Genomic DNA, 92,185 nt, shown 5'->3' with positions numbered 1-92,185 from the left:
AATCTTCGCGAGGTGCCGAGTGCACTACACATTAGCACGGTCGTAATGGCAAAGAGGACGGTCGTAATTGTTGAAAACGCTCAAAAAAGAGGAAAAAGTCCCTTTTTGAGGCCCAAAAAGTGGATTAACATTTGTTTTGTTTTGGATGTCTTTTAGACTTGAAAAATGCGTTTTATACAATAAGCCCCCCTGCGGCAGGCTCTCTTTTGTCAAATAATAAATTTATTTATCCCCAATGATTAGCGGGTGAGCCCTTCTTTCCGTAACGCATCTTCCAGCATCTGTTTGTCCAATGTTTTTTTTCCGGTTGCCATCAGGTACAAGGCACAGCGGCGTACCACGTTTGTGATGGAACCTCCTGAAAGTTCCGTTTCCGCAGCGACCGACAACAGCTCTTCCCGTTGTCTGCCAAGCCATTCTTTTGGCAACATCTTTTGCCACAGCTCCGCACGCAGATCCTCATCGGGCATCGGGAAGTAGATGACGGACTGGAAACGACGGGAGAAGGCCTCATCGATGTTCGAACGGAGGTTGGTGGCGAGGATGACTGTACCGGGGAAATCCTCAATACGCTGGAGCAGGTAGGCCACTTCCTGGTTGGCATGGCGGTCATTGGACGTGTTGGTCGAGGTTCGTTTGCCGAAAAGGGCATCCGCCTCGTCGAAGAACAGGACCCAGTTACGGTTCTCCGCCAGGTCGAACACGCGGGCAAGATTCTTTTCCGTCTCGCCGATATACTTCGATACAATCATGGATAAATCGACCCGGTAGACATCCATATTATTCTTCTTACCAAGCAAAGTGGCCGCAAGGGTTTTTCCTGTTCCCGGAGGACCATAGAACAAGGCACGGTAGCCTGGCTTCAATATACGTTTCAACCCCCAACCTTCCATGATGAAGTCCTGGTGTTCGATCCATGTATTGATTTCTTCGAGCGCCTCCGATGTGTTATAATCCAGAACCATATCTTCCCATTCCAGCGGAGTGGTGATGAGTTTGGCGGGAAAACCGATGTTATAGTCCGGCTTGTAATCCCTGTCAAGCAGTACATGGCTCAAGAACTCCTCTGAGGGGCGGAGTTGCCCGCTCAGAAACGGCTCGCCTTCACCTGCCCCTTCCAGCCGTAGGATGTTCCGGGTATGGAACCAGTGGTCCCTTTGGAACATCCGGATAACGGCTTTTTTCTTCTCCATATCCTCACCGGCAAGGATAAAGGATGCCGTTTCTCCGGTGGGCAGGAAACCGCCGTGAGACAGTCCTTTCCAGCCTCCGAACTCGGTGTACTGCCGGTCGAAGTCCTTATTCTGCACGAAGAGGATGTCGAGCGACTGCGGACAGGTATGCGGCATCAGAGCCAGCATGATAACCACCCGTTCGCCAAATGTGATGTCCTGCCGCTCTGTGGCGTTCTCCAGCCAGCCGCCGGCAGGAGGTGTCACTTCCTCTATCGAGGAATATTCGCACCCTTGCCGGAAATAAAGCTGGATGGCCACGGTCAGGACCTTTCCGAACCAGTCGATATGCGTTGTCATCATAGGCTATGTCATTTCTGCGTTAGTAACTGTTGGCTTTCGCACCCATCACGTCGGCCTCGTGCTCCAGTGCCGGATTGTCGTTCACGGGAAGTCCGCCCACTTCAGTGGTCGGTTCCACACGTCCTGCCATCTGTTGCGCCACGTGCCACGCCTCGTGCGGAAGGTGCTGCTCCTGACCGGGAGCGACGTGGATATCCGTTCCCTGCGTATAGGCAAGCGCCTGCACGGTGGCGGGGTTGTCAGAGTTGTAATGCACCCGCACATCGTCCATCGCAAAGCCGGACAGGTCCTCGATGCCGGTTTTCAGGTTGTCAGGCATACCTGTCTCGTTCTTTTTCTGTATGGGTTGTTCAAATTTACCTTGCAAGGCTTCCTCGTCGTCCTCTCCCAGTCGTTGCAAAGCTTCGTTTTGCGGGCGGTTATCCACGAATTGCAGCGTACCGTTCCCTTCCAGTTTCTGCAGGAAGGTACGTGCCGTCTTTTCCTGATATACTTTTTCAGTTTCCATACGATATTAATTTATAGGGTTTTAAATAAATTCCTGTTTCTCATTCCATATGACCTGGATATACTTCTTCAGCCACGGTAATCGAATCTGCCTGAAGCTCCATGGCACGGATTCAAGCAGGATGTCGTGTGTCTTTTTCTCCACTGTGAGCAGCCACCGTTCCTCCTGTTGTTCCAGTGTGCCGCTGCGGGCGATGAAGCTCTGCCGGAATCCCTTGACCGATGTGCCTTTCAACTGCAGCCAGTTGGCTTTCACCCCCTTCATCATCGAATCAGCGGTCTGTTTCTCCTCTTCGGTAAGCGGCAGTTGTTTAGGTAGCGGAACGTGCCGGGAGAGTCCGGTCAGTACCCGGTTGAAGGACAGTTCCGTCTCCCTGTATACCCGTTCCTCCCCATAGGTGATATACTGCAGTAGGAATACGGCGCGTACCTTGGATGCCGTATCCTTCAGTTTTCTCCTTTCTTCGTCCAAGTAACCGAGCATGCCGGACAGACGGACAAACCAGGGGGTGATCAGGCAGAGTCCGGCATTGCCTACCGGAAAGAATTCCGGTACGTCATCCATGTCCGGCATCGTTTCTTCCCGGAGATGCAGTTCTTCCTTGATATGCTGGATTTCCTCTACCACTTCCGCTTCGCCTTGTACGGATGCTACGGCCTGCACGAAGGAACGGATATTTTCTTCCGGGTTGTTGTATGCCCATTCCTTTTCCTTGTTTCCGGTGGTCAGCCAGATGCCCCATACCTGCCGCTGCACCCGCTCGTCCAAATGCAGCACATCTACCACCTGCCGGAGCAGTTCACAGACGGACAGGGAAAGGCTTGCGGCAAGGTTTGTCCAGTCTCCGACATCCAGCCATTCCGTCCACCGGGCAAGCGGCAACGAGTGTTCTGCTACCGACCGGCGGATATAAGCCAGCAGTTCCTTGGACCGGAAGCGAAGGAAGTGTTGCAACAACCGTTTCCGTAATGTTTCCGGCAAATCCGTCTGCGCCAGGCTTTCCATAGGCAGTGGAATATCCCTTTCGGAGCCACCATCGTTTTCCAACCAGTCCAACAGTTTTTCAGCGATTCCTTGTTTTGCAGGTTCAACGGTTTCCTGCTGTTCCGCTTCCGGCATTATCATTCCGGCCAGCTGTTTCCAGCCGGCATCTTCACGGTAATTCGGGCCTGTTTTTCCTTTGTATACTATGAGGTACAAGAGAGACAGGAACTTTTCGATAATTTCCTTTTCCGTCAATGTCCGTTCCAAAGTGTCCGCATCCTGCATATAGCGCAGCAGGGCTTTCGACAAGGCCGAAGAAAGGGATGCGCCGTTTGTTGCAAGGAACGAAAACGCATCAGCATTGCGTTCCATTCGCTCTACCACCCGTGACAGGACCGATGCCTGGTAGAAATTGGCCTTTGCCATGCCTTGCTTCAATACCAAAACGGACAAGTATCCGGTCAACGTATCGAGCGTTTTTTCTGTCCGTGCCGTATTGCGAAGCAAGGCTATCCATTCCTGTGTATGCCCTGTGACTGCAATTTGCAACAGTTCACGTTTATATCCGGTAGGTATTGCCGTATCTTCCAACCAGTTCGCAACTCCCTCTGCTGTATTCCAAATCTGTTCAAATGCCGTTTGAACAACATTTGAAAGGTTTTCCTGCCGATGATTCCATTCATGAAAGGCAAACGACTGACCGGCTCTTACGTTGTTTTCAGCTTCTCCAAGTATCGCAAGCACCGCTTCCAGTCCGCATGCTTCCTCTTGGGTGGCTACGATCCCGCTTGTTTTCCCTACTGTTCCGGCAGGAGATTCCAGCAGGGATAGTTGCATGAATATCCGGTACAGCTCCCGGTTGAGATACCCGTCATACGCGGGCGATCCGTCCGCATTGCAGGACTGTAGTTCGTAGATGGCGTTCAGTACCTCCTTGTAATAGGCAGGTTCGAACACTTCCAACAGGAAGTCAAAGGTCAGTTCCGCCTTGGAAAGGTGGGGCGAATCACTTCGTTTGCGGATGAAAGTCAACAGGCGGTAGTGCAGGTGCCGGATGAATTCCGCCTTGCCGCCGAAAACGGCCAGACCGTTGAAAGGATAATATTGGATCAGCCATTCATACAGGTAGTGCCAGTAGGGAGGAAGGTCCACTTCTGCATGTTCCCTTGTCTCGGTACGCATCAGTTGCCGGACGGTCGGGCTGTCAAGCAGTGCCGCCATGCCTTGCAGCTCCCCGTCGCTTCCGGTCCGGTGGACGAAACGCACGGGAATGCCGGGCCGCTCCTCCAGCATCAGTGAGAGGAAGCGCTGCTTTTCCCGCAATCCGGCGGAGGGTTCGGTTAGTGCGGCGGCATATACCTGGAGGTGAATTTCCACGTTGTCCGTCTGCCACAGCAGGCGGCGCAGGGCATATTCCTGTTCCAGGCAAAGCTGCGCCGCACGGATAACGAAAGACGTATGGAGGGCGGCGGATTGTGAAAGCAGCCATTCCACCTCTTCCGCCGGATTGAAATCTCCGTCCGCCCATTCCAGATTCGGATAGCCTTGCTCCAGAAAAAACAGCAAGTTGTCCCGGCGGGAGGCATCGTTCCTTTCCCGGTTCTCCTTCGTCCCGGTCTCCCATGCGGGCAGGGCTTTCAGCAGTTCCTCCTTCAGCCTTTGGGGGAATTCCCTGTAGAAGTCCTCTTCGGGGATGCTGCCCAAGTCGAGGTCGAGCCGCTCTATCTCATGCAGCATCTTCTTTCTGTCGTATGGGGCGCAGCATTCCTCCACCACCTGCTCGAAGCAGTGGCGGCAGAAGCTGTCCCAGTCCGTATACAGCCTACGCGCGAAATCTTCACCGGGAGCGGTGAGTTCAAACGATATGTGGTCAATCCGTATCATCCGGTTGTTGTTTTTCTGTCGGGTTTAATATTCCGTCCATGGCTGTCAGCAGTCGCTTCTTATAATCGCCCATGCGTGGGTCGGTCAATGAATGCATCCACTGGTGGTAGCAGGACTCAAACAGTTTCATCCTGCGCTCGTCAAGCCAGTATATTCCGAAGGATAGGTGTGCCGGCAGAAGGGAGCGAAGCAGTTCTTTGCAGTGTTCCCGGAAATGGATCGTATGGAAACGCGCGGTCCAGTCCGGAAGCACGATTGTTAGCCGGAACGGTCTGTCCGTGTCCGCCAGCACCGGTTCCACGATGTAGATTGTCTCGCATGCCCGGTTCAGCTCGCGCAGGAAACGCCGCAGGATATTGGCCAGCGTGTTCAGCCGTTCCCGGCTGTCCGCACGGCCCAGGTTGCTCCAGCCTCCCCGTTCCCGATTGCGGTACAGCAGGAGGTATTCCTCCTTGCCGAGTTGCACCGTCCGGTAACTCTCCAGGTCGGTCCCGCCACGGAACAGGTCTCCGCTGATCCGGTTCACGTTGAAGTAGTCCAGTTCCGAGCGTATTCTTTTATACTCATTCTGCTTTTTCGCTTCGTCCGCTGCAAGCTCCTCATATTCTACTTTCTTCACCTTGTCCTCCTTCAGCATATGCTCGTCGATAAGCAGAGAATCTATCCGTTCCGTCAATGACTTCCCGCCCTTCCTGTCCACGATGCGCAGGTTGTACTTGGGCAATACGTTACTGACGGTATAATCGTCACTACTCTCAAGGCCCAGCAACCGGCAGAACCATTCCTTTATCACCGGCGGGGTACTTTCCCCTCCGGGCCGCAGGATGTTCCCGGCACGTGAACGGTTCCCGGTCAGGCAGGCGGTATGTCGCAGAAAACCCATTCTCCGCCGCAGCGTGCCTTCTTCCGTCTCGCCGTAACAGTTCTGTTCCGACAGCCAGACGGGATGGCTTTCCACGCCGTACAGCTTGTCAAGGAAGTCCAGATATTGTTTCTTCACTTTCCGGATGTGCCGGTTATTCAGATTGCCGGCATCCTCCGCATCGAGAGAGAGGATGCGGGGTAACCCTTCCACTTCCGCCAAGCCTTCCTGTATCACTCGGTCATACAGTTTCAGATAGCTTTCAAAGGCGTTTTCTCCTTGGTCTCTTTTTTCTGACAGACGGTAGCAGGCGGGGAAGTCACCGATGATGGTGTCATGGCTGAAGATATCGCGGAAGACGGATTCCGGTATTCTCCAGTTATATTCTTTCCGTTCCTCCTGTATGGCTTCCCTATGCCGCCCTGTCAGGTACAGGGTTTCCAGCCGCGTGCGGAAAGTCCGTATGTCCGGTTGCACGCCGGAAAGCTTCCCCTGGTGGATACGGACATGAAAATCTTTCGCCTTCTCCGGTATTTGCAGGCCGAAGCCTTCCGAGAAATCCGTCAGTGGCTTTCCCTCTCTCATCAGGTAGCACGTCATGAACGAGCGTACCCCTTTCACTTCACGAAGCAGCTTGTAAAGCTCATGCTCGGTCTGCTGCAATTCGGGACTCGTCTCACGCACGCAATCCGTCATTCCTTCCAGCCACTCTTCGGGAGGAAAGCTGGAACTTGCAGCCTCACTGGGAGCGGAAATCTGTGCCGCCCCTGAGAGGTAATGTAGCAGGGTTCGGTATATCCTTGCCAGCACGACGGACACGTCCTCTGCCGGATCCACTTCGAACTCGGCCTGGAATTCCAAATCTTCGGGTTTGAGTATCTCCACTTCGCCCGACAGGTATTCGCACAGGTTGCGGTGACTGTGGTACAGGGCCTTCACCCGGTCGCATACCGCTTTCGCGTCCTCCACGCCGAACGGGGAGAGCATCACCTTGACGGTGTAACCGCCGGTCGCCGGGTTGCAATCCACCCACACATTATCTATCTCGGGAATATGCGTCAGGAAGAGCCTGCGGTAGTCCTCCGTCGTAACGGGCTGGGTGGTATAGACCTCCTCCGGCGGAAAGAGGCCGGAGTGTCTCGGGGAGAACGGCACACCTTTCTTCGCCAGGTAGTCAGACAGGCCGAATCCCAGCTTGTAGTCCAATTCGGCCAGGGCATGGTTGGCGATGTCGCCCACGGTCACTCCGGGGTCATGGACGTTATAGTCCGTCCACACCTTACCCGATAACCGTTGCACCTCGTCCAGCATCCGCGCCTGAAGCTTCGGATAAAGGGCTTCCCCCTCCCGGAGCTGCTTTATATAAGGTTCTTTCTTCTCGTCCATATCGCCTGTTTACGCTTTGTGGTTCATACCTGTTTATTTCTTGAAAGTCTCCGTCACCCGGCAGTATATCTTCCCCGAGTAGGAGTTCCGCGTACTGCGTATTTGCAGGCGGACCTTGCCGCTTTCCGACAGCCAACGCAGGCGGATGTGTCCCGACCAGCCCCACCAGTGCTTCCGTGGAGACTCTACCCGCTGCTCAAGGGAGTTCAGGCAGATAGCGGCGGCGCGTGTCAGCTTGCATACGCCGAGGTTTGCGTCGCGGTACAGCGCGATGACCGAGTACACCCGGCTGCCTTCTTTCCCGTCCGTCACTTCCGCCAGGTCCGCCCACTGCTTGTCCGCCTTGATTTCCCTATAATCCGGCATAGCGGGTTCGGGAGCCTCTCCGCCCTTCTGTACGGCGGCATGCAGAACGATGGTTTTGTCCTGCGTCATTTCCAACAGGACATCTCCATTCCTGTTCTTCATTGCCAGTCCCTTGTCGGAGGTGACAGCCAGTGTCCACACGGCAGGTTGGCCTTCTGCCTCATGGAGGGTGACTCGCAGCTCTTCCCCGTTTTGGGAATAGAATGCCCAACCCTCTTTGGTGCGTATGACTTGTCCGTCCTCCACGATGTTGGGTACGGAGTCTATCAGTGCGGCAAAATCTTCCTCACGAGGTATACAGCCTTTTTTGAAAAAGCCTCTCAGTGTGCTTCTGTTTACTTTGTTTATTCCGTCAGTATTGTCCATAATCCTATCTGATGATGAAATTTTTTTCTATTCCTGCCTTTCCTATGCCGTCGCCGGAAGAAAGCAGCTCTATCTTTACTTTGGGCAGCAGCACGTTCCACGGATGGCTGACGCCAAAGGTCTTGTCCTCTTTTTTAAGTTCTATATCGTTGAAAGTCATCACGATGTCGTCCACCTTTAACTCTGCTTCAGGCATCAGGTTTTCATGGTTCGCCATGCGTGCGTACAGTGCCTTGCAGGAGTAGATCCGGCCGGTCTCCGGGATTTCTCCCTTCCGGTACCATGGGGCGATGTAGTCCTGCGCCAGCACCACCAGCTGCCTTAATGTCCTTCCATCGTCCTGTACTTTGTCCCGCAGCACCGCCTTGAAGTAAATCTCCTTTTGCTCGTATACGGGGTTGAACACTTTCAGCGGGACATAGGAAGGCTTGTAGCGGGACACTTTCCGCCGTATCTCTTCGAGCTTCCATGCCGGGGAAAGAAAATAACGGCTGTCTTCCGCGCGGCTGAATACTACGAGGCACACCTCCAAAGAGGCATCCTTACAGGGGATGGAGAGGCACTGCACCTTATCCACTTCCGGGAAATGCTCTAAAACCAGTTCCTCGTAATCCCTCATCGTCACGGCCCGGTGACGGTTGTGTAGGCGCGTCTGCTGGCGCACGGCGTATTGCGTTTCCGTCTCGGCGGTCCGCCCCCCGAAGCCGGGCAAGGTTGTGTCACGCTTTCCAGCCGCCCGTTGACTTCGGTCGTGCCTGCTATCGTTCCGGCAGGCAGCGGTGTGCCGTCACCGTTATCCGCTGTCACGCGGATGCAGTTTGTCCATACGTTCCGAATGGCGAGGCAGGCGGATATGTCACCTGTCAATGCGGCGCGGAGCCACATCCGGCCTTGCCTGTCCGTATGCCTGCCGTCGATTATCCCGGGCAGGGTGATTTCCACAAAGCCGCTTTGGGTGAATCCGTTGGTCTCTTCCGCCTCGACGGATTCGGACGGGATGGACTGCCAGCTAATACCGTTCCATAGTTCCCATCTTACCTGTATCCGCTTATCTGGTTGCGGACAGCCGAAGGGGATGTGTTCTCCCGGCAATGCCATGTCTATATACATTCGTATCGTTTTTTCACCTTCCGCACGGGCAAAAGCAAAGTAAAGGAGGTATTCTGCCGGGGCGGAAAGCAAGAAGGGGAATGCCCCGTTCCTGTCTGTGGCACATGGTATCTGTTCCGGCAATGCGGTGATACGTTCCAGTCGGATAATCGGACTGTTCCTGTCTGCCGGAGATATTTTCGCCGTGGCGGTATATGACAATTCCGCATCGGCAAGGAGTGGGACGGAAGGTTCCCACGGCATCTCCCTGCGATGTTTTTCCTTGCAGCGGCTGTTGTGTATCATCACTTCCATAAACCGCTTGCGGTAGGCCTCCGTTCCAAAGCCGATGGAAGGAGATTCCAGCGTGACACGGAAGAAGCCGTCCTTGTCGTAATCGGATGTATTGAAACTATTGATCCCATCCCCGAAAGGAATGAAGATATTTGCCCGGAGCACGTTGGTTTCCGTATCAAAGTTGAACAGTTTTTGTCCCTTTCCACACTGTTTCCATTCACCGTCTTGCCGATAGTCGGTGGCGACCGTGAACGCATCCGCATCGGCATCGTATCCCCGGTACAGCCTGTCGAACTCGGCCTTGGTCTCGGGCAGGCCTTTCCATTTTCCTTTCAGAGTGGCTTTTTGCAGGGGCTTCAATCCCATCTCCCCGTTACCGAAGAGGAACCATGCGTCACGTTCCCCCTGTATGCCGAAAGGCTGGAAAGGTTGTGTGGTGTCCGCCTCGCCCAGTTCATTGCAGAGGGTGAAGTTACGGATGCCGCTTACCTCCGTCTGTATCTCCACCACATCTACGGTTATTTCCTTTGCCCAACGGTATGGGCTATTTGTATTGTCTGTCAGGATGCGGAGAGCGGGGTATTCCGTAACCCTGTCATGCACCTCCTCCAGACAGGGGGCGGGAATGATATCTTTCCTCTCTATCATGAAATCGAGCGGATGCTGTGGCGGTCAATGGTACATGTAGTGGACTGTTGCGTCCAGCCTTCCGCAGTTGATAGTTGAAGGATGAAGCTGTTTTCTGTCGATATGTCCGGCGCGAGACTGTCAGCAGTCAGATAGAAACAGACGTTCACCTTTCGTATTCCTTCATTCAGCACCAGTATGGGAGAGGTTATCTGCCAGCCGATATGCAGTTCTTTTCCGTGGGTGAACAGTGGTTGGGCGTTCGGGGCATTCTGACAAGGTAAAGGCTGCCTGTACAGTCCGGACAGTTTTTTGGGGGAGATATAGACTGCATTCACCATTGCGCATTGCATGGGGCTGATGTATTCTTCTCTCGTTGTGCTGTACACCAGTTCCTCTCCGGCGGGGAATGCCGTACCTTTCGCCAGGATGAAGCCTCCCACCGTTTCCGTTGGGGTAATGACCACGTAGGTATTGTCCGGCTCGGCTGCTTTCGGTCTGGCGTGCAGGATGTCGTGCAAGTAAAGTTCGGGCAACAAGGCAAGGCGGCGGTTGAAGGTGTCGGCAATGCTGCCGTAGTTCTTCAGGTACGCCAACAGTAGGGCAAGTGACGGTTCAGTACCTCCGCCCTCCTCGGCTTGCTGCCGGTAGCAGTCGATATTTTCCTGTATGGCGGTGACGGTGCGGAGCATCCGGTAGTAATCTTGCTTGTCGGTGTCTTTACCTTGAGGCAAGGATTCAGACAGACGCTCGTACAGCTCGTGGGCGACTTCGGCGGCAGGGGTGTCATGACCTGTCCGTTGCCAACAGACTTGCAGGTAGGCTTCCAGCCGTGTCTTCCAATCCTCCACGTTCTCCCTCAGTTTTTGGGTATAACGTGCCAGTGCCGCCGTTCCCTGCGCATCGGCGAAGGTATCGCCGTAACCCTTCAACCGTTTGTGCTGGATGTCTGCAAGCACGGTCAGCACATGGTTCTCCAGAAGGGAACGCAATGCGCCCTTGCTGCTTCGTACCAGACGGTGCAGCAGCCTGTCCCGGTCACTTTCCATTACGGGAAAGTCGCCCGGCCTTGCAAGGTTGGCTTCCTGGTCGGTGCGGAGCGTGCCGCTATGTCTGGTCTCTGTTGCCATATATGTTGTTTTTATCTGTTACTATTCTCTTATCATTTTGTCTTGACAAATCGGAAAAAGGTAACCGCCGGTCTTTGCAGTCGTTTGCAAAGGACAGGCGGATATACCCTTCTGTATGAAAGATATATTTACCTGCCAAGATTGGCATTACTTCTCCATTATTCCTTTTTCCAGTCTATCAAAAAAACACTGCATGATTACGGATGGTAAATCATGATACTCATTGACCATCAGATTACATATCCGCTTATTCCCCATTTTTTCGAGGATAGGATAGCGTTCGCGATACAGGTTCTTTACGCTGTCTGGCTTCGTACATAGTTATCTTAATTTGAAATTGTTATTACTTAATTTGAAACGCTGAAAAGCAACTACCATGGATTCAACCAAAACCTTTGCACAATCTCTGTTCAGTCGTAATGAGGGTCGGCGTAGCCAATTGTTATTCGATTACAGGCTGCATTTCAGATAGTAAATTCTCCGTTGCTGACAATACGCCAGCGAGTCCAAGACGATATACTTATACTTCGGATGGGTGTAGATGTCCACCTAGTCCACCACCGTGGTAGTTATGAAGTAAATCTGCTTCGACGTGAAGACGATTTTCGGGGTCTTCAGCACATCCTTCACGGTGACTTCCTCCGCTGTGTCCATCATCTCCGAGGGGACGGTAAGGCGGAGCGAGCCGATTTCGGCGAGGTCTACGCTCATGCCCAGTTGCAGGGCTTCGCACACCACGTTGGAGAGGCTGACGAGGGCGTTCTTCACGTCGCCTTCCGAGCTGAACTCTTGATTTTACGTCAAATTCCAACATAATCTTTTACTTTTTAGGTTGTTAATATGTTCTTTCAATACCCATGCAAGGAGCGTTGATACCGTTTATCTCTGTTTAACTTGTTTTTCCGAAGTGCCGCTTTGAGGCAGTCAATGTGCCACTAACGGCACATCGAAAAAATCAACCCACACAGGCAGACATTATTGTTGTCCTTGATATATTCTGCCATGGGTAGCCGTTACATTTGTTCCTTCGTTCAGATAAAACGGATATACCATGTTGTTGCGGTTGTTGGTACGAATCACGGTGTAGGTGAGCTGTATCAGCAGCAATCCTTTCTCCGGCTGTTCCTCGAACGAGATGTCTTCCAGCGTGATGCGCGGCTCGAAGAGGATAATGGCACGGGTGATGTCGTTTCGCATACGGACGGTGGTCTGCGTGGTAATCGGCTCGAAGGCGTACCGCCGCAGGGGGCAGCCGTAGTCGTAGCGGTTCACACGCTCGCCTGGCGAGGTGCTGAAGAGGATGTACAGGCTCTCCTCGATATCCTGCTCGTAGGCGGACATCCGTATGCCGCTGTCCGTCAGCACGGGCGGGAAGCTCCAGCCGCGGCCCAGGAAAGCGTCGGCATTCAACAAGGTGTTCAGTTCGTCCATATCTCTCTATCCTCCTATGATTACCGTGGGGCATCCCACCGCTATCGTACCGCCGTGAGCCGTGCTGTCGCCCATGCGTGCGGCGGGCTTGCCGCCAATCAGCACGGTGGACGAGCCTTTTACTATCGTGTCCGGCGGCCCGGCGCAGACACATAAATCGCCCACTACGGCTGCCGGTATGTTCCCTATCAGTACGCTGGGCACACCCGGTCCCGTTACGGGGCCGCCCACGTGAGGTATCGGCGAGGGAAACGCCGGGGTCTGCATGGGGCAGGTGTGCATGTCGGTTATTCTTGCTGCCGGTGGCATATTGTTCTCCTTTCTTTGTTTAGGATTGCTTTCATCGTATATCGTTTTTTTTTCTTTCTTAATTCAGCATGATGACGGCTCCTTTCACCTTTACCGGTCCGGAAGCCGTGACCTCCGTCATGGCGTTGCCCTTGACGGAGGCGGTGGCCTTTGCCTGCATCTTGACGTTTGTCCCGTCGAAGCTGATGTCTGACTTGGCCGTTCCGCTGATTTTCGTGGTGGCGTCCATCGTGATGCCGCCTTTCGCCTTCATCGTGATGTCTTTGGCGGACGTGAGGGTGATGCCCCCGCTGTCCATCCTGATTTCGTTCTTGTGCTGGTCGGCGAGGCGGATGTGCTTGCCATCGTCGCTTATCTCCAGCGTGTTCTTGCCCGGCGTGGCTACGGTTATCACCTTCTTTTCCTCGTCGAACTCAATGCGCAGTTTCTCGCGCGTTACGATTGCCTTCGTGTTGTTCTTTGCCTCGTATTCGAAAGGTGGCTTGTGCTTCGCGCCATAGAGCGAACCGAGGATGACGGGATGGCCGGGGTCCTGGTTCATGAAGCCCACCAGCACCTCGTCACCCGGTTCGGGCAGGAAGAAGGTGCCCATGCCCGCGGTGGCGTACATCGTGGCGAGGCGTGCCCAGAGCAGCCTGCTCTGACCGTCCAGCCAGGGCAATTCCACCTGGATGCGCTGTTCCTTCAGCGAGTCACCGTCCAGTTTCTTCACTACTGCCGAGTGCAATCCCTGCAAACCGGGCAGGAAACCTGCGGCGGTGGGGGAGACTACGTCCGGCTCGTCGGTGATGTTCATCGGTGAGATTCCCGCACCTGCTTCAGTCAGCCACTCGTTGTCCTCGATGGTATGCGTCACCGAACCGACGAACAGGTTGCCACCAAAGCGTTTGCCCAGTCCTTTCAGCTCCATGAGGCATCCGGGCTTTACCTTTGCCGAGCCGTAGAAGCTGACGGAGCCTTGATAGCGTGCCAGCCCCGCCTTCAGCGCCATACTGTCCGCCCACTGCTTGAGGGCCTTCTCGTCTGTGGGCGCGTCGGTCTGGAGTAGCATGCTGTCGCCCGAGGCGATGTTCTTCGGCTGAAGGTCGCCCTGCTTGTTGAGCGAGGGGGAAGATGCCGACACCCTGACCGCTTTTTGCGTGTTGGGGCACCACGATACCGCCTCGTATTGCGTGAACTGGTCGTCCGAGGAGAGTTCAAGGTCGAAGGCGGTAATGTCCTCGCCATATGTCACGGTCAATACGGGTGAAGCATTCACGTCCGGCTTCTTCACCTTTATCTTGTCGCCCTCGGTGAAGACGAACAGGCCGCAGGCATCGGCACGCGAGAGGGCGAAATCCCAGTCGGAGCAGTAGTATTGCACCAGTGTAGGGTGCTGGTATCCAGTGGCATCCACATCCACGCCGCCGTAGTCCTTCAGCACTTCGCGGATGATGTCGCTGTCCTTTTTCTTCTCAAAGATGCGGTTTTTGCGCCCTTGCGTGGCGGGATAGGAGTTGTCGCGGCATTCCGCCACCATGTAGGAGCGGAAGTCCTTGCCCGTGAGGATGCGTAGACCGATGATGCTGCCCTCGAAGAGCGTCTCCTGTTGGTCCATGCCGCCTGCATCCAGCCGGATGGAGTTGCCGGGCTTGAACAAACTGTCATCGCTCTCGTCGAAGGTTTGCGCGTCCATATTGCCCGCATTGAACTTCAGCGTCGCCTTACCGATGCGGTTCAGTTCAAGGCGCACCGATGCGGACACCAGTGAGAAGGAATCTTTCAGCTTGCTGCCGTTTACATAAACGGTGCAGGCAAGCACGTGGTCTTTGTTTTTTGAAGGCGAATCAGCCATATTGTTGTTCTCTTATTGTTTCTTCAGCATCGGAAACAGGACTTGCGTGCCTGCGGGCACGTTCCTGTAACCGTTCAGATTGTTAAACCGGGCCACCTGCCCCACCAGGAACGGGTCGCCGTAAATCTCGTAACAGAGGGCGGCAAGTGTCTGCCCCTCTTTCAGTGTAATGAGCCGTGACACGTCGGGCGAATGCTTGGAGAAGTGTTTCTTCTCCTCCTTCTGGCTGCAATAGCCTGTCAGCGTCACTTTCAGCTCGGCGCGGAGCGGGATGCCGTCCGGGTCGAACAGGGTGTATTCCGTCTCCAGCGTCTTGAGCTGCCCGAAGAACGTGATGTCGCCGTACTCCACCTTGACGAACGAGGGGCGGTGTCCCTCGATGTTGTAATCATACAACCGCTGTTCAAGCGCGTCCACCATATCGTGTACGGGTATCTTTTCGTCATCGTCCTCCATCGCGTTGGTCATGTCGAAGAGGCATTCGAAGTGGAGCGTTTCCGGGCGGTAGCGCACGTAGGAGTTCGAACCGTTCAGGCTGCCCAGCTGCTTGTCCTCCGCATAGCGGATGCCTTTCGTGAGCTTCACCTTTGCCGGGTTGATAGGCAATTCCAGCGCGGACTTGCATTCGCTGTTGAAATTCTCGTCCTTATAGGCTGTGATGGTCATATTTCCCATACTTTTCCTGTTTTATCGTTCGTTCCTCCTTCGGGTTTGTCGTCCGGTAGGGGATTGCCTGTCCTTTGGAGCGGATAATCTTTCCACCACATAGCTTTCTATCTTCCGGAGTATTTCCTCCGATACCTCCGTTTCCGTGACGATGCGTCGCTCCACCACGGTGCGGACGTGCATTTCCTTGATGACTATCGGCATAAGCGTACTATTTAACTCTTTCCATATAGGCGTATGCCAACTCAACGGTTTCTGTCGCCAACTCACTCTTGACTGCATCGAAACTACCAAGGTTCCATTTCATCGGGTAAGCCCTGATGCATTGCCACGAAGCCTTGGGTTCCGATTTCTCGTCCAGCAGGTGAATGACCACATCGTATGTCGGGATGGCTTTCATGTCCTTATCCTTTCGGGCCTTATATATGAAATCCTGGCATTCTTTAAGCCATTGAGCCAATGAACCGGACAAAGGGCCGAGCGGACGTTTCAACACGAGGTTCGTATAGGTTAATCCCGTAGGAACTGCCTGAAACTCTCCGTTGTTTCCACGATAAACCCTTTTCCCCATGTCCCATGATAAACCATTGACTTCCAAGAATGAGACCTGGAATGGTTGGTTGTTCATTCTTTGGAATACAACTTTAAAGTAAAAAGATACCGGAGGTGTCCATTTACCAGGGGATTGTGATGTGGGGGAAGTTGCCATAAGCCATTATTTCTTCTTCAAGGTCACTCCTTCATTAGCCAGTACTAAAGTCTCAATCGCGGGCGAATTGGCATCGGACTTGAAACCTTCCACTGTAATTTTCTTCGGCCAAGCGTTGGCCACTTCCCAGGTCTGTACGGGGCTACCGGACTCGTCCAGCAGGCTTATCGTGACCGTTTCTCGTTTGATGATATTCATGTTCACGCTGTTCAGCCAGTCCCACATCTTCGAATCACCCTTGAATATACCTTTCTTGAGTGTCACATCACTTGATTTACGTAGTCCCGGCATTTTCAGTTTGGTGAACATCTTGCTGTCTCCGGCCCGGTAGGTTATTTCATCGAACTCCGCATCGAGACCGGAAACTTCGCTACAAGAAATGATTTTCTGGTCACCTGCAGAAACTGAAAAATAAAAACTTGGCAAAGGCCATGCCTGTGTGCTTGCACTCTGTGCTGATCCGTTTTCGTCTGCCATAATTTCTATATATTTAATTGGTTATTATTATTTGAATGATTAATCATTAATTATCAGTTATTTTAACTCTTCTGCATCTGCTGCTGGAAGGTGATTTCTATAAATTCTGCAGGACGGCTGATGGCCACCAGCACGGTGATGCGCATGATACCTTCCAGTATGTCTTCGCCGGTCATCGTGTCGCCCAGTCCCACATGTACCTCGAATGCGTCTTCCGGGGTTGCTCCGGCCAGTCCGCCACGTTTCCACACGCTGCGCAGGAAGTTCTCAATCATGCACTTCATGTTGATCCACGTGCTCGCATCGTTCGGTTCAAATACATAGGCGCGGGCGGCGTTCTTTACGGATTGTTCCAGGAAAGTCATCGTGCGGCGTACGTTGATGTAACGCCAGTCGTTGGAATTGCCGTCCAGCGTACGTGCTCCCCACACCTTGATACCTTCGCCGGGGAACGCGCGGATGACGTTGATGGCTTTGCCGTTCATCGGCATGTTCAGGTCTTCTTGCTCAGAGTCGGTGATTGCTTTCGACAGCTTGTTTACATAATTGACGGATACATTTGCCGGGGCTTTCCATACGCCGCGGGTATTGTCCACCATCGTGTACAGCCCAGCCATTGCAGCCGAAGGGGGAAGATGGTTGAGAAATACCTTGATTTTGTCAGCGAGCAGCTTGTATTCCGGCCAGTTTTGTATCAAGGTGTTATGCAGATTGTTTTTGTCACTGCTTTTAATATATTCGTCTAAAGCCGCATTACCGGTAGTTATCCCATCTGCCAACTGCATATTGGCATCGGTGATATCATTGTCTGACAATACAGATGTTTCCAGCCACGGATAATAAGCGGCCGCACATTGCAGGTTTGTAGTGCCTATATGTTTACGAAACAGTTCAATCCCATTTTCTTCGGCGGGGACATCCAGTATTACAAAGTATTTCTTATCATTGCATAATCCCAACAAGTCGGTATAGACATTCATACAGCCCGCCCCTGTATTATTTACAGCTTCCGGCACAACAAGCATGGTTATGTCTTGTACTTTCTTGATGTTCGCGAGAACCTTTTCTTTTTCCTTGTCATATGCCTCAGCAAAAGTTTGGCTATAATTACCGACAGACACAATGTAACAAGTGGCTCCGCCATTGGCAAAGAACAAGGTCAGGTGATAATACAACGTAGCAACTGATTCCGGTATTTCCGCATAAAGCCCGTTGCACTCCAAATACTTCTTATTATTGGCATCTTTTTTAGTATTCGACACCTTGAACAGAGGAGTCGGTGCGCCGCCGAAGTATTGGACATACTCCGTCATGGACGTAATCCTTACGGGCTTGTTCTGCAATGATTCATTGCCGTTCAGAGCCTTTTCTGTCAATCCGATAAAGACTGGAATGGCGGTTTCGGCTTCCACTACCGAGTTGCCGAAAGCATTCTTTTCTTTGATGTAAACACCGGGGGTTTTGTATTCTCCCATGATTTTATGAATTTAAAGTTAAACATACGGTTGTCAACTCTTCTGCATCTGCTGCTGGAAGGTTATCTCGATAAATTCGGCAGGATGGGTGACGGCCACCAATACGGTAATGCGCATGATGCCTTCCAGTATGTCCTCGCCGGTCATCGTGTCGCCCAATCCTACATGCACTTCGAATGCGTCTTCCGGGGTTGCTCCGGCCAGCCCGCCACGTTTCCATACACTGCGCAAGAAGTTCTCAATCATGCACTTCATGTTGATCCATGTGCCTGCATCGTTCGGCTCAAAGACGTAGGCGCGGGCGGCGTTCCTTACCGACTCTTCCAAAAAAATCAAGGTGCGGCGCACGTTGATATAACGCCAGTCCAATGAGTTTCCGTCCAGTGTACGCGCCCCCCATACCTTCACGCCTTCACCACGGAAGCTACGTATCACGTTGATGGCCTTTCCGTTCATCGGAGCGTTCAAGTTGGCTTGTTCGTCATCGTCGATGTCTTCCGCCGGAGAAACCACATAGTTCAAAGACACATTAGCCGGTGCTTTCCATACGCCGCGCGTACTATCCACCATCGTGTATAATCCAGCCATTGCAGCTGAAGGGGGGAGCAGGTTCAATTCATTGATTAGATCTTGAATCTTCTGCTTGTATAGGAAACAACAATTAAGCAAGGCTTGATGTAAAGTACGTCTGCTCGTTTCATCATCAATGTTGATAAATAGGAAAATTGAATCAGAAGAAGTTTCACACAATAAAGTAGGAACTTTTTCATCTTCGATATGTTTCTTAAGTGTATTCAGGTCTGTGATTAGATCTGTTTTCTCTTTATCCTTGGAAATGATAGTTTGTACAATTTCTTTTTTATTTCCTTCGCTATCCCCTTCTATTGTCGTTTTTGTAAGAATAATATAAAGTACCGGAGCTTCTTTCTCTTCCAGATTGAAAGTAAAAACCTTTTCCTGAGCTTTTGATTTATCTTCGCTTTCATCTTTAACGTCGAAAACAGACAAGGCACCGATGTTGAATGTATCGGCAGTTGTTGTATCAAACGCCAGGGGAGTGCCATTAATAACTAAATTGTAACCATCTTCTTTGCTTTCTTGTAAGTTCAATTTTACAAAACGGAAAGCAGAATAGAAAAGTTGCTTCATGGCTATATCCATATCATTCCCTTCGTCAATACATTTGACTATTTCCTTCCTTTCCCAATGAATCAGGCTCCCGTCCACATCCCGCTCACTAAGTACCGAGGTCTTCAACCAAGGATAATAAACCGCGCCGTACGACAAGAAATTTGCACCGATATTGGTCTGAAAGTCTTCTATTAGTTTCTCCTTCCGTTTTTCTTTGCAGAAAACATCCAGTATGGCAAAGCGGTTCTTCATAATGCCACCACAATGCATGAGCATCTGCTGCTGCACCTTGGTACAATCAGCTTCACTCAAGCATACAGCTTCGGGTATGACAACCATTGTTACTTCCTGAACAAGGGCCAGCTTATCGATACCGGATATTAATGAGTCTGCACTAATCTTGGTTGTGCAATATTTATCTCCTCCTTCTGTTCCATTATTTTCTATTTTCTTTTTATAAGGATCTACCGATACGATATAGCACGTACTTCCTCCATTGGCGAAAAACAGCACCATCTGATAGTATAACCTAAATGGAGTGAGTCCGGTAAGTTGCAGGTCTTTGTCTTTGATTGCCGCAGTCAATTTCGGTGTCGGTGCTCCGCCAAAATATTTCACGAACTCCGTCATTGAAGAAATCTTCCACGGGATATTTCTTAGGTCATCACTCCCGTTCAATGCTTTCTCGGTATAACCGATGAAAGCGGAATGGCAGTCTCGGCCTCCACTACGGAATTGCCGAAAGCGTTCTTCTCTTTAATGTAAACGCCGGGTGTCTTGTATTCGCCCATAGTCTTTCAGTTTAAAATTAACAATATGTTTCTCTGTTCTAAAAATAGCACACCTGCCGGATGGTTCCCGGCTCTTCGCTCTGGAAACGTCCGGCCTCGGGCGGTTCCACCCGTGAGAGCAAAATACGTTTCTGCTTGCCGTCCCCGTTTTGCTGCACAAGGCGCAGTTTGCAGCCATAAATTGCTCGCATCGGGACCTTCTCCTTCGAAAGGGTACTCCAAGCTGAGCCTTTCTTCGTGAATGCGGTAAATTTCACCAAGCCCGCCGTATCCTCTAAAAACAGCCCTTCCGGAGAATCCCCGTTCCGTGAAAAGAAAAGGTATTCCCACTTTAACGACGGAGCACGAAAATGCAACACGGCCTGTATCGCTTCTTTCGCTTTCTGTTCCACCTTCTTCGCTGCTGTCACCATATCTTCCGTCAATGACAGGCTGATGGTACAGAAGCCTGTTCCAATCCTCCGTTTTTTATCCGACAAACAAATAAGCATGTCTGCGTCCTGTCCTTCTTGCCCGATGACAGGCAATTCCAGCTCGTAGACTGCCGACGGGCGGAAACCCTTCCATTCCGTATAAAGCACGAAGGATGGGTCGGCTATGCACAACTCCAGTTCCAGCACATCATGTTTCGTATCAGGGCCTGCCCCCGTGCTGTCGTAGAGTATCGTCCATTCTCCCACCTCCGTCTGCCGGAAGAGCAGTCCGCGTTGCCTTGCCAACATCTCACCCTTCGGGGTGAGGCGGCACAGTAATGCCGGACACGACTTTCCTTCAAAGTAGTCGTGCGTCACACGGATGCGATATAGGGTATGATAATTTTCCATATTCTTCACTTCTTTACATTTCTATAACCGGTTTGTCTGCCGTTTTTCCACTCGTGCTGATTTCTTCCGATTCGAGGGTGAGACGACGTATCTTACATACCACCGACGGATAGTATTGTCCGCCCAGCAGTGTCCACACATTGTTCATGTCCTGTATGGATAAAGTTACGATTTCTATCGTATAGTCCGTCCTTTCCACCGTGAATTTCGGCGTGGACTGAATGAAGCGCAGCGTGTCCGTCATCACGGAGAGCGACTCGGCATACTGCCGTTCGTCGAATACGGCCGCCAGCATCACGTTCAGGTTCAGCAACAGAGGCGGCTGCGTGCGGGTGTAACCGTCGGGGGTGCGCTGTATGGGTGCGGAAATGCCTCCGGTGGTTTCCCGTTCCACATTCAGCAGGCTGAGCACCATCTTGTTCGGACGTTCCTCTGTAGCATTGCCTATCTGTCCTACCGTGGCCAGCCCTTCCGGTCGGTGATGGAAGCCGGACAAGTATTCGTCCAACCGCGAGGCGTAGTATGTCAGAACTGTCTTGATCATATCGCTTTCAGATAGTTTATAATACCTTCAACCATGATGTCCGTCACGCATTGTTTGCCGGCTTCGGAGAGCAGGAAGTCCACATCTTCCCGGTTGTCCTGGAAGAAGTTCTCCACCAGTATACTTTCCATGTCCATTGTCAATTAATACTTTCATATCAGTCTGCTTTTTTGCTTTGGACGAAGTTAGCCAAATCGTTTATTTTAATCAAGCATTTTAGGGCACTTGTTCGGTCAATCAGTCAAGTAGTTCGGTCAATCAGTCCGTCATAACTGATTATCAATATTTTGCAAGCTTCCCTTAAAGTCGCTTGGAGTCATCATATATTTGTTTTTGAAGGTACGGTTGAGGGTTGAAACGCTTGTTCCGCACATTTTGGCCACTGTTGCGATATTGTATGTAGGATGTTTTTTCAGCACTTCCATCGCGTATTCCATGCGTTTGTTGTTCAGGTAGTTGGTCATGTTTTCCTGCCCGTTCTGCTGAAGGATTCGAGCGAAGCGGTTTTTGTCCACACCGATATACTTTATGAGTTCGTCACGGAGCAGGTTCTGCTGCGTGAACAGCATTTGGCTTGTCACGATACGGTTAAGCTGTTGGAAAAGGAGGCAATTCTCTTCCGTTTCCTTGTTGGAAGAACTTCTTGTCTCCGTTGCCCCGTTGCCGTCGTCTTCCACTCCCTGCCGGCATGTTTCTTCCCTCTCGTTTCCTGCCGGGGCAACACCTTCTTCCGCCTTGTGCAGATTGTTTCTCACTTCCTGTTCCTCCTGCAATTTATACAGCTGATCCCGGTATGCCATCAATTCCTGAATGGTATTCACCATCGCCCCGTTCTTTTGCCGGATGACGCGGGCATATTGCGCCATGCGGACAAACAATGCCAGCAGGACCAGCAGAATCAGCCCGCAACCTGTCAGCCAAGCGTTGCGGAGTTTTACGCGTGCGGCCTGTTCCGAAGCCTCCTCCTTCAGCTTATAGCTTTCATAAGCCATGGCAAGCTCCAATGCTGCACTCTGTTGTTCGCGCACCTTCAGGCTGTCCGTCAAGATGGCCAGTTCCTTGAAACAGCGTGAGGAGGACGTATAGTCGTGCATGGCTTCGTAGGCTTGCCCCTGTGAACGCTTGACGGTCTTCATGTGGTAGTTCACCGTATCATTGTTCGTCCGCAGGAAAGACTCGCGGTCCGAATAGATGCGGATAACCTCGCCGTACATATGCCTGTCCGACAGGTAGGGGGCTATCAGATAGTCATCCTTGGTATAGGACGTAGCGACCTCCTTCCATTGCCGGTACGCCTTGTCTGCCTCACCGGTCCTGCCCAGTCTGGAGAAGAGTACGGCACGGTTGGCATACAGCGTCTTCAGTTCCTTACCGTTCAGTCCCGATATTTCAGGCTCCTCCTCCGTGCTTGCCATGACCACCTTTTCCAGCTGCTCCAATGTATGCAGCGCATCCTCATAGCGTCCGTCGCGTTGCTGCATGATGAACAGCGTGTTGTAGTCGTAACGCAGGTTGTCATATTTGTATTTATAACGGGCATCCTTCATCAGCGCGACAGCTTCATCAATCAGTCTGTATCCCTTCTCTTTGTCCTCCTGGTAGTAGGCCATCTTCCCCATGTTGAACAGGGCCACCGACTGCATGGCCTTGTCATCGCATGCCCTTGCCTTTTCCAGCAGCCTCTCCACACAGTCCGTCTTGCTCACCTCGTCATGCAGGCAGTCGTAGCACGAAATCAGACGGTGAAGCTGCTCCATGTATTCCGTATCGTTATTTCGCACCGAATCGGAGACAAGGGCAGATTTATAAAAAGGGAGCGCGGCGTTGTATCTGCCGTTGTTGAACAGCAGGTCGCCTTCCGCTATGTCCAGCACATGTTCCGGCGCCAGACGGCGTTTACGCATCAGGCTGATAATCCGTGCGGCCTTAACCGTATCGGAGAAGGTGTATTCATAGATGTGGTCTCTGGTAAGCAGGCTGTTCGGTATGAAATCATATTCGGCAGCCCTGCCTGATATTGTGGATATGACGACCGACAGGATAAGGACGGTTATTTTGGAAAGGGTGTTTTTTCTTTTCATTATGCGGTTAAAGAATAATATTCAATACAAAAATAAAGCAAAAAATGTTCCCTGTTAACTTTTTATGATTTTTTGTACCGACCATATTACCTGGCGACTTCGGAGCCATATCTTGGGTACGGTTTGGCTGCGTTTACGCCGTTAAACCGTCCGGTTTTCGTTTAACGAAAGCAGGGGCGGACCACGTTTTGAATATCACGCTATATCCATATAGTGCTATAAAGCCTTTTGTTTGGGAAAAACGCATACGGTTTCTGTCGGCTTTTCCGCATTTCCGGTCTTCTGAAAGTAAACTGCACGAAGATCGTACAAATATTATTCACTATTGGCTTTTAAGAAAAGTAAAAAGAACTTTTAAGAAAACCTGTCTCAACACGAAACGCCATATTTTTGTATAAAATAAATATCAATCTATAAGAGATTAATTCACATCTAAACAAAGTTACATATCTTTGTTTATCAAATAAGACTCAAGTCATGGATACAAAATCGGGTATAGTCGTTTACAATTACATGGACACATTTTATTGTTGCCTTGTAGAGAAAGACAAATGGTGTGAGGAGATGGTTACAGAGCATATGTTGGTGTATATCTGTTCAGGAGAATTAGAACTTATTTCTCCCGAAAAACGGTATCATTTAAAGAAAGGAGATGCCTTTTTTTTGAAACGTAACCACATGCTCCGCAAAATTAAGAAGCCATCAAGAAACGGAGAACCTTTCAAAGGATTGTTCTTACAATTAAAAACGCCTTTCCTGAAAACTTTACTGAACGAAAGCCAAATAACTGTTCCTTTACTTAATAACTCTCATCTTGCTAAATCTGTTTATGTTTTATTGGAAAAGCACCCTTTTTTGAAAGGACTATTTATGTCACTTGAACAATATTTTGATGCCCGGCAATATCCGTCAAAGGAGCTAATGGAAGCTAAGCTGAAAGAAGCAGTATTCGTTTTACTTCAATTAAAGCCAGAACTTGGTTCGGTACTTTTTGACTTTGCAGAACCGTGGAAAATTGACTTGGCTGATTTTATGACCAAAAACTATAAATGCGACTTGTCTATAGAAGAATTTGCACATTATACAGGAAGAAGTTTATCTTCTTTCAAAAAAGATTTCTTCTGCGTTTTTAATAACACACCAAGTAGATGGTTGATAAAAAGGCGTTTAGAAGAAGCCAAATGTCTGATAACCGAGAAAGGAGAAAAGCCTGCAGAAGTGTATTTAAAGGTGGGCTTTAAGAACCTGTCACATTTTTCTACTGCCTACAAAAAAGAGTTCGGTTTTCCTCCGTCCGTCATAAACTCTACTGCCATATAGAGAAAATAAAAAGACTTTTCAGCAAAGAAGAAATAACGAATAAGAAAAACAGCACAAAGCTTCGGGCAGCTACTTTCATCATCAAAATCAAACGGTTTTGATGATGTTTTTTTATGTCTTTAAACAAACGAATTGTTATGAAGAAAAGTCTTATTGCACTTGCATTCGGTACACTTGGATTAGGTATTGCTGAATTTGCAATGATGGGAATATTAGGAAGTGTTGCCGAAAATTTGCAGATTAGCATCTCTGCCGCCGGACATCTGATTTCAGCTTATGCTTTGGGAGTATGCGTGGGTGCTCCTGTGCTCTTGTTGGTACGCAAATATCCTTTAAAAAAGATTTTGTTGTTGTTGGTAACCATCATTGTAGTTGGTAATCTCTGTGCTGCGGCAGCATCTGATTATTGGATGCTTTTACTTGCCCGTTTTTTGTCTGGTTTTCCACACGGTGCATATTTTGGAGTGGCATCTATCGTGGCGCAACGGTTGGCAGACAAAGGAAAAGGTTCGCAAGCTGTATCGGTTATGATTGCAGGCATGACCATCGCCACAGTATTTGGTGTACCTCTTGGAACTGCACTAAGCAATACTATTTCATGGCGGCTTACTTTCCTGCTGGTAGCTTGCTGGAGTTTACTAACGTTCTATAGCATTTGGCGTTGGATTCCTCAAATGGATAGTTTGCCTGATAGTGGCTTCAAAGGACAGTTTAAGTTCCTAAAGTCACCTGCACCGTGGCTTATTATCGGTGGTACTTTATTAGGAAACGGCGGCGTGTATTGTTGGTATAGTTATATAAATCCACTTTTAACGAACATTTCGGGCTTCTCAACAGATAGCCTTACTTGGTTAATGGTTATTGCAGGTTTCGGTATGGTGATAGGCAATCTGCTTGGCGGACGTTTGGCTGACCGTTTTCGAGCCGGACTTGTTGCTGCCATTGTACAATCGTGTATGGTTTTCACATTGTTATTGATATTTTTCTTTTCACCTGTTCCGTGGCTTTCTGTCGTATTAATGGTTATAGGCACAGCAGGATTATTTGGTGTAGGTAGCCCTTTACAATACCTGATTATCCGTTTCTCCAAAGGTGGTGAAATGTTAGGTGCAGCAAGCATTCAAATAGCCTTTAATATAGGAAATGCTGTTGCAGCTTATTGTGGTGGTCTGATATTACAAGCAGGATTTGATTTCCGTTATCCGGCTTTAGTAGGTATTCCTTTTGCTGTGCTTGGTTCTATACTATTATTTATTCTGCATAAGAAATATGAATGATAAATAAATTTCTAACAATTCAAATTATAGGAGATTATTACAATGATTACCAATTTTACTTATTTCATTCCTACGCGCGTATTGTTCGGAGCAGGACAGTTAAATCATTTGCACGAACAGCAATTACCCGGAAAAAAAGCTTTGATAGTTACGACTTCCGGTAAATCGGTAAAAAGAAATGGAACATTAGAACGAGTAGAAAAACAGTTGGAGATGGCAAACGTGGAATACACGCTTTTCGACCGAGTTCATCCCAATCCTACCCTTGCTAACGTAATGGATGCTTCCATATTGGGAAAAGAAAGCGGTTGCGATTTTGTTATCGGTTTAGGCGGTGGCAGTGCGATGGATGCAGCCAAAGCCATTGCTTTTGCAATGACTAACCCCGGTGATTTATGGGATTACAGTTTCAGTACAACAGGCGGCAAAAAAGAACGTATAGCCCAACCGCTTCCTATCGTATGTATCACCACAACAGCGGGTACCGCCAGTGAAGTCGACCCGTGGGGTGTCATCACAAAAGAAGAAACAGGAGAAAAATCAGGATTTTTCAGCGGAGAAAGCATGTACCCGGTTCTTTCCATCGTTGACCCCGACTTAATGATGACTATTCCATCCCAATTTACGGCTTATCAAGGAATGGATGCTTTCTTTCACGCAACAGAAAGTGTTATCAATACTAAAAATCATATAATGGGTGAAATGTTCGCATTAAAAGCAATCGAACTTGTTGCAAAATATCTACCCCTCGCCGTTAAAGACGGTTCTGATAAAGAGGCACGCTATTATATGGCAGTGGCTAATTCACTTGCCGGATATTATATGCTTTGTACATCTGCACATTCTATGGAACATTCACTTGGCGGGTTCTATCCCGAACTGCCACATGGAGCAGGTTTGATTATGATTGCACATGCTTACTATCAGAAGTTTGCCGATTTAAAAGTTTGTGAAGGACAAATGATAAAAATAGCAAAGGCGATGGGGGTTCACAATGCTATTTCAGGACAAGATTTTGTAAATGCTCTCGACAAATTGATTGCGAACATCGGGATGTCCGATTTAAAAATGAGTGATTTCGGGATTACAAAAGAATATCTGAAAAGCTGTCCTGAACGTACCCGTAAAGTTATGGGCGGTGACATTTCCGCAGACCCTGCTGAATTATCTGATATGGATATGCTGGAAATTTATCTACAATCTTATAAATAAACAATTTATAAATCATAGAAACAACTAAAAATGAAAAAGTTAATTTATCTCTTGTCAGTAATTTTACTGACTATCAGTTACAATGTTCAAGCACAGAGCAATCAAGTACATGACGGTCATGTACATTCAAAAGGTTTTGTAGCAATGGATAAAAACGGGGTATTTACACCGTATGAATTTGAAAGAAAAGCTATTGGTGACAATGATGTGTTGATTGAAATCATGTATTCAGGTATCTGTCACAGCGATATTCATCAGTCACGTGATGAATGGGGCGGTTCAATTTTCCCTATGGTTCCCGGACATGAAATAGCAGGGAAGATTACCCAAGTAGGAAAGAACGTAACTAAATTTAAAGTAGGAGATTACGCTGGTGTCGGTTGTATGGTAAACTCCTGTGGAATTTGCGAACATTGCAAAAAAGGCGAAGAACAGTACTGCGATAATAACAAAACCGTTTATACCTATAATTCAAGGGATTTTGATGGAGACCCCACAATGGGTGGTTATTCCAACAATATTGTTGTCAGCGAGCACTTTGCACTCAAAATACCGCAAGGTGCAGATATGAAACGCATTGCGCCATTGCTTTGTGCAGGAGCGACCACTTATTCACCACTGAAATTCACACATGTAGGCAAGGGTGATAAAATTGCTATTGCCGGATTTGGCGGATTAGGACATATAGCTGTACAATACGCTGTTTCTTTTGGTGCAGAAGTAACCGTATTTGATGTATCAGAAGATAAACGTAATGATGCCTTACGTATGGGGGCAGTCAAATTTGTGAATGTAACTAATCCGGACGAACTTAAAGGCTTGGATAATTCATTTCGTGTAATCATCAGTACAATTCCAACTAATTTTAATGTAGAACAATATGTGCGGATGCTTAAAGTTGATGGAGAAATGGTTCTGATTGGAATGCCCGCCGCTGATAAAATTCCATCTGTTAATACCGGGGCACTCGCAGGTCGCCGCAAAATATATGGAACTTTGATTGCTGGTATTCCTGAAACACAAGAAATGTTGAATTATTCTGTTACACATAATATTTACCCTGAAATAGAAATGATTGAAGCAAATGCAGATGCAATAAATCAAGCATATCAATCCGTATTAGATGGGAAGGTAAAATTTAGATATGTAATAAATATGGAAACTTTAAAATAAATCGCCTCCCGATAAAATAAACGATTCCGGATAAAGGTCTTTTAAGGGCAAATGATACCCAGTAGGGCAGGCATAAGGAAATAAAAATCCCACAAATTCAATAATTTGTGGGATTTAGCTGTTTTATCCTATTAGTTCAGCGGAGAAAGAGGGATTCGAACCCCCGGAACCTCTCAGTTCAACGGTTTTCAAGACCGCCGCAATCGACCACTCTGCCATCTCTCCATGTCTGTAAGACGGGTGCAAAAGTAGTTGGTTTGTTTGAAATATGCAAACATTTTGTTTTATTTCTTCTCGGATTCTTTGTGCTTTGTTTTTCTATGCTTGATTGTCAGAAATATAACAAGTCATATACTAAGGGCGTTTGGCTCAAAATTGTCAAGTTTTGAACCTCCTGCAAATCTGATGAATATTACAATAACCCCCTTTTTTGCCATTTTTCTATTTCGTCTGAAATCTTGATCGATTTTGGATTGACTCTTTTCACGGTTTTCGTCTTCTTTATTGACAACAGATGGAGCGACGTGCGCAGGCAGTTTGAAAAAACGTGCAATTTGATTACCGAAAATCAGAAACGCCGACAAAGTGATAAACCTTAACTCCCGGAGAATCGAATATTTGAAAATAAAACGGACGGCGTCCCAAATATCCCAAGGCAATTCAGGTGCTTTTTTGCCATGAAAACGGTCCTCTTTCCAATTACGACCGTTCAAATCGCCATTACGACCGTCCTAATCTTCGCGAGCTGCCGAGTGCACTACACATTAGCACGGTCGTAATAGCAAAGAGGACGGTCATAATTGCTGGGAACACTCAAAAAAGGCGAAAAAGTCCCTTTTTGAGGCCAAAAAAGCAGATTAACATTTGTTTTGTTTTAGACATCTTTTAGACTTGAAAAATTCGTTTTATACAATAAGCCCCCCTGCCGCAGGCTCTCTTTTGCCGTTGATTTCAATCAACGGGTTGATAAACACCCGGCTTTGCCGGATTCCTCTGTGGGTTTGAACCCTCTTCCAAATATCTACAAGTAATCCTATTAAAGAGACTCTGCCTCTAAGCTCCAAAACCGTTCGTTGAAACGAAACGGCAAAAGAGAGCCTACGGCAGAGGGCTTATTGTAAAAAACGGATTTTTCAGGTTCAAAAAACATCCGAAACCGAACAAATGTCAATCCACTTTTCAGCCGTCAAAAAGGGGCTTTTTCTTATGATCCGGAACCTTAACGCAGCGAAGAGGGACTTTATCGCTCTGATTCGGAACTTTATTGCCCTGAAGTCGGACTTCATATAGTACGAAGTCAACCTTCAGAGCGATGAAGTGCCGGGTCAAGGCAATTTTCTGCGCACCTCACGGTAACAAGCCCCTAAAATTTCCTTGGGATATTTGGAACGCAGTCCGCCTTCGTCTGCAAATATTCGATTCTCCGGGAGTTAAGGTTTATCACTTTGCTGTTGTTTCCGGTTTTCAGCAATCAAATTGTATGCTTTTCGATATGGGCTCGGCACCTCGTTTTTCTTATTGTCAGAAAGGGGAGTTTAAAAGGTGAAAAGAGTCAATCCAAAACCGATCAGGATTTCGGACGAAATAGAAAAATAGCCGAAACAGGGGGTTATTGTCTATTTTGTTATTTTCAGGAGGCTTAAAACTAAGAAAAAGTGAGCTATCCCGTTCCCGCGCTCCGACGCGGGATCGCAAAACAGCCTGCCGCATCCTAAATCATCATTTACAAGTTTTGATAAAGCCTGTTCCTCTGTGATCCCGCGTCGGAGCGCGGGAACGGGATAGCTCAAAACTGGCAAACAATGAGTCTGCCGAAGGGTTGCCGGGAATTGATAAAGCGTGCCCCTTTTCTGTAATCTCTATCTCTTTTGTGTATCGTTAATTGAATTAGTTCAATTTTATATTTAAACCGAACCAGTATTTTTGCACCGTATTTCTTATATTTGCTGAATATATAATAGTAAGGGGTTGGAATAGTTCAGAATAGGAACCGAATAAAAAGAGATAGAGATGAAAAGATTTGTCGTATTAGTCGCATTGCTGGTCTCGTCGGGCTATGCGAATGCGCAGCAGGCGCTGACGTTGGAGCAATGCCGTCACTTGGCGATCCAAAACAATAAAGAGTTGAAGATTTCGGGCGAAAAGATCAAAATGGCAGGTGACGAGAAGAACGCCGCTTTTACCAAATATTTCCCGCAACTTTCCGCTACAGGTGCGTATCTGTGGAACCAGAAGGATATTAACCTGCTGGATATGGGAGCGTTGAGTACGTCCATAGGTGGCGCGCTCGGGCCGATTGCCCAATTGCCGGTGTTCGGCCAACTGATGGAAGGAGTGGGGGATATGCAACACCTCGACATCCAGAATATCTGGGTGGGAAGCGTTTCGCTTGTGCAGCCTGTCTTTATGGGCGGTAAGATCATCAATTACAATCAGATCACCAAGTATGCCAAACAACTGGCCGAATCGATGAACGACCAGCAGTTGCAGGATGTCATTTATAAGACCGATGAAACCTACTGGCAGGTGATCTCTCTGGTCAATAAAAAGAAGTTAGCCGATGCTTATGTGGACTTGCTCCGTAAGACCGACCACGATATTACCGCTATGATAACCGAAGGTGTTGCCACCGAGGCTGACGGCCTGTCGGTCAAAGTCAAACTGAACGAGGCGGAGATGGCGCAGACAAAAGTCAACAACGGCTTGGCTCTTTCCCGTATGTTGCTGGCGCAGATATGTGGATTGCCGCTCGAAGATCCGCTTGCCTTAGCTGATGAGGATATCGAGGATTTCCCGACTGAACCGGTCCTGACGGCTGCCGATGTAAACGAAGCGTTCCTGAACCGTAACGAGTTGAAAAGCCTCGACCTGGCTACAAAGATATATAAACGTAAGGAGCGGATCGTGTTGGCGGATATGTTGCCCAACGTCGCTTTCATGGCGAACTACCTGGTTACCAATCCCAATGCGATGAACGGCTTTAAGAATGAATTTGCCGGGATGTTCAATGTCGGCGTGATGGTGAAAGTGCCGCTTTCCGGCTGGTGGGAGGGAAGTTATAAACGCAATTCCGCCCGTGCCGAGACGCGTATCAAGTCGTTGGAATTGCAGGATGCCCGCGAAAAGATCGAATTGCAGGTCAATCAATCCGTTTATAAGGTGAACGAAGCAAGCAAGAAGCTGATTGCCTCTTCCCGCAATATGGAGAATGCCGAAGAGAACCTCCGCCATGCCAACCTGGGTTTCGAAGAGGGGGTAATTCCCGCCTTGAACCTGATGGAGGCGCAGACGGCGTGGGTTTCGGCCCGTTCCAGCCTGATCGACGCACAGATAGAAGTCAAACTGACCGAAGTTTACCTGACGAAGGCAATGGGTAAGCTTTCCGTAAACGAACAAGAATAATAACGATAAAAACAAAATAGAGATGGACGAGAATAAGAAGTTTTCGATCAATAACATGCTGCTGGCATTTATCGCGTTTTTAGGTGTGGTAGGATTAGTAGCTTTAACGGGTTTCTTTCTGTTGACGCCGCCGGACGATATCATTATGGGACAGGCGGAAGCAACCGAGGTGCGTATTTCCGGCAAAGTGCCCGGCCGTATCGAAGCCTACCGTTTCGGTGAGGGCGACAGGGTGAAGGCGGGCGACACGCTCGTATTCCTCGATACGCCCGAGGTGTTGGCCAAACTACAGCAGGCGGAAGCCGTGCGCAAAGCGGCCGAAGCCCAAAACGCAAAGGCTATCAAAGGAGCGCGTGCGCAGGAAATAGCCGGCGCTTATGAAATGTGGCAGAAGGCTAAGGCGGGTTTGGAGATTGCCCATAAATCATATACGCGTGTGCAGAACCTCTTCGAGAAAGGCGTGATGTCCGCGCAGAAGCGCGATGAGGCGGAAGCCAACTATAAGGCGATGGCAGCTACGGAAAAAGCCGCCAAGTCGCAATATGATATGGCGATGGATGGTGCCCGGGTGGAAGATAAGGCGGCTGCATCCGCACTTGTCCAGCAGGCCGGCGGGGCTGTTGCCGAAGTGGAATCTTATCTGAAAGAGGCGGTTTTGCTTTCTCCGATTGACGGCGAGGTGTCCGAACGTTTTCCCGAAGTGGGCGAACTGGTGGGGACGGGTGCGCCAATCATGAATATTACCGACCTGAACGATATGTGGGTGACATTCAGTATCCGTGAAGACCTCCTGAAAGACATTAAAATCGGTTCCGAACTGAATGCTTTCATCCCGGCGTTGGATAGTCGCCCTGTCAAGCTGAAAGTCTATTATATGAAAGATATGGGGACGTATGCCGCCTGGAAAGCGACCAAGACAAACGGGCAGTTCGATTACAAGACGTTCGAGGTGCGCGCCCGTCCGCAGGAAAAGGTTGTTGACTTGCGTCCCGGAATGTCTGTTATCATGAAGAAAAAAGGAAATGAATAATGGGTAAACAGTGTTTACATAGCATCTGGATGATAGCCCGGCGGGAGATACAGCGGATCGGGAAGAAACCGGTCTACTTCTTCTGTATGTTGGTGGCTCCGACTATCTGTGTCGTGTTTTTCCTGTCGCTGATGAAAGACGGGTTGCCGACCGATATGCCGATTGCTGTTGTGGACATGGACGGTTCATCCAATTCGCGTAACCTGTCGCGCCAACTGGATGCCTTCGAGCAGACGGAGGTGGTGCTGACGACAGTCTCTTTCGAGGAAGCTCGCCAGGCGATGCAGGAAGGGAAGGTCTACGGTATTTTCTATATTCCGAAAGATTTCGGGGTGGATGCGGTGGCCGGACGCCAGCCGAAGTTGTCGTTTTATACGAATGGCACGTACCTGATCGGCGCTTCCCTTTTGTTCCGGGATATGAAGACGATGTCCGTGCTGGCGGGTGCTTCGGTCGGTTTGCAGACCGGATTGGCGCATGGCTATACCGAAGACCAGATTATGGCGCAGCTCCAGCCGATTGTGATCGATACGCATGCGCTTGGGAATCCCTGGCTGAACTATTCGGTTTACCTGAATAACACGTTGCTGCCGGGTGTCTTGCAGTTGATGATTTTTCTGGTGACGGTGCTCAGTATCGGTTCCGAGATCAAATATTCTACGGCACGCCAGTGGTTGCAGATGGGAAATAATTCGCTTACGGTCAGTTTGATCGGAAAGGTATTGCCTTATACGGTGGTCTTTACGGTTGTGGCGTTCCTGTATGGTGCGGCTTTGTATGGCTTCAACTCATTCCCGCTGAGTAGCGGCTGGCTGCCAATGTTGTCGGCGCTATTCCTGTTGGTGATTGCTTCGCAGGCTGTCGGGATCTTTATGATCGGGGTGTTACCGACTTTCCGTATGGGGTTGAGCTTTGCCAGCCTGTTCGGGATGCTCGCTTTTTCGATTGTGGGTTTCTCGTTTCCGGTGTTAGGGATGGACCCGACCTTGCAGGCTTTAAGCAATATGTTCCCACTTCGCCATTATTTCCTGATCTATGTGGACCAGGCTTTGAACGGAAGGGCTTTCTTTTACAGTTGGACCGAATATGCCTGGCTGTTAGGATTCCTTATCCTGCCTTTCCTGATCGGAAAACAGTTGAAGAAAGCGCTGTTGTACTTTAAATATATTCCGTAAAACAGAAAGTGATGAAAAAAGAACATCGTTTACGATATATAATCAAGCAGGGAATTCTGGATACCTTTTATATCTGGAAAGATGAACTGAAGAATGTGTTCCGGGACGAAGGTGTGCTGATCTTCTTCTTCCTGGTGCCGTTTGCCTATCCATTGCTGTATTCCTTTATCTACAACAACGAGGTGGTACACGAGGCCAAGATGGTGGTTGTGGACCAGTCCGACTCGTATCTGAGCCGCGAGTTTACCCGCCGGGTGAATGCAACGCCGGATGTGGAGGTGATTGCCGTCTGTACGGATATGGAAGAGGCAAAGCGGATGCTGGATGAAAAGAAGGCATACGGGATTCTCTATTTCCCGACGGAGTTCAGTAAAGATTTGCATAGGGGCAAGCAGACGACCGTCCCTTTGTATTGTGATATGAGCAGCCTGCTGTTCTATAAGGCTTTCTTGTTGTCGGCAACAGAAGTGTCGCTGGATCTGGGAAAAGAGCTCCGGCGACATAATTCGCCGGGCGCATCGGATAAGCAGGAGCAGATCACGGTCGATCCCGTGCCTTATGAGTCTGTGACGATCTTCAATTCGCAGAATGGCTTTGCCAGTTTCCTGGTTCCGGCTATCCTGATCTTAGTGATTCAGCAGACGCTGGTCTTAGGTATCGGTATGTTGGGAGGGACGGCACGCGAGAAGAACAGTCTCCATAACCTTGTACCGGTCAGCCCTCATTTTAACGGGACGTTGCGGGTCGTGTTCGGCAAGTCTTTGACGTATATATTGATTTATGTGGTGGTCTGTATCTGGGTAGTGGCGGTTGTACCGAAACTGTTCTCTTTGCCACAGGTGGGAGATCCTATGACGATTTTGCTGTTTCTTCTGCCGTATCTGTTTGCTTGCATCTTTTTTGCGATGACTTTATCCGGCTTTATGACTAACCGTGAAGCCCCCATGTTGCTGTTTGTCTTTACCTCGGTGATCCTGTTGTTCATCTCCGGCGTTTCCTGGCCGAAAGAGGCGATTCCTCCTTTCTGGCAGGTGGTCGGATATGCTTTCCCTTCTACACCTGGGATTCAGGGATTTATCCGAATCAATACCAGCGGGGCGACTTTGAACGAAGTGGTACATGAATACCACACGTTATGGATACAGGCAGGTGTCTATTTCGTCTTAGCATGTATTATTTACCGGTTCCAGATCCGGCGCAGAAAGAAATTTGAGGATTTTAACGTTATTATGTAAGGAAACATCAAATATAGTTTTATTTTTGTAGAAATTCTCAAGCAAACTTAATTTTTTAGTACTATGCAAAACAGACGTGACTTTTTAAAGCAAGCATCATTATTGCTCGCGGGGGGTGTGGTGATGCCTCAGTTGTTATCTTCTTGTGCCGGTAAAGCTGCCGCTGCCGACTCGTCCAAGTATATTGGGCTTCAGTTGTATTCTTTAAGAGACCTTGTAAAAGAAGAAGGAATTCAGAAAGTGTTGGAAACCGCTTCCAAGATGGGGTATAAGAACCTTGAAACGGCCGGCTACGATAATGGTAAGGTCTACGGTATGGCTCCTGCCGAATTTAAGAAAATGGTGAACGACCTGGGTATGAAATGTACGAGTGCCCACTTGGGACAGGAGTTCACGAAAGAAAAAGAAGCAGAGGTGATGAGTTGGTGGGACCAGGCTATTGCTGCTCACAACGAATTAGGCGTTAAATACATGGTTCAGCCCTGGATGCCGGTTAATGACAAGACCACGCTGGATGACCTGAAGATGTATTGCGACTATTTCAACACGGTCGGTTATAAGGCTGCTGCTGCAAGTATCGCCTTTGGTTATCATAACCATGATTTCGAATTCCGCAAGATAGAAGATCAGTTGATTTATGACTTCTTGTTGGATAACGTAAGCCCGAACCATGTATTCTTCGAAATGGATGTGTATTGGGTGCAAGAGGGAGGTGGAGATCCCGTTGCCTACCTGAAGAACCGTCCGAGCCAGTTCAAGGCAATCCATATCAAAGATGAGAAGGAAATCGGCGCCAGCGGTAAGATGGATTTCAAACCTATCTTTGACCAGATGTATGCAAATAACATCAAAGACTGGTATGTTGAAGTCGAACAGTACACGCAGAACGATCCCGTTGCCAGCTGTCAGCAGAGTTATGATTACCTGAACAACGCAGATTATGTGAAGTAGTAGAGACGCACGGCTGTGCTTCTCTCTTATGTTATGAAATTTTTAGGCACGGATGAAAAAAGTAATCCGTGCCTAATTTTATTATGTCAGTTGCTTCTGACCGCATTCATGATATTCTTCCAATCTTTCGCTAAGGCGGTCATACTCGGATAGAGCAGGTCGGCGCCGGCATCCAGCAATACCCGGTCGTCGAGTGGTCCGGTGTTGACTGCTATCGTGAAAATTCCGGCTGCAACGCCTGCCTGCACACCCATCGGGGCATTCTCTACGACGAAAGCTTCATTGGCTTGCACACCTGCTTTCTTCAATCCCATCAGGTAGGGTTCGGGATGGGGTTTGCCGTATTTTACGTCGAAGGCCGTTACCATCTTATCACGTTGGAAGCATCCTGGATAGGTATGTTCCAGTTTATTTATCAGGCTGTGTTGTCCGGAACCGGTGACGACGAGCGTTTGCAGGTTGGACGCTTTGACTGCCTGTAAGACCTCTGCGGCTCCCTGCATCGCCTTTCCGTCATTATATTTATTGAATAAGGTTGCCTTCTCTTCGTAAATGGATTTCTTTTCCTCGTCGGTCGCGTCCCGGTGGAAGGTCTTTTGATACAGTTCGTTGATGGTACTTTCGCCTGTCCGTCCTTCATACAGATAGAAAATTTCCGGTGTGGATATCAACTGATGGCTGGTAGCCGTTTCGTACCAGGAACGGGCGTGGAAACGCATGGAGTCGTATAGAACGCCGTCCATATCGAATAGCACGGCTTTAGGAGAAAGTGCAGTTTGTTTCTGCTTTTGCAGATATCGGGTGATCGCTTCTTGAATCATATCTTTTTTTTACGCTTAAAAAAACTTCCGCAAAGTTACTAAAATCCTGTAGATTTTTTTATCTTTGGTTCAACGTATCCCGGCGTCCGGGCCATAATAATTACCAATAAAATCAGAAGAGTATGAAAAAGGGTTTATTGTTGTTAGCAGCGCTGCTGTGTACTCTGAGCTATCAGGCGAAAGCCCAGCGTTGGACAGATTTGCAGCATGAGGTATCGTTGAGTTATGGTGGTCTGCCGGTAGTGGATTTGCTGGACCATTATGAAAACTACTTTAATCCGCCTGCATCGGCCGATGCGGACTTGTTTGACGATAAAGGTAAGTTTGGAGCCTTGAATATCAGTTATCTTTTTTATCCGGATGAGAATCTGGGTTTCGGGGTTGTTTATTCTTATACGAACAGTGATAAGCGGATTATCCGCAATGATAAGTTGGTCGGGGATTTCTATAACTCTTTCCATTCTGTTTGCCCCTCCATCAAGTATAACTGGTATAACTATAATTTTATAACGCTTTATTCCCGTATAAATGCAGGTATCGCTATTGCGACCACGAAGTCTTCCTTTATCAATAAGGAATCGTTACCGGAGGAAAAAACGGCGACAAAAGCCTTCTTTATGTACCAGGTGTCTCCGATAGGAATAGAAGTCGGCAAACAGATCGCCGGCTTTGTCGAGGTCGGTTTCGGCCATATGGGTACGGCAATGGCGGGATTGCGTTACCGGATGTGAATCGATATAGTAAGGTTAATACACCGGCCTATTATAGGCCTTGAAACAAAAAGGAGAAGTCTACAGTGATGTGACCTCTCCTTTTTAATTATAGATAGAAACATATGTCTGATTACAATCGGGCGCGGATCGCTTCGCTTTCCTTTTCGTATCCCGGTTTGTTCAGCAGGGCGAACATGTTTTTCTTGTATGCTTCAACACCCGGCTGGTCGAACGGATTTACACCTAACATATAACCGCTGATACCGCAAGCACGTTCGAAGAAATAGAACAACTGGCCAATGTAGTAAGCGCTTACTTCCGGCATTGTGATCTTGAGGTTGGGAACACCGCCGTCTACGTGAGCCAGCTGGGTACCTAATTCTGCCATCTTGTTTACTTCATCTACGCGTTTGCCGGCAAGGAAGTTCAAACCGTCCAAGTTTGCTTCGTCTGTCGGAACAAGTACTTTATGGGTCGGCTCTTCTACAGAAATGACCGTTTCGAAGATGGTGCGTTCGCCATCCTGAATCCACTGGCCCATAGAGTGCAGGTCGGTTGTCAGGTCTACGGAAGCCGGGAAAATACCTTTGCCGTTCTTACCTTCGCTTTCGCCGTACAACTGTTTCCACCATTCAGCGATGTAGTGGAGTTTCGGGTGGAAGTTAGCGAGGATTTCAACTTTCTTACCGCTCTTATATAATTCATTACGCGTTGCAGCATAGATTTCAGCCATGTTGTCGGCAAAAGGTACGCTTACGTCTGTCGCTTTTTCCATAGATACGGCACCAGCGACCAGATCGCGGATATTGATACCTGCAACTGCGATAGGCAACAAACCAACCGGAGTCAGTACGGAGAAACGGCCGCCAACGTTGTCAGGGATAATGAATGTCTTATAACCTTCCTGATCTGCCAATGTACGGAGCGCACCTCTCTTGGCGTCTGTGATGGCAACGATGCGGTGTTTGGCCTCTTCTTTGCCGACTGCATCTTCCAGCTGTTTCTTCAACATACGGAAAGCTAAGGCCGGTTCGGTAGTCGTTCCGGATTTGGAGATATTGATCAGGCCGAACTGTTTGCCTTTCAGGATTTCGCAAAGTTCATACAGGTAGTCTTCGCCGATATTGTGTCCGGCATATACCAGAACCGGGTTCTTACGGTCTGTATGCAACCAGTCGAAGCTATTGTTCAGGGCTTCTACCACTGCTTTTGTTCCCAGATAGCTACCGCCGATACCGATGGCAACAACAACTTCACATTTAGAGCGAAGTACGTTAGCCGTATTTTCGATGTCTGTAAGTTCAGCATCTGTAATAGAAGAGGGGAGATGCAACCAACCTAAAAAGTCGTTACCTGCTCCATTACCATTTTGTAAAGTGGCATTACATTCGTTAGCCTTTGCAGCCTGAGCATACACCTGTTCTTTTGTAACAGTACCCAGTGCCTTGTCAATGTTAAGACTGATGTTCTTCATATTCACATTATTATTTAAATGTTTCGGTCAACTGCCGTATCGCGGTAGTCGGCGATTTCTTTTCGTATAAAATACTGTATAGAGTATCTAAGATCGGCATGTTTACCTTATATTTCTCGTTTATCTCGCGGATACATTTGGTCCCGTAATAGCCTTCTGCGATCATTTCCATTTCAAGCTGGGCTATTTTGACGGAATAACCTTTCCCGATCATGGTACCGAACGTACGGTTCCGGCTGAACCGGGAATAAGCGGTCACCAACAAATCGCCGAGATATACGGAGTCGGTCACATCCCGTTCCAAACCATGTACGGCATTGAGGAAGTTTCGCATCTCTTCAATCGCGTTGCAGATGAAAACCGCCAGGAAGTTATCTCCGTATTTCATACCGTGGCAGATACCGGCAACGATAGCATATACGTTTTTCAAAACGGATGCATATTCAATACCTGTAACATCCTTACAACAGGAGTTGTTCAGATACTGGTTTTTGAATACGGGAGCGATTGCTTTTGCATTCTCGATATTCGGGCAAGCCAGTGTGATGTAGGACAACCGTTCGAGTGCGATCTCTTCGGCGTGGCACGGCCCGCCGATAACGGCGATATTATCAATCGGCACATCGTAATACTCGGCAAAGTAGTCGGCTACAAGCATATTTTCATCCGGCACGATTCCCTTGATGGCTGAGATGATGAATTTATCCTTCATCGAAGTGGTCACCTTCATCAGATGCTGTTTCAGGAATGGGGACGGAGTGGCGAAAATTAATGTATTCGACTCTTTTATGACCTCGTTTATATCTGTGTAGAATTTGATTTTGTCAGTATCGAATTTAATAGCGGAGAGATAGCTGGGGTTATGCCCCAACAGCATAAACTCTTCCACCTGGTCTGGTCGACGCATATACCAGTTAATACTATCTTGTGTAGAAAGTACAATCTTGGCCAAGGCGGTAGCCCAGCTACCACCACCCATTATTGCAATTTTTCCGGGCAACTTCATAGTATTATCTATTATTTGACAACTTTGGCAATCCATGCCTCAACTTCTTCGGCAGTTGGGTTTTGCAATTCCAACTTATATTTCTTATTCATTTCGCAGAGCTCCTGTCTCAGCTTGTTGGGATTTACATCAGCCAGCGTGTCGACTGTTATATATCCGGCTTTCTGCAGGGCGGGAACCCAAGCTTCGTCGATGCCTAAAGCTACATACTTATCGGCTGCATCTTTCTTGGCTGTCTTTTCCGGACGCATCTGAGGGAAGAGCAATACTTCCTGGATGGTCGTCTGGCCTGTCATCAACATCACCAAGCGGTCGATACCGATACCGATACCGGATGTGGGAGGCATACCGAACTGAAGGGCGCGCAGGAAATCCTGGTCGATAAACATCGCTTCGTCGTCTCCCTTTTCGCTCAGGCGCAATTGCTCTTTGAAGCGTTCTTCCTGGTCGATCGGGTCGTTCAGCTCGCTATAGGCGTTGGCTAATTCTTTACCGTTGACCATCAGCTCGAATCGTTCGGTCAGTCCCGGTTTGCTCCGGTGCATTTTTGTAAGCGGGCTCATTTCGACAGGGTAGTCGATGATGAAGGTCGGCTGGATGAATGTGCCTTCGCAGAATTCACCGAATATTTCATCGATCAGCTTGCCTTTGCCCATTGTATCGTCGATTTCCAGTTTCAATTCTTTGCAGATCGAACGGATTTCATCTTCGTTTTTGCCGTTCAGGTCGTAACCTGTTTTTTCTTTGATGGCATCCAATATCGGTAAGCGGCGGTAGGGTGCTTTAAAGCTGATAGTCTTACCATCAACTGTGCTTTCGCTCGTGCCGTTGACTGCGATACAGATCCGTTCCAGCAATTGTTCGGTGAAACTCATCATCCAGTTATAATCCTTATATTGGACATAAAGTTCCATACATGTAAATTCCGGATTGTGCGTCCGGTCCATGCCCTCGTTACGGAAATTCTTGCCGATTTCGTAGACGCCTTCGAACCCTCCGACGATCAATCTTTTCAGATAGAGCTCGGTAGCGATACGCAAATAGAGGCCGATATCCAGTGAATTATGGTGTGTGATGAACGGACGGGCGCTTGCTCCTCCGGGGATCGACTGCAAAATAGGAGTTTCTACTTCCGTATATCCGGCTTCATCCAGCGCAGTACGCATCGTTTTGATGACTTTTGCGCGTTTCATGAAAATATCCTTTACGCCATCGTTTACTACCAGGTCGACATAACGCTGGCGATAGCGCAATTCTGCATCGTTAAATCCGTCGTATGCTACGCCGTCTTTGTATTTAACGACCGGCAGCGGTTTGAGTGATTTGGATAATACGGTCAGTTCCTGTGCATGAACGGAAATTTCGCCCATCTGTGTACGGAATACGAAACCTTTGATCCCGACGAAGTCACCGATATCCAGCAATTTCTTGAAAACGACGTTGTACAAGTCTTTGTTTTCTTCCGGACAGATATCATCGCGAGAGATATAAACCTGTATTCTGCCTTCGGAATCCTGCAGCTCCATAAAGGAAGCCTTACCCATAATACGGCGGCTCATGATACGGCCTGCAATGCTGACAGGACGAGGCTCCGCGTCGTCTTTAAAATTCTCTTTTATTTCTTTGGAAAATGCGTTTGTTACGTACTCAGCGGCGGGATAAGGCTCTATCCCCATCTGGCGCAACTGCTCCATGCTGTTACGTCTTATGATTTCCTGTTCACTCAGTTCTAATAGATTCATTATGCTATTATTTTGTATAATACGGCGCAAAAGTACAAAACTTTTCTTACTTATCCCCTAAAAACGGGTGCGACTTTACGCTTTATGTTCTTAAAAGGTATTGTTTTGTAATCAGAAAGGCAGGTTTCGTATGGCTTCGGGCAGGAAGAAACGAACGTCTTTCCCTGCTTCATATGCCTGGCGGATGAAAGAGGAGGATATTTCGATTAAAGGGGCGTCTACTAATTTAATATGAGGATATTGTGCCGGTATTTCGACATCGAAACCTTTACGGGGATAGATGAAGATAGGATAATTGGAAACGATGGATTCATATTCCACCCACCTGGTAATGTATTTCCAGTTGTCGGCTCCCATGATAAAATAAAATTCCCTGTCCGGATAATTTTTTTCTAATGCCCGGAGGGTATGGATGGTGTAAGTGGGTTGCGGAAGTGAAAATTCGAAGTCGCTCGCCTGGAATTTGGGATAACCGGCAATGGATTTTTTCACCAGTTCGTAGCGAAGCCGGTCGTCCATCAACTCCCCTTTTGCCTTTAACGGATTATGTGGAGTGATCAGGAACCACAATTCATCCAATTCCGTAAATTCACACAGCCAGTTGGCTAATGCCAGATGGCCGATGTGAACCGGATTGAATGAACCGGAATAGATTCCGGTTTTGCGTTTCCCGGTTGCGTCCTGTATCAGTTCCGTTTCCACTTGAAAATATTAATAGCTTGTATACCAAATACCAGTCCGGTACCGGTTGCGATTATATATTCCTTATAATAAAGGGCGAACGCACAGGTGACAAGTGCCAGGATTGCTATTACTATAAAGGTGTACAGCCACTTTTTGGATAAACTTTTATTGCTCATGCCTTTTCCAGAAATTCTTTTATCACCTTCAATGCTTCGTCCTGTGCTTTTTCCAGTTTGTCATTAACCACGATTACATCGAATTTGTCAGCAAAGCTCAGTTCGTATTCGGCTTTTGCGATGCGGCTTTCGATCACTTCCGGGGTATCCGTCCCACGACCTCGAGGCGTTTCCGCAGGTCTGCGATGCAAGGAGGTTGGATGAAAACCGACAATGCGCGGTCGCCGTAGAATTTCTTGATGTTACACCCGCCAACCACGTCGACGTCGAATATCACGTTATCGCCGTTATTGAGTCTTCTTTCGACTTCGCTTTTCAGCGTGCCGTAATATTTATCTGTATAGACTTCTTCGTATTCCAGGAAATCCCCGGCTGCGATACGGCTGCGAAATTCGTCCGGAGTAAGGAAATAATATTCCACTCCGTCCTTTTCCGTTCCGCGCGGGGCCCGGCTTGTAGCGAGATGGAGAAATGCAGGTTCAGGTTCTGCTTCAGCAGGAAATTAATGATAGTTGATTTGCCCGAACCAGACGGTGCGGAGAATATGATCAATTTGCCGGCCATATGTTTGTTTTATAATACATTTAATACTTGTTCCTTGATCTGTTCCAGTTCGTCTTTCATCTGAACGACGATCTTTTGCATTTCAGCATGGTTACTTTTCGAACCGAGCGTATTGATTTCACGTCCTATTTCCTGGGCGATGAAACCAAGCTTTTTGCCTTGTCCGTGTCCGCTTTCCATTGTGCTGATATAGTATTTCAGGTGGTTGTCCAGGCGGTTCTTTTCTTCGTTTACATCTAATTTTTCGATATAATAGATCATTTCCTGTTCGAAACGGTTCTTGTCGTAGTCCTGTCCGGCAATCTTTTCGAGGTTGTCCATGATGCGGATCTTTACCTTTTCGATCCGTTCCTTTTCATAGAGTTCTACTTCCGAAAGCAGACGTGCGATGTTGGCAATTTTCTGTTCAAACAGTTTTTGCAACATGGCGCCTTCCTGGATGCGGAAATCGCAAAGATGCTTGATTGCCTCTTTGATCGCACCCTCTACGACTGTCCATTCTTCCTCGTTTACTTCCTGCGCCTCAGTCTTGATTACGTCCGGCATGCGAAGTAATGTCTGGAACCAGTCTGAAGGAAGCGCGATATTCAGTTTGTCGGAAATATCTTTGATCTGGTTGTAGTAGTTTTCCACCGCAGGCAGGTTGATTTGGGTGGGGATGTCTTTTCCGATATATTCGATGAATATATTGAATTCGACTTTCCCACGTTCCAATGACTGGAGTAACAAACTGCGTATCTGCATTTCCTTATCTTTGAAAATAGAAGGAATACGCGTTGACAAATCCAGCTGTTTACTGTTCAGAGCCTTTATTTCTACGGTTACTTTTTTTGAAGGAAGCTCGGCTGTAACCTTACCGAATCCTGTCATTGATTGTATCATTATTCTGAGAATTAGATTGCAAAGATAGTTAATCAATTGACAATTGGCAATTGACAACTGACAATTATTGGGGAAGAACAAAGAAAAGCTGGTTATCCGTCAACTGTGAGTCTATTTATTTTATACTTTTGCATCCGTAATCAATATTGACATTGGCATATTAATTGTCAATTGTCAATTATCAATTGTCAATTAATTATGTCCTGCATTTTAAATATAGAAACATCAACTTCCGTCTGTTCAGTCGCTTTGTCTGCGAATGGGGAAGTCCTTTTTGAGAAGGCCTCTTTCGAAGGCCCTTCACATGCCGCTTTGTTAGGCGTATTTGTAGAAGAAGCCCTTTCCGTGTTGAAAGAAGGAGGAGGGAAGCTGGATGCGGTTGCGGTTAGTAGTGGTCCGGGTTCTTATACCGGGTTGCGTATCGGTGTATCCGTTGCCAAAGGCTTGTGTTTCGGCTTCGGTATTCCTTTGATCGGTATCCATACATTAGATATCATGGCAGCTACTGCCATCAAACAAAATAGAACTGCGGCTGATTGTCTTTATTGTGCGATGTTGGATGCCCGCCGGATGGAAGTGTATGCAGCTATCTATGATGCATCATTAAAGCTTGTCCGCGAAACGACTGCCGACATAGTGGAGGCAGAAACATATGCTTCCTATCTGGAAAAAGGAAAAGTATGCTTCTTCGGTAACGGTGCTGCGAAATGTAAACCGGTCATTACTTCTCCGAATGCTCTGTTTATGGAAGATATCCATCCATTGGCTGTTAATATGATCCCCTTGGTGGAGGAGGCTTTTGCCGCTGGCAAGTTTGAGGATACCGCCTACTTCGAACCGTTCTACCTGAAGGAATTCCAGGCGACGGTTGCGAAGAATAAGGTGCTGGGGAATTAAGAAAAGAATAGTAGAAAGCTAAACTAAACAAGTAAACGTCTTGTTCTATTTCCAAATTAAATAGGAAAAGAATACATATGAGACGGAAGAATGTAAATGTACTGTTGATCTTTGGAGTTGTGATAGCAATTGTCTTGTTGATGATTTGGCTATTTTTAGGAACGACATTGGAACAGGAGGCCAATCCGGAAACGGACCCACTGACAATAGAACAAAATATCTGATAAGGCCCGGATATAAAAAAGCCTCCGCATCATCGATACGGAGGCTTTTTATGTAGAATAAAATCGATTATCCGAGGAATCCCAGCAAGATACCGGCTGCAACAGCAGAACCGATTACACCGGCCACATTCGGACCCATAGCGTGCATCAACAGATAGTTGGTCGGATCATATTCCAAACCTACATTCTGAGAAATACGGGCCGAGTCAGGTACGGCGGATACACCGGAGTTACCGATAAGCGGGTTGATCTTGTTGCCTTCTTTCAGGAACAGGTTGAAGAACTTCACGAACAGGATACCTGCACAAGTCGCAATCACGAATGACAGGGCACCCAGACCGAAGATCTTGATAGAGTTCCATGTCAGGAACTGAGTTGCCTGAGTGGAAGCACCAACTGTTACACCCAACAGGATTGTGATCGTATCGATCAGCGGACCGCGGGCTGTTTCAGCCAAACGACGTGTCACACCACTTTCTTTCAACAGGTTTCCGAAAAACAGCATACCCAACAGAGGCAGACCGGAAGGAACCAGGAAGCAAGTCAGCAACAAACCTACGATCGGGAAAACGATCTTTTCCGTAGAAGAAACTGCTCTCGGCGGTTTCATGCGGATCAAACGTTCTTTCTGGGTTGTCAGCAAACGCATGAACGGTGGCTGGATGATAGGTACCAACGCCATATATGAATAAGCGGATACCGCAATCGCACCCATCAGGTTCGGTGCCAGTTTGGAAGAAAGGAAGATAGCCGTAGGACCGTCAGCACCACCGATAATACCGATAGCACCAGCCTGGTTCGGTTCGAATCCCATCTGAAGAGCAATGATATAAGCACCGAAGATACCGAACTGGGCAGCTGCACCGATCAACATCAGCTTTGGATTGGAAATCAAAGCGGAAAAGTCGGTCATAGCCCCGATACCGAGGAAAATCAACGGCGGATACCATCCGGAGGTTACACCCTGGTAGAGGATGTTGAGCACAGACCCTTGTTCGTAAATACCTACTTGCAATCCGGCATCTTTGAAAGGAATGTTACCGATCAGAATACCGAATCCGATAGGGATAAGGAGCATAGGTTCAAATTCATATTTAATAGCCAGGAAGATGAACAACAGACCGATAAGGATCATTGCAAGATGACCCGGTGTCGCGTTGTAAACCCCTGTATAAGTGAGGAACAACTGCAGGTTTTCTCCCAGAAACTGGAGGAAACTTTCCTGTGCTGCGCCTGCTGCTTGTAATAATACTGATCCTAACATAATATTATCCTATTACGACGAGGTCAACACCTTCCAGTACGGAATCCCCTTTGTTTACTTTTACTTCAATGATCTTACCGTCACGATCGGCATTGATGTTGTTTTCCATCTTCATGGCTTCGAGGACGAGCAGATTCTGGCCTCTCTTCACAGCATCGCCGACTTTACAGTTAACCTGCAGGATTACACCTGGCAGCGGAGATTTAACCGCACCCTTGGTAGTAGAAGCTGCCGGACGGGATACGACCGGTTCGCCGCTTGCTGTCGTTGGAGCCTGGGCCGGACGTTTCAGTGTGACCATCTGTTTTTTTGCCGGTTTCTCCATCTTAACCTGATAGGGAGTACCGTTTACTTCCACTTCAGCAATGTCGTCTACCACTGAATTGATATGTACTTTATATACGTTACCGTTAATAGTATATTTGAAACTTTTCATTCTTGTTTGTTTTTAAAGATAATTACTTTTTGGGTACTTCACGCAGACCATAAATCTTAGAGCTCCAAGGAGAGTAAGTTCTTTGTACCTTGCGGATCGTAAGAACCGTATTTTCGATGTCGTGGTTGTCGTCGCTCATTTCATACAGAGCAGCACCGATAGCCGCGAAGATTTCTCCTGATTCCTGTCCTGCATTAGCTGCAACAGTTGTTGAACCTGCTGCTTTCTGTGCGTTGCGTTTGCTGGCCGCAATAGAGAATTTACCGATTTGTTTAAAGATAAAGAACAACAGGAAGAGTCCGGTAAACACAACAGCCATAGCTGTCAGTGTCATACCGATACCCCAAGCATCGTTTGCCTTGAAGTTGTCGATCTTTTCGTTTGAGTCCAGCGTCTTATTGTTCGTACTGGGGGTCACTTTCGTCAACTGTGCCCATTCTTCCTGTCCGTCAATAATACGACCGTAACTGATATCCGCTTTTTGTGAAGCAGGGATAACGATCTCGTCAATCAGTGTTTTCCCGTCGGCATCGTAAAGTGCCACATAATTTTCTTTAGACGGGTCAAGAGTGAAGTTAACATGGAATGTACCGCGATTAGGTTCTCCGTCCGCCCAGAATAATGTATGCTGGCGCGGAGGAATAATAGTCAGCACGTCACCCTTTGGAATCGGATACTTCTTCGGATTGTTTTTGTCATTTGTCAAAAAACATCCCGCAATGTTTACCGAACCGGCCGAATTATTGAATAATTCGATCCAGGCATGACGCTTGTCGTATTCATCAACGAAGTTGTCTTCGTTGACGACCAACACTTCATTTATTCGCATGGAGGTTGCACGCTGTGCTTTTGCCCCGAATGAAACGAGCAAAGCAAACAACAGCAAGACCCCTATTTTCTTATTCATCATATTCATTTCCTGTTTTAAGAATTATAGAGGCAGATTGTCATGTTTCTTAGCAGGATTGCTTAACTTTTTAGTCTGCAACTGTTGTAAAGCGCGAATAATACGGAAACGAGTGTTACGCGGTTCGATAACATCGTCGATATAACCATATTGAGCGGCATTGTACGGGTTGGCAAATGCTTTTTTGTATTCGGCTTCTTTTTCTGCAGCGCAAGCTTTCGGATCTTCTGCGGCAGCCACTTCTTTTGCAAAGATAACTTCTACTGCACCGCTCGGGCCCATAACAGCGATTTCAGCCGTCGGCCAAGCATAGTTCATATCACCGCGCAGGTGTTTGGAACTCATCACACAGTAAGCACCACCGTAAGATTTACGCAGTGTAACAGTTACCTTAGGCACTGTAGCTTCGCCGTAAGCGTAAAGCAATTTGGCACCATGCAGGATCACACCGTTGTATTCCTGGCCTGTACCCGGCAAGAATCCCGGTACGTCTACCAATGTTACCAACGGAATGTTGAATGCGTCGCAGAAGCGGACGAAACGGCCTGCCTTACGGGAAGCGTTGCTATCCAGACATCCTGCCATAACTTTCGGCTGGTTGGCTACGATACCGACTGTCTGACCGTTGAAACGTGCGAAACCTACGATAATGTTTTTAGCGTAGTCTGCATGTACTTCCAGGAATTCGCCGTTGTCGATGATTGTACCGATAACTTCGTACATATCGTAAGCCTGGTTTGGATTATCAGGGATGATGTCGTTCAGGTTGTCATCCAGACGGTCGATCGGATCTTTACATTCGATCAGAGGAGTTTCTTCCAGGTTGTTCTGCGGCAGGAAGCTGATCAATTTGCGGATCAACTGCAAACCGTCTTCTTCTGTGTCTACAGCGAAGTGAGCCACACCGGATTTTGTCGTGTGTACGCTTGCACCACCCAGTTGTTCCTGGGTTACGTCTTCACCTGTAACAGTCTTTACAACTTTCGGACCTGTCAGGAACATATAGCTTGTTCCGCGAGTCATGATGTTGAAGTCAGTCAGGGCAGGAGAGTAAACTGCACCGCCGGCACACGGACCGAAGATTCCGGAAATTTGAGGAATAACGCCTGAAGCCAGGATGTTACGCTGGAAAATTTCGGCATAGCCGGCCAAAGCGTTTACACCTTCCTGGATACGTGCGCCGCCAGAATCGTTCAAGCCGATAACGGGAGCACCCATTTTCATGGCCTGGTCCATTACTTTACAGATCTTCATGGCCAAAGCCTCAGACAAAGCACCGCCGAATACGGTGAAGTCCTGTGCATAAATATATACCAGGCGTCCGTCGATCGTACCGTAACCTGTTACGATACCGTCGCCCAGATACTTAGTTTTTTCAATACCGAAGTTTGTACAACGGTGCTGTACGAACATATCGAATTCTTCAAAACTTCCTTCATCCAGCAACATGGCAATACGTTCGCGTGCCGTGTATTTTCCTTTTTTGTGCTGAGATTCAATTCTTTTCTCTCCACCACCTAAACGAGCTGTTTCGCGAAGGGCGATAAGCTCCTTTACTTTTTCAAGTTGGTTACTCATTGTATTTTTGATTTGTTGTTAGAAATGAACTACTTTTTTTTACTTTCCCGGCATGCAAAGCTCTGTTAAAACACTGCATGTAGATTTCGGATGAAGGAAAGCAATGCTTAAGCCTTCTGCTCCTCCGCGGGGAGCTTTGTCGATCAGCTTAACGCCTTTTGATTCAGCTTCGTCCAGAGCAGCCTGTACATCGGGCACTGCAAATGCGATATGGTGGATGCCTTCACCTTTCTTTTCAATGAATTTAGCGATTGTGCTGTCTTCACTGGTCGGTTCCAGTAATTCGATTTTAGTCTGACCAACTTTGAAGAATGCGGTTTTAACTTTTTGGTCGGCTACTTCTTCGATGTTGTAGCATTTCAAACCCAATACTTCTTCGTAATACGGTAAGCAAGCTTCAATACTCTTCACTGCGATACCCAGATGTTCGATATGTGTAAGTTCCATGTCAATAATAATTTAGTAATTTAATATTGTTTTTTGTTCTATGCGGGCAAAGGTACACTCTTTTTGTGAATAGAGAAATAATTCATTAATATTTATCAGCATGATTTGAATATGTTTAAAAGCCTTTATCGGGGTTAGAAACGGAACTTGAAATATAAAAGAACCATAAATGTTGTGCGTTCTTGATAAATCATTACCTTTACCGCACCATCCGGTATTGGATGGCAACCTGACTAAATACCTATAATAACTATGGGAAAGTTTTTAAATCCGTTTACGGACGTCGGCTTTAAAAAGCTGTTCGGACAAGAAGTAAACAAGTTTTTGTTGATCGAGTTTTTAAATGATCTGTTGGTCGGAGAGCACCATGTGGTTGATATCTCCTTTATGAATAAGGAGATTGTGCCGGAAGCGTTTGCCGGCAGGGTAGTGATATTCGACATCCTTTGCAAGGATACTGATGGTAGTTACTTCATCATCGAAATGCAAAACCAGTATCAAGATTACTTTTTTGACCGCGGTTTGTATTATCTTTGCCGTATGATAGGCAACCAGGGTAAGCGGGGAACCGACTGGAATTATCAGATCTATCCGGTTTACGGTATCTACTTTTTGAACTTCCGCCTGCCTCAACTGGTGAAATTCAGGACAGATGTAGTACTGTCCGATCGTGAAAACGGGGTTGTAATGAACAATAAGCTGCGCCAGATTTATCTGTCGTTGCCTTATTTTACTTTGGAGGCAGAGAACTGCCATACAGATTTTGAGTGTTGGATTTATTTATTAAAGCATATGGAAACGTTGGACAGAATGCCTTTTGAAGCAAAGAAAGCTGTTTTCAAGAAACTGCTCGAAGTGGCGGATGTTGAAAACATGACTCCTGACGAACGCGAATGCTATGAAGAGTCGCTGAAAGCATACCGCGATTACGTCAACACGATTGCCACGGCTGAACGTATCAGTCGCGAAAAAGGTCTTGCCGAAGGAGAAGCCAGAGGACTCGCTAAAGGGGAAGCTAAAGGTCTCGTTGAAGGAGAAGTCAAAGGTAAGCGTCAGATGGCAGCCTATTTGAAGAAAGAGGGGCTTTCCACCGAAATGATAGCCCGTTCTTCCGGTCTGTCGGTAGAAGAAATAGAGAAGCTTTGAAGTGTCATCTGAATAAGATACCGTCATGAAAGCGGCCGTTTGCACAAGCAGACGGTCGCTTTTTTTATTCTGTATAACCTTCCACTCCGGGAATTGATGGAATCCAAATTTAGAGAGCCATTAGGGGGGCTTATTGTATAAAACGCATTTTTTAGCTCCAAAAGACATCTGAAACCAAACAAATGTTAATCCGCTTTTTTGACCTCAAAAAGGGACTTTTTCCGCTTTTTTGAGCGTTTTCAGCAATTATGACCGTCCTCTTTGCTACCGCGACCGTGCTAATGTATAGTGCACTCGGCACCTCGCAAAGATTAGGACGGTCGTAGTGGCGATTATGACCGTCCTAATTAGAAAGAGGACCGTTTTCATGGCAAAAAAGCCCCTAAATTTCCTTGGGATATTTGGAACGCCGTCCGTTTTATTTTCAAATATTCGATTCTCCGGGAGTTAAGCTTTATCACTTTGGCGGTCTTTCTGGTTTCCAGTAATCAAATTGTACGCTTTTTCAGACAGCCTGCGCACCTCGCTCCATCTGTTGTCAGTCGGGAAGTCTAAAAACCGTGAAAAGTGTCAATCCAAAATCGATCAAGATTTCAGACGAAATAGAAAAACGGTTGAAATGAGGGTTATTGTAATTTCCGGGTAGGTTTACGACAAGTTGAAATCAAGCCTTTGTTAGTATTTCGGATTAATTCTCTACCTTTACAGCCGTAGTTGGTTTTTATGGCTTAGAATGAGATAGAAAAGAAGAATAACATTAAATGTATAATGAATTATTATAAAATGAAAAGATTAAAACAATATGCCGGTTTGCTGACCGGGCTTTTGCTCATATCATGTTCGGGTGTAGATAGAACGGTTAATATGAACACTATAGATGTAGCCGGGGCCATGGAGAACCTCCAGGAACTAAAAGTATCTCAACTGGGAAGTAAAATCAGGTTTGTGCCTTTGGAAACCAGCGATAGTGTCTTAGTGGCTGACCATTGGGATTTTTGGGTGACCGACAAATATGTCATTGTAAGCAACGTGGGGCGTGGCAGTAGCCAAAGATGTATGACCTTTGATCTGAATACAGGCAAATACATAGCCACGATAGGGCATCCGGGACAAGATCCGGAAGCATACGGAAGCAGTGTTCCGGTCTTAGATGCATCAGGGAATGACGTACTCTATTTCTTTAAACCGACAGGAATCGTGAAATATAGTATGGACGGCCGTTTTCTGGGTTCGATAAATTCGACAATAATGAACCGCAGGCTCACTTCTTATCCGTTGATCAACGATACGGTGATGACAACGGTACTGTCGGGTAGCAGTCCTGAAGGCGACCGATACATATCTCTCCTGCGCATGAATCTGGAAGGGAACCTGATCGATTCTGCGGCAGTGGTAACACAGGGAAAGCCCATTGACCCAAACGCGCGTGTCAGGTATTTTGATGCATCCATACAAAATTATCCGAGCTTGATGCCTTATAGCGGCCTAAAATACAGTAGGATTAAAGGACGGCGTGAAGATGTGGGGCCGACTGTGGAAATAAAAGGTTCAGACCAAATGTGGCAGACCGATGGATATATTCGCTTCCATCAGGCATTCAACGATTCTATTTATGATATGACAGCCGAAAACACTCCCATTGCCTATGTGTTTGACACCGGCAAATGGCGCTATCCGGTTGAAGAAACAGGAAAAACGGAAATGACGTCCGATCACGTTTTTGTAACAGATATGACAGAAACTACGGACAAAATAGTGTTTGCCGTAAGCAATGGCTGGTTTGGAGAGGACAACAAAGGCTATGTGGGACTCTACGATAAAAAGACAGGAGCCACTGCCATGAGTAAAATAGAAAAAGGTTTTCAAGATGACCTTACCGAGTTTGCACCGTTCTATCCTGTACGTACTAACAACAAGGGACAGCTGGTAGGCGTGATGACAATTGAGGATATTGACGAATGGCTGGAAAAGCACCCGGGTGCGGAAAGGCCGACGTTTATCGAAACATTGGTCGAAGATGCTAACCCGGTGCTGGTGATTGTGGAATGACTAACTAAGCGCTTTTTTAGAAGTCTACAATAAGACGGACATTCAATTGGCGCCCGGTCAGGTAATTCGGGATTGCGTATTGATGGTTGTCGATGTTCGTGATCCAATAATAAGAGCTTGTATTCTTTATGTCGAACAGGTTGAACACATCGAGTCCCAGCCAGATGTTTTTCAGGTTGCGGAAGAAGCCCCGGTCCATGATCGCATCCGTTCCTCCGGCAAGCTGATAAGAGAAACCGAGGTCTACACGCTTGTAGGCCGGCGTGCGGAAATAACCGTCTTCATAGCCTGTACGTGGGGCTGTGACGGGAAGGCCGCCGGACAATACGCCTTTCAAATTCAGCTTGACACGTTTGTAGCCGGGGAAATAATCCTGGAAAAAGACCGATACGTTATATCCCTGGCTGTTCGGCATCGGAACATATTTGCTGCCCCGGATGCTCTGTTCCGCCTTCATCAGCGAGAAGCTGATCCAGGAGTCTGTGCCCGGAACAAACTCTCCGAAGAATTTGACATCGAGTCCCATCGCATGGCCTTGGGCGCAGTTCTCCCCGTAGTAACGGATTTTCACATTGTCTACGGTGTAAGGATTCAGGTTGTCCAGCTTTTTATAATACATATCGGCGCTGAGCTTGAAGTTACGGCCCGATGCCCGGAAGGTATAATCGCCACCGGCAATGACATGTATGGAGCGTTGGGATTTCAGATTCTCGTTCAGCTGGATGATGCTGTTGCCATATTCGTCTTGTACGGTAGTGCGCAGCTCCTTATAGAACGGAGACTGGTAGTACAAGCCGGAAGCCAGGCGGAAAGTCAGGTTCTGGTCGAAGTTCGGAATGAACCCGAGCGAAACACGCGGGCTGAATATAAATTCCTTATTATAGCTCCAATAACTACCGCGAACACCGCCTACTACCGTGAATAATCCTTGCTTGGTACGGAATTTGAATATATCCTGCAGGTAGCCGGAGATGCGGGTACTTTCCAGTTCGTTGTCGGAAAACAGGTTGGCGATCACGTTAACCGTTCCGCCGCCTTGCGGGAGCGAGTAACCTGCGGAGTCCCGCTTTTCCCATTCACTGATTTTATCGTTGATTTTCTCCATCTGTACGGTTGCGCCCCACTTCAAGGTGTTGTTCTTCAGGCGGGCGACTCCATAGTGGCCGACGTTCATGATATTCGAATGTAACCGGTTGCGGGCATGCTCGTTATAGCGGGCTACGGACAGTTCCTGCATATCTCCGCCGTTTTCTTCGGCGGCATCTCCCAACCAGTAATCACCGGCAATGTCATATCCTTCCTCTTCTTTACTGGTAAAGGCGGAGGCTTGCAGGCCCAATTCGGTATGTTCGTTGGGGTTATGTTTCAGTGTCAGTGCCCCGAACAGGGTCTCGAACCTGTCCCGTTCCTGTCCGTTCATATACACCATGAACTTTTTCGCATTGGTTGCCGTACCGAAAGACGTTTCCCGTGTATGCGGGATGAATGTATATTTGTTGATCGCTAAGTTACCCAGGAAGTTCACTTCCCATTTAGGGGCAAGCTGGTAGGTCATATAGGTCTGCAGGTCGATGAAGTTCGGGTCGTATTCGGCGTCCGTATCGGTGGTCTTTAACAGCGAACGGCCTGTCTTGTAACGGAAACCGGTTACTTGTGTGAATTTCCCCGAAGAACTTCCGATATAGGCATTGGCGCCTAACAGGCTGGCAGAGGCCGACCCTTCAAACATTTTGGGTTTTTTGTATGTGATATCCAATACGGAACTCATTTTATCCCCGTAACGCGCTTCGAACCCTCCGGCGGAGAAATTGACGGATTCCGTCAGGTCCGGATTGATAAAGCTGAGCCCTTCCTGCTGTCCGGAACGGATCAGGAGCGGACGGAATACTTCGAGGCCGTTGACATAGACGATATTCTCGTCATAGCTTCCTCCCCGGACCGAGTATTGCGAACTAAGCTCATTGTTTGAAGAGACGCCGGCAAACGTAACGACCAGACTTTCGATGCTCCCCCCGGCAGGGTCGGGAAGTAGCTTCACCCGGTCGGCATTCAGCGTTTCAAGGGTTGTTGTCTGTTTGCGGATTGCGGTGGTGGTGACTTCCCCCAGTTCGATGGAGGTGTAGTTCATCTGGACATTGAGCCGCATGTCTTTAGTTACCTGTGGAATAATCCGTTCTGCCTTGTTGTAGCCGAGGCATGAATAGATAAGCGTGACCGAATCCCCGGTCGCAACCGAGAGCGAGTAGTGGCCTTTTTCATTACTCATCGTTCCGTTCAACGTATTCTTCACCCGGATATTGACCAGCTCGAGCGGGTTGCCGTCTGCATCGCGGACATAACCGCTGATTTTGGCACGTCCCTGTCCGAAAGCCGGTATCGAAAATAATATAAATAGTAGCGCAGCTATTGCACGAATCTTCATAATCTATTATAGTTATAGCTTTACTAACGCAGGAAATAAGGATTTATTTTCCGTATGCCCCAAACTTGTTCATTCTTTTGTTCTTTATCACCTAAATAATTACCTTTGTTATCTGTTTAGCAATATATATAAAGTAAGATATAAATGGAAAGTTTCTCAACACTGATAAAAAACAGAAGAAGTACCCGTAAGTTTACGGACCGGTTATTGAATCCGGAACAGGTGGAAATGATATTGAAAGCCGCCCTTATGGCACCCGCTTCCAAGCGGAAGAACCCCTGGCAGTTCGTTGTCGTGGAAGACAAGGATATGTTGGCAAAGCTGTCGGAATGCAAACCGGTGGGCGCCGCCTTCCTGAAAGATTGCGCGTTGGCAGTCGTGGTACTGGCGAATGTGATGGAAAGCGATGTTTGGGTGGAAGACGCTTCCGTCGCCTCCATCTATATGCAGTTGCAGGCCGAAGACCTCGGGTTGGGCAGCTGTTGGTGTCAGATCCGGAACCGCCAGACGGAAGACGATGCGGATGCTGCCCAGTATGTACGCGGTCTGCTGAATATCCCGTACCAGTTAGAAGTCCTTTCCATTATCGGTTTCGGATATAAGGACCAGGAACGGAAACCGTTTGACGAATCCCACTTGCAATGGGAAAAGATACATTTAGGCTCATATCCCATGCCGGGCGAAAACGGACCGGAAGAAGCATGAAGATCATCTTTTTAGGTTCCGGCAACCTGGCGACCCGTCTGTCGCTCGAAATGCACCGGAAAGGTATGCGGATCGGGCAGGTATATAGCCATACACCGGAAAACGCCGAGCGACTGGCAGCGCAGTTGGGCTGCCCCTGGACAACTGTTCCTGAAGAGGTCGATACGGATGCCGACCTGTATGTCTTTTCCCTGAAAGATACAGTGTTGGCAGACGTGATCGCCCGGATCAGGCCGAACAACGGGTTGTGGGTGCATACGGCAGGCAGTATGCCGATGGATGTCTTCAGCGGATATACAGCCGATTATGGAGTCATGTATCCCATGCAAACCTTCAGCAAAGCGCGTCCCGTAGACTTTAGCGTGATCCCCTTTTTCCTGGAAGCCAATACGCCGGAGAACGCCGGCAAACTGCAACAGATAGCCGGAGCGCTTTCCGGGAATGTCCGTTTCCTGTCGTCCGACAAACGTAAAAGCCTCCATCTGGCCGCCGTCTTTGCCTGTAATTTTACCAACCATATTTATGCGTTAGCTGTTAAAATATTACAGGGGCAGGAGATACCGGCCGATGTCCTGCTGCCGCTTATCGACGAGACGGCAGCCAAGGTGCATACGATGACGCCTGCCGAGGCGCAGACCGGTCCGGCTATCCGCTATGACGAGAATGTAATCAATAAACACCTGGCCATGCTGGACGACCCCGATATGCGGTCTGTCTACCAGCTGATCAGCCAGAGCATACATAAGGAGGCACAAATATGAGCAGTATCAATTATGACCTGAATAAGATAAAGGCATTTGTTTTTGATGTGGACGGTGTCCTGTCGTGCGACGTAGTCTCGTTGCATCCCAACGGCGATCCCATGCGCACTGTCAATATAAAGGATGGTTACGCCTTGCAGCTTGCCGTCAAGAAGGGATACCAGGTAGCGATCATTACCGGCGGTTATACGGAGGCAGTGAAGATTCGTTTCTCCCGTCTCGGCATTACCCATATATATATGAAGAGCGCCGTCAAGGTCCATGACTATCGGGATTTCCTGGAAAAGACGGGGTTGCAGCCCGAAGAGGTGATGTATGCGGGTGACGATATACCCGACTACGAAGTGATGCAGCTGGTCGGTTTGCCTGTGGCGCCTGCCGATGCCGCACCGGAGATTAAACGCATAGCCAAGTATATCTCCCATAAAAACGGGGGAGAAGGTGTCGCCCGCGATATCATCGAACAGACGATGAAGGCGCAGGGGCACTGGATGGGAGACGAGGCGTTCGGTTGGTAAGAGAAGAAAAGGAGAGATATTAATTATGAATTATGAGATATGGTATTACCTAATTTAAAGAAATATAAGATCGTCCTGGGCTCCAACTCCCCCCGCCGGCGTGAGTTACTGGCGGGATTGGATATTGATTTTGAAGTGCAGGTGATCCCCGGCATAGACGAATCATACCCGGAGACATTAAAGGCGGAAGACATCCCTGTCTATCTGGCCCGGAAAAAGGCGGAAGCCTATCTGCAAACAATGCCCGACAACGAGTTGCTGATAACGGCCGATACGATCGTGTGGACCTTTGATGAGATACTGGGGAAGCCGAAAGACCGTGAAGACGCCATCGCCATGCTGAGGAAACTCTCCGGCCGTGTCCACGAGGTCGTAACGGGTGTCTGCATCACGACAAAGGAGAAAACCATCTCTTTCTCCGCCGCATCGGCAGTCTGCTTTGCCGAGTTGGACGACGAGGAAATCATCTATTATGTAGATAAATACCATCCCTTCGACAAAGCCGGCAGCTACGGCATACAGGAATGGATCGGGTATGTGGCGGTCGAAGCCATCAACGGCAGCTTCTACAATGTCATGGGCCTGCCCGTCCGGCTTCTCTATCAGGAGCTGAAGAAGCTGTAAAGAATTGACAAAATTCTATGTTTTAAGGTGATTTATTGAAGGTAAGGCAAATAGGAAGTCTGTACTTTTGTGATATTAACTTTTGAGTATCATGAAAAAGATCTACTATTTGCTTGTAAGCCTGTTTTTCCTGCAGTCCGTCTTTGCGGCGAATGGAAAACAGACCTTTGACGTCCGCCTGCAGAACGGGCTGAATATGAATGTGGAGGTATGCACGGATGGAATATTCCGGATACGGGTTACGCCCCGTCCAGCCTTTTCAGAGTCATTGATGCAACGCTACGGCATCATTAAAACGGATTGGGAACCCGTAGCGGTCTCCCCGAAAGACAACAAACAGCAGTTTGAAGTATCGACCGGCGCCTACCGATTGAAAGTCGATAAAAAGACCGGTGCCATCACCGTCGCCGACCGCAAGGGCCGGGTGATCATCGAAAAAGCCGTCTTCCTGACCTCCGCCGATCCGCTCTGTACGAACTTAGGCAAAGTCATCAACGCCAAATATAAGGATATGAAAGTGCCGAACAACGGTACGATCATCGGCGACGACAGCAGCAAAGGATCATCCAAGGACATGGCGGAGACCGGTGACTATAAAAACACCAGCATCCTTTCCATCTCCCTTAAAGACGGCGAACGTTTCTATGGCGGCGGCAGCACGAGCCGCGACCATATCCAGCACCGCGGCGAACTGCTCCGCATGTGGACCACGTACCAGCACACCGAGATACCGATGCCCTTTATGATCAGCTCCGAAAACTGGGGTGTCTTCAACAATACGACACGCAAGAACTTCTTCGATATCGGCAGCTACCAGCCGGATGTCTTCTCCATCTATAACACGACGGACGAGGCTGACTTCTACCTGATGTTCGGTAACTCGATGCCCGACGTGATCAACCATTACACGACTATTACCGGCAAGCCCTACCTGCTTCCGAAATGGGCGTACGGCTTATGCTTCGGACCGAACATGCTCGAAAACCAGTTCGATATCCTGAATGATGCCGTCCGTTTCCGCGACATGGGCGTACCCTGCGACCTCTTCTGGCTCGAACCCCAGTGGATGGAGAAACGCTATGACTTCTCGACCAAGAAGAAATGGAACTATAAGCTGTTCTCGGCAGAAGCCTATTGGGATTCGACCCGCTATCCGAAGAAGGAGAACCACCGCCTCCTGATCGGCCGCCTGCATGGGATGGGCTATCACCTGGGGCTTTGGCTGTGCGAAGAATATGACCTGAGCATCGCCGAAGAGGACGCATTGGCCGCCGCAGCCGGAAAAGACACTTCCGGCCTGGAACACTGGATGGACCACCTGACCCATTTCATGGACAACGGCGTAGACGGCTTCAAGCTGGACCCCGCCCGCACGATCGACGAACACCCGAACTTCCAATACTATAACGGACGTACGGATAAGGAAATGCACAACCTGAACCAAGTCCTTCTCCCGAAACAAATGTACAAGATGACCCGCAAGCACACCGGCCGCCGTTCCTGGCACCATTACACCGCCGGCTGGGCCGGTACCCAGCATTGGAGCGCCTCGACCAGCGGCGATAACGGAGGCGGGCGCACCGCCCTCTTCGACCAGTTGAACCTCGGGATGAGCGGTTTCATGAACACATCCTGCGACGTGATGAATGTGAATAAGGACGAAGAATTGCAGAGCCTGCATTTCGGCCTCTTCCTGCCCTGGGTGCAGATCAACAGCTGGTACTCGTTGCACCAGCCCTTCTACTTCCCGGAAAAGGAAAAGAAGATGTACCGCGACTATGTGAAGTTGCGCTATTCCCTCATGCCCTATATCTATTCGGCAGCCTTGGAAGGCGCGCAGACCGGCATGCCGATCGTCCGCTCCATGCCGCTGATGTTCCCCGACGACCGCAAGACGGACGATATGGTCTATCAATATATGTTCGGCGAGAACTTCCTTGTCGGTATATTCAGCGATTCGATCTACCTGCCGAAAGGCAACTGGATCGACTACTGGACAGGCGAGAAGCTCGCCGGAGGCCGCGAGGTGCAGCATACGGTTCCCGACAACCGGGCCGGCCTGTTGTTTGTCCGCGAAGGCGCCATCATCCCGTTCCAAAAGGAAATGCAGTATATCGGCGAGAAGCCCCTGGACACCTTAATGGTGAAAGTCTTCCCCAAAGGAACCACCTCCTACACGATGTATGAAGACGACGGCCTCACCTACAACTTCGAAACGGGCGCCATCGCCGCCACCCGCTTCGAATGCAGGCAAAGCGGGCAAAAGATCGAGTTCACCGTCTTCCCCGTCGAAGGCTCATACGACGGCATATACCGGTCGCGGACATACGAACTGGAGATCGACGCCTCGCAGCGCCCCACCCAAGTACAGGTAAACAACGTCCCCGTAACCGACTGGCAGTACAGCGACAACAACAAGGTGCTCGTCACCCTGCATCAAAACGATATCAAGAACAAGGTCAGTTGCATCATAAATTGAATGATGATTTAGCACATCATTCAATTCAACCTGTTCCGTTCCTCCTTATGATAATGTTCGATCAGATATAAGGTTTTGGCAAGAGATGGGAATATAGGGAGTATCACAGGACGATCCGGATCCCATTCCGGGTCGTCCGTTATTATTTCAGAAAGCGGACCGGCCTGCATAAGCACGGTCTGCGCCGGGGTAACTGCTGTGGCAATAAAGCTTTTTTCGGCAGGTAATAATACAAAATATCCTTCGTCTACTTCTATGACCGGGGCCTGTTCCCTGCTAAGGACAGCCACCTTTCCGGACGAAACAAACAGTAACACATTGCCGGTGTCTTCGGTATTGCATAAAACCTCGCCTGCCTTTGCCATTCTACATTCGAACTGGTTAGGGAAGTGTTTTATCATATTTAATCAATCAGGGTTTATCCGAGCTAAGCATCGCTTTTCGTTTGGGCAGATACTGGAGCATCCCTTTTGAATATTCAATCTGGTGCTTTCCATTATCATCAGCATAGATTACGTAGTATTCGATATCCGGCAACGAGGCGGCCATCTGCCGTGCCTTCTCCAATCCCATCGCCATGAAAGCCGTTGCATAGGCGTCGGCGGTCATGCAGTCGTCGGCAACGATTGTTGCGCTCAACACGCTCTGCTGGGCGGGATAGCCGGTTCGCGGATCGATCGTATGGGCATATTTCTTGCCATCTTTGATGTAGAAGTTGCGGTAGTTGCCCGAAGTGGCGATCGCCCCTTTCCGGCATAACTGGATGACCTCGTCGTACTTGTTCACGACGCCCGTCGAGTCGTCTTCCGGCAGGTTGATACCGACACGCCAGCACGCGCCATTCTGGTTGACGCCCTTCATCATCACCTCGCCGCCTATGTCGACCATGTAATTCTCCACCCCCTCGCGTTCGAGCAGGCGGGCAATCACGTCGCACGAATACCCCTTGGCGATGGCGGAACAGTTGAGCAGCAGCTCGGGTCGTCTTTCACCACCCGCCGGCCGTCCAGATGCACCTTTTGGTAACCGACGAACGCCCGCAAGCTGTCGATCATCTCCGGCGTCACGCTCTCTTTCTTGCTGAACCCGAATCCCCAGACGTTGACCAGTGGGGCGCAGGTGATGTCGAAAACGCCATCCGAGTTACGCGAAACTTCCATCGATTTGTTGAACACTTCCGTAAACCAATCGTCCACCTCCACCGTGTCGTTGTTATTGACCTTTGCGATGATCGAATTGGGATTGAACGGATTAAGAGACAGGTTAAATTGTTGCAACTCTGCGTCGATTTTGTCTGTCAGGATCTGCGGCGCCTCATACTTGATGTTGTATAAGGTATGAAACACAGTGCCGCTCTCTTCGAAATATTGCTTTTTACTATTGCATGAAATGAAGGAGGTAACCCCTAAAAGTACCAATAAATGAATTAGCCTATACATTTTTGTATCATTTTGTGTACAAAGATACAAAAAAACACGTACCTCCCGAAACCCCCAAATCTGCCCGAAACGTAAAAAAGCCCAAAATGCGACAAAAGGATAGGTTCATTATCAAGCTGTTACGAAACTGCAATTACCCTTCAAAAGAGGTACTATGGAAGGGCTGTAACCCTCTATTGATAAGGGCTGGGAAGCACTTTTAAAATGACGAATGAAACGTACGTTTTTATTAGTCATTTTATCAGAGCATATAATTTCTAATATTCATCTAAACAAAACTATCATGCTAAAAAAGTAAAGCCGGGTAAGCTCCGGGGCAACACGAACCCGAATAACCTGACAGCCGACGAAAACGATTACACGCTCAGTATAATCGGAGGTATGACCTATACACTGGACGACCTGGCGCAACTGGTCGTCAACAGCGGAATCACGACGCAGCGCAAGGAACAGCTGCTCGAAGACTTCCTTCTGGTGGCAGAAAAAGGCGTCGAGATGGGGTTGCAGGGCAATAACATCAACTTCGACCTCTTCACCCTCCGCTTCGGCGTGAAAGGCGTCTTCAACTCCGCTAACGAACCGTTCACGCGGCCCAAGCACGAGGTGACCGCCTCGATGTCGGTCGGTCCCGACGTCCGTAAGGCGATGTTGGAAACAATGGTCGAAAATATGGGCCCGGCACAGCATTACGCCCAGATGGACACCATCATCAACACCGTCAACGGCGAAGTGAACAAGAGCCTCACCTCCGGCCAGGTGCTCGAAGTCAAAGGCGTCAACCTCGCCTTGAAAGGCGACGACGAGTCGGTCGGCATCTACATCCAGGAAGTGGGCGCTGCGGACGACACCCGCATCAAAGCAACCGTCGTCCTCAACAACGAACCGAAACGCCTTATGTTCATGGTGCCCGGCGGGTTGAAGCTCAGCAGTATGTATCAGTTGGTGCATATCACACAGGCAGGGGCAAACACCAATCGCGCCATACAGCTTAAAGCGCCTCGCATTGAGTTTAGCAGCAAGCAGTTGAAATGTACTGACGGCACTCCGGATAGCGGTGTAGAACGCCCCGGCATTTTGTAGGAGGGTGCGATTACTTATAACTAATCGTATGCGATTGCTTACCACTAATCGGGTGCGATTACTTCTAACCAATCGGGTGCGATTAGTGGTAAGCACTACCACCCGATTACAAATCACAACAAATTATTCATTAAGCATATTAAACAATGAGGACAACATTACTGATAGCACTCACCCTGCTTTTTACGACTTATATTTACGGACAGGAGAGAACAAAAACGCTTGATTTAACACAGGGAAGCATTACGATAACCGAAACAGGATATACACAGAATACTACACAAGGGACTAAACAGGAAACGAAGTTTACAGGCAGTTATGTGATTACACAGAGCAATTCGAGTAGCAACACTACAAATACGATTGATGTCAAAAGTGGGACGCATACTATTACGCTGAATGGAATATGGGCCACTAACAGTAAAGCTGATCATTCCCCCCTTTCTTTGTTTGAAGGTGTAGAGGCAACTCTGTTTCTTACTGGGGAAAATAGATTGGGAAGTTGGATAGATGATAATACATGCTTACATGTTCCATCTGATGCAACTCTGACTATAAAAGGAGATGGGTTGCTAAAGACTAATTCCCAAAAAGGAGCTGCTATTGGTGGTAACAGTGGTGAACACTGTGGCAAAATAATAATTGAGAGTGGTACGATTGAAATAAGTGTTAATAGTTCTGGAGCTGGAATTGGTGCAGGCGCTGGAAGTTCTACCCCCAATACAGGTGAAATAATAATTAATGGTGGAAATATACATGTTGGAACAGGGTATAATACTACAACAGGAGCTTTTATTGGTGGTAGCGAAGGTTGCGATGGGGGAACGATTACAATCTGTGGAGGTAATATATACGCACCAAGCTATGCGGGCGGTGCCGCTATTGGAGGTGGCAAAGGTGGCGGTGCCGGAGATATTACTATTACGGGAGGGCTGGTGAAGGCACGTGGAGACTCTGGCGGCTCTGCTATTGGTTCCGGTGCAGGCTATACAGATTCAGGCTCTGGTGGTACAATCAAGATTTCCGGAGGAGTGGTGGATGCATCTACCTATGACGATGCCAACACTGCCCCTATAGGAGGAACCAATACGGCAGTTGAGATCACGGATAAAGCGGTTGTCTTTGCCTATAACACAAAAAAAGATGATAACACCGGGATAAGCAGCACAACAGGCGAGAGCCAATGGAAAGGCATCGTGTTTAAAGGTAAGACCGGTAAAGTTTATGGAAATGATGTAACCTTGAGTGAGAATGTGGTCATACCCGACGGTTTTACTTTGACGGTAGATGAGGGCAAGAAACTGACGGTGGCGGAGGATGCGATTGTGGTGAACAAAGGGACGATTGTTTGTTCGAATGGAACGCTGGAAAATAGCGGGACTATTGTGAATAAAGGGACTTTCACCGGGACTATGACATCCGGTAGCAACAGCGTAGTAACAGCACTTGCCTTATCGGCAGATATGTTTGTTCCTAACCCCATACCGGATTATGTTTATACCGGCAAAACGATAAAGCCGGGGGTGACGTTGAAAGGGGGACTTGGCAATGAGGATGTTTATAGTGTGTCGTATTCAGATAACACCAATATCGGAAAAGGCAAGATTAAGGTTACGGCCAATGAAGGTACATGGCTTACCGGTAATCCTTTGGAGTTATCTTTTACTATAACCAAAGCCCCTTTGACCGTCGCCCCTAAAGAGGGACAGATTCTCTATAAAGGGGAGACGATCGAGTATGAGACATACGGGGAGATAAAAGACAAGGCTGTGGCGTTCAGCGGTGCGCTTAGTATCAGTAATAAGGTTATCGACAAAGGCACGCTTGAACTGACAACAGAGAGTGCAGCTATTTATGAACTGAAATTCCTCACAGGCGTAAAAGCTACTCATTTCGATATAAAGCCTGAGGATGCAGACGTAACGCTTACCCCGAACGGCAGTAACGGATGGTTTACGACCACAGAGGGGATTACTTTTACGGCACCTGACGGGTTCACGATAGCACAGGTAAACGGCGATGCTTCTACCCCGACTTACGGTGAAAGCTTTGTCTTTGCCAATGCCGAAGGAACCAACACCGTCTCCTACAGCCTGCAACGAAATGGGACAACGTATAGCAAGAGCAAAGAGGTTAAGATCGACCATACCGCCCCGGCAATCACAGCGAATGATCCGGTAATCGACAAGCTGAAAGCAACCTTCACCCTGACGGATGCCACAAGCGGCATCGCTTCCTACAGTTACAAGCTGGATGGTGGTACAGAGCAGACAGAAAAGGTAGAAGATGCACCAAAGAACAGCTGCCAGCTTGTTATAGAAAACACTGCCGGTTCCCACACGTTGGTATTGACAATTACGGACGTCGCCGGGAATGAGGTTACCTACGACAACCTCTCTTTCAACCTGCTGGCCGACCTGACCGTTACCCCTGAAAAGGATCAGAAGCTCTATAAGGGTGAATCGATCCTGTATGAAGTAACCGGCATTCTCGATGGCGACGAACCCTTGACGGGCGCATTGGAGTTGGAAGAGAGTGGCACAGACGGTATCCGGACCATCAAAAAAGGCACGCTTACCCTAAAGGAAGAGTATAAGACTAAATATGCCCTGACCGTCGTCGAGTCCGTTACGGCCACTTATGTCAATACCGACCCCTCCACGATAGATATCACGTTGGATGAAGCCGGTGGCAACGATGGCTGGTACACCACCGAAGGCGGCATCATCTTCGCCGCCCCCGCCTCCGGTGACTTCGTGATCGCCCTCACAGGCAGCGAACTGAAAGCCGACCCGGCGTACGAAAGCAGCTTTACCTGGTCGACCGAAGGCAGCTATACCGTCAAATACAACCTGCGCCGCACCACGACGGAGATCGTCTACGAGAAGACCAAGGATGTGAAGTACGACCATACCGCCCCGGCCCTGAAAGACGGTGCCCCGACAGTCTCCTACCTCGAAGCCACCTTCACCCTGACCGACGCCACAAGCGGCATCGCCTCCTACAGCTACACGCTGGATGATGGCAGCACAGACCCCGCCAACGTCGGGCACAATGACAATGTAAACGGCGACCCCGAAGCTCCTTCACCGTAACCGGCACCGCAGGCAGCCATACCCTGTCATTGACCGTGAAAGACGTCGCCGGCAATGAGGCCACCTACGCCGACATCACCTTCGAACTGAGGACCGCCCCGTCCCGCCACCCGTTCCCCCCGTCACTCCCGGCGGCGACGATGACGACGACCCAAGCGGCGACAATCCCGGAGGTGACACTCCCGGCGGCGATACCCCTGGTGGTGACACCCCTGGTGGTGACACTCCTGGCGGTGATATCCCTGGCGGCGATACCCCCGACGACCCAACCTCCAACGCCGCCATCAACGGCGAAGTACAGGTAAAGGCCCTCGGCTCTACCTTATATATATACACCCCGAAAGAAGAAACGCTTTCCGTCTACACCCTCACCGGCCACCTGTTGAAACAACAGCGCACCACCGGCAGCACGGAACACCGCCTCCCCGCCGGCTTGTATCTCGTCCGGGTGGACGGCAGGACGTATAAGGTGGTGATCAGGTAGAGGATGATTTAACGGTGTGTAGAGATGCACGGCCGTGCATCTCTACTCGTGCCGCAGGCTCTCTTTTGCCGTCCGTTTCAACGGACGGTTATAAGGATTAGGAGGCAGAGCCTCTTCCTCTGTGGGCTTTAGCCCCTTTTATAAAGGGCTGTCCTGTAAATCATTGAAAGGGGTTGAAACCCACAGAGGAATCCGGCAAAGCCGAGGACTTATCAATCCGTTCGTTGAAACGAACGGCAAAAGAGAGCCTGAGGCATGGGGCAGCGCCCCATTAAGAGATATACCGTTAAATCATCATTTGTTCTTATGTTCTTTTGTCCAGCCCTCCCTATATTCCAATTAAATCCCTATCTTTGTCCATACATTAATTTATAACAAATTACAACTATGACAAAATTAAGTAACCTTACGCCCAAAGTCAACCAGCCCGCCAAAACCGGCCGGGTACGGAAAAGCCAAGCCTTATCCAATCATGACAACTGGAACCCCAACAAACCTTTCCATGTTACCCAAGAGGAACTCTGGAACCATATCCATGAGATCGAACAGGGGCCGTTTATGACCTTAGATGAGGGTTTCAAACAGTTTGAACAATGGAAAGCGGAATTCCTAAGAAGTCGATTATAGCAAGCAGTGTTTTTTGGGAAAGTTATAGCAATGTATATGAACAAGGCCTTGACTTATTTGGATATTTCCAAGCAGAAGCTTATATCTGTAAGATAAAATCTGCTTTGTACGAATTAGACAGGACTTATCCCTATTACCCCGAATGCCGTCACTTGACTACGAAAACCCGTATGTACCGGAACATCATTCTGGATTCCCACCTGATTATTTACCGTATTTGCGAGGAGCGCATTGAGGTGTTGGACATCGTTCATGCCGCTTCCAGCATCAAACGGATCAAGCAAACCAGGAATATCCATATAGACTAAAAGTGCCCTGTTCTCGCATCAAGCGTAGGAACAGGGTATTTTTATACAAACAAACTCAACAACAACGCCAACCCGAATCCCCCTAACGCGATGATCGTTTCCATGACTGTCCATGATTTGAGTGTCTGGACCTCTGTCAGCCCCAAGTATTTGCCGACCAGCCAGAAGCCGCTGTCGTTGACGTGTGAGAGGATGGTGGCGCCGGAGGCGATCGAGATCACAATCAAGGCGCAATGCATATCCGAAAGGCTATAGGCACTCAGTATAGGACCGACAATCCCGCTGCCGTAATCATCGAGACTGTGGCAGAGCCCAGGATGATACGGACTGCCGCTGCAATGATAAAGGCGAGTATGATCGGCGGGAACTGCGTCCTTGAGATCAGTTGTGCCAGTACATCGCCGACACCGCTGTCGATCAGCATCTGTTTGAATGCCCCTCCCGAACCGATAATCAGGATAATCATGCCCGCCGGAGCCAGTGCCTTCGTACTGATGTCGAGCAGCTCTTTACGGGTGTAGCCCCGCCGTGTGCCCAATAACCAGGCGGCAATCAGTGTCGCAAGGATCAGCGCCGTGAACGGATGCCCCAGGAAAGAGGTCACTTCGTAGAAGATTCCTTTCCCCATATATCCCAGCTTGATAAACAGTTCGACCATCGATTTAATCACCATCAGGAACAGCGGGATGCCGATAATGGCAGACACCATGCCGAAGGAGGGGAGGGAATGGGCTTCGTCCGTCCGGTCTCCTTTCTCCAACTCTTCCATCACGTGGGGTGGCGGCGCGACATATATCTTGTTCCCTATATATTTCCCGAACAACGGGCCCGCTAAGATAGCAACAGGCAAGCCGATGATCGCCCCGACCAGGATCACCCATCCCAAGTCGGCCCCTAACATATCGGCAACCGCCACCGGACCGGGTGTAGGCGGGATAAACGTATGTGTCACAGCTAACCCCGCCAGTAGGGGAATGGCATAGAATAAAGTCGATTTCTTGGTGTCTTTCGCCAATGCATAGACGACCGGCACGAGGATGATGAAGCCCACATCGAAGAACACGGGGATCGCAATCAGGAACCCGGCGAACGACAGGCTCCAATGCGCCTTCTCTTTCCCGAAACGGCGGATCAGTGTCTTGGCTATCGCTTCCGTTCCGCCGGATGCTTCGAGTATCTGGCCGAAGATGCTGCCGATGCCGACAACTGTTGCCACAAAGCCCAATGTCCCGCCCAGGCCGCTTTGGATGGAGTCGGTCACCTTCCCTAACGGCATGCCGGAGGCGATACCTAAGAACATGGCCGTGATCAGCAGCGAGAGGAAGGGATGCAGTTTGATCCATAATACCAGTACAAGCAACAGTCCGATAGCCAGTACCGTGACTAACAGTAAAGTTGCCGGATCAGCCATGGCGGGTATCCTCCATATAAGCACCCTTCATCGGCGAAACGCTGTTGCGGGTGAAAATACTCAGAATACCAGTGTTGAAGCGTGGAGCGGGTTGCACCCAATTCGCACGCCGTTCGGAGAGGATTGCTTCCATCTCTTCGGGACTTTTGGGGATACCGCCGGTTCCGGTAATGTCGAGCCTGCGGGCGGGGATGTCGATACGGATCAGGTCGCCGTTTTCCACCAGGGCGATGGGGCCGCCCTCAGAGGCTTCGGGGGAGACATGGCCGATGGCAGGGCCGCGCGTGGCACCCGAAAAGCGTCCGTCTGTGATCAGAGCGATTGTTTCGATCAGTTCGGGGTCGGAGGCAATGGCCTCTGTCGTGTAGAACATTTCGGGCATACCGCTTCCTTTGGGTCCTTCGTAGCGGATGAAGACGCTTCGCCCGGCTGGATGTCTTTGGTCAGTACGGCTTGGAGGGCGTCTTCTTCGCAACCGAATACGCGTGCTTTCAAGGTCGCCTGCATCAGCTTGGGCGAGATGGCGGCATGTTTGACGACGGCGCCTTCCGGTGCGAGGTTGCCCGTCAGGATGGCGATGGCGCCTTGTGCCCGGATCGGGTTATCGAGGGGTTTGATGATGTCGGATATTTTTACGCCGAGGGCTTGCAGGTATTTACGGCATCCTTCGTAGAAGCCGCTCTGCTTCAGGGTGTCGAGGTTTTCACCTAACGTTTTGCCTGTTACGGTCAGTACGTCCAGATGCAGGAACTCTTTGATCTCTTCCATGATGGCGGGGACGCCGCCTGCATACCAGAAATATTCGCCCGGCCAGAAACCGCTGGGGCGGATGTTGAGGAGGAACGGGATCTTACGGTGGATTTCGTCGAACAGTTCCGGGGGCAGTTGGATACCTAATTCGTGGGCGATTGCCGGCAGGTGCAGGAGGCTGTTGCTCGAACCGGCTATGGCGGCGTGTACCATGATGGCATTCTCGAATGCCTTGCGTGTCATGATATCCGATGGCTTCAGGTCCTCTTTGGCCAGTTCGGTCGCCCGGTAGCCGGCTTGGCGGGCCATCTCTTTCAGGTAGTGGATTTGTGTCGGGATCAGGGCTGAACCCGGTAGGGCGATCCCCAATGCTTCTGCCATGACCTGCATCGTGGAGGCTGTCCCCATAAAGGAGCAGGCGCCGCATTCGGGGCAGGCATCCCGTTTGTAGACCATGAATTGCTCTTCACTGATTTCCTTCCGTTCGTATTGGGCGCTGTAGGTGCCGATCTGTTCGAGGGTGAGCAGGTTCGGACCGGCTTTCATGATGCCTCCCGGTATGAAGACGGCGGGCATGTCCAACCGTACGATCGCCATCAGGTGGGCGGGAACGGATTTATCGCAGCTGGCAATGTAGACGCCTGCGTCGAAGGGGGTTGCTTTTACGTGGATTTCCATCATGGCGGCCATGATGTCGCGGGAGACGAGCGAGAAGTTCATGCCGTCGTGTCCCTGTGCTTCCCCGTCGCAGATATCGGTCACGTAGTAGTTGGCGGCCCGGCCTCCTCCGTCGTTCACGCCTTTGCCGGCTTCGGCGACCAGCTGGTCGAGGTGGGCGCTGCCCGGATGGCTGTGTCCGTAGCTGCTTTCCACGATGATTTGCGACTTACCGAGGTCTTCGATGCTCCATCCGCTTCCTAACCGGAGCGAATCCAATTCCGGAGCTAATTTACGTAATTGTTGGCTTTTCATGGTATATATTTTTACAATGTCTGATAGCAGGTCCGGATATATAGCGTTGCCGGCTATTATTATCCGTTGAAATAGAGATGCTCGATCAGTATCTTGGTGCCGATAGCGATGAGTATCAGGCCGCCGATCAAGTCCAGCTTGAGGTTGATCTTACGGCCGAAATGGTTACCGAAGTAAACGCCGAACGCCGAGATCAGGAATGTCACCACACCGATTGTCAATGCTTCCAATGCGATGGTCGATTCCAGGCAGGCCAGCGAGATGCCGATGGCCAGTGCATCGATGCTTGTCGCAATGCCCAAACCGCAGAGTGTCTTGTAGCACAGTGGGTTTGTCTTGCTGTCTTCTTCTTTCTCCCGGGTGCTTTCATATATCATTTTGCTTCCCAGGTAGAGCAACAGCAGGAATGCGATCCAGTGGTCGAATGCCGTGATATATTTCTTGAAGCTCATGCCCGCCAGATACCCTGCAAGGGTCATGCCGGCCTGAAAAACTCCCATCACACAGCCGATCTTCAGCATGTGGCGATGTTTATAGTTTTGTATAAGAGCCCCTCCAGTAACAGAAACTGCGAGACTGTCCATCGACAATCCCACAGCCAGTAATACTATTTCTATAAATGACATAAAACAATCATATCTCTGTTTCTATTTTGTATTTGTTCCTGTTCGGTGAATCCCTTGATATCAGTTCTCCGATGAATCCGGCCAGAAACAGTTGGGTCCCGACTATCATTGCGGTCAGGGAGATGTAGAAATAGGGTGAATTGGTTACCAACGGCCTCAATTCGCCGGAACAGATAGAGATCAGCTTCGCGCTTAGCACGATTACCAGTGCTACGAAACCGATAAAGAACATGACGCTTCCCCATAACCCGAAGAAGTGCATCGGCTTCTTGCCGAACTTGGACGTGAACCACAGTGTGATCAGGTCCAGGTAACCGTTGACAAAGCGGTCCAGCCCAAACTTGGTCGTTCCGTATTTCCGTGCCTGGTGCTGCACTACTTTCTCGCCGATCTTGTTGAATCCGGCAATCTTGGCCAGATAGGGGATATAGCGGTGCATATCGTTATACACCTCGATATTTTTGATCACGATATTCTTGTAGGCTTTCAGTCCGCAGTTGAAATCGTGCAGGTTCTTGATGCCTGAGAATTTACGTGCCGTTGCATTGAACAGCTTGGTAGGGATCGTCTTTGTCAGCGGGTCGTACCGTTTCTTTTTCCAGCCGGATACCAGGTCGTAGCCGTCTTCGGTGATCATCCGGTACAATTCCGGTATCTCGTCGGGACTATCCTGCAAATCGGCATCCATTGTGATGACCACGTCTCCCGTAGCCAAGCGGAAACCGCAGTTCAAACCGGGGGATTTTCCGTAGTTACGGCGGAATTTGACAGCCCGTACCACATCGGGCGCTTTGCTCTTTAATGATTCTATCACTTCCCAAGAGTTGTCCGTACTCCCGTCGTTAATAAAGATTACTTCGTAACTGAAATTATGTTCTTTCATCACCCGCTCTATCCATGCAAACAATTCGGGTAGAGACTCGGCTTCATTGTACAGTGGTATAACTACTGATATGTCCATTATTTGTTTTTATTTGCTTCTTATTGTTCTTCCGGCACCGGACCTGCTGTTTGCTTGCGGCAGACCAGCGCTGCTACCGGTACGGATAATATGATTCCGTAAAATATATTATTGAAAATACCTTGAATAGCCATATGGATGGGAGTGAAGTTGGTACGGCTGATTGCGTCGATCACTTCACTGCTGACATTTGCATTCTTTAGTGCAATCATTGCCTGGTTCATCGTGTTGCTGATGAAGTCGGGCGGAGCGATAAACTGGAAGAAGATGAAATGTTCGATCGAAACGATTAATGCCGCAAAGAAGTACAGCATGATCCCGAATCGCCAGGCATGGAAAAAACTGATATTCCCACCGATATCCTGCCGGTAGCGTTTAGTCATGTAGTAGGCGATAAAGGGGACGGCAATGCATAATAGTTCATATATATAGATGAGTGCCGGGATGGAATATCCGAAAATAAGGAACAGATATTTGATTACCCAAAAGATTCCCATAGCCAAGCCATAAGACATCGCACTTTTCAACAGTAAACCTTTATTCTCTTCCATGACAATGCTGTTTTTATGTTCTCATCAGCAAAATTAATCCTTTTGCGAGAATATGCAATACGATATAAATAAAAAAGAGGAAGCTTCTTCATAAAACTTCCTCTTCTTATTACCTGACAATTGACAATTTCTACTTGTCAATTCTTTTGAGCCTCTTGTCGGATTCGAACCAACGACCCCGAGATTACAAATCACGTGCTCTGGCCAACTGAGCTAAAGAGGCAGGTGGGTAAGCTTACTACATCGCGCCGCTACAACCAAGTACCCTTGCTGCGGTCAAGCCCTGGGGGATTCCGAGGGAGCATGCCGTGTAGGACTTACCCGGGTGCAAAAGTAGATATTATTTTTTACAAAGCAAGCGCTTTTCTGTCTTTAGCGTGATATTTGTTTCTAATAGCTTGGAAGCCTTTTATTTCTGTAATGGTTAAAAAATATGTAATGCCAGGATCTCCTGTAAAATGGTATTGCAGTACTTAATTTGTTCTTATGTTCTTTTGTCCAAAACATCCCGCTTTCCGGATATTATACCGGTAGACAAGGCAGGCAGTGATGAAATAGAAGATGCACTGTACCCAAAGAGTTATGTATTCCGACTGTATTTCTACTATCGAGGCACCCATCGAATTCAGTTTGACGTATGCCATTGTGGCCGGGGCTGCCGGGATCAGGTAGTGCGTGAGCTTCCAGTACCAGGGCATCAGTTCCAATGGATAGGAAACACCGGAGAGGAAGATCAGGCCGACAGAAAAGAAAGCGATCATTAATAAGGGAGCATCACCATCGGTGAAAAAGAGTGAGGCAGTCAGCCCGAAGAAGCTGGTGGCCATCAAGAAAGGGATCATCAACATAATGATATACAGGGGGTGCCCGATATCCGGGAGCCCGAACATATAAGGGATCAGTCCCAGGAGGAAGAGGGCGAAGACAGCATAAAGGATGCCATAGACAAACGTTTTCCCGATCACCACCTGCGCCATTTTTCCGAAGGAGAGATTAACGGGTGTTCCGGCCAGACGGACGATCGAGCCGCTGTGCCGTTCGTCACCGCTCACCATGCCGATGACCATAAGGAGGGTCTGGAACATGATAACGATAAGGACGGCAGGTATCAGGTAAGTGCCGTAACCTTTGGTCGGATTGTAGAGGGCTGTACCCACGACGTTGACCGCCTGAGCTGCCGACAGTTTCGCGGCTGACTGGCTGGGGAGAAAGACAAACATCTCCGGCCGGTAATCATCATTCAAAGCCAGCATGGACGAGGCACTGGCTTCCTGGAGGGCAAGGTAATAGAGGAAGGCACTCGTCGATTCGTAGACAATAAAGATGGACTGCTCACCCCTGCCGACACGATCCTCGAAGTCTTCCGGGAGATACAGGATGCCGGCCACGAGGTCTTGTTTCATCATATCGCGGGCTTCGGGGTATTCGACGCTTGTTGTCACGATATTGACCTGTGGGGTGGCATTCAGCAGGCGGACATATTTGCGGCTCAGTTCGCTATGGGAACGGTCGACAACGGCAACCGGGACTTTGCGCACCAGGTCCGGAGCATACATATAATTATACAATAATCCGTACATGAATATGCCGCCCATCAGTACGAGCAGGATGGCAAAACTGCCGGCAATCGTCTTGAACTCTTCGCGTATGATAGATAGTAATTTCATATTCATCTCTATTTATTCGTGTTATCGGTATTCCAGGACCAGCTTTCGACCGGCAACGCCCACTTGGGTGAAAGAACCGCTTTCTTCAGCCGAGGCAATAATAACAGCGCCGGAAGCAGAAAGGCCGCGAGTGCTGCGAAGTTGACCCATGTATAGGCAAAGCCGTAATCTCCATAAAGGAGGTTCTGATAGATTTCGGTAAAGTGGCGGACGGGGAACAGGTATGAGGTGTAATAGACAGGCGCATACATCGAAGGCGCAGGAAAGGTTACTCCGGAAAGCGTTGCCCCGAGCGATCCTACCATCGACACGATACTGATAATCAGACTAAGTGCAGGAAAGAGGGAAAAGATAAACAGGCCGAGGGCTTGCGTGGAGATGACAAACAGAATCGCCGTCCCGTTAAGCGGCCAGAAGCCACAGCTGAAAGGGATGTGCATGACACCGAACATCACGTAATTTGCCAAGATACTCATCAGGCTAAAAATGACGGTATAAGGCAGTAGCTTCCCGCCTACCGCCACCACTATATTTCCGCCTGCCGCCGAGAGCCACTCGCGTCCGGTCCCGAACTTGATCTCGCTACCGACAGCATAGACTGTGGTCAGCAGGATAATGACCTGGAAGAAGATAAAGAAAAAGGGGTTGCTCAAGTAGATCGAGTAGTCCAGGTCAGGATTGAACAGGGGATGGTTGCTGGCCCGGACGGGGATGAGAAAGGTCGTAATCTGCTCTTCATCGATCCCTAAGGCTGTGGCCTGCATCACGATCGGTCCGGTGGATATCTGACGGAGCACGGTTTCAAAAGCGCCGTGCACCTCGCCGCCGACACTAAGAAGGGCGTAATGGTAGTAATAGGCCAAGGTCGCCTCGCGCCCGGCGGTGGCATCCGCTTCAAAATTGTTGGGGATGACGAGATAGCCGTATATCTCTTTCGTCTGGGTTGCGCGGCGGGCTGCCTCTTGATCTGCATAATGTTTTGTGACCTTAAAAGTCGGGACTGCCTCCACTTGCCGGACGACTTCACGGGAGAGGGCCGTCTCATCCTGGTCGACAATGCCTACAGGGATGTTCTCCATCTGTCCGTTTCCAAAGATTGTGGACATAAAGAAGATACAAAACAGCGGCAGCACAATGCACACCCCGAAGTAAAGACGGCGCGACACCATCCGGTCGAGTTCCCGGCGGAGGACGGATTGAAAGGCGTTATGTTTGTTTGAAATCATCTTTTACCTGTTTTATCTATATCTTTTAAATCAACCAGTACCGACATTCCGGGCCGCAGGCTTCTACCTTGTTAACAGGCAGGGCATGAACCTCGAACGTCTTCAAGTCATAGCTTCCTGTCTGCTTGGTTGATTTCCAGGTGGCGAAGCTGCCCAAGGGACTGATATAGTTAATCCGGAATTCGATACCTTTCTTGTCGATTGCCGGGACATCGGCCGTAAACATCCCGCCCATCCGGAAGAAAGGCAGGCGGTCTTCGCGGACATTCAGGACGACATGCACGTCGTCGAGCACGATCAAGTTCATAATGGGCATCCCTGCTCCGACAAGTTCCCCCCGTTTGGGGAAGATTGTCGAGATCTGGCCGGATTCGGGAGCTGTCAAGCGGGCATCCTGAAGGAGGGCGGCTACCTCTTCGACAGAGCCTTTAGCTGCGTTCACTAAGGAACGGGCACTCTCCTTATCCTGTATCTGCGCACCGTCGAGAGCCAGTTGGTATTGGTTCCAGGCGGCCCGCTCTCCGGCAAGGGCGGCATCGTACAGGGCTTTCACCTCATCGCGCCGTTGGGAGGTGACAACACTGTCCCGATACAGGGCTTCGATACGGGTGTAGGTTGTCTTTGCCAGTTCCAGGTCCGATTTGGATTTGTTCCAGAGCTGCTGGGCGGTGGCAATGATCTGTTTGCGCGTTCCCTCATCCACCTTCTGGTGTTGGAAACGGGCGATATTCTCGAGGGCGTTCACCTGTTGGTATTTGGCGAGTGCTTCGGGGCTGTTGATGACGACAAGGGTGTCGCCCGCCTTGACCCACTGCCTTCTTCCACCAGGAATGTGTCGATACGGCCGGGCAGCTTTCCGGAGATGCGTATCTCGGTTGCTTCGATTTCTCCTTGCAGGATCACAGGTTTGTTCCTAAGCAGTATCATACCTGCAAAGGATATAAGGATGACGGCGACCAGCACCACAAGAAAGGCGACCGTCAGGTATTTCTTCGTTTTATCCATGACTATACGGTTTTATTGTTATAATATCTCTGTTTTGCCATCCATCCGGTATTGGTGGAAAGCTTCGGGAATGCCACAAAGGGAGAGCAGGTTGGCAAGTGCCACGTCGTACTGGTAGTAGGCGAGCAGGAAGGCTGTCTTCACCTTCGAGAGCATCACTTCGGCGTCCACCACATCGGAAGAGGTGGCCATACCTTCCTTGAACGATTTCTCACGGATGCGGACCAGTTCGGTGCTCATCTCGAGCGTCGTGTTCAGCGCTTTGACATTGTCCATTGCGTTCTGCATCTGGGTATAGAACTTATCCACGCCTACCTGCAGGTCGGTTACGGCTTTGTCTTTGCCAATCGCCAGAGACTGGCTGGTGAGGCGTGCCTGCCGGATGCGCTTCTCGCGATCGAGGCCGTCAAAGATATTCCAGGTGAAACCGACACCGATCATCGTACGGGGCATCAGGTATTTATCCAGTCCATCTGCATAAAGAGTCTGCTTGCCGATCAACGCGATGTTGGGGAGGTAGCCTGTCCGGCCGATCTTCAACTGGTTGTCGGCGATGTTCTCCTGCAGCTTCAGTTGGTTGACGAGATAGTTGTTGTAAGGAATCATCTCCTTGAAATAACCGGCGGAGGGAACGCTTTCGTTGATGAAAAGGGATGTTGTCGTACGGATATCCTTGCCGTCTTCTATGTTGATCAGGCTCTTCAGTGCCTGGGCGGCCACATCGAGGTCTTTCCGGGCAGATTCGAGTTCGCGCTTCGCCTCTTCCATGCTAACCTGGGCGACAAGGCGTTCGGCCCGGTTGATCATGCCTTGCTGTTCCAGTTTCAGGGCTTGTTCGTAATGGGTTTGCAGGGAATTGTAGGTTTCTGCTTTCACCTCCACGACACGTTGGCCGAGGCGCAGGCCGAAGTAGCATTCGATCAGTTTGCCCTGTTCGGTAGCGCCGACCTGTTCACGGTTGACCTCGGCTACAGAGACGAGTGTCTTGCCGATTTTACTGGCATAGATGCGTTTGCCACCTGTAAAGATGGGCCAGGTCAGGCTGGTATTGATCGACGTGATGTTCTGCGAGACGAGGGGCAGCGTCAACGTGTTCTGTCCGATCTTGTCGAGAAGGGAAGAGATCAGCTGGTCATCCGGGATGATCGAATGGATATACTCTTTGGCGGGGTCGGTGAACTGGTTCAGGGGTTGGCGTACCTCGACAGGGTTCGACATATGCACATAAGCGCCCGAAGCACTGACCGAAGGATACCAGAAGGCATTTAGTTTCTGATGTTCGTTCTTCGCCATCTCCACCTCCTTTCCGGCTATTTTCAGGCTCCTGTTCCCGCTTTGCAGTAGGGTAAGGGATTGCTCCAGCGATAGTTCCACCGTCTCGGTCTGTGCAGAGGCAAAGGCAGGAAGAAGCGACAGCAGGACGATGCCGAAGTGCGTAAAGTTATAAATCATAAGTGCGTCTAAATTTAGTTTGTGCGAAATTTATGATCTATAACAAGGCGATCGCCTTTATTGTTCCCCTACACCTGTCGTTTCCTCTTCAGGTCAGGCAGGAACCAGGTGACCAGTCCGATCAGCGGCATATAGCCACAGACATTGTAGACCGCTTCTATTCCATAATGGTCAGCCAGATTCCCTAATACGGCCGATGCGATCCCCGCCACCCCGAAAGCAAATCCGAAAAACAGGCCGGAGATCAATCCTAATTTATAAGGTAATAACTCTTGTGCATATACCAATATTGCGGGGAAAGCAGACGACAAAGTCAACCCGACACAAAAACTAAGGACTGCCGTCAGGAAGAGGTTGTCTACATGAGGCATGATTAGCGAGAAGGGTGCCGCACCGAGAATAGAAGCCCAAATGACGTATTTCCGTCCTACCTTGTCGCCGATCGGACCGCCCATCAGCGTACCGATAGCCGTAGCAATAAGGAAGACAAACAAATAAAGTTGTGAAGCCTGCACGCTGACACCGAACTTATGGATCAGGTAGAAAGTATAATAGCTGTTCAGGCTCGCCATATAAATATATTTACTGAAGATCAGAACAAGCAGGATTGAAATGGAGAATATCGTCTTTCCCATCGGCAGCGGCATCTGAATATGCGTATGAGCCGCTCCTCCTTCCTCTCTCTTCATCCGGAGCAACAACCGTTTATACCAATGGCCGATAGGTATCATCACCATTATCGCTACGAATGCCAGGATCGAGAACAACGCGATATGTCTCCGTCCGTAGGGAGCGACGAGTACTGCAGCCAACAATGGCCCCAACGATCCGCCCAGGTTACCCCCGACTGAAACAGCGACTGCGCCAGTCCACGCTTACCGCCCGACGCCAGCGAGGTCAACCGGGATGCCTCCGGATGAAAGACCGAAGACCCGATCCCTACCAACGCAACCGAACACAACACGACCGGTAGCGTATTGGCAAATGCCAGGCTTAGCAGCCCCACCAACGTAAAGCTCATCCCCGTCGGCAACGACCATGCCGAAGGCCATCTGTCGAAAAATAACCCTGTCAACGGCTGGCAAACGGATGCCGCCGACTGATACACGAGCGTGATCAACCCGATCTGGGCAAAGCTCAATCCTAAATCTTCTTTGAATAGCGGATATACAGCCGAGATAACGGACTGTAACGTGTCATTAAAGCAATGACAAATACTTAATGCCACCAATACGCGGAAAGTAATTCCGGTTGTGGACTGCACCCTGTTCTGTTCCATTAATTAACCTTATTGCCTCTTTCGGTTACAAAAGTACACATAAAAAAGAGATCCGGTAGAAGGATTGATCAAAATATCCGATTTAACATTAACATTTTAACAGCACACAAACGTTAGACACTAAGATCTAACTATTTAAGCCGTATTTAACCATAGTTAATAAAACTTTTGTTTAAACTCTTTTTGGATCTTTACGTAAAAGGCCGTGAGCCAAATCGGAAATGAGTTGTTTTATTGTCGAAGTCTAAAACAAAAAACATGAATAATGATTTTCATTCTTAGTGTACTGGACCGGAGTTGAAATGGGTTTCTTATATCGATATCTCCCGAAACCTACGCCAAATTTCCCCCTATCTCCCTTATCGCCCCTGGTATAAGACGCTTGTTTCGCTCCGGTCAGTATCTAAGATTAAACTTCTTCTCCTCCCGGCACATGAAGAATAAATGTAGTAGCCCCGATCGTCACCACCGCTCCTTCTTCAATCCGTACCTGCTCTTTCTTACCCAGGATTACGCTACGCAGGAATGTTCCGGTAAGACTGGGAAAATCACGTAATGTATAAATTAACTTTCCCTCTTTATCTTCTTTTACATTTATCACACAATGCTTACGCCCCATACTGGGATCGCTGGTAATGATAGGCAGATCGACACCGTCCGTATCTTTGTTACGGCGTCCGATTACATTATCACCCATCACAAGCGGCAACTCTTGTTTAAACCCGAATGTGTTTTCGATTACCGTAATATATCCGCAAGAAAAATCCGGTTCTTTCACCTCTTTTTCCTGGCCCGATTCGGTACGGACCACTTTACGTCCCAACTTGATCTTAAACTGGGAACCACATTGAGGGCAGACAAAGGCCAATACCTTGCCTTCCGGATATTTTGTTTCATCGAACGCTAACTGATTATCACATTTGGGACAGAAAACTCTTTTCATATATCTCAGACTTTTACCATTAATTGCAACACAAAGGTAAGACTTTATTTCCAATATACCCGAATCCTTCACATACGGGTAAAAAAAGGCTATCCGTCACGGACAGCCAATCTTCATTGTTAACCTTAAATCTAATACCATGAAAAACACAGTGCAAATATAAGGGTTTTATGTTATGCAGCATATATTTTTGTTTGGAAAAGTCATTACATTAACCATGTTTAACAAGACTTTCCCCTTCTTGTCCTTTTCCGTTTTGATTTTCAACTATAACTTTGCATAAAAATCAAAAATGCAGAAAGAGACACACAAAATATTTTAAGACCCAAACGAAATCGCATGGAAAAAGAATTGAGTTTAAATTCTCTATACCAGAAACTACCAATCGGTGTCGAATTATATGATGCAGAAGGCAACCTGATCGACCTGAACGAAACAGACGAACAGCTATTTGCGATAAAACGTACGGACATCATCGGCATAAACCTGTTTAGCAACCCTAATTTCCCGGCCAATGAAATATCCCGGCTGAAGGAAGGGGAGGAAGTCGTTTTTTATTGTGATTATGCATTTAATAATATAAAGACGAACGAATATTATCATATAGATCCTCAAAAAGAAAATACGACATTGCACCTTTCCATCAAATGTATTCCTTTAAGGAATCCTGAAGAGGGGATATATGGTTATATCCTTATGTTCAGTGATGAAACGGAAAAGTACAAGAAGGTAGAGGAGACCCATGAATTATTCAACAAACTGAAAACCGTTATCGGTTCTGGAGATTCCCTTTTGTGGGAATATGATGTCAAAGAGGATAAAATGACTATAAATCTCGAACTGCGCGATCCGGATAAACCCTCCAAATTAAAGGAATGCATACTTAAGTCACGGAAAGACTTTTACCGGCTTGTACACCCCGACGACAGGGAGCGGGTGCTGAAACAGAAATTCGAGAGATTGATCGAAGGGGAAATCAAAGGATACAGTGTCCAGTACAGGCGTATGTTTAAAGACCAATATATCTGGGTCAAAGCATATGTACAGCCTTATAAATACAATGCAGACGGGAAACCGGAAAAGATACTTTATTATCTGACCGACATCACGAACGAAGTTAGTATGCAGGAAAAATTGCGTAGCATAGAAAGAGAGCAACAGCAAAAGGAAGCGGAGCTTGCAAAAGCACAAGAAGCAAACAAGCTCAAATCCATGTTTCTGGCAAATATGAGCCATGAAATACGTACGCCCCTTAATGCAATCGTCGGCTTTTCCAGTATCATCGCCAATATGGAGGAAGAAGATAAGGACGAACGGAATTTCTTTGTCGACATTATCAACACAAACAGCGATCTTCTTCTTCAATTGATAAACGACATCCTCGATTTCTCGAAAATCGAATCCGGCACATTCGATATCACTAAGAAGAATTTTGACTTTAAGGAAATCTGCGAAGAGATATACACCGTCCATGCCCTAAAAATACCGGATCATGTGCTTTTTTCTTTCAACAGGAATTTACCGTCTATCCAAATATACTCTGATCCGAAGAGGATTACACAGGTAATCTCCAATTTCCTGACGAATGCCATTAAGTTCACTTCCGAGGGAGAAATAAAATTGGATTATCAAATAAAAGAAGACAATTTATACGTTTCTGTCACGGATACGGGAATAGGAATCAGTGAAGAAGAATGTAAAAACATATTCGACCGGTTTGTCAAGTTGAATGCACACAAACAGGGGACAGGGCTCGGATTGGCTATCAGCAAAAGCATCATTGAGAAATTAGGGGGAAAGATCGGTGTGTACTCCGCATTAGGAAAAGGATCGACCTTTTGGTTTACTCTTCCATTGGTAAAAGAAGCGGAATGAGAATATTCCATATTGGGCAAAAAAAAGGCTATCCATCACGGACAGCCAATCTTCATTGTTAACCTTAAATCTAATACCATGAAAAACACAGTGCAAATATAGAGCTTTTATGTTATGTAGCATATATATTCGTTTGGAAATCTCGCTTATTTAACCTGATTTAACGAAAACATGCTGCAAAACATAGTTTTTTATCTCTATTTCATCCGTGCATCCGCTCCCCACATCAGTTTTTCGCGGAGCGTCTGGTAAAAGGTATGATTATATCGTTTAATCACTTTTGTCGTATAATCGGCTTTGCTTACCCGTAGCTGTATGCCGGTCGGGAATATTTCGGAACGTCCGTCAAGGGCAATCAGGAAATATTTGTTCCGGCTTTCCACCCCTAAAGTGATCGTGAAAGAATCCGGGATAACCAACGGGCGGACATTCAGGGAGTGGGGGGCAACCGGACTAAAACCAGATTTTTGCTCTGCGGGATGATGATCGGCCCGTTCACACTCATAGAATAGGCCGTAGAACCCGTAGGAGTAGAAATCACCAAACCGTCAGCCTGGTAAGAAGTCAGGTATTCGCCGTTCAACGATGTATGGATCGTTATCATGGAAGAGGTGTCGCGCTTCAGAATCGCGATCTCATTCAAAGCATAGTTATAACCGTGGAAGACCCGGTCTTCGGTATGAAGGCGCAACAAGGTGCGTTCCTCTATCTTATAGTAGTTCTTGAACAGTTCGTCCAGCGTATCTTCAATGTCATTGCTTGAGACATCAGCCAGAAATCCGAGACGCCCGGTATTGATACCCAGAATCGGGATATCCTGTTTGTTTACACGGGCAGCCGTACGCAGGAAAGTACCATCACCACCCAGACTCAGAGCTACATCCAGGTTAAACTCATCACTGGTCAGGATACCGGATACGGGAGGCTCATAGTTCAAGGCATCCGTAAGAAAAAGATAGAAATCACGATCCACATAAACCTCAGCCTCCAAAGCAGTCAGCTTTTCAAACAAGCGCTTAATGACAAGCTGCTTGTCCGACTGATATTCACTACCAAATACCCCGATCTTCTTCATAACTTTCAATTTTCAACTTTCAACTCCCTATATATTCATATAATGAACTAACTCTTCCATCCGCTGTTGCAGCAGATCGTCCACCATTCCTTTTTCCATAAAATAATAAAGGACTGTATAGTTAAACCGTTCGAAACTACGGATTACAGGAGAAGCGTCTTCAAGGTCGATCTTGATAATCAAATGCAACCGTCCGGTATCCTTATCCGTGTAAGAGAGCAAATTCAGGACATGCGCATTGTTTGCCTCGATCAGGCGGGCAATATCGGTCAACGAATAATCCTGCGGCATCAACTCCAACACAAACACACTCCCGGCAGCTTCCGCACTACAAAGCTCGGACAGAATATCGATCAGTTTGTCACGCGTGATAGCGCCTAAATATTCTCCTTCAGGATTTACAACGGGAAGAAGACTCAGCTGATATCGGGTAATCAAAGCCATTGCCTCATGGATATGCGTGTTTTCCTGAACACTGGGCGACAACAAAACCGGATCGCCGATAGTCGCTGCCGGATTCGGCATTGCCAGCAGGTCTTTTTCCGATACCAAACACCTATACATATTTTCATTCAACAATGGCAGATGCTTTAATTTAAAATCATCCATTAAAGCCAACGCATACTCTCCCGTGTCAAAACTTTTTAACACCGGAAATTCCTTCGTTATGAAATCTTTCACCAACATTCTTCTGTATATTCCCTAAATACTGCTAAATTTGCCGATACTTTTGTGCAAATGTAATGAAAGAAAAAAGATATAACGATATACGATGACAAATTTAAGTGTAAACATTAACAAGGTTGCAACCATTCGTAACGCACGCGGTGGCAATGTACCAAACGTATTAAAAGTGGCATTAGACTGTGAAGCTTTCGGTGCACAAGGGATTACCGTTCATCCCAGACCGGACGAACGGCACATCCGGTACAGCGACGTATATGCCTTGAAACCGGAAATAAAAACAGAGTTTAACATAGAAGGATATCCTTGCGATAATTTTATCGACCTGGTAACGAAAGTAAAACCGACACAGGTCACGCTCGTGCCGGACGCTCCCGATGCCATAACTTCCAATGCCGGTTGGGACGTAAAAGCCCACTTCGAGCAGTTGAGCGAATTGGTGGACACCTTCACTTCTCACGGCATCCGCACTTCTCTTTTTGTGGGGACGGAGCTCGACAATATCGAGCTGGCCGCTAAAACGGGAACCGACCGTATCGAATTATACACGGAACCCTATGCGACCTGTTATCCGGTAAACCGTGAAAAGGCAATTGAACCATTTATCGCAGCCGCCCAATTGGCCAAAAATCTGGACTCGGCGTAAATGCCGGCCATGACCTGAGCTTGGAAAACCTGGCCTATTTTTATCAAAATATCCCGGGACTGGATGAAGTGTCAATCGGTCACGCGCTGATCTGCGACGCTCTTTATCATGGTTTGAAAGAAACGATCAGACTATACAAAGAATGCCTTCTATAATTCATAATTTATAATTCATAATTCTATAAACATGAGTATTTTACTTTCCCTACAAGCTGTAGGGGCACAAACAGCAGAGCAGATGCCGGACCTGACGGCGGTAACAGTTCCCACTGAAGCAGAAATCAATGTAATCGACCTCGCCTTTAAAGGAGGCTGGATTATGGTTGTATTATTGTTACTGTCACTGATGGCATGTTATATATTTATCCAGCGCCTGATGGTAATCCGCCGGGCGGGCAAAGAGGATGAAACGTTTATGAACCGTATCAAGGATTATATACATGAAGGGAAAGTCGACTCGGCTTTAAACTTGTGTCGCAGCACCAACACGCCTTCCGCCCGCATGATTGAAAAGGTATAACCCGATTAGGACGCCCGATGAACGACGTACTGGTCGCCATCGAAAATGTAGGTAACTTAGAGATTGCCAAACTGGAAAAAGGATTTCCATTGATTGCTACGACAGCTGCCGGAGCGCCGATGTTGGGATTCTTAGGTACGGTAACCGGTATGGTTCGCGCTTTCTTCGATATGGCAAATGCCGGAACGAATGTAGACGTATCCCTGTTGTCCGGTGGTATCTATGAGGCATTGGTTACAACGGTTGGAGGTCTGGTTGTCGGTATCATTACCCTGTTTGCCTACAACTATCTGGTTTCACAGGTAGACAATGTGGTGAACAAGATGGAAGCCCGCACAATGGAATTTATGGACTTATTGAACGAACCTGCAAACTGATTATGGCTTTAAAACGAAGAACAAAAGTAAACGAAAGCTTCAGTATGGCTTCTATGACAGACGTCATATTCCTGCTGTTGATTTTCTTTATGGTTACCTCGACGGTAGTTATTCCGAACGCCATCAAGGTGACGCTCCCGCAAGCGCAGAAGCAGACTGCTGCCAAGCCGCTGACACGCGTCACGATCGATGCGAACCTGAATTACTACGTCGCTTTCGGTAGCCAGCGGGAAAAGCTGGTGTCTTTCGAAGAGATCACCCCGTTCCTGCAAGAGAGTTATGCAAAAGAGCCGGAAATGTTTGTAGCCTTATATGCAGACGAATCGGTACCTTATAAGGAAATCGTGCGTATCCTGAACATTGCGAATGAGAATAAATTCAAGATGGTGCTCGCCACCCGGCCACAGAAGTAATTGACAATTGAGAATTGACAATTGACAATTTAAAAGAGGATTATGAAGTTAAATAAAGATGACATATACGGTATAGCGGGTTCGGTAGCATTCCACCTGATTATCTTGCTCATCCTGGGGTTCACGGTATTGAAGACCGTTGTTCCCGACGAGGATGGCGGCATACTGGTGAACTTCGGTAACGTGAATGCGGCAGCCGGAACTTTCGAACCGAAATATACCGGACAGGAACCCCCTCAGGAAACGACAACTCCTCCCCCTCCCGTGCCGGAGCCTAAGGTGGAAACACCCAAGGAAGAACTGGTAACGCAAGACATCGAGGAAAGCGTTGCAATCGAAGGAGCCAAAAAGAAAAAGGAAAAAGAAGAGCAACGCAAGAAAGAGGAAGAAAAGAAACGGAAAGAGGAAGCCGAAAAAGAACGTATCCGCAAGGAAGAAGCCGAAAAGAAACGCCTCGCCGAAGAACAGCGTAAGAAAGAACAGGCTATCAGCAACAAGGTGGCCGGTGCTTTCGGAATGGGAAGCCAGGAAGGTAACAGCCAAGGCGATGCCGCATCCGGAACAGGAAACCAGGGCAGTCCGTTCGGAAATTCCGATCATGGAGCTAACGAGGTGTAGGCGGTTATGGTTCGTTCAACCTGAACGGCCGTTCAATCGGTGCCGGAGGTCTTCCGCGTCCTGCCTATACAATTCAGGAAGAGGGACGAATCGTAATTAACATCACGGTAGACCCGAAAGGAAATGTTATATTTGCAGAAATAGGTAAAGGTACAAACATCGACAACGCTTCCATGCGTAAGAGTGCACTGGATGCCGCCAAACGGGCTAAGTTCAACAGCATCAGCGGCGCCAACAACCAGAGCGGTACGATTACCTATCTGTATAAACTAAAATAGAAATAATATGAAGAAAGCAATTGTATTCTTAGCGAATGGTTTCGAAGAAATGGAAGCCTTGGGGACAGTAGACATCCTGCGCCGCGGTGGTATTGAAGTTACAACTGTTTCCATCACTACCGACCTGGTTGTAACAGGCGCACACAATGTTCCGGTAACAGCCGATAAGACATTGGACAATGTAGTATTGAACGAAGCCGATGCCCTCATCCTTCCCGGAGGCATGCCCGGCGCATCCAACCTGAACAGTTCCGAACCGCTCAAAGAAGCATTGCTGCAACAGTATCGCGAAGGCCGCATCGTAGCTGCCATTTGCGCCGCTCCAATGGTATTGGGTGGACTGGGACTGCTGAAAGGCCGTAACGCCACCTGTTATCCCGGCTTCGAACCGAAACTGATCGGTGCAAACGTTACAGGCGAAGCAGTTGAAATATCCGACAACGTCATAACCGGTAAAGGTCCGGGATTAGTCATGAATTTCGGCCTTGCTTTGGTTGCCGCAATCAAGAATGACGCAGTTGCCGAAGAGGTGGCAGCGGGATTGCTACTATAAACCGAATCTTCAAGAGGATGTTACAATCTGCTCCAAACAAAAGGACTTGTAACATCTTCTTCTATCATGCTTATTCATAGCACTCTTAGTCCAAATAACTTTAATTCTAGCTTATATGGAAGTATTACCTTTAATATTGAGTTTAATATCTACCATCCCTATATTTTTCTGTGGTTACAAATTTTATCATCACAGAAAGAGTAAATTAAAGTTATATTTATCTGCATCCACAATAAAGCTCTTTTATCCGAGTAGCGCTATAAAAACATTACTGCGAGATAATAATTACAAAAACTTACCGGATAGCACATTCATTGATTATTCTATAGCATTAAAAAAGGGATATTATCAAAATGATATTTTAAAATTAGACTTATCCATTAATGGAAATATTGTAAATACAGACTTCCCTTATAAAGAGATTATCAACTATACACGAAATCCAAACATACGAATCCACATAGAAAGACAAATAGATTCATCTTTTCAACTTAATGAATACATAAATAAAAAAACTCAACAAAATCTCAATGATTATCTTCTTCAAAAACCCAAAACGACAAATGGACAAGCTTTGAGAATATCATCATTCAGTTCCACCTCCGACAAAAATGTTTATTTATGTACTCTACAATCTGCTACTTATTATGATCAAATACGAACAAATCTAACATTGGATGTGCCCTTATTAGATGAAGGAGAAAATACAATCAGAATAATGGATTTATCACAACAAAAGTCGTTAAAACCTTTTGAAGATTCTATTATGGCTAATACAATAGGAGTATCAACTATATGGTATATGAATAATAAAAAAGGAGATAAGAAAAATAAATTACAATTTTTTTTAAAACCGCGTCAAACCCAAATAGGCGTTTTTACGAATATGCTGGGAACTGTTAGTGGAGTTGTAGAGCCCATTTCACGCAAGAATAAAATAAAAACATTAGAAGAGCATGTAACCAATGAAATTTTAAGGGAGTTTTTTGAAGAAACTGGTTTTGACAGATATATGTCAGACAATAATATCGCTCCGTCCCAAATTACAATTACGCCCTTAGCCTTTTGCCGTGAACTTACAAGAGGAGGAAAACCTCAATTCTTTTTCCTTATAAAAACACCTCATGTTACAGAATCTGATTTCTATAAATACTTCAAGCAATCAGTTGATGGGAAAAATGAGTTTAAAGACGAGTTTCTGACAAAACTACCCAACTACAGCCTATCACCTGAAGTCGTAATGAACTATATATATGCATTCCTATATCTACAAAAAGAAAGGTTTGATATTCATAAATATATTGATTTAGATCCTTAGATAGTAGCGTAGCGAGAGTGTCCAAACTTTTGACAGCATTGTCAAATATTTGGACACTCTTCTTTTTGTATAGTTTTATCAAAACGCTGATTTTCAAAAGCGTACATGGTTTGGCACAGGCTTTGCAATTTAGTTGGCAAGAGATTAATAAACAACTAAAAATAATAAAGTCATGAAAAAGTCAGTTTTAAAATCAGTTATCGCAGTGATCGTTTTTGTATTCGCAAGTGTAAACTTCTGTTCTGCATCCGACTTCGCCTATAAGACAGAAACAGCAAACGGTTTAGTAATGACTAAATATGTCTACAAGGTGGAAGGCGAAAACCTCCTGCAGCAGTATCGCAAATACAGTTTCTCATACGACGCAAACAAGAGAGTCGTGTCCAAGACTGTCGAACAATGGAACGAAGACACTCAAAAATGGGAAAAACAACAAACCTACGCTTACACATACAACGACAATGCTTGCAGCATTACCCTGACGACCTTCAAAGATAACAAAGAAATCAGCAAGGATGTATGTGTAAACTCAATCCCTAACCAACAAGCCCAAAGAAATACTTTAGCTGCAAAATAAGTTACTATTTCCCTATTGCCCGTTTTTATACTATCTTTGATGCCGTTTTATCAAAGAGAAAAAGTGATGAGTAATTTTAAAGGATTTGCCTCGGTATATTAACGTCGGCGACATTCGGGTTGATACCCCTGTTTACATTGCCGCTGATGGCAAAGGGGATGCAGTTCGATTCCATCCTGTTCTACCGTTTCCTGTTTGCAGCATTGGCTTTGACAGGGATTATGGTTACCAGGAAGGAATCGTTCCATGTGGAGAAAAGGGAAATCCCGGTATTGGTTCTATTGGGTTTTTTCTACACTGCTTCCGCTATGTTCTTGTTTTGGGGATATAGCTTCATGTCGGCCGGAATTGCTACAACGCTCCATTTTACCTATCCGATATTCGTCACCCTCATCATGCTGTTGGTATTCAGGGAAAAGACATCCTGGGTAATACTGATGGCTATTGTGTTGGCAATCTGTGGAGTAGCACGCCTTTCTATCAATGAAGGGGAAATGAAACTGAATGCTTTAGGCGTTTTCATCGTTTTGCTGTCTGCCGTCGGATATGCACTTTACATCACGACAGTCAACAAATCGCGCGTGCAAAAGATGACCGGTCGCAAACTGACCTTTTACGTGTTTGTTGTCAGCACAATCCTGTTTGCCGTCAAAGCAGGGACGAATGAAGGCATACAAGCGATTCCTGATGCCATGTCATTGATGAATCTGGTTCTGCTGGCTATTGTTCCGACCGTTATTTCCAATATCACGCTTGTCCTTGCCGTGCATAATATCGGGGGAACATTAACCGCCGTATTGGGGGCTGTAGAACCGATCACAGCCGTATGTGTCGGCGTATTGGTCTTCAGCGAACCGTTCACCCCCAACCTGGCAGTCGGCATCCTTCTGATCATCATTGCCGTAACACTGATCATACTTTCCAAATCGATACAACATACTTTGCGGGAGATACGCAGACGGCTTGCCCACCTGAACCTCTTAAAATAAATGCCAGCCGATTACATTTTCACGTTCTGTCATCTAACAACAATTATGCATTCATCATTTACCAGTTTAGGATAAAACCTGTTCTCTTGCGATCCCTCATCGGAGCGCGGGAACGGGATAGCTCACTTTTGGTAAGTTTTGAACCTCCTGCAAATCTGATGAATATTACAATAACCCCCTTTTTTGCCGTTTTTCTATTTCGTCCGAAATCTTGATCGATTTTGGATTGACTTTTTTTGCGGTTTAAGCTCCCCTTTCTGACAATAGGAAGAGCGAGGTGCGCAGTCCGTTTCGAAAAGCGTGCAATTTGATTGCCGAAAGACGGAAACATCGGCAAAGTGATAAACCTTAACTCCCGGAGAATCGAATATTTGAAAATAAAACGGACGGCGTCCCAAATATCCCAAGGAAATTCAGGTGCTTTTTTGCCCTGAAAACGGTCCTCTTTCCAATTACGACCGTTCAAATCGCCATTACGACCGTCCTAATCTTCGCGAGGTGCCGAGTGCACTACACATTAGCACGGTCGTAATGGCAAAGAGGACGGTCGTAATTGCGGAAAATGCTCAAGAAAGGCGAAAAAGTCCCTTTTTGAGATCAAAAAAGCGGATTAACATTTGTTTGTTTTCGGATGTCTCTTGGACTTGAAAAATCCGTTTTTTACAATAAGCCCCCCTGCCACAGGCTCTCTTTTGCCGTTGATTTCAATCAACGGGTTGATAAGTTCCCGGCTTTGCCGGATTCCTCTGTGGGTTTGAACCCCTTTCAAATATCTACAGGCAATCTCTATTAAAGGGGCTGAAGCCCACAGAGGAAGAGGCTCTGCCTCTAAGCTCTAAAACCGTTCGTTGAAACGAAACGGCAAAAGAGAGCCTGCGGCAGGGGGGTTATTGTATAAAACGTGTTTTTTGAGCTCGAAAGGCACCCTAATTCAAACAAATGTCAAATCACTTTTCAGCCGTCAAAAAGGAGCTTTTTCCTATGATCCGGAACCTTATCGCCATGAAGAGGGACTTTATCGCTCTGACCCGGAACTTTATCGCTCTGAAGTCGGACTTCATATAGCACGAAGTCAACCTTCAGAGCGATGAAGCGTTACTTCACGGCAATTTTCTGCGCACCTCATGGCAACAAGCCTCCAAAATTTCCTTGGGATATTTGGAACGCAGCCCGTCTTCGTTCGCAAATAATCGATTCTCCGGGAGTTAAGGTTTATCACATTGTCGGCGTTTTCATCTTTCGATAATCAAATTGTACACTTTTCGCCATAGACTCGGCACCACATTTTCTCTGTTGTCAGCCGAGCCGGTTAAAACCGTGAAAAGAGTCAATCCAAAATCGATCAAGATTTCGGATGAAATAGAAAAACGGCTGAAATAGGGGTTATTGTAATTTCTCAATTTGCAGAAGGTCCAAAACTAAAAAATAATGAGCCAATGAGATAATGTGCCAATATGCCAATGAGAAGAAAAAGTGAACCTGTAAATGTTGATTTCGTGGTGAGGACAATGCCGTCGTAGGGGCGGTTCGCAAACCGCCCAAAGTCCTGTAAGGGCGACAGATCATAGCCCAAGGCGTGAGCCTTGGGTTTAAATAGGACCACCTCCTATCTTCGAGCCCTGTAAGGGCGATACATTGTGACACAGGGTGTTACCGGTGCCGCCCTTACAGGGCTAAGAGGAGAAGGGGAACGTTTCCCTAACCCAAGGCTTACGCCTTGGGCTGAGATCTGCCGGGCGTTTCCCTAACCCAAGCTTACGCCTTGGGCTGAGATCTGCCGGGCTTCA

The 92,185-nt window shown here is 48.1% G+C and carries 74 protein-coding genes, 2 tRNA genes and 11 pseudogenes; 34 read left to right on the top strand and 53 right to left on the bottom strand.

Translation table 11 applies throughout. From position 1 onward, the window contains the following. Positions 1 to 239 precede the first annotated feature (239 nt). From DW083_RS12350 to DW083_RS12260, 22 genes are all read right to left on the bottom strand, one after another. The gene (locus tag DW083_RS12350) at positions 240 to 1,532 is read right to left on the bottom strand and encodes an ATP-binding protein (protein WP_122332562.1); all 1,293 of its coding nucleotides are present in this window, start codon (positions 1,530 to 1,532) and stop codon (positions 240 to 242) included. Between the two features lie 22 nt (positions 1,533 to 1,554). After that, positions 1,555 to 2,043 carry a DUF4157 domain-containing protein gene (locus tag DW083_RS12345; protein ID WP_122332558.1) on the bottom strand — a complete coding sequence of 163 codons (489 nt, stop codon included), beginning with the start codon at positions 2,041 to 2,043 and terminating at the stop codon, positions 1,555 to 1,557. Between the two features lie 21 nt (positions 2,044 to 2,064). Beyond that, positions 2,065 to 4,911 carry a contractile injection system tape measure protein gene (locus DW083_RS12340; RefSeq protein WP_122332557.1) on the bottom strand — a complete coding sequence of 949 codons (2,847 nt, stop codon included), beginning with the start codon at positions 4,909 to 4,911 and terminating at the stop codon, positions 2,065 to 2,067. Beyond that, the gene (locus DW083_RS12335) at positions 4,898 to 7,159 is read right to left on the bottom strand and encodes a hypothetical protein (RefSeq protein WP_122332556.1); all 2,262 of its coding nucleotides are present in this window, start codon (positions 7,157 to 7,159) and stop codon (positions 4,898 to 4,900) included. Before DW083_RS12335 ends, DW083_RS12340 begins: the two co-directional genes overlap by 14 nt. Positions 7,160 to 7,192: 33 nt before the next feature. Continuing rightward, positions 7,193 to 7,891: a hypothetical protein gene (locus DW083_RS12330; RefSeq protein ID WP_233552186.1), complete on the bottom strand. Its 699-nt coding sequence runs from the start codon at positions 7,889 to 7,891 to the stop codon at positions 7,193 to 7,195. 4 nt (positions 7,892 to 7,895) lie between these two features. Beyond that, the gene (locus DW083_RS22865) at positions 7,896 to 8,510 is read right to left on the bottom strand and encodes a hypothetical protein (RefSeq protein WP_233552185.1); all 615 of its coding nucleotides are present in this window, start codon (positions 8,508 to 8,510) and stop codon (positions 7,896 to 7,898) included. A gap of 2 nt (positions 8,511 to 8,512) precedes the next feature. Beyond that, a complete protein-coding gene (locus DW083_RS22860) occupies positions 8,513 to 9,925 on the bottom strand; it encodes a hypothetical protein (RefSeq protein ID WP_233552184.1) in 1,413 nt (470 codons plus the stop codon). Beyond that, positions 9,922 to 11,034: a hypothetical protein gene (locus DW083_RS22855; protein ID WP_233552183.1), complete on the bottom strand. Its 1,113-nt coding sequence runs from the start codon at positions 11,032 to 11,034 to the stop codon at positions 9,922 to 9,924. The genes DW083_RS22860 and DW083_RS22855 overlap by 4 nt, the downstream gene beginning before the upstream one ends. Before the next feature lie 549 nt (positions 11,035 to 11,583). Continuing rightward, complete coding sequence (locus DW083_RS12320) at positions 11,584 to 11,802, bottom strand: hypothetical protein (protein WP_147382136.1); 219 nt, start codon at positions 11,800 to 11,802, stop codon at positions 11,584 to 11,586. 207 nt (positions 11,803 to 12,009) lie between these two features. Beyond that, on the bottom strand, positions 12,010 to 12,375 hold the full coding sequence (locus DW083_RS12315; protein WP_233552182.1) for a GPW/gp25 family protein: 366 nt from the start codon (positions 12,373 to 12,375) through the stop codon (positions 12,010 to 12,012). Between the two features lie 96 nt (positions 12,376 to 12,471). Next, positions 12,472 to 12,774, bottom strand: coding sequence for a PAAR domain-containing protein (locus DW083_RS12310; RefSeq protein WP_122332553.1), 303 nt, complete (start codon positions 12,772 to 12,774; stop codon positions 12,472 to 12,474). A 58-nt stretch (positions 12,775 to 12,832) separates the two neighbouring features. Beyond that, entirely contained in the window at positions 12,833 to 14,608 is a 1,776-nt protein-coding gene (gene vgrG / locus DW083_RS12305) for a type VI secretion system tip protein VgrG (protein ID WP_122332552.1), read from the bottom strand. Between the two features lie 12 nt (positions 14,609 to 14,620). Beyond that, positions 14,621 to 15,283 carry a hypothetical protein gene (locus DW083_RS12300; protein ID WP_122332551.1) on the bottom strand — a complete coding sequence of 221 codons (663 nt, stop codon included), beginning with the start codon at positions 15,281 to 15,283 and terminating at the stop codon, positions 14,621 to 14,623. 12 nt (positions 15,284 to 15,295) lie between these two features. Next, entirely contained in the window at positions 15,296 to 15,478 is a 183-nt protein-coding gene (locus DW083_RS12295; protein ID WP_122332550.1) for a hypothetical protein, read from the bottom strand. A gap of 7 nt (positions 15,479 to 15,485) precedes the next feature. Beyond that, positions 15,486 to 15,983, bottom strand: a complete 498-nt coding sequence (locus tag DW083_RS12290; protein WP_122332549.1) for a phage tail protein — start codon at positions 15,981 to 15,983, stop codon at positions 15,486 to 15,488. Positions 15,984 to 15,989: 6 nt separating this feature from the next. After that, positions 15,990 to 16,460 (bottom strand): phage tail protein, encoded by a 471-nt coding sequence (locus tag DW083_RS12285; RefSeq protein ID WP_122332548.1) that lies wholly within the window; start codon positions 16,458 to 16,460, stop codon positions 15,990 to 15,992. A 62-nt stretch (positions 16,461 to 16,522) separates the two neighbouring features. Beyond that, a complete protein-coding gene (locus tag DW083_RS12280) occupies positions 16,523 to 17,935 on the bottom strand; it encodes a phage tail sheath C-terminal domain-containing protein (protein ID WP_122332547.1) in 1,413 nt (470 codons plus the stop codon). A gap of 33 nt (positions 17,936 to 17,968) precedes the next feature. Continuing rightward, positions 17,969 to 19,684, bottom strand: coding sequence for a phage tail sheath C-terminal domain-containing protein (locus DW083_RS22850; protein ID WP_233552180.1), 1,716 nt, complete (start codon positions 19,682 to 19,684; stop codon positions 17,969 to 17,971). A gap of 211 nt (positions 19,685 to 19,895) precedes the next feature. Continuing rightward, entirely contained in the window at positions 19,896 to 20,681 is a 786-nt protein-coding gene (locus tag DW083_RS12270; protein ID WP_147382135.1) for a hypothetical protein, read from the bottom strand. A gap of 13 nt (positions 20,682 to 20,694) precedes the next feature. Further along, positions 20,695 to 21,225, bottom strand: coding sequence for a DUF4255 domain-containing protein (locus DW083_RS12265; protein WP_122332545.1), 531 nt, complete (start codon positions 21,223 to 21,225; stop codon positions 20,695 to 20,697). Then, positions 21,222 to 21,356 (bottom strand): hypothetical protein, encoded by a 135-nt coding sequence (locus DW083_RS23370; protein WP_255419820.1) that lies wholly within the window; start codon positions 21,354 to 21,356, stop codon positions 21,222 to 21,224. The genes DW083_RS12265 and DW083_RS23370 overlap by 4 nt, the downstream gene beginning before the upstream one ends. A gap of 135 nt (positions 21,357 to 21,491) precedes the next feature. Continuing rightward, on the bottom strand, positions 21,492 to 23,306 hold the full coding sequence (locus DW083_RS12260; protein ID WP_122332544.1) for a helix-turn-helix domain-containing protein: 1,815 nt from the start codon (positions 23,304 to 23,306) through the stop codon (positions 21,492 to 21,494). Positions 23,307 to 23,783: 477 nt separating this feature from the next. On the opposite strand from DW083_RS12260, the gene DW083_RS12255 reads away from it, so the two are divergent. The 4 genes from DW083_RS12255 (at position 23,784) to DW083_RS12240 (ending at position 28,288) form a co-directional block, all read left to right on the top strand. Next, a complete protein-coding gene (locus tag DW083_RS12255) occupies positions 23,784 to 24,626 on the top strand; it encodes an AraC family transcriptional regulator (RefSeq protein WP_122332543.1) in 843 nt (280 codons plus the stop codon). A gap of 137 nt (positions 24,627 to 24,763) precedes the next feature. Then, complete coding sequence (araJ, locus tag DW083_RS12250; RefSeq protein ID WP_122332542.1) at positions 24,764 to 25,903, top strand: MFS transporter AraJ; 1,140 nt, start codon at positions 24,764 to 24,766, stop codon at positions 25,901 to 25,903. A 42-nt stretch (positions 25,904 to 25,945) separates the two neighbouring features. Further along, positions 25,946 to 27,115 (top strand): iron-containing alcohol dehydrogenase, encoded by a 1,170-nt coding sequence (locus tag DW083_RS12245; protein ID WP_122332541.1) that lies wholly within the window; start codon positions 25,946 to 25,948, stop codon positions 27,113 to 27,115. Between the two features lie 30 nt (positions 27,116 to 27,145). Continuing rightward, positions 27,146 to 28,288: an NAD(P)-dependent alcohol dehydrogenase gene (locus DW083_RS12240; protein ID WP_122332540.1), complete on the top strand. Its 1,143-nt coding sequence runs from the start codon at positions 27,146 to 27,148 to the stop codon at positions 28,286 to 28,288. A gap of 140 nt (positions 28,289 to 28,428) precedes the next feature. On the opposite strand, the gene DW083_RS12235 is transcribed toward DW083_RS12240, so the two are convergent. Next, positions 28,429 to 28,513: transfer RNA gene (locus DW083_RS12235), tRNA-Ser, on the bottom strand. A gap of 122 nt (positions 28,514 to 28,635) precedes the next feature. Further along, the gene (locus DW083_RS12230; protein WP_122332539.1) at positions 28,636 to 29,001 is read right to left on the bottom strand and encodes a hypothetical protein; all 366 of its coding nucleotides are present in this window, start codon (positions 28,999 to 29,001) and stop codon (positions 28,636 to 28,638) included. A 1,297-nt stretch (positions 29,002 to 30,298) separates the two neighbouring features. Between DW083_RS12230 and DW083_RS12225 the strand changes: the two genes are divergently transcribed. From DW083_RS12225 to DW083_RS12205, 5 genes are all read left to right on the top strand, one after another. Further along, entirely contained in the window at positions 30,299 to 31,690 is a 1,392-nt protein-coding gene (locus DW083_RS12225) for a TolC family protein (protein ID WP_122332538.1), read from the top strand. 22 nt (positions 31,691 to 31,712) lie between these two features. Beyond that, positions 31,713 to 32,720: an HlyD family secretion protein gene (locus tag DW083_RS12220; protein ID WP_122332537.1), complete on the top strand. Its 1,008-nt coding sequence runs from the start codon at positions 31,713 to 31,715 to the stop codon at positions 32,718 to 32,720. Continuing rightward, positions 32,720 to 33,895 carry an ABC transporter permease gene (locus DW083_RS12215; RefSeq protein WP_115500202.1) on the top strand — a complete coding sequence of 392 codons (1,176 nt, stop codon included), beginning with the start codon at positions 32,720 to 32,722 and terminating at the stop codon, positions 33,893 to 33,895. The genes DW083_RS12220 and DW083_RS12215 overlap by 1 nt, the downstream gene beginning before the upstream one ends. 11 nt (positions 33,896 to 33,906) lie before the next feature. After that, positions 33,907 to 35,130: an ABC transporter permease gene (locus DW083_RS12210; protein WP_115500201.1), complete on the top strand. Its 1,224-nt coding sequence runs from the start codon at positions 33,907 to 33,909 to the stop codon at positions 35,128 to 35,130. 63 nt (positions 35,131 to 35,193) lie between these two features. Next, on the top strand, positions 35,194 to 36,081 hold the full coding sequence (locus tag DW083_RS12205) for a sugar phosphate isomerase/epimerase (RefSeq protein WP_115500200.1): 888 nt from the start codon (positions 35,194 to 35,196) through the stop codon (positions 36,079 to 36,081). Positions 36,082 to 36,167: 86 nt separating this feature from the next. On the opposite strand, the gene DW083_RS12200 is transcribed toward DW083_RS12205, so the two are convergent. Beyond that, positions 36,168 to 36,902 (bottom strand): HAD-IA family hydrolase, encoded by a 735-nt coding sequence (locus tag DW083_RS12200; protein WP_122332536.1) that lies wholly within the window; start codon positions 36,900 to 36,902, stop codon positions 36,168 to 36,170. A 122-nt stretch (positions 36,903 to 37,024) separates the two neighbouring features. On the opposite strand from DW083_RS12200, the gene DW083_RS12195 reads away from it, so the two are divergent. Beyond that, positions 37,025 to 37,633, top strand: coding sequence for a hypothetical protein (locus tag DW083_RS12195; RefSeq protein ID WP_122332535.1), 609 nt, complete (start codon positions 37,025 to 37,027; stop codon positions 37,631 to 37,633). Positions 37,634 to 37,745: 112 nt separating this feature from the next. On the opposite strand, the gene DW083_RS12190 is transcribed toward DW083_RS12195, so the two are convergent. The 6 genes and pseudogenes from DW083_RS12190 to DW083_RS12165 all read right to left on the bottom strand — a co-directional run bounded on the left by DW083_RS12190 (position 37,746) and on the right by DW083_RS12165 (position 44,143). After that, entirely contained in the window at positions 37,746 to 39,089 is a 1,344-nt protein-coding gene (locus DW083_RS12190; protein WP_122332534.1) for a glucose-6-phosphate isomerase, read from the bottom strand. A gap of 10 nt (positions 39,090 to 39,099) precedes the next feature. Then, the gene (locus DW083_RS12185) at positions 39,100 to 40,095 is read right to left on the bottom strand and encodes an NAD(P)H-dependent glycerol-3-phosphate dehydrogenase (RefSeq protein WP_115500193.1); all 996 of its coding nucleotides are present in this window, start codon (positions 40,093 to 40,095) and stop codon (positions 39,100 to 39,102) included. 11 nt (positions 40,096 to 40,106) lie between these two features. Then, entirely contained in the window at positions 40,107 to 41,837 is a 1,731-nt protein-coding gene (gene lysS / locus DW083_RS12180; RefSeq protein WP_122332533.1) for a lysine--tRNA ligase, read from the bottom strand. Positions 41,838 to 41,948: 111 nt separating this feature from the next. Continuing rightward, entirely contained in the window at positions 41,949 to 42,539 is a 591-nt protein-coding gene (gene nadD / locus DW083_RS12175) for a nicotinate (nicotinamide) nucleotide adenylyltransferase (RefSeq protein WP_122332532.1), read from the bottom strand. Between the two features lie 154 nt (positions 42,540 to 42,693). After that, positions 42,694 to 43,118 (bottom strand): annotated as a pseudogene (locus tag DW083_RS12170) (guanylate kinase). A 152-nt stretch (positions 43,119 to 43,270) separates the two neighbouring features. Further along, the gene (locus tag DW083_RS12165) at positions 43,271 to 44,143 is read right to left on the bottom strand and encodes a YicC/YloC family endoribonuclease (protein WP_199659175.1); all 873 of its coding nucleotides are present in this window, start codon (positions 44,141 to 44,143) and stop codon (positions 43,271 to 43,273) included. Between the two features lie 198 nt (positions 44,144 to 44,341). Here DW083_RS12165 and tsaB point away from each other — a divergent pair, with 198 nt between their 5' ends. Then, positions 44,342 to 45,040, top strand: coding sequence for a tRNA (adenosine(37)-N6)-threonylcarbamoyltransferase complex dimerization subunit type 1 TsaB (gene tsaB / locus DW083_RS12160; RefSeq protein WP_122332530.1), 699 nt, complete (start codon positions 44,342 to 44,344; stop codon positions 45,038 to 45,040). Positions 45,041 to 45,117: 77 nt separating this feature from the next. Further along, positions 45,118 to 45,264: a hypothetical protein gene (locus DW083_RS22290; RefSeq protein ID WP_167451685.1), complete on the top strand. Its 147-nt coding sequence runs from the start codon at positions 45,118 to 45,120 to the stop codon at positions 45,262 to 45,264. Between the two features lie 67 nt (positions 45,265 to 45,331). Here DW083_RS22290 and DW083_RS12155 read toward each other — a convergent pair whose 3' ends face one another. The 5 genes from DW083_RS12155 to mce are packed head-to-tail and all read right to left on the bottom strand — an operon-like array spanning position 45,332 to position 49,896. Continuing rightward, positions 45,332 to 46,528 carry a sodium ion-translocating decarboxylase subunit beta gene (locus DW083_RS12155; RefSeq protein WP_115500174.1) on the bottom strand — a complete coding sequence of 399 codons (1,197 nt, stop codon included), beginning with the start codon at positions 46,526 to 46,528 and terminating at the stop codon, positions 45,332 to 45,334. A 4-nt stretch (positions 46,529 to 46,532) separates the two neighbouring features. Further along, positions 46,533 to 46,964, bottom strand: coding sequence for a biotin/lipoyl-containing protein (locus tag DW083_RS12150; RefSeq protein ID WP_122332529.1), 432 nt, complete (start codon positions 46,962 to 46,964; stop codon positions 46,533 to 46,535). A 22-nt stretch (positions 46,965 to 46,986) separates the two neighbouring features. Continuing rightward, positions 46,987 to 47,874 carry an OadG family transporter subunit gene (locus tag DW083_RS12145; RefSeq protein WP_115500207.1) on the bottom strand — a complete coding sequence of 296 codons (888 nt, stop codon included), beginning with the start codon at positions 47,872 to 47,874 and terminating at the stop codon, positions 46,987 to 46,989. Between the two features lie 21 nt (positions 47,875 to 47,895). Then, a complete protein-coding gene (locus tag DW083_RS12140; RefSeq protein WP_115500172.1) occupies positions 47,896 to 49,449 on the bottom strand; it encodes an acyl-CoA carboxylase subunit beta in 1,554 nt (517 codons plus the stop codon). A 39-nt stretch (positions 49,450 to 49,488) separates the two neighbouring features. After that, on the bottom strand, positions 49,489 to 49,896 hold the full coding sequence (gene mce / locus DW083_RS12135) for a methylmalonyl-CoA epimerase (RefSeq protein WP_115500171.1): 408 nt from the start codon (positions 49,894 to 49,896) through the stop codon (positions 49,489 to 49,491). Positions 49,897 to 50,148: 252 nt separating this feature from the next. On the opposite strand from mce, the gene DW083_RS12130 reads away from it, so the two are divergent. Together DW083_RS12130 and DW083_RS12125 are read left to right on the top strand one after the other, a co-directional pair. After that, complete coding sequence (locus DW083_RS12130; RefSeq protein ID WP_122332528.1) at positions 50,149 to 51,042, top strand: Rpn family recombination-promoting nuclease/putative transposase; 894 nt, start codon at positions 50,149 to 50,151, stop codon at positions 51,040 to 51,042. Positions 51,043 to 51,825: 783 nt separating this feature from the next. Beyond that, positions 51,826 to 53,091 carry a DUF4934 domain-containing protein gene (locus DW083_RS12125; RefSeq protein ID WP_122332560.1) on the top strand — a complete coding sequence of 422 codons (1,266 nt, stop codon included), beginning with the start codon at positions 51,826 to 51,828 and terminating at the stop codon, positions 53,089 to 53,091. A 16-nt stretch (positions 53,092 to 53,107) separates the two neighbouring features. Here DW083_RS12125 and DW083_RS12120 read toward each other — a convergent pair whose 3' ends face one another. Further along, entirely contained in the window at positions 53,108 to 55,513 is a 2,406-nt protein-coding gene (locus DW083_RS12120; RefSeq protein ID WP_122332527.1) for a TonB-dependent receptor, read from the bottom strand. A 144-nt stretch (positions 55,514 to 55,657) separates the two neighbouring features. On the opposite strand from DW083_RS12120, the gene DW083_RS12115 reads away from it, so the two are divergent. From DW083_RS12115 to DW083_RS12095, 5 genes are all read left to right on the top strand, one after another. Beyond that, positions 55,658 to 56,218, top strand: coding sequence for a nitroreductase family protein (locus DW083_RS12115; RefSeq protein ID WP_122332526.1), 561 nt, complete (start codon positions 55,658 to 55,660; stop codon positions 56,216 to 56,218). Continuing rightward, complete coding sequence (locus DW083_RS12110) at positions 56,215 to 56,979, top strand: Rossmann-like and DUF2520 domain-containing protein (protein ID WP_122332525.1); 765 nt, start codon at positions 56,215 to 56,217, stop codon at positions 56,977 to 56,979. The genes DW083_RS12115 and DW083_RS12110 overlap by 4 nt, the downstream gene beginning before the upstream one ends. Beyond that, positions 56,976 to 57,497 carry an HAD family hydrolase gene (locus DW083_RS12105; protein ID WP_115500165.1) on the top strand — a complete coding sequence of 174 codons (522 nt, stop codon included), beginning with the start codon at positions 56,976 to 56,978 and terminating at the stop codon, positions 57,495 to 57,497. The genes DW083_RS12110 and DW083_RS12105 overlap by 4 nt, the downstream gene beginning before the upstream one ends. Before the next feature lie 39 nt (positions 57,498 to 57,536). Continuing rightward, positions 57,537 to 58,121 (top strand): Maf-like protein, encoded by a 585-nt coding sequence (locus tag DW083_RS12100; protein WP_122332524.1) that lies wholly within the window; start codon positions 57,537 to 57,539, stop codon positions 58,119 to 58,121. Between the two features lie 91 nt (positions 58,122 to 58,212). Continuing rightward, positions 58,213 to 60,600, top strand: a complete 2,388-nt coding sequence (locus tag DW083_RS12095) for a TIM-barrel domain-containing protein (protein WP_122332559.1) — start codon at positions 58,213 to 58,215, stop codon at positions 60,598 to 60,600. A gap of 20 nt (positions 60,601 to 60,620) precedes the next feature. Here DW083_RS12095 and DW083_RS12090 read toward each other — a convergent pair whose 3' ends face one another. Continuing rightward, entirely contained in the window at positions 60,621 to 61,001 is a 381-nt protein-coding gene (locus tag DW083_RS12090; RefSeq protein WP_115500163.1) for a hypothetical protein, read from the bottom strand. Positions 61,002 to 61,011: 10 nt separating this feature from the next. Continuing rightward, positions 61,012 to 62,039 (bottom strand): annotated as a pseudogene (locus tag DW083_RS12085) (FAD:protein FMN transferase). 336 nt (positions 62,040 to 62,375) lie between these two features. Between DW083_RS12085 and DW083_RS12080 the strand changes: the two are divergent. The 6 genes from DW083_RS12080 (at position 62,376) to DW083_RS23365 (ending at position 67,633) form a co-directional block, all read left to right on the top strand. Then, complete coding sequence (locus DW083_RS12080) at positions 62,376 to 63,119, top strand: DUF4469 domain-containing protein (protein WP_255419821.1); 744 nt, start codon at positions 62,376 to 62,378, stop codon at positions 63,117 to 63,119. A gap of 146 nt (positions 63,120 to 63,265) precedes the next feature. Then, positions 63,266 to 66,214, top strand: coding sequence for a hypothetical protein (locus DW083_RS12070; protein WP_147382134.1), 2,949 nt, complete (start codon positions 63,266 to 63,268; stop codon positions 66,212 to 66,214). Between the two features lie 35 nt (positions 66,215 to 66,249). Next, positions 66,250 to 66,519 carry a hypothetical protein gene (locus tag DW083_RS22005; RefSeq protein ID WP_147382133.1) on the top strand — a complete coding sequence of 90 codons (270 nt, stop codon included), beginning with the start codon at positions 66,250 to 66,252 and terminating at the stop codon, positions 66,517 to 66,519. A 77-nt stretch (positions 66,520 to 66,596) separates the two neighbouring features. Further along, positions 66,597 to 66,698, top strand: coding sequence for a hypothetical protein (locus DW083_RS23630; RefSeq protein ID WP_370039063.1), 102 nt, complete (start codon positions 66,597 to 66,599; stop codon positions 66,696 to 66,698). Between the two features lie 387 nt (positions 66,699 to 67,085). Then, positions 67,086 to 67,325: a hypothetical protein gene (locus DW083_RS22840; RefSeq protein WP_122332519.1), complete on the top strand. Its 240-nt coding sequence runs from the start codon at positions 67,086 to 67,088 to the stop codon at positions 67,323 to 67,325. Then, positions 67,292 to 67,633 (top strand): type II toxin-antitoxin system RelE/ParE family toxin, encoded by a 342-nt coding sequence (locus tag DW083_RS23365; protein WP_122332518.1) that lies wholly within the window; start codon positions 67,292 to 67,294, stop codon positions 67,631 to 67,633. The genes DW083_RS22840 and DW083_RS23365 overlap by 34 nt, the downstream gene beginning before the upstream one ends. Before the next feature lie 41 nt (positions 67,634 to 67,674). On the opposite strand, the pseudogene DW083_RS22830 reads toward DW083_RS23365, so the two are convergent. The 12 genes and pseudogenes from DW083_RS22830 to DW083_RS11990 all read right to left on the bottom strand — a co-directional run bounded on the left by DW083_RS22830 (position 67,675) and on the right by DW083_RS11990 (position 80,476). Further along, a pseudogene (locus DW083_RS22830) lies at positions 67,675 to 69,044 on the bottom strand (gluconate:H+ symporter). Then, positions 69,037 to 70,766 (bottom strand): annotated as a pseudogene (gene ilvD, locus DW083_RS12045) (dihydroxy-acid dehydratase). The pseudogenes DW083_RS22830 and ilvD overlap by 8 nt, the downstream one beginning before the upstream one ends. A gap of 59 nt (positions 70,767 to 70,825) precedes the next feature. Beyond that, positions 70,826 to 71,392 carry a manganese efflux pump MntP family protein gene (locus DW083_RS12040; RefSeq protein ID WP_122332517.1) on the bottom strand — a complete coding sequence of 189 codons (567 nt, stop codon included), beginning with the start codon at positions 71,390 to 71,392 and terminating at the stop codon, positions 70,826 to 70,828. 7 nt (positions 71,393 to 71,399) lie between these two features. Beyond that, positions 71,400 to 72,353, bottom strand: a complete 954-nt coding sequence (locus DW083_RS12035; RefSeq protein ID WP_115500959.1) for a glycosyltransferase family 2 protein — start codon at positions 72,351 to 72,353, stop codon at positions 71,400 to 71,402. Between the two features lie 20 nt (positions 72,354 to 72,373). Further along, complete coding sequence (locus tag DW083_RS12030) at positions 72,374 to 72,904, bottom strand: DUF4199 domain-containing protein (RefSeq protein WP_115500960.1); 531 nt, start codon at positions 72,902 to 72,904, stop codon at positions 72,374 to 72,376. A 149-nt stretch (positions 72,905 to 73,053) separates the two neighbouring features. Continuing rightward, a tRNA-Thr gene (locus DW083_RS12025) sits at positions 73,054 to 73,127 on the bottom strand. A gap of 250 nt (positions 73,128 to 73,377) precedes the next feature. Further along, positions 73,378 to 74,577: an ABC transporter permease gene (locus DW083_RS12015; RefSeq protein WP_122332516.1), complete on the bottom strand. Its 1,200-nt coding sequence runs from the start codon at positions 74,575 to 74,577 to the stop codon at positions 73,378 to 73,380. 2 nt (positions 74,578 to 74,579) lie between these two features. After that, positions 74,580 to 75,797 carry an ABC transporter permease gene (locus DW083_RS12010; RefSeq protein WP_122332515.1) on the bottom strand — a complete coding sequence of 406 codons (1,218 nt, stop codon included), beginning with the start codon at positions 75,795 to 75,797 and terminating at the stop codon, positions 74,580 to 74,582. Then, positions 75,794 to 76,802: pseudogene (locus DW083_RS12005) on the bottom strand (HlyD family secretion protein). The gene DW083_RS12010 and the pseudogene DW083_RS12005 overlap by 4 nt, the downstream one beginning before the upstream one ends. Positions 76,803 to 76,820: 18 nt before the next feature. Next, positions 76,821 to 78,254 (bottom strand): TolC family protein, encoded by a 1,434-nt coding sequence (locus DW083_RS12000; RefSeq protein WP_122332514.1) that lies wholly within the window; start codon positions 78,252 to 78,254, stop codon positions 76,821 to 76,823. Between the two features lie 68 nt (positions 78,255 to 78,322). After that, a pseudogene (locus DW083_RS11995) lies at positions 78,323 to 79,533 on the bottom strand (MFS transporter). A 409-nt stretch (positions 79,534 to 79,942) separates the two neighbouring features. Then, positions 79,943 to 80,476, bottom strand: a complete 534-nt coding sequence (locus DW083_RS11990; protein WP_115500967.1) for an FHA domain-containing protein — start codon at positions 80,474 to 80,476, stop codon at positions 79,943 to 79,945. Positions 80,477 to 80,815: 339 nt separating this feature from the next. Here DW083_RS11990 and DW083_RS11985 point away from each other — a divergent pair, with 339 nt between their 5' ends. After that, positions 80,816 to 82,351 carry an ATP-binding protein gene (locus DW083_RS11985; protein WP_122332513.1) on the top strand — a complete coding sequence of 512 codons (1,536 nt, stop codon included), beginning with the start codon at positions 80,816 to 80,818 and terminating at the stop codon, positions 82,349 to 82,351. Between the two features lie 197 nt (positions 82,352 to 82,548). Here the strand turns inward: DW083_RS11985 and DW083_RS11975 are convergent. Continuing rightward, positions 82,549 to 83,426, bottom strand: a pseudogene (locus DW083_RS11975) (NAD kinase). A 27-nt stretch (positions 83,427 to 83,453) separates the two neighbouring features. Then, on the bottom strand, positions 83,454 to 84,113 hold the full coding sequence (locus DW083_RS11970; protein ID WP_115500971.1) for a CBS domain-containing protein: 660 nt from the start codon (positions 84,111 to 84,113) through the stop codon (positions 83,454 to 83,456). Positions 84,114 to 84,198: 85 nt separating this feature from the next. Here DW083_RS11970 and DW083_RS11965 point away from each other — a divergent pair. From DW083_RS11965 to DW083_RS11930, 8 genes and pseudogenes are all read left to right on the top strand, one after another. After that, positions 84,199 to 84,911: pseudogene (locus tag DW083_RS11965) on the top strand (pyridoxine 5'-phosphate synthase). 31 nt (positions 84,912 to 84,942) lie between these two features. Next, positions 84,943 to 85,652 (top strand): annotated as a pseudogene (locus DW083_RS11960) (MotA/TolQ/ExbB proton channel family protein). A gap of 2 nt (positions 85,653 to 85,654) precedes the next feature. Next, on the top strand, positions 85,655 to 86,065 hold the full coding sequence (locus tag DW083_RS11955) for a biopolymer transporter ExbD (protein ID WP_115500974.1): 411 nt from the start codon (positions 85,655 to 85,657) through the stop codon (positions 86,063 to 86,065). A 42-nt stretch (positions 86,066 to 86,107) separates the two neighbouring features. Then, a pseudogene (locus tag DW083_RS11950) lies at positions 86,108 to 86,961 on the top strand (energy transducer TonB). Between the two features lie 7 nt (positions 86,962 to 86,968). Beyond that, complete coding sequence (locus DW083_RS11945) at positions 86,969 to 87,514, top strand: DJ-1 family glyoxalase III (RefSeq protein WP_115500976.1); 546 nt, start codon at positions 86,969 to 86,971, stop codon at positions 87,512 to 87,514. A 115-nt stretch (positions 87,515 to 87,629) separates the two neighbouring features. Continuing rightward, the gene (locus tag DW083_RS11940) at positions 87,630 to 88,832 is read left to right on the top strand and encodes a hypothetical protein (protein ID WP_122332511.1); all 1,203 of its coding nucleotides are present in this window, start codon (positions 87,630 to 87,632) and stop codon (positions 88,830 to 88,832) included. A 172-nt stretch (positions 88,833 to 89,004) separates the two neighbouring features. After that, complete coding sequence (locus DW083_RS11935) at positions 89,005 to 89,409, top strand: DUF3836 domain-containing protein (protein WP_115500977.1); 405 nt, start codon at positions 89,005 to 89,007, stop codon at positions 89,407 to 89,409. Between the two features lie 66 nt (positions 89,410 to 89,475). Then, a pseudogene (locus tag DW083_RS11930) lies at positions 89,476 to 90,398 on the top strand (DMT family transporter). The last annotated feature ends 1,787 nt before the right edge of the window (positions 90,399 to 92,185 follow it).

It is taken from the genome of Parabacteroides sp. AF48-14, assembly GCF_003477465.1.
GTDB classification, from domain to species: Bacteria; Bacteroidota; Bacteroidia; order Bacteroidales; family Tannerellaceae; genus Parabacteroides; species Parabacteroides acidifaciens.
This window is presented reverse-complemented; position numbering and strand designations above follow the sequence as displayed.

Coding starts and splice junctions, on each gene's coding strand:
- DW083_RS12350 (WP_122332562.1), bottom strand. CDS start 1,532: ATGACAACGCATATCGACTGGTTCGGAAAGGTCCTGACCGTGGCCATC.
- DW083_RS12345 (WP_122332558.1), bottom strand. CDS start 2,043: ATGGAAACTGAAAAAGTATATCAGGAAAAGACGGCACGTACCTTCCTG.
- DW083_RS12340 (WP_122332557.1), bottom strand. CDS start 4,911: ATGATACGGATTGACCACATATCGTTTGAACTCACCGCTCCCGGTGAA.
- DW083_RS12335 (WP_122332556.1), bottom strand. CDS start 7,159: ATGGACGAGAAGAAAGAACCTTATATAAAGCAGCTCCGGGAGGGGGAA.
- DW083_RS12330 (WP_233552186.1), bottom strand. CDS start 7,891: ATGGACAATACTGACGGAATAAACAAAGTAAACAGAAGCACACTGAGA.
- DW083_RS22865 (WP_233552185.1), bottom strand. CDS start 8,510: ATGAGGGATTACGAGGAACTGGTTTTAGAGCATTTCCCGGAAGTGGAT.
- DW083_RS22860 (WP_233552184.1), bottom strand. CDS start 9,925: ATGATAGAGAGGAAAGATATCATTCCCGCCCCCTGTCTGGAGGAGGTG.
- DW083_RS22855 (WP_233552183.1), bottom strand. CDS start 11,034: ATGGCAACAGAGACCAGACATAGCGGCACGCTCCGCACCGACCAGGAA.
- DW083_RS12315 (WP_233552182.1), bottom strand. CDS start 12,375: ATGTCCGCCTACGAGCAGGATATCGAGGAGAGCCTGTACATCCTCTTC.
- DW083_RS12310 (WP_122332553.1), bottom strand. CDS start 12,774: ATGCCACCGGCAGCAAGAATAACCGACATGCACACCTGCCCCATGCAG.
- vgrG (WP_122332552.1), bottom strand. CDS start 14,608: ATGGCTGATTCGCCTTCAAAAAACAAAGACCACGTGCTTGCCTGCACC.
- DW083_RS12300 (WP_122332551.1), bottom strand. CDS start 15,283: ATGGGAAATATGACCATCACAGCCTATAAGGACGAGAATTTCAACAGC.
- DW083_RS12295 (WP_122332550.1), bottom strand. CDS start 15,478: ATGCCGATAGTCATCAAGGAAATGCACGTCCGCACCGTGGTGGAGCGA.
- DW083_RS12290 (WP_122332549.1), bottom strand. CDS start 15,983: ATGGCAACTTCCCCCACATCACAATCCCCTGGTAAATGGACACCTCCG.
- DW083_RS12285 (WP_122332548.1), bottom strand. CDS start 16,460: ATGGCAGACGAAAACGGATCAGCACAGAGTGCAAGCACACAGGCATGG.
- DW083_RS12280 (WP_122332547.1), bottom strand. CDS start 17,935: ATGGGAGAATACAAAACCCCCGGTGTTTACATCAAAGAAAAGAATGCT.
- DW083_RS12270 (WP_147382135.1), bottom strand. CDS start 20,681: ATGGAAAATTATCATACCCTATATCGCATCCGTGTGACGCACGACTAC.
- DW083_RS12265 (WP_122332545.1), bottom strand. CDS start 21,225: ATGATCAAGACAGTTCTGACATACTACGCCTCGCGGTTGGACGAATAC.
- DW083_RS23370 (WP_255419820.1), bottom strand. CDS start 21,356: ATGGAAAGTATACTGGTGGAGAACTTCTTCCAGGACAACCGGGAAGAT.
- DW083_RS12260 (WP_122332544.1), bottom strand. CDS start 23,306: ATGAAAAGAAAAAACACCCTTTCCAAAATAACCGTCCTTATCCTGTCG.
- DW083_RS12255 (WP_122332543.1), top strand. CDS start 23,784: ATGGATACAAAATCGGGTATAGTCGTTTACAATTACATGGACACATTT.
- araJ (WP_122332542.1), top strand. CDS start 24,764: ATGAAGAAAAGTCTTATTGCACTTGCATTCGGTACACTTGGATTAGGT.
- DW083_RS12245 (WP_122332541.1), top strand. CDS start 25,946: ATGATTACCAATTTTACTTATTTCATTCCTACGCGCGTATTGTTCGGA.
- DW083_RS12240 (WP_122332540.1), top strand. CDS start 27,146: ATGAAAAAGTTAATTTATCTCTTGTCAGTAATTTTACTGACTATCAGT.
- DW083_RS12225 (WP_122332538.1), top strand. CDS start 30,299: ATGAAAAGATTTGTCGTATTAGTCGCATTGCTGGTCTCGTCGGGCTAT.
- DW083_RS12220 (WP_122332537.1), top strand. CDS start 31,713: ATGGACGAGAATAAGAAGTTTTCGATCAATAACATGCTGCTGGCATTT.
- DW083_RS12215 (WP_115500202.1), top strand. CDS start 32,720: ATGGGTAAACAGTGTTTACATAGCATCTGGATGATAGCCCGGCGGGAG.
- DW083_RS12210 (WP_115500201.1), top strand. CDS start 33,907: ATGAAAAAAGAACATCGTTTACGATATATAATCAAGCAGGGAATTCTG.
- DW083_RS12205 (WP_115500200.1), top strand. CDS start 35,194: ATGCAAAACAGACGTGACTTTTTAAAGCAAGCATCATTATTGCTCGCG.
- DW083_RS12200 (WP_122332536.1), bottom strand. CDS start 36,902: ATGATTCAAGAAGCGATCACCCGATATCTGCAAAAGCAGAAACAAACT.
- DW083_RS12195 (WP_122332535.1), top strand. CDS start 37,025: ATGAAAAAGGGTTTATTGTTGTTAGCAGCGCTGCTGTGTACTCTGAGC.
- DW083_RS12190 (WP_122332534.1), bottom strand. CDS start 39,089: ATGAAGAACATCAGTCTTAACATTGACAAGGCACTGGGTACTGTTACA.
- DW083_RS12185 (WP_115500193.1), bottom strand. CDS start 40,095: ATGAAGTTGCCCGGAAAAATTGCAATAATGGGTGGTGGTAGCTGGGCT.
- lysS (WP_122332533.1), bottom strand. CDS start 41,837: ATGAATCTATTAGAACTGAGTGAACAGGAAATCATAAGACGTAACAGC.
- DW083_RS12165 (WP_199659175.1), bottom strand. CDS start 44,143: ATGATACAATCAATGACAGGATTCGGTAAGGTTACAGCCGAGCTTCCT.
- tsaB (WP_122332530.1), top strand. CDS start 44,342: ATGTCCTGCATTTTAAATATAGAAACATCAACTTCCGTCTGTTCAGTC.
- DW083_RS22290 (WP_167451685.1), top strand. CDS start 45,118: ATGAGACGGAAGAATGTAAATGTACTGTTGATCTTTGGAGTTGTGATA.
- DW083_RS12155 (WP_115500174.1), bottom strand. CDS start 46,528: ATGTTAGGATCAGTATTATTACAAGCAGCAGGCGCAGCACAGGAAAGT.
- DW083_RS12150 (WP_122332529.1), bottom strand. CDS start 46,964: ATGAAAAGTTTCAAATATACTATTAACGGTAACGTATATAAAGTACAT.
- DW083_RS12145 (WP_115500207.1), bottom strand. CDS start 47,874: ATGATGAATAAGAAAATAGGGGTCTTGCTGTTGTTTGCTTTGCTCGTT.
- DW083_RS12140 (WP_115500172.1), bottom strand. CDS start 49,449: ATGAGTAACCAACTTGAAAAAGTAAAGGAGCTTATCGCCCTTCGCGAA.
- mce (WP_115500171.1), bottom strand. CDS start 49,896: ATGGAACTTACACATATCGAACATCTGGGTATCGCAGTGAAGAGTATT.
- DW083_RS12130 (WP_122332528.1), top strand. CDS start 50,149: ATGGGAAAGTTTTTAAATCCGTTTACGGACGTCGGCTTTAAAAAGCTG.
- DW083_RS12125 (WP_122332560.1), top strand. CDS start 51,826: ATGAAAAGATTAAAACAATATGCCGGTTTGCTGACCGGGCTTTTGCTC.
- DW083_RS12120 (WP_122332527.1), bottom strand. CDS start 55,513: ATGAAGATTCGTGCAATAGCTGCGCTACTATTTATATTATTTTCGATA.
- DW083_RS12115 (WP_122332526.1), top strand. CDS start 55,658: ATGGAAAGTTTCTCAACACTGATAAAAAACAGAAGAAGTACCCGTAAG.
- DW083_RS12110 (WP_122332525.1), top strand. CDS start 56,215: ATGAAGATCATCTTTTTAGGTTCCGGCAACCTGGCGACCCGTCTGTCG.
- DW083_RS12105 (WP_115500165.1), top strand. CDS start 56,976: ATGAGCAGTATCAATTATGACCTGAATAAGATAAAGGCATTTGTTTTT.
- DW083_RS12100 (WP_122332524.1), top strand. CDS start 57,537: ATGGTATTACCTAATTTAAAGAAATATAAGATCGTCCTGGGCTCCAAC.
- DW083_RS12095 (WP_122332559.1), top strand. CDS start 58,213: ATGAAAAAGATCTACTATTTGCTTGTAAGCCTGTTTTTCCTGCAGTCC.
- DW083_RS12090 (WP_115500163.1), bottom strand. CDS start 61,001: ATGATAAAACACTTCCCTAACCAGTTCGAATGTAGAATGGCAAAGGCA.
- DW083_RS12070 (WP_147382134.1), top strand. CDS start 63,266: ATGAGGACAACATTACTGATAGCACTCACCCTGCTTTTTACGACTTAT.
- DW083_RS22840 (WP_122332519.1), top strand. CDS start 67,086: ATGACAAAATTAAGTAACCTTACGCCCAAAGTCAACCAGCCCGCCAAA.
- DW083_RS23365 (WP_122332518.1), top strand. CDS start 67,292: ATGGAAAGCGGAATTCCTAAGAAGTCGATTATAGCAAGCAGTGTTTTT.
- DW083_RS12040 (WP_122332517.1), bottom strand. CDS start 71,392: ATGTCATTTATAGAAATAGTATTACTGGCTGTGGGATTGTCGATGGAC.
- DW083_RS12035 (WP_115500959.1), bottom strand. CDS start 72,353: ATGGACATATCAGTAGTTATACCACTGTACAATGAAGCCGAGTCTCTA.
- DW083_RS12030 (WP_115500960.1), bottom strand. CDS start 72,904: ATGGAAGAGAATAAAGGTTTACTGTTGAAAAGTGCGATGTCTTATGGC.
- DW083_RS12015 (WP_122332516.1), bottom strand. CDS start 74,577: ATGAATATGAAATTACTATCTATCATACGCGAAGAGTTCAAGACGATT.
- DW083_RS12010 (WP_122332515.1), bottom strand. CDS start 75,797: ATGATTTCAAACAAACATAACGCCTTTCAATCCGTCCTCCGCCGGGAA.
- DW083_RS12000 (WP_122332514.1), bottom strand. CDS start 78,254: ATGATTTATAACTTTACGCACTTCGGCATCGTCCTGCTGTCGCTTCTT.
- DW083_RS11990 (WP_115500967.1), bottom strand. CDS start 80,476: ATGAAAAGAGTTTTCTGTCCCAAATGTGATAATCAGTTAGCGTTCGAT.
- DW083_RS11985 (WP_122332513.1), top strand. CDS start 80,816: ATGGAAAAAGAATTGAGTTTAAATTCTCTATACCAGAAACTACCAATC.
- DW083_RS11970 (WP_115500971.1), bottom strand. CDS start 84,113: ATGTTGGTGAAAGATTTCATAACGAAGGAATTTCCGGTGTTAAAAAGT.
- DW083_RS11955 (WP_115500974.1), top strand. CDS start 85,655: ATGGCTTTAAAACGAAGAACAAAAGTAAACGAAAGCTTCAGTATGGCT.
- DW083_RS11945 (WP_115500976.1), top strand. CDS start 86,969: ATGAAGAAAGCAATTGTATTCTTAGCGAATGGTTTCGAAGAAATGGAA.
- DW083_RS11940 (WP_122332511.1), top strand. CDS start 87,630: ATGGAAGTATTACCTTTAATATTGAGTTTAATATCTACCATCCCTATA.
- DW083_RS11935 (WP_115500977.1), top strand. CDS start 89,005: ATGAAAAAGTCAGTTTTAAAATCAGTTATCGCAGTGATCGTTTTTGTA.